This window comes from Streptomyces sp. BHT-5-2, from assembly GCF_019774615.1.
Taxonomy (GTDB): domain Bacteria; phylum Actinomycetota; class Actinomycetes; order Streptomycetales; family Streptomycetaceae; genus Streptomyces.
Genome location: NZ_CP081496.1, coordinates 1664132 through 1776622, shown reverse-complemented (window position 1 = coordinate 1776622; position 112491 = coordinate 1664132). Strand labels below are relative to the sequence as shown.

101 protein-coding genes, 2 tRNA genes, 1 other RNA gene and 7 pseudogenes (2 of these 111 only partly in view) are annotated in these 112491 nt (G+C 72.4%); 57 read left to right on the top strand and 54 right to left on the bottom strand.

All coding sequences use genetic code 11. The annotated features are described in order from the left end of the window. A protein-coding gene (locus K2224_RS07805) for a WD40 repeat domain-containing protein (protein ID WP_221905876.1) crosses the window boundary here: on the top strand, window positions 1–3579 show its 3' portion. It extends 426 nt beyond the left edge of the window; the window shows 3579 of its 4005 coding nt (coding positions 427–4005); its start codon lies off the left edge, out of view; the stop codon is at window positions 3577–3579. Between the two features lie 228 nt (window positions 3580–3807). Then, the gene (locus K2224_RS07800) at window positions 3808–5886 is read left to right on the top strand and encodes a M3 family metallopeptidase (RefSeq protein ID WP_221905875.1); all 2079 of its coding nucleotides are present in this window, start codon (window positions 3808–3810) and stop codon (window positions 5884–5886) included. Window positions 5887–5940: 54 nt separating this feature from the next. Here the strand turns inward: K2224_RS07800 and K2224_RS07795 are convergent, their stop codons facing one another. Both K2224_RS07795 and K2224_RS07790 read right to left on the bottom strand, forming a co-directional pair. Further along, entirely contained in the window at window positions 5941–7017 is a 1077-nt protein-coding gene (locus tag K2224_RS07795) for a hypothetical protein (protein WP_260692379.1), read from the bottom strand. A 107-nt stretch (window positions 7018–7124) separates the two neighbouring features. Next, complete coding sequence (locus K2224_RS07790) at window positions 7125–7958, bottom strand: bifunctional 2-polyprenyl-6-hydroxyphenol methylase/3-demethylubiquinol 3-O-methyltransferase UbiG (RefSeq protein WP_221905874.1); 834 nt, start codon at window positions 7956–7958, stop codon at window positions 7125–7127. 147 nt (window positions 7959–8105) lie between these two features. Between K2224_RS07790 and K2224_RS07785 the strand changes: the two genes are divergently transcribed. Further along, window positions 8106–9929 (top strand): prolyl oligopeptidase family serine peptidase, encoded by a 1824-nt coding sequence (locus tag K2224_RS07785; RefSeq protein WP_221909490.1) that lies wholly within the window; start codon window positions 8106–8108, stop codon window positions 9927–9929. Between the two features lie 79 nt (window positions 9930–10008). Here K2224_RS07785 and K2224_RS07780 read toward each other — a convergent pair whose 3' ends face one another. From K2224_RS07780 to ffs, 10 genes are all read right to left on the bottom strand, one after another. Next, the gene (locus K2224_RS07780) at window positions 10009–10920 is read right to left on the bottom strand and encodes an SURF1 family protein (protein WP_221905873.1); all 912 of its coding nucleotides are present in this window, start codon (window positions 10918–10920) and stop codon (window positions 10009–10011) included. Window positions 10921–11045: 125 nt separating this feature from the next. Beyond that, complete coding sequence (locus K2224_RS07775; protein WP_221905872.1) at window positions 11046–12194, bottom strand: hypothetical protein; 1149 nt, start codon at window positions 12192–12194, stop codon at window positions 11046–11048. Beyond that, entirely contained in the window at window positions 12191–12766 is a 576-nt protein-coding gene (locus K2224_RS07770; RefSeq protein WP_018536550.1) for a SigE family RNA polymerase sigma factor, read from the bottom strand. The genes K2224_RS07775 and K2224_RS07770 overlap by 4 nt, the downstream gene beginning before the upstream one ends. Before the next feature lie 523 nt (window positions 12767–13289). After that, window positions 13290–14414, bottom strand: a complete 1125-nt coding sequence (locus K2224_RS07765) for an aspartate-semialdehyde dehydrogenase (protein ID WP_221905871.1) — start codon at window positions 14412–14414, stop codon at window positions 13290–13292. Beyond that, window positions 14411–15682, bottom strand: coding sequence for an aspartate kinase (locus K2224_RS07760; protein ID WP_221905870.1), 1272 nt, complete (start codon window positions 15680–15682; stop codon window positions 14411–14413). The genes K2224_RS07765 and K2224_RS07760 overlap by 4 nt, the downstream gene beginning before the upstream one ends. A 351-nt stretch (window positions 15683–16033) precedes the next feature. After that, window positions 16034–16696, bottom strand: a complete 663-nt coding sequence (locus K2224_RS07755) for a DUF5063 domain-containing protein (RefSeq protein WP_221905869.1) — start codon at window positions 16694–16696, stop codon at window positions 16034–16036. Further along, window positions 16689–17288 carry a recombination mediator RecR gene (gene recR / locus K2224_RS07750; protein WP_067348681.1) on the bottom strand — a complete coding sequence of 200 codons (600 nt, stop codon included), beginning with the start codon at window positions 17286–17288 and terminating at the stop codon, window positions 16689–16691. The genes K2224_RS07755 and recR overlap by 8 nt, the downstream gene beginning before the upstream one ends. Before the next feature lie 75 nt (window positions 17289–17363). Next, window positions 17364–17717, bottom strand: coding sequence for a YbaB/EbfC family nucleoid-associated protein (locus K2224_RS07745; RefSeq protein ID WP_221905868.1), 354 nt, complete (start codon window positions 17715–17717; stop codon window positions 17364–17366). A 239-nt stretch (window positions 17718–17956) separates the two neighbouring features. Beyond that, a complete protein-coding gene (locus K2224_RS07740) occupies window positions 17957–20431 on the bottom strand; it encodes a DNA polymerase III subunit gamma and tau (RefSeq protein WP_221905867.1) in 2475 nt (824 codons plus the stop codon). A gap of 55 nt (window positions 20432–20486) precedes the next feature. After that, window positions 20487–20585: signal recognition particle sRNA small type (gene ffs / locus K2224_RS07735), an RNA gene on the bottom strand. Between the two features lie 120 nt (window positions 20586–20705). Here ffs and K2224_RS07730 point away from each other — a divergent pair. The 3 genes from K2224_RS07730 to K2224_RS07720 all read left to right on the top strand — a co-directional run bounded on the left by K2224_RS07730 (window position 20706) and on the right by K2224_RS07720 (window position 22550). Continuing rightward, a tRNA-Ser gene (locus tag K2224_RS07730) sits at window positions 20706–20790 on the top strand. 269 nt (window positions 20791–21059) lie between these two features. Further along, entirely contained in the window at window positions 21060–21524 is a 465-nt protein-coding gene (locus K2224_RS07725; protein WP_221905866.1) for a hypothetical protein, read from the top strand. 96 nt (window positions 21525–21620) lie between these two features. Then, window positions 21621–22550 carry a hypothetical protein gene (locus tag K2224_RS07720; RefSeq protein WP_221905865.1) on the top strand — a complete coding sequence of 310 codons (930 nt, stop codon included), beginning with the start codon at window positions 21621–21623 and terminating at the stop codon, window positions 22548–22550. A gap of 44 nt (window positions 22551–22594) precedes the next feature. Here K2224_RS07720 and K2224_RS07715 read toward each other — a convergent pair whose 3' ends face one another. Further along, window positions 22595–23461 carry a class I SAM-dependent methyltransferase gene (locus K2224_RS07715; RefSeq protein ID WP_221905864.1) on the bottom strand — a complete coding sequence of 289 codons (867 nt, stop codon included), beginning with the start codon at window positions 23459–23461 and terminating at the stop codon, window positions 22595–22597. Between the two features lie 141 nt (window positions 23462–23602). Between K2224_RS07715 and K2224_RS07710 the strand changes: the two are divergent. Continuing rightward, a pseudogene (locus K2224_RS07710) lies at window positions 23603–24187 on the top strand (TetR/AcrR family transcriptional regulator); the annotation flags it as partial. Here the strand turns inward: K2224_RS07710 and K2224_RS07705 are convergent. The 6 genes and pseudogenes from K2224_RS07705 to K2224_RS07680 all read right to left on the bottom strand — a co-directional run. After that, window positions 24188–24360, bottom strand: a pseudogene (locus K2224_RS07705) (IS5/IS1182 family transposase); the annotation flags it as partial. 36 nt (window positions 24361–24396) lie between these two features. Then, window positions 24397–25080, bottom strand: a complete 684-nt coding sequence (locus tag K2224_RS07700; protein ID WP_313904761.1) for a DUF305 domain-containing protein — start codon at window positions 25078–25080, stop codon at window positions 24397–24399. Window positions 25081–25200: 120 nt separating this feature from the next. Beyond that, window positions 25201–25419: pseudogene (locus tag K2224_RS40320) on the bottom strand (isoprenylcysteine carboxylmethyltransferase family protein); the annotation flags it as partial. Window positions 25420–25686: 267 nt separating this feature from the next. Then, window positions 25687–25893 (bottom strand): hypothetical protein, encoded by a 207-nt coding sequence (locus K2224_RS07690; protein WP_221909970.1) that lies wholly within the window; start codon window positions 25891–25893, stop codon window positions 25687–25689. After that, window positions 25890–26153, bottom strand: a complete 264-nt coding sequence (locus tag K2224_RS07685) for a DUF2892 domain-containing protein (protein WP_221905863.1) — start codon at window positions 26151–26153, stop codon at window positions 25890–25892. Before K2224_RS07685 ends, K2224_RS07690 begins: the two co-directional genes overlap by 4 nt. A gap of 34 nt (window positions 26154–26187) precedes the next feature. Continuing rightward, entirely contained in the window at window positions 26188–26445 is a 258-nt protein-coding gene (locus K2224_RS07680; protein ID WP_260692377.1) for an SHOCT domain-containing protein, read from the bottom strand. A 235-nt stretch (window positions 26446–26680) separates the two neighbouring features. Here K2224_RS07680 and K2224_RS07675 point away from each other — a divergent pair, with 235 nt between their 5' ends. From K2224_RS07675 to K2224_RS07655, 5 genes are all read left to right on the top strand, one after another. Next, entirely contained in the window at window positions 26681–29155 is a 2475-nt protein-coding gene (locus K2224_RS07675; protein ID WP_221905861.1) for a heavy metal translocating P-type ATPase, read from the top strand. A gap of 544 nt (window positions 29156–29699) precedes the next feature. Beyond that, entirely contained in the window at window positions 29700–29852 is a 153-nt protein-coding gene (locus K2224_RS07670) for a hypothetical protein (RefSeq protein ID WP_221909969.1), read from the top strand. 265 nt (window positions 29853–30117) lie between these two features. After that, entirely contained in the window at window positions 30118–30846 is a 729-nt protein-coding gene (locus K2224_RS07665) for a YqcI/YcgG family protein (protein ID WP_221905860.1), read from the top strand. A 5-nt stretch (window positions 30847–30851) separates the two neighbouring features. Then, window positions 30852–31232, top strand: coding sequence for a cupin domain-containing protein (locus K2224_RS07660; RefSeq protein ID WP_221905859.1), 381 nt, complete (start codon window positions 30852–30854; stop codon window positions 31230–31232). After that, window positions 31229–32530, top strand: a complete 1302-nt coding sequence (locus K2224_RS07655) for an APC family permease (protein WP_221905858.1) — start codon at window positions 31229–31231, stop codon at window positions 32528–32530. Before K2224_RS07660 ends, K2224_RS07655 begins: the two co-directional genes overlap by 4 nt. Before the next feature lie 12 nt (window positions 32531–32542). Here the strand turns inward: K2224_RS07655 and K2224_RS40315 are convergent. After that, window positions 32543–32745: pseudogene (locus tag K2224_RS40315) on the bottom strand (alpha/beta hydrolase); the annotation flags it as partial. Between the two features lie 327 nt (window positions 32746–33072). Between K2224_RS40315 and K2224_RS07650 the strand changes: the two are divergent. The 3 genes from K2224_RS07650 (at window position 33073) to K2224_RS07640 (ending at window position 36161) form a co-directional block, all read left to right on the top strand. Beyond that, the gene (locus K2224_RS07650) at window positions 33073–34392 is read left to right on the top strand and encodes a PP2C family protein-serine/threonine phosphatase (RefSeq protein WP_221905857.1); all 1320 of its coding nucleotides are present in this window, start codon (window positions 33073–33075) and stop codon (window positions 34390–34392) included. Between the two features lie 212 nt (window positions 34393–34604). Then, a complete protein-coding gene (locus K2224_RS07645) occupies window positions 34605–35393 on the top strand; it encodes a GntR family transcriptional regulator (protein ID WP_221905856.1) in 789 nt (262 codons plus the stop codon). 3 nt (window positions 35394–35396) lie between these two features. Then, window positions 35397–36161: a glycosyltransferase gene (locus K2224_RS07640; protein WP_221905855.1), complete on the top strand. Its 765-nt coding sequence runs from the start codon at window positions 35397–35399 to the stop codon at window positions 36159–36161. Here K2224_RS07640 and K2224_RS07635 read toward each other — a convergent pair. Continuing rightward, window positions 36140–37414 carry an amidohydrolase family protein gene (locus K2224_RS07635; protein ID WP_221905854.1) on the bottom strand — a complete coding sequence of 425 codons (1275 nt, stop codon included), beginning with the start codon at window positions 37412–37414 and terminating at the stop codon, window positions 36140–36142. The two genes, K2224_RS07640 and K2224_RS07635, sit on opposite strands and share 22 nt — an antisense overlap. Before the next feature lie 171 nt (window positions 37415–37585). On the opposite strand from K2224_RS07635, the gene K2224_RS07630 reads away from it, so the two are divergent. Next, window positions 37586–38035, top strand: coding sequence for a DoxX family membrane protein (locus tag K2224_RS07630; protein ID WP_221905853.1), 450 nt, complete (start codon window positions 37586–37588; stop codon window positions 38033–38035). A 42-nt stretch (window positions 38036–38077) separates the two neighbouring features. Here the strand turns inward: K2224_RS07630 and K2224_RS07625 are convergent, their stop codons facing one another. After that, the gene (locus K2224_RS07625) at window positions 38078–38557 is read right to left on the bottom strand and encodes a nitroreductase family deazaflavin-dependent oxidoreductase (RefSeq protein WP_221905852.1); all 480 of its coding nucleotides are present in this window, start codon (window positions 38555–38557) and stop codon (window positions 38078–38080) included. A 170-nt stretch (window positions 38558–38727) separates the two neighbouring features. On the opposite strand from K2224_RS07625, the gene K2224_RS07620 reads away from it, so the two are divergent. Beyond that, window positions 38728–39438 carry a TetR/AcrR family transcriptional regulator gene (locus K2224_RS07620; protein WP_221905851.1) on the top strand — a complete coding sequence of 237 codons (711 nt, stop codon included), beginning with the start codon at window positions 38728–38730 and terminating at the stop codon, window positions 39436–39438. Between the two features lie 56 nt (window positions 39439–39494). On the opposite strand, the gene K2224_RS07615 is transcribed toward K2224_RS07620, so the two are convergent. Both K2224_RS07615 and K2224_RS07610 read right to left on the bottom strand, forming a co-directional pair. Continuing rightward, a complete protein-coding gene (locus K2224_RS07615; protein ID WP_399017953.1) occupies window positions 39495–41426 on the bottom strand; it encodes an ABC transporter transmembrane domain-containing protein in 1932 nt (643 codons plus the stop codon). A gap of 207 nt (window positions 41427–41633) precedes the next feature. Next, complete coding sequence (locus K2224_RS07610) at window positions 41634–41822, bottom strand: hypothetical protein (RefSeq protein WP_221905850.1); 189 nt, start codon at window positions 41820–41822, stop codon at window positions 41634–41636. A gap of 304 nt (window positions 41823–42126) precedes the next feature. Between K2224_RS07610 and K2224_RS07605 the strand changes: the two are divergent. After that, window positions 42127–42396, top strand: a pseudogene (locus K2224_RS07605) (sensor histidine kinase); the annotation flags it as partial. 171 nt (window positions 42397–42567) lie between these two features. Here the strand turns inward: K2224_RS07605 and K2224_RS07600 are convergent. From K2224_RS07600 to K2224_RS07585, 4 genes are all read right to left on the bottom strand, one after another. Then, window positions 42568–45150: a SpoIIE family protein phosphatase gene (locus tag K2224_RS07600; RefSeq protein ID WP_221905849.1), complete on the bottom strand. Its 2583-nt coding sequence runs from the start codon at window positions 45148–45150 to the stop codon at window positions 42568–42570. Between the two features lie 119 nt (window positions 45151–45269). Further along, window positions 45270–47561, bottom strand: a complete 2292-nt coding sequence (locus K2224_RS07595; protein WP_399019979.1) for a terpene synthase family protein — start codon at window positions 47559–47561, stop codon at window positions 45270–45272. A gap of 318 nt (window positions 47562–47879) precedes the next feature. Continuing rightward, window positions 47880–48713 carry a RimK family alpha-L-glutamate ligase gene (locus K2224_RS07590; RefSeq protein WP_221905847.1) on the bottom strand — a complete coding sequence of 278 codons (834 nt, stop codon included), beginning with the start codon at window positions 48711–48713 and terminating at the stop codon, window positions 47880–47882. Next, window positions 48710–49681 (bottom strand): RimK family alpha-L-glutamate ligase, encoded by a 972-nt coding sequence (locus tag K2224_RS07585; protein ID WP_221905846.1) that lies wholly within the window; start codon window positions 49679–49681, stop codon window positions 48710–48712. Before K2224_RS07585 ends, K2224_RS07590 begins: the two co-directional genes overlap by 4 nt. 767 nt (window positions 49682–50448) lie before the next feature. Here K2224_RS07585 and K2224_RS07580 point away from each other — a divergent pair. Beyond that, the gene (locus tag K2224_RS07580; protein ID WP_221909487.1) at window positions 50449–51738 is read left to right on the top strand and encodes an amidohydrolase family protein; all 1290 of its coding nucleotides are present in this window, start codon (window positions 50449–50451) and stop codon (window positions 51736–51738) included. A 316-nt stretch (window positions 51739–52054) separates the two neighbouring features. Here K2224_RS07580 and K2224_RS07575 read toward each other — a convergent pair whose 3' ends face one another. Continuing rightward, complete coding sequence (locus K2224_RS07575) at window positions 52055–53452, bottom strand: MFS transporter (RefSeq protein ID WP_260692376.1); 1398 nt, start codon at window positions 53450–53452, stop codon at window positions 52055–52057. A gap of 62 nt (window positions 53453–53514) precedes the next feature. Further along, window positions 53515–54291, bottom strand: coding sequence for a GntR family transcriptional regulator (locus K2224_RS07570; protein WP_221905845.1), 777 nt, complete (start codon window positions 54289–54291; stop codon window positions 53515–53517). 256 nt (window positions 54292–54547) lie between these two features. Here K2224_RS07570 and K2224_RS07565 point away from each other — a divergent pair, with 256 nt between their 5' ends. The 3 genes from K2224_RS07565 to rocD all read left to right on the top strand — a co-directional run bounded on the left by K2224_RS07565 (window position 54548) and on the right by rocD (window position 57395). Continuing rightward, window positions 54548–55117, top strand: coding sequence for an Lrp/AsnC family transcriptional regulator (locus tag K2224_RS07565; protein WP_260692375.1), 570 nt, complete (start codon window positions 54548–54550; stop codon window positions 55115–55117). A 167-nt stretch (window positions 55118–55284) separates the two neighbouring features. Next, entirely contained in the window at window positions 55285–56175 is an 891-nt protein-coding gene (gene ddaH / locus K2224_RS07560; RefSeq protein WP_260693425.1) for a dimethylargininase, read from the top strand. After that, window positions 56172–57395: an ornithine--oxo-acid transaminase gene (rocD, locus tag K2224_RS07555; RefSeq protein ID WP_260692374.1), complete on the top strand. Its 1224-nt coding sequence runs from the start codon at window positions 56172–56174 to the stop codon at window positions 57393–57395. The genes ddaH and rocD overlap by 4 nt, the downstream gene beginning before the upstream one ends. On the opposite strand, the pseudogene K2224_RS07550 reads toward rocD, so the two are convergent. Both K2224_RS07550 and K2224_RS07545 read right to left on the bottom strand, forming a co-directional pair. Then, window positions 57392–57615: pseudogene (locus K2224_RS07550) on the bottom strand (DUF397 domain-containing protein). The gene rocD and the pseudogene K2224_RS07550 sit on opposite strands and share 4 nt — an antisense overlap. Beyond that, window positions 57608–58317, bottom strand: a pseudogene (locus tag K2224_RS07545) (DUF5753 domain-containing protein). The pseudogenes K2224_RS07550 and K2224_RS07545 overlap by 8 nt, the downstream one beginning before the upstream one ends. 148 nt (window positions 58318–58465) lie before the next feature. Between K2224_RS07545 and K2224_RS40310 the strand changes: the two are divergent. Then, window positions 58466–58594: a hypothetical protein gene (locus K2224_RS40310; RefSeq protein WP_260692373.1), complete on the top strand. Its 129-nt coding sequence runs from the start codon at window positions 58466–58468 to the stop codon at window positions 58592–58594. Between the two features lie 188 nt (window positions 58595–58782). On the opposite strand, the gene K2224_RS07540 is transcribed toward K2224_RS40310, so the two are convergent. From K2224_RS07540 to K2224_RS07515, 6 genes are all read right to left on the bottom strand, one after another. Continuing rightward, window positions 58783–59160: a hypothetical protein gene (locus tag K2224_RS07540; RefSeq protein ID WP_260692372.1), complete on the bottom strand. Its 378-nt coding sequence runs from the start codon at window positions 59158–59160 to the stop codon at window positions 58783–58785. Window positions 59161–59315: 155 nt separating this feature from the next. Further along, complete coding sequence (locus K2224_RS07535; RefSeq protein ID WP_221905843.1) at window positions 59316–59636, bottom strand: hypothetical protein; 321 nt, start codon at window positions 59634–59636, stop codon at window positions 59316–59318. A gap of 4 nt (window positions 59637–59640) precedes the next feature. Further along, window positions 59641–62991 carry an RHS repeat-associated core domain-containing protein gene (locus K2224_RS41320; RefSeq protein WP_313904760.1) on the bottom strand — a complete coding sequence of 1117 codons (3351 nt, stop codon included), beginning with the start codon at window positions 62989–62991 and terminating at the stop codon, window positions 59641–59643. A gap of 129 nt (window positions 62992–63120) precedes the next feature. Continuing rightward, the gene (locus K2224_RS07525) at window positions 63121–63735 is read right to left on the bottom strand and encodes a hypothetical protein (RefSeq protein ID WP_221905842.1); all 615 of its coding nucleotides are present in this window, start codon (window positions 63733–63735) and stop codon (window positions 63121–63123) included. A 33-nt stretch (window positions 63736–63768) separates the two neighbouring features. Continuing rightward, entirely contained in the window at window positions 63769–64179 is a 411-nt protein-coding gene (locus tag K2224_RS07520; RefSeq protein WP_221905841.1) for an SseB family protein, read from the bottom strand. A gap of 134 nt (window positions 64180–64313) precedes the next feature. Beyond that, window positions 64314–64922, bottom strand: a complete 609-nt coding sequence (locus tag K2224_RS07515) for a TetR/AcrR family transcriptional regulator (RefSeq protein WP_260692371.1) — start codon at window positions 64920–64922, stop codon at window positions 64314–64316. A 169-nt stretch (window positions 64923–65091) separates the two neighbouring features. Here K2224_RS07515 and K2224_RS07510 point away from each other — a divergent pair, with 169 nt between their 5' ends. Further along, a complete protein-coding gene (locus tag K2224_RS07510) occupies window positions 65092–65556 on the top strand; it encodes a nuclear transport factor 2 family protein (RefSeq protein ID WP_221905840.1) in 465 nt (154 codons plus the stop codon). A gap of 28 nt (window positions 65557–65584) precedes the next feature. On the opposite strand, the gene K2224_RS07505 is transcribed toward K2224_RS07510, so the two are convergent. Next, the gene (locus tag K2224_RS07505) at window positions 65585–67189 is read right to left on the bottom strand and encodes a PLP-dependent aminotransferase family protein (protein ID WP_221905839.1); all 1605 of its coding nucleotides are present in this window, start codon (window positions 67187–67189) and stop codon (window positions 65585–65587) included. 28 nt (window positions 67190–67217) lie between these two features. Between K2224_RS07505 and K2224_RS07500 the strand changes: the two genes are divergently transcribed. Continuing rightward, window positions 67218–68162 (top strand): methyltransferase domain-containing protein, encoded by a 945-nt coding sequence (locus K2224_RS07500; protein ID WP_313904759.1) that lies wholly within the window; start codon window positions 67218–67220, stop codon window positions 68160–68162. 38 nt (window positions 68163–68200) lie between these two features. Here the strand turns inward: K2224_RS07500 and K2224_RS07495 are convergent, their stop codons facing one another. Further along, complete coding sequence (locus K2224_RS07495; RefSeq protein ID WP_221905838.1) at window positions 68201–69022, bottom strand: helix-turn-helix transcriptional regulator; 822 nt, start codon at window positions 69020–69022, stop codon at window positions 68201–68203. Between the two features lie 242 nt (window positions 69023–69264). On the opposite strand from K2224_RS07495, the gene K2224_RS07490 reads away from it, so the two are divergent. From K2224_RS07490 to K2224_RS07480, 3 genes are all read left to right on the top strand, one after another. Then, window positions 69265–70671, top strand: a complete 1407-nt coding sequence (locus tag K2224_RS07490; protein WP_221905837.1) for an MFS transporter — start codon at window positions 69265–69267, stop codon at window positions 70669–70671. A 97-nt stretch (window positions 70672–70768) separates the two neighbouring features. Next, the gene (locus K2224_RS07485) at window positions 70769–71020 is read left to right on the top strand and encodes a hypothetical protein (RefSeq protein WP_221905836.1); all 252 of its coding nucleotides are present in this window, start codon (window positions 70769–70771) and stop codon (window positions 71018–71020) included. An 11-nt stretch (window positions 71021–71031) separates the two neighbouring features. Continuing rightward, window positions 71032–72192, top strand: coding sequence for a flotillin family protein (locus K2224_RS07480; protein ID WP_221905835.1), 1161 nt, complete (start codon window positions 71032–71034; stop codon window positions 72190–72192). 138 nt (window positions 72193–72330) lie between these two features. Here K2224_RS07480 and K2224_RS07475 read toward each other — a convergent pair whose 3' ends face one another. After that, window positions 72331–72834, bottom strand: a complete 504-nt coding sequence (locus tag K2224_RS07475) for a MarR family winged helix-turn-helix transcriptional regulator (protein WP_221905834.1) — start codon at window positions 72832–72834, stop codon at window positions 72331–72333. A 273-nt stretch (window positions 72835–73107) separates the two neighbouring features. On the opposite strand from K2224_RS07475, the gene K2224_RS07470 reads away from it, so the two are divergent. The 3 genes from K2224_RS07470 (at window position 73108) to K2224_RS07460 (ending at window position 75211) form a co-directional block, all read left to right on the top strand. Then, a complete protein-coding gene (locus K2224_RS07470; RefSeq protein ID WP_221905833.1) occupies window positions 73108–74319 on the top strand; it encodes a cytochrome P450 in 1212 nt (403 codons plus the stop codon). A gap of 67 nt (window positions 74320–74386) precedes the next feature. Beyond that, complete coding sequence (locus tag K2224_RS07465) at window positions 74387–74581, top strand: ferredoxin (RefSeq protein WP_221905832.1); 195 nt, start codon at window positions 74387–74389, stop codon at window positions 74579–74581. A gap of 267 nt (window positions 74582–74848) precedes the next feature. Then, entirely contained in the window at window positions 74849–75211 is a 363-nt protein-coding gene (locus K2224_RS07460; protein ID WP_221905831.1) for a hypothetical protein, read from the top strand. A gap of 77 nt (window positions 75212–75288) precedes the next feature. Here K2224_RS07460 and K2224_RS07455 read toward each other — a convergent pair whose 3' ends face one another. Further along, the gene (locus K2224_RS07455; protein ID WP_221909482.1) at window positions 75289–76272 is read right to left on the bottom strand and encodes a helix-turn-helix domain-containing protein; all 984 of its coding nucleotides are present in this window, start codon (window positions 76270–76272) and stop codon (window positions 75289–75291) included. Between the two features lie 85 nt (window positions 76273–76357). Here K2224_RS07455 and K2224_RS07450 point away from each other — a divergent pair, with 85 nt between their 5' ends. The 9 genes from K2224_RS07450 (at window position 76358) to K2224_RS07410 (ending at window position 82984) form a co-directional block, all read left to right on the top strand. After that, the gene (locus K2224_RS07450) at window positions 76358–77413 is read left to right on the top strand and encodes an NAD(P)-dependent alcohol dehydrogenase (RefSeq protein WP_221905830.1); all 1056 of its coding nucleotides are present in this window, start codon (window positions 76358–76360) and stop codon (window positions 77411–77413) included. Window positions 77414–77655: 242 nt separating this feature from the next. Continuing rightward, window positions 77656–77826, top strand: coding sequence for a 50S ribosomal protein L32 (gene rpmF / locus K2224_RS07445; protein ID WP_221905829.1), 171 nt, complete (start codon window positions 77656–77658; stop codon window positions 77824–77826). Between the two features lie 7 nt (window positions 77827–77833). Then, on the top strand, window positions 77834–79072 hold the full coding sequence (locus K2224_RS07440; protein WP_221905828.1) for a GTP-binding protein: 1239 nt from the start codon (window positions 77834–77836) through the stop codon (window positions 79070–79072). A 176-nt stretch (window positions 79073–79248) separates the two neighbouring features. Continuing rightward, window positions 79249–79758, top strand: a complete 510-nt coding sequence (locus tag K2224_RS41315) for an LAETG motif-containing sortase-dependent surface protein (RefSeq protein ID WP_313904758.1) — start codon at window positions 79249–79251, stop codon at window positions 79756–79758. A 27-nt stretch (window positions 79759–79785) separates the two neighbouring features. After that, complete coding sequence (locus tag K2224_RS07430) at window positions 79786–80466, top strand: RNA polymerase sigma factor (RefSeq protein ID WP_221905827.1); 681 nt, start codon at window positions 79786–79788, stop codon at window positions 80464–80466. Continuing rightward, the gene (locus K2224_RS07425; protein ID WP_221905826.1) at window positions 80463–81029 is read left to right on the top strand and encodes a hypothetical protein; all 567 of its coding nucleotides are present in this window, start codon (window positions 80463–80465) and stop codon (window positions 81027–81029) included. Before K2224_RS07430 ends, K2224_RS07425 begins: the two co-directional genes overlap by 4 nt. Before the next feature lie 46 nt (window positions 81030–81075). Then, window positions 81076–81717 (top strand): DUF4232 domain-containing protein, encoded by a 642-nt coding sequence (locus K2224_RS41310; protein WP_221905825.1) that lies wholly within the window; start codon window positions 81076–81078, stop codon window positions 81715–81717. A 178-nt stretch (window positions 81718–81895) separates the two neighbouring features. Continuing rightward, entirely contained in the window at window positions 81896–82195 is a 300-nt protein-coding gene (locus tag K2224_RS07415; RefSeq protein ID WP_016572550.1) for a type II toxin-antitoxin system VapB family antitoxin, read from the top strand. A 138-nt stretch (window positions 82196–82333) separates the two neighbouring features. Beyond that, the gene (locus K2224_RS07410; protein ID WP_260692370.1) at window positions 82334–82984 is read left to right on the top strand and encodes a LytR C-terminal domain-containing protein; all 651 of its coding nucleotides are present in this window, start codon (window positions 82334–82336) and stop codon (window positions 82982–82984) included. A gap of 55 nt (window positions 82985–83039) precedes the next feature. Here K2224_RS07410 and upp read toward each other — a convergent pair whose 3' ends face one another. Then, entirely contained in the window at window positions 83040–83675 is a 636-nt protein-coding gene (gene upp, locus K2224_RS07405) for a uracil phosphoribosyltransferase (RefSeq protein ID WP_221905824.1), read from the bottom strand. 218 nt (window positions 83676–83893) lie between these two features. Between upp and K2224_RS07400 the strand changes: the two genes are divergently transcribed. The 4 genes from K2224_RS07400 (at window position 83894) to K2224_RS07385 (ending at window position 86386) form a co-directional block, all read left to right on the top strand. Continuing rightward, window positions 83894–84415, top strand: coding sequence for a hypothetical protein (locus K2224_RS07400; protein WP_221905823.1), 522 nt, complete (start codon window positions 83894–83896; stop codon window positions 84413–84415). A gap of 67 nt (window positions 84416–84482) precedes the next feature. Beyond that, window positions 84483–84983, top strand: a complete 501-nt coding sequence (gene tadA, locus K2224_RS07395) for a tRNA adenosine(34) deaminase TadA (RefSeq protein WP_221905822.1) — start codon at window positions 84483–84485, stop codon at window positions 84981–84983. Window positions 84984–85050: 67 nt separating this feature from the next. Continuing rightward, window positions 85051–85138 (top strand) — tRNA-Ser (locus K2224_RS07390). A gap of 282 nt (window positions 85139–85420) precedes the next feature. Continuing rightward, window positions 85421–86386 carry a LysR family transcriptional regulator gene (locus K2224_RS07385; RefSeq protein ID WP_221905821.1) on the top strand — a complete coding sequence of 322 codons (966 nt, stop codon included), beginning with the start codon at window positions 85421–85423 and terminating at the stop codon, window positions 86384–86386. A 138-nt stretch (window positions 86387–86524) separates the two neighbouring features. On the opposite strand, the gene K2224_RS07380 is transcribed toward K2224_RS07385, so the two are convergent. The 3 genes from K2224_RS07380 to K2224_RS07370 form a co-directional block, all read right to left on the bottom strand. Beyond that, on the bottom strand, window positions 86525–87301 hold the full coding sequence (locus K2224_RS07380; RefSeq protein WP_221905820.1) for an oxidoreductase: 777 nt from the start codon (window positions 87299–87301) through the stop codon (window positions 86525–86527). Between the two features lie 391 nt (window positions 87302–87692). Beyond that, window positions 87693–88169 (bottom strand): hypothetical protein, encoded by a 477-nt coding sequence (locus K2224_RS07375; protein ID WP_221905819.1) that lies wholly within the window; start codon window positions 88167–88169, stop codon window positions 87693–87695. A gap of 28 nt (window positions 88170–88197) precedes the next feature. After that, window positions 88198–88977 carry a DUF2127 domain-containing protein gene (locus tag K2224_RS07370; protein WP_221905818.1) on the bottom strand — a complete coding sequence of 260 codons (780 nt, stop codon included), beginning with the start codon at window positions 88975–88977 and terminating at the stop codon, window positions 88198–88200. Window positions 88978–89618: 641 nt separating this feature from the next. Between K2224_RS07370 and K2224_RS07365 the strand changes: the two genes are divergently transcribed. The 6 genes from K2224_RS07365 to K2224_RS07340 all read left to right on the top strand — a co-directional run bounded on the left by K2224_RS07365 (window position 89619) and on the right by K2224_RS07340 (window position 93998). Beyond that, complete coding sequence (locus K2224_RS07365) at window positions 89619–89783, top strand: hypothetical protein (protein ID WP_018536608.1); 165 nt, start codon at window positions 89619–89621, stop codon at window positions 89781–89783. Between the two features lie 55 nt (window positions 89784–89838). Continuing rightward, on the top strand, window positions 89839–90132 hold the full coding sequence (locus tag K2224_RS07360) for a Dabb family protein (protein WP_221905817.1): 294 nt from the start codon (window positions 89839–89841) through the stop codon (window positions 90130–90132). Window positions 90133–90381: 249 nt separating this feature from the next. After that, on the top strand, window positions 90382–91191 hold the full coding sequence (locus K2224_RS07355) for an RNA polymerase sigma factor SigF (RefSeq protein WP_067348793.1): 810 nt from the start codon (window positions 90382–90384) through the stop codon (window positions 91189–91191). 190 nt (window positions 91192–91381) lie between these two features. Continuing rightward, window positions 91382–92221 (top strand): RNA polymerase sigma factor SigF, encoded by an 840-nt coding sequence (locus K2224_RS07350; RefSeq protein ID WP_026246999.1) that lies wholly within the window; start codon window positions 91382–91384, stop codon window positions 92219–92221. Between the two features lie 212 nt (window positions 92222–92433). Next, on the top strand, window positions 92434–93228 hold the full coding sequence (locus K2224_RS07345) for a hypothetical protein (protein ID WP_221905816.1): 795 nt from the start codon (window positions 92434–92436) through the stop codon (window positions 93226–93228). Between the two features lie 293 nt (window positions 93229–93521). Beyond that, entirely contained in the window at window positions 93522–93998 is a 477-nt protein-coding gene (locus K2224_RS07340; RefSeq protein WP_221905815.1) for a VOC family protein, read from the top strand. Between the two features lie 227 nt (window positions 93999–94225). Here K2224_RS07340 and K2224_RS07335 read toward each other — a convergent pair whose 3' ends face one another. Continuing rightward, a complete protein-coding gene (locus tag K2224_RS07335) occupies window positions 94226–94444 on the bottom strand; it encodes a hypothetical protein (protein WP_221905814.1) in 219 nt (72 codons plus the stop codon). A 444-nt stretch (window positions 94445–94888) separates the two neighbouring features. Here K2224_RS07335 and K2224_RS07330 point away from each other — a divergent pair, with 444 nt between their 5' ends. The 3 genes from K2224_RS07330 (at window position 94889) to K2224_RS07320 (ending at window position 99123) form a co-directional block, all read left to right on the top strand. Further along, window positions 94889–95371, top strand: coding sequence for a MarR family winged helix-turn-helix transcriptional regulator (locus tag K2224_RS07330; protein ID WP_221905813.1), 483 nt, complete (start codon window positions 94889–94891; stop codon window positions 95369–95371). 29 nt (window positions 95372–95400) lie between these two features. Further along, window positions 95401–97983 carry an MFS transporter gene (locus K2224_RS07325; protein WP_221905812.1) on the top strand — a complete coding sequence of 861 codons (2583 nt, stop codon included), beginning with the start codon at window positions 95401–95403 and terminating at the stop codon, window positions 97981–97983. 297 nt (window positions 97984–98280) lie between these two features. Further along, a complete protein-coding gene (locus tag K2224_RS07320; RefSeq protein WP_221905811.1) occupies window positions 98281–99123 on the top strand; it encodes a YceI family protein in 843 nt (280 codons plus the stop codon). Window positions 99124–99265: 142 nt separating this feature from the next. On the opposite strand, the gene K2224_RS07315 is transcribed toward K2224_RS07320, so the two are convergent. Continuing rightward, on the bottom strand, window positions 99266–100093 hold the full coding sequence (locus tag K2224_RS07315; RefSeq protein WP_221905810.1) for a TrmB family transcriptional regulator: 828 nt from the start codon (window positions 100091–100093) through the stop codon (window positions 99266–99268). Window positions 100094–100613: 520 nt separating this feature from the next. On the opposite strand from K2224_RS07315, the gene K2224_RS07310 reads away from it, so the two are divergent. Together K2224_RS07310 and K2224_RS07305 are read left to right on the top strand one after the other, a co-directional pair. Beyond that, entirely contained in the window at window positions 100614–101855 is a 1242-nt protein-coding gene (locus tag K2224_RS07310; RefSeq protein ID WP_221909479.1) for a S53 family peptidase, read from the top strand. A gap of 165 nt (window positions 101856–102020) precedes the next feature. Beyond that, window positions 102021–102257 (top strand): hypothetical protein, encoded by a 237-nt coding sequence (locus K2224_RS07305; protein ID WP_221905809.1) that lies wholly within the window; start codon window positions 102021–102023, stop codon window positions 102255–102257. Between the two features lie 31 nt (window positions 102258–102288). Here the strand turns inward: K2224_RS07305 and K2224_RS07300 are convergent, their stop codons facing one another. Further along, on the bottom strand, window positions 102289–103695 hold the full coding sequence (locus tag K2224_RS07300; RefSeq protein WP_221905808.1) for a M14 family zinc carboxypeptidase: 1407 nt from the start codon (window positions 103693–103695) through the stop codon (window positions 102289–102291). A 580-nt stretch (window positions 103696–104275) separates the two neighbouring features. Between K2224_RS07300 and K2224_RS07295 the strand changes: the two genes are divergently transcribed. Then, complete coding sequence (locus K2224_RS07295; protein ID WP_260692369.1) at window positions 104276–105229, top strand: YncE family protein; 954 nt, start codon at window positions 104276–104278, stop codon at window positions 105227–105229. 289 nt (window positions 105230–105518) lie between these two features. Next, window positions 105519–105884, top strand: coding sequence for a peptidase inhibitor family I36 protein (locus tag K2224_RS07290; RefSeq protein ID WP_221905806.1), 366 nt, complete (start codon window positions 105519–105521; stop codon window positions 105882–105884). Between the two features lie 58 nt (window positions 105885–105942). Here K2224_RS07290 and K2224_RS07285 read toward each other — a convergent pair whose 3' ends face one another. The 5 genes from K2224_RS07285 to K2224_RS07265 form a co-directional block, all read right to left on the bottom strand. Next, a complete protein-coding gene (locus K2224_RS07285; protein ID WP_221905805.1) occupies window positions 105943–106734 on the bottom strand; it encodes a TetR/AcrR family transcriptional regulator in 792 nt (263 codons plus the stop codon). Between the two features lie 106 nt (window positions 106735–106840). Then, window positions 106841–108451, bottom strand: a complete 1611-nt coding sequence (locus K2224_RS07280; protein ID WP_221905804.1) for an MFS transporter — start codon at window positions 108449–108451, stop codon at window positions 106841–106843. Between the two features lie 99 nt (window positions 108452–108550). Further along, window positions 108551–110773 (bottom strand): glycosyltransferase family 39 protein, encoded by a 2223-nt coding sequence (locus K2224_RS07275; RefSeq protein WP_221905803.1) that lies wholly within the window; start codon window positions 110771–110773, stop codon window positions 108551–108553. 57 nt (window positions 110774–110830) lie between these two features. Then, complete coding sequence (locus K2224_RS07270) at window positions 110831–112192, bottom strand: bifunctional glycosyltransferase family 2/GtrA family protein (RefSeq protein ID WP_260692368.1); 1362 nt, start codon at window positions 112190–112192, stop codon at window positions 110831–110833. Between the two features lie 148 nt (window positions 112193–112340). Continuing rightward, window positions 112341–112491, bottom strand: partial view of a cell wall metabolism sensor histidine kinase WalK gene (locus tag K2224_RS07265; RefSeq protein WP_260693420.1) — the 3' portion only. The gene runs 1352 nt beyond the window's last position; the window shows 151 of its 1503 coding nt (coding positions 1353–1503); its start codon lies beyond the right edge, outside the window; it ends in the stop codon at window positions 112341–112343.

The following is a 112491-nucleotide window of genomic DNA, read 5'->3' as shown; positions in this document are numbered from 1 at the left end:
TCGTACCGCCGGCAGGACGCCCGGTGGTTCTTCGGCCGGGAGCGGAGCACCGACGCGCTCGTCGACCAGCTCCGGGCGGCGGAGGAGACGGGCGGCCTGGTGATGCTCGTGGGCGCCTCGGGGGCGGGGAAGTCGTCGCTGCTGAACGCCGGGCTGGTGCCCGCGGTGCGGGACGGCGCGCTGGGCGACGGGGGCGGCGGGCAACGGCGCGCGCTCCAGCTCGTGCCGGGCGGCGATCCGCTCGCTGAACTGGCCGGCAGGATCCCGGAGCTCGCCCCCGTCCTTGCCGGCGGGGCGGAGCCGGCGACGGAACGGCCCGGCTCGGCGCACTTCGCGGACGCCGTGCGGGAGGCCCTCGGTGCCTGGGCGCGGCGCGAGGGTGCCCCCGGAGCCCGGCCGGTCGTGATCGTGGACCAGTTCGAGGAGGCGTTCACCCTCTGCTCCGACGAGGCGGTCCGGCGCACCTTCGTCCGGCTCCTCCACGCGGCGGCCACGCCCGCCGGCCCGGACGCCCCGGCCCCCGCCCTCGTCATCCTCGGCATCCGCGCCGACTTCTACGAACAGTGCCTGGCCCACCCCGAGCTGGCCGACGCGCTGCAGCACCGGCACATGGTGCTCGGGCCGCTGACCACCGCGGAGCTGCGCGAGGCGGTGACCGGCCCGGCCAAGGCCGTCGGCCTGGAGCTCGAACCGGGCCTGGCCGAGCTGATCGTCCGCGAGGTGAGCACCGACGGCCCCCGTGGGGCCCACGACGCGGGTGTGCTGCCGCTGCTCTCGCACGCGCTGCTGGCCACCTGGCAGCGGCGGAAGGCGGGACGGCTGACGCTGGCCGGCTACCGCGCGGCGGGCGGGATCCAGGGCGCCGTGGCGGCCACCGCGGAACGGGCCTGGTCCGGCCTGGACCCGACGGCGCGCACCGCCGCGCGACTGCTGCTGCTCCGGCTGGTGCGGCTGGGCGAGGACACCCAGGCCACCCGTAGGCGGGGGACGCGACGACAGCTGGCGGAGGAGTCGGCGGACCCGAACAAAACGGAGGAATCGCTCGAAGCGCTGGTGCACGCCCGCCTGGTGACGCTCGACGCGGACGCCGTGGAGATCACCCACGAGGCGCTGCTGCACGCCTGGCCGCGGCTGCGCGACTGGATCGACGAGGACCGGAACGGCAACCTGCTGCGCCAGCGCCTGGAGGAGGACGGCCGCGCCTGGGAGGGCTCCGGCCACGACCCCTCGCTGCTCTACCGGGGCTCCCGTCTGGAACAGGCCCGTACCTGGGCGCGGTCCGCCGGGGACACCTCGCTGACCCGCAGCGCGGTGGAGTTCCTGGCCGCCTCGGTCCGGCTGCGCAAGCGCTCGGTCCGGCTCCGCCGCGGCGCGGTGGCCGCGCTGGTCGTGATGGCGATGCTGGCCGTCGGTTCCGCGGTGGTGGCGTGGCAGCAGCGCGACGACACCGTCTTCCAGCAGGTGCTCGCCGAGGCCGACCGCGCCCAGGACAACGATCCGTCGCTGTCGGCCCAGCTCGACCTGGTGGCGCACCGCCTGCGGCCCGGCGACCAGGGCACCGGCAACCGCCTGATATCGATCGTGAACGCGCCCCTGGCCACCCCCCTCCTGGGCCACACCGGCGCCGTCTACCTCACCTCGTTCAGCCCGGACGGGCGGCTGCTGGCCACCGCCTCCTACGACCGGACCGTCCGGCTGTGGGACGTGGCGGACCGCACCCACCCCCGCCCCCTGGGCGAGCCCCTCACCGGCCACACGAGCTGGGTGAGCACCGCCGTCTTCAGCCCGGACGGGCACACCCTCGCCAGCGCCTCGGACGACGGAACGATTCGCCTGTGGGACGTGCGCGACCCGCGCCACCCGCGTCCACTCGGTACCCCGCTGAACCCGCACGCCGGCACCGTCTACCTGCTGGCGTTCAGCCCGGACGGACGGACGATGGCCTCCGCGGGCGAGGACCACACCGTGCGCCTGTGGGACCTGACCGACCCGGGCCGGCCGGCGCCGCTCTCGACCCTGACCGGCCACACGGCCCCGGTGCGGTCCGTGGCGTTCAGCCCCGACGGGCGGACGCTGGCGGCGGGCGGCGACGACACCACGATCCGGCTGTGGGACGTGGCCGACCGCCGCCGCCCCGCGCCGATCGACACCGTGCTGACCGGCCACGCCGCCACCGTCCACTCGGTGGCCTTCAGCCCCGACGGCCGCACCCTCGCCAGCGGCGGCGCCGACAACACCCTCCGCCTCTGGAACACCGCCGACCCGCGGCACCCGGCCCCGATCGGCCAGCCGCTCACCGGCCACACCGGCCCCCTGTGGTCGGTGGCCTTCAGCCCCGACGGCAGCATGCTCGCGGCGGGCAGCGCGGACAGCACGGCGACGCTGTGGAACGTCAGCGATCCCGAGTACCCGTCGCAGGTCGGCGAGCCCCTGGCCGGCGGCAGCGGCGAGATGTACGCCGTCGGCTTCAGCCCGGACGGGCACACCCTGGCCACCGGGAGCGGCGACGGCAAGGTGCGGCTGTGGTCGATCCCGGCCGATGACATGGTCGGCCGGTTCGCCGCGTTCCGCCCCGACGGGCGGGTGCTCGCCACGACCGCCCGCGACGGCCGGATCCGGCTGTGGAACGTGGCGGACCCCGACCGGCCGGTGCCGCTGAGCGCCCCCTTCATGCCGCGGGACGGCCTCGACCGCTCGCTGCGGTTCTCCCCCGACGGCCGCACCCTCGCGGTCCACACGGCCCACCGCAAGGTGTTCCTGTGGAACGTCGCCGACCCGGCCCACCCGGTCGACCACGGCGCGCCCCTCACCCTGCTGACGCGCTTCGCGGGCGCCCAGGCCATGGACTTCAGCCCCGACGGCCGCACCCTGGCGACCGCCATGGACGACCGCACCATCCAGCTGTGGAACATCACCGACCCCGCCCGTGTCGTCCCGCTCGGCCGGCCGCTCACCGGCCACCAGGGCTACGTCAACACGCTCGTCTTCAGCCCGGACGGCCGCACCCTCGTCAGCGGCAGCGCGGACGCCACCCTCCGGCTGTGGAACGTCGCCGACCCGCGGCACGGCGCCCCGCTCGGCACGCCCCTGACCGGGCACCTGGGGCCGATCAACGTGCTCGCCTTCAGTCCGGACGGCCGCACGCTGGCCAGCGGCAGCGACGACGACACGGTCCGGCTGTGGAACCTCGCCGACCCCCGCCGGCCCGCCCGGCTGGGCTCCGCCCTGACCGGGCACACCGAGGCGGTGGTGTCGCTGACGTTCAGCGGGACCGGCCGGACGCTGGCCAGCGGCGGCAGCGACAACACGGTGCGCTTCTGGAACGTCGAGGACCCCGGCCGGGCCACCGCCATCGGGCAGTCGACCAGCCCGCGGGCCAGGGCCGGCAACTTCCTGGCGTTCGCCCCGCACAGCCGGATGCTCGGCGTCTCCAGCGGCGCCGGCACCGTCCGGCTGTGGAACCTCGACAACGACAAGGCGGTGCGCCGCATCTGTGCGACCACCCGGGGCGTGCTGACGCCGGAGAGGTGGCACGAGTACCTGCCGCAGCTCCCCTACGAGCCTCCGTGCGGCGACTGACAGCACCGTGGGACCCCTGATGTCATGACGCCGGGTGAAACCGGTCACAACTCCGCCCTCGGATTCGGCAGTTGACTCCCGCCGCGGGGGCAGTCTTGCTAGGCTGGGTCACAGCCCGATCGCTGGTGCATCCCCCGTCGCCAGCGATCGGGCGTTTTCGTGCCCACGGGCGCCCGGCTCGTCCCGGGGACGGGCCGCGGACGGGCGACGCGCGTAGGGTCGGTCCATGTGACTTCTGCGAAGAGTTCCGAGACGAGTCCGAGCGAGGCGACGGCCGCTGGGTCGAACCCCTTCTTCTCGGCGAGTGAACTGCCCTACGGGCTCCCGCCGTTCGCCCGTATCCGGCACGAGCACTTCCTGCCCGCCTTCGAGCGGGGCATCGCCGAGCAGCTGGCCGAGGTGGCCGCCATCGGCGACCGCCCCGAGCCGCCCACCTTCGAGAACACCGTGGTGGCGCTGGAGCGCAGCGGCGCGGTGCTGCGGCGGGTCTCCGCGGTGTTCTTCAACAAGACGAACGCGGACACCGACGAGGCCACGCAGGAACTGGAGGCCGAGATCGTGCCGCGGCTGGCGGCCCACGAGGACGCCCTGCTGCTGGACCCGGCCCTGTTCGCCCGCCTGGAGGCGCTCCACGAGGGGCGTGCGGGGCTCGGGCTGGACGGGGAGCAGCAGCGGCTGCTGGAGCGCCGGCACGCCGAACGGGTGCGGGCCGGGGCGCGACTGGGCCCGGAGCAGCAGCGGCGGCTGCGCGAGCTGAACGCCGAGATCGCCGTCCTGTGCACCGACTTCCGGCGCAACCTGCGGGCCGACACGGCGGCGGCCGCACTGGTCGTGGAGCGCGCCGAGGAGCTGGCCGGGCTGCCCGACGACGAGATCGCCACCGCCGCCGAGAACGCCCGGTCCCTGGGGCACCACGGCGCGTTCGCGCTGAGCCTGCTGAACTTCACCAACCAGCCGCAGCTCGCCGCCCTGGAGGACCCGGCACTGCGTGAGCGGCTGCTGGCCGCGTCCATGGCGCGGGGCTCGGCCGCCAACGGGGCCGTCGCCGTCTCGGTGGCCCGGCTGCGGGCCGAGCGCGCCGCCCTCCTCGGCCACCCCAGCCACGCGTCCTGGCAGGTCGCCGACCAGACCGCGAAGACGACCGGCGCCGTGGAGGAGATGTTCGGGAAGCTGATCGGGCCGGCGCTGGCGAACGCGGAGCGGGAGGGCGCGGCGCTGGCGGCGGCCGCCGGCGTCCCGGAGGTCGGCGCGGCCGACTGGCAGTTCCACGCCGAGCGGGTGCGGCGGCAGCGGTACGACCTGGACGCGGCTGCTCTCCGCCCTTATCTGGAGCTGGAGGCGGTCCTGCGGGACGGTGTCTTCCACGCCGCGACCCTGGTGTACGGGATCACCTTCACCGAGCGCCCCGACCTGGTCGCGTACCACCCGGACGCCCGGGTCTTCGAGGTGCACGACGCCGACGGCGGCCCGCTCGGCCTGTACGTCGGCGACTTCCACGCCCGGGAGTCCAAGCGCGGCGGCGCCTGGATGAACGAACTGGTCACCCAGTCGCACCTGTTGGGGGAGCGGCCCGTGGTGGTCAACAACCTCAACATCGCCAAACCGGCGGCGGGCGAACCGGTGCTCCTGAGCTGGAGCGAGGTCACCACGCTCTTCCACGAGTTCGGGCACGCGCTGCACGGACTGTTCTCCGACGTCCGCTACCCCATGCTGGCCGGCACCGAAGTGCCGCGCGACTTCGTGGAGTTCCCCTCGCAGGTGAACGAGATGTGGGCGGAGTGGCCGGAGGTACTGGCCCGTTATGCCCGGCACCACCGCACCGGGGAGCCGATGCCGCCCGAACTCCCGGCCAGACTGCGGGAGGCGGAACGATTCGGCGAGGGCTTCGGCAGCGTCGAGCATCTCGCCGCTGCCGTGCTGGACTGGTCCTGGCACACCCTGTCCGCGGACGAACTCCCCACGGCGGACGGCGTGGCGGCGTTCGAGGCGGCCGCCCTGGGGCGCCACGGTCTGGCCCACCCGGCGATCCCGCCCCGCTACCGGACGGGCTACTTCGCCCATGTCTTCGGCGGCGGCTACGCGGCCGGCTACTACGGGTACCGCTGGGCGGAAGTACTGGACGCGGACACCGTGCGCTGGTTCCACGAGAACGGCCGGACGGTCCGCGAGAGCGGCGAGATCTTCCGGCGGGAACTCCTCAGCCGGGGCAACAGCGTCGACCCGATGGCGGCGTTCCGCGCGGTGCTGGGGCGCGACCCGGACTTCGGGCCGCTGCTGGAGCGGCGCGGGGCGGTGGCCGCGGAGTAGCCGGCGGGGCGCCGGCGGCCCTCGTCCCGGACGGCCGGCGCCCCGCCGCCGCTCCTACTTCCCGTCGTCCGCCGTCGCCCGCCAGCTCACCGGGCGCGCGCCGTCACCACTGCCCTCGAAGGTCAGCGACGCCGGCGGATCGCCCTTGGGCAGCATGTGGATGGTGCACTCGGTCACCGTGGCGCCCGGCTTGAGCATCTTGTGCGGGACCGACTCGGGGCACTGCGGGACGCCGGGGCCGCCGATGTCCAGCAGGGTCATCTTCTGCGCCTGCCGGCCGCTGACACCGGTCAGCGTCAGGCTGTCGTTGAGGCTCGGGAGGAGGTCGTACCGGCCGGTGTTCCGGTACACCACCGTCACGTAGTACGGGACGAGTTGCTTCTCCTCCGCGCGCAGGTCGAAGCGGCTCAGGTCGTCCAGGGAGCCGGTGCGGATGTTCTTCGGGGTAGCCAGGGCGGTCGCCGTGCGGCGGTCGCTGTCGGTGGTGACCACGTCGGCGGGCTGGTGCGGGGGCAGCACCCCGGCCGCCCCCTGCTGCGCGCCGCCGATCTGCCACAGCAGGGTGCCGCCGCCGTCGTCCTTGTAGGAGACGTTGCCCGGCTTCAGCCCCTTGGGCAGCATGAAGATCTGGCAGACCGCCGAGGTCTCACCGGCGGCCAGCGTCGCCTTGCCGGACTCCTGGCACTCGGGCGGCAGGCCGTTGCCGGTGGCCAGCGGGTTGGTCCGGAACAGCGAGAGCTGCTCACCGGCCTGCCCGTCCACCCCGTTGACGGAGAAGTTCCGCTCCGGGTACAGCTCGCTCACCGTCCCCTTCCCGGTGTTGGTGTAGGAGACCGTGAGGTAGTACGGGACCAGCCCCTTGAGGTTGTCGTCCAGCCGGATGTGCGCGAGGTCCGAGGGGTGGCCGGCGGCCAGCCGGGTGGGCTTGAGCCGCAGCGGGTGCGCCTTGTGGTCGGAGCCGGTCCAGGTGCCGGTGCGGGCCGCGGACTCCATGGGCAGCGGCTTGGCGGGCACCACGGCGGGCGACGCTCCCGGCTTCGCCTTGGCGCCGGAGGCCCCGCCGCATCCCACGGCCAGCAGCATGAGCGCGCCCGCGCCCATGGCGCTGGCGATCCGTCCGCGTCCCCGCACGGAATCCCCCGTCGTCGAAAGGGCCGATGTTTCCGGCCCGGCAGTCCGCCACAGTAACCGGCCGGGCGCGGCGCGCCTCCGGCGGGCCCGCGCGGGCCGGCGCTCCCTCAGGCCGGCTTCGTCGCCTTCAGGGAGTACATCAGCGGAATGCGCGGCCGGTCGGCCGGGAAGCGGTAGTAGCCGTCCGTGCCCCGCCGCAGCACGCCGAAGCGCTGGAACAGCGTCATCTCGTGCTCGTGCAGGAACTCCAGGCGCAGCCCGGCCCCTGCCACCGCGCTGACCACGTCCCCGAGGGAGTGCTGCCACTCGACGCTCCTGTTGTGGACCGTCGGCGCCTCGAAGTTCGTGTAGCTGCCGGGGGTTTCCTCGTCCCACGCGGCGCTGCGGAAATAGTCGTGGGCGACGCGCGAACCGGTCTCCTCGTCCAGCACGTCGCCCAGCGGGTGGAATTCGGCGAGGTAGAGGAAACCGCCGGGCGCGATCAACGACGCGGCGGTCTCGGCCCAACCGACCAGGTCCGGGAGCCAGTTCACCGCCCCGATGCCGGTGTAGACGATGTCGTACGCGGGGTCGGGCACCGCCTCGGCGGCGTCGTACACGTCGGCGGTGACGAAGGCCGCGCGGTCCGGGCCGTAGCCGAGTGCGGCGGCCAGGTCGCGGGCGGCCTCCACGGCCGGTTCGGAGAAGTCGAGGCCGACGACCCGGGCGGCGCCGCGGTGCGCCCACGACAGCGTGTCCTGGCCGAAGTGGCACTGGAGATGGAGCAGGCTCCGGCCGGTGACGTCGCCGACCTCCGCCGCCTCGAAGTCGCGGATCACGTCCCGGGTCCGGCGGAAGGTGTCCTGGTCGTAGTAGTCGCTGGCGGTGTGGAGGGCGACGCGCTCGTCCCAGCGCGCGCGATTCGCCTCGCGCCAGCCGTCGGGGCCGGTCCGTTCTCGCATGGGCCGAAGTTATCCACAGCCCGTCGGCCACGCCAACGGAAAATTCCCCGCCGGGCGCAGAATGGCCCCATGACTGACGAGACCACAGGCCCCGGCCGCACCCCCGCCGACCCCTCCCCCGCCCTCCCCCGTTCCGCCGACGCCGCCATGCCGGACTGGGAGAAGCGCTTCCGCGCCCCGCGGATCGGCCTGCCGGAGTGGGCCGAGTACGCCCCGGACCGCTCCCTGTTCGTCTCGAACGCCACCGGCACCTTCGAGCTCTATGCCTGGGACCGCGCGACCGGCACCCAGCGCCAGGCCACCGACCGCCCGCACGGCACCACCGACGGCACGCTCACGCCGGACGGCGAGTGGATCTGGTGGTTCTCGGACACCGACGGGGACGAGTTCGGCATCTGGATGCGCCAGCCGTTCGCGGGCGGCCCGGACGAGCCCGCCGCCCCGGGCCTCGACGCCTCGTATCCGGGCGGCCTGGCCATCAGCCGGGACGGCACGGCGGTGATCGGCCGCTCCACCGACGAGGACGGCTCGACGGTCCACGTCGTACGGCCCGGGGAGAAGCCGGTGGAGATCTACCGCCACCGCGAGTCGGCGGGCGTCGGCGACCTCTCCCACGACGGCTCGCTGATCGCCATCGAGCACACCGAGCACGGCGACGCCATGCACTCCGCCGTCCGCGTCGTCCGCCCCGACGGCACGACGGTCGCCGAGCTGGACGACACCAACGGCGGCACAAAGGAGCTGGGTCTGTCGGTGATGGGCTTCGCGCCGGTGGACGGCGACAGCCGGCTGCTGGTGGGGCATCAGCGGCGGGGCCGCTGGGAGCCGATGCTCTGGGACCCGCTGACGGGCGTCGAGACGGCCCTGGAGATCGACCTGCCCGGCGACGTCGGCGCCGACTGGTATCCGGACGGCTCCGCGCTGCTGGTGGAGCACGCCTACCAGGCCCGCAGCGAGCTCTGGCGGTACGACCTCGGCACCCCGCGGCCCGGCACGGACACCGCGGCCGACGCCCCGGCCGGCCCCCTGAGCCGGGTCGCGACCCCCGTGGGCACGGTCTCGGGCGCCACCGCCCGCCCCGACGGGACGGTGGAGTTCCTCTGGTCCTCCGCCGCCCAGCCGCCGGAGGTGCGGTCGACGGACGGCACCGTCGTCCTGGACCCGCCCGGGATGAAGGCCCCCGGCTCGGTCCCGGTGACGGACGCCTGGGTGGACGGCCCCGGCGGCCGCATCCACGCCCTGGTCCAGCAGCCCCCCGGCGCGGGGCCCTTCCCCACCGTCTTCGACATCCACGGCGGCCCGACCTGGCACGACAGCGACTCCTTCGCCTCGTCGCCGGCCGCCTGGGTCGACCACGGCTTCGCGGTCGTCCGCGTCAACTACCGCGGTTCGACGGGCTACGGCCGCGCCTGGACGGACGCGCTCAAGCACCGCGTCGGGCTGATCGAGCTGGAGGACATCGCCGCGGTGCGGGAGTGGGCCGTCGCCTCCGGACTCGCGGACCCGGAGCGGCTGGTGCTCGCCGGCGGCTCCTGGGGCGGCTATCTGACGCTGCTGGGCCTGGGCGCCCAGCCGGACGCCTGGGCGCTCGGGCTGGCCGCGGTCCCGGTGGCGGACTACGTCACGGCGTACCACGACGAGATGGAGGCGCTGAAGGCCATGGACCGCACCCTCCTGGGCGGCACGCCGGAGGAGGTCCCCGAGCGCTTCGAGGCGTCCTCCCCGCTGACGTACGTCGACGCGGTGCGCGCCCCCGTCTACATCTCCGCCGGCGTCAACGACCCCCGCTGCCCGATCCGGCAGATCGAGAACTACGTCCAGCGCCTGGAACAGCGCGCCCACCCGCACGAGGTCTACCGCTACGACGCCGGCCACGGCTCCCTCGTGGTCGAGGAGCGCATCAAGCAGGTCCGTCTGGAACTCGACTTCGCCCAGCGCTTCCTTAAGACGGAGGCCGAGCGGACCAACTGACGTCTCCCGGGCCGAAGCCGGGCCGCCCGGCCGCCCGACGTCCGGTCGCCGCCGTCGGACGGCGGCCGGGCGCGGGGGCCTACTTCCCCGCCGGGACCTCGCCCCCGGCCACACCGTCGGGAACCACACCCTCAGGAGCCACGCCCTCAGGAGCCACATCCTTCGGGGCCGCGCTCCCGCCGGCCACCGCGCCCGGTGTCTCCTCCGGGAGGATGCCCAGGGCGGCGTCCTTGGCGGCCTCGGCCTCGCGGCGCACCAGGCGGAACCACATGAAGAGCACGAAGCCCGCGAAGACGAACCACTCGCCCGTGTAACCGAGGTTCTGGAACGCCTTCATGTCCAGGCCGCTGCCCTCCGCGGCGGCCGGCGGAACGGCCCGCAGCGGCGCGGGCGGGTCGCTGAGCGTGATCCACGCGTCATAGACGCCGTACGGCACCATGTTCACCAGCGATGCCGCGCTGATCATGCCGAGTTGGCCGGCCGGCAGACCGCCGCCCGCCCGGACCCCGGCCGTGCCCTCGTTCTCCGACGCCTGCAGCGCCCCGGTCACGGTGACCTCGCCCGCCGGCGGCGCGGGCACCTTCGCCGTGTCGGCCTCGGCGCTCGCGTCGCCGGGCAGCCAGCCGCGGACGACCGGGAGGGCCTTGCCACCGTCCGTGCGCAGCAGGGTCAGGACGTAGAAGCCCTGCTGGTCGCCGTGGTCGCCCCGGAGGGTGCGGCCCGGGACCAGAAGCTGGTGCCCGGCGTCGTAACGGCCGCGGGCGGTGGCCTGGTGACCGGAGGTGACCTGGTCGACCGGCAACAGGCTGTCCAGAGGCCGCGGAGCGGCGGTCCTGGCGTCGGCGGACCGGTTCTCCTGCTGCTGGTGCGAGGCGACCCGGGCGTCGAATCGGCTCAGCTGCCAGCTGCCCATGAAGATGCAGAAGGGGATCGCCAGCACGGCGAAGACGTTGATTCCCCACCACCGCGGGGTCAGCAGGAACCGGTACACCCCACCAACGGTACGGGGCCCGCCCCGCACGGCCGCACCGCCCCCTCCCCGCCGCCGCTCCGGCCCGGGCCCCCGGGCGGTCGTCCCACCCACGGAACGACCCGGCCGACCCATCGGACAGGTCCTTAAGGAGCCGCGAGCGGGTCCGTGCGGTACACCGTGCCCGCGCAGGCGTCCGTGAGCTTGGCGTCGGCCGCGACCGGCTCGCCCGCCTCCGGCGTGTGGGTCAGGACCACGCCGCCGGCCGCCGCGCCGCCGTCCTTGGCGCCTTCGGTGCCACCGGCCTGGCCCCCGGTGCCGCCGCCGCTGCCGCTCGCCGACGTCGCGGCGGCCGGCGACTCCCCCGGCGCCTTGGACGGGTCGGGCGTCGGCGACGGCTTCGGGCTGACGCACCCGGACGGGCCACCGCCCGCCGCCGGGATCCAGGCGAACTTGACCTCGTACGCCTGCCCCGGCTTCAGCACCAGCTGGTCGGGGGTGATCGCCGGGTCCGGCAGCCCGGTGGCGTCGTCACCGGAGGTGTGGTCGACGACATGGATCTTGTCGGCCTTGGTGGTGCCCTGCGCGGTGACGTCCACGGTCCCGCCGCCCTGGACGGAACACGCGGCGTCGGAGGTGTTCACCACCCGGAACGCGCCGTAGACCCGGCCCGCGGAGTCGGCCGGGCCGACCGTCGAGGTCCCCTTGCCGAGCTGGTCGCGTCCGCAGACCGGCGAGGTGACGTCCATGGTCGTGTCCGGAGCGGGCGTACCGACGCCGGGGACGGGATCCGCACCGGGGGTCGCGGCGCCCTTGTCCTCCTTGCCCGGCGGCCGTTCCGGGCCGGGCATCCGGCCGTCCCCGCCGGTGGGCCGGGTGCCGGACCGTTCGGTGCCCTCGCCGTGCGCACCGCTGCTGTCCTGCTGGTCGGCGCTCCGGCTGCTGGCGGCGTTGGCCGGACGGTCGCCGGGGGCGTCGCCGAAGCTCGCGACATGCACCATCGCCGGGACCGCCGTACCGCCGAACAGCAGCACGGCGGCCGCGCCCACCAGGGCATGGCGCCGCCGCTGGCGCCGCGCCGGGACCGCCCGCCGCAGCTGCTCCAGCGCGTCCGGCGCGGGCTCCAGGTCGGCGACGCTGGTCTGTAGCAGCCGCCGCAGCTCGTCCTCACCGCCGAAACCGGCGTCGTCGGAGCCGCCCTCGCCGAAGCCGGCGGCCCCCAGGTCGGCCTCCCGGCCGTCCCGGTCGCCCCCGTCGTGCCCGGTGTTTCCCCGGTCGGGTCTTGCCGCACTCACGCCGGAGCCTCCATGGCGACGCGCAGCGCCGCGATCCCCCGCGAGCCGTATGCCTTGACCGAGCCGAGCGATATTCCCAGCGTCTCGGCGACCTGAGCCTCCGTCATATCGGCGAAGTAGCGGAGCACCAGCACCTCGCGCTGGCGCCGCTGCAGACCGCGCATCGCCTTGATGAGCTGGTCCCGCTCCAGCAGGTCGTACGCGCCCTCCTCGGCGCTCGCCATGTCGGGCATGGGCTTGGAGAGCAGCTTCAGCCCGAGGATGCGGCGACGCAGCGCGGAGCGCGAGAGGTTGACGACCGTCTGTCGCAGGTAGGCCAGGGTCTTCTCGGGGTCGCGCACCCGGCCGCGGGCGGAGTGCACGCGGATGAAGGCTTCCTGTACGACGTCCTCGCAGGAGGCCGTGTCGTCGAGGAGCAGTGCCGCCAGGCCGAGGAGCGAGCGGTAGTGCGCCCGGTAGGTCTCGGTGAGGTGGTCGACTGTGGTGCCGGCTGCCATCGCGTCGTCAGTGTCCCCACGCTGCGTCGAGAGCTGCGCGGGGCGCGCGGCGGACCAGGGGGCGATCACCGGCATGCCCCCGGAGCCCCGTGGGCGCGGGCGCACTGCTGCGCCTGCCGCTCCCGCCGGGGCGATGGTGAATCCGAGTACCTCTGCCACGCCTGTTGGACACGCTTCCCCCCAAAAGGGTTGTACGCGCAAGGCACCGCTTGTGGCGATGCGTCAAATGCCCTCATGCGTACCAGCTCTTCCCCAAATGCCCCAATTGCCCTGATACGACTGCCCTGACGCAATCGTTCCGCCACCCCAGGGCCCCGGAAGCGGTCCGCGCGTGCCGCGGGCCGCCCCAGGGGGTGACCCGGAAAGACGCCGGATGCCGCCCGCCGGTTGCAGCACCGCGGGAAGCGAATGATCGAACAGAACATCAGCCCAGATCAAGCGGTTCGGACCAGCACTCCATACACGAAATCTTCACACGTCTCACAAATCATCGCGCAGGGGGGCACCCCTCCGCAGCCACTCCCCCCAACTTCCGCACCCCCTCGGGGAAACCAGCCGACCGCACCGCACTCCGCCGGCCCGCCGCTCCCCCTTCCCGCTACTCCTCCGCGCCCCGCAGCTCCCCCGCCACCAACTCCCCGATCTGGGCCAGATTCAGCGCGGCCCCCTTGCGCAGGTTGTCGCCGCACACGAAGAGCTCCAGCGCCCGGGGGTCGTCCAGCGACCGCCGGACCCGCCCCACCCACGTCGGATCCGTGCCGGCCACGTCCGACGGGGTCGGATAGGCGTCCTCCGCCGGGTCGTCGAACAGCACGACCCCGGGCGCGGCCGCCAGGAGCTCGTGCACCCCGGCGACCGTCACCTCGTTCTCGAAGCGCGCGTGCACGGCCATCGAGTGCGCGGTGAGCACCGGCACCCGCACGCAGGTCGCGGTGACCGGCAGCTCCGGCAGCCCCAGGACCTTCCGGGACTCCTCCCGGATCGTCAGCTCCGCCGAGGACCAGCCGTCCGCCGCCGGCGCGCCGGCCCACGGCACGACGTTGAGGGCGAGCGGCGCCGGGAACGGCCCGAGGGTGTCGCCGACCGCCCGCCGGACGTCGCCCGGCGCGGTGCCCAGCTCCGTACCGGACACCGCCGAGAGCTGCGCCCGCAGCGTGTCGGTGCCGGCCTGCCCGGCCTCCGACGCCGCCTGGTACGAGGAGACGACCAGTTCGCTCAGCCCGTACTCGGCGTGCAGCGCGCCCAGGGCGACGATCATCGAGAGTGTGGTGCAGGCCGGGTTGGCGACGATGCCGCGCGGCCGGATCCGCGCCGCGCACGCGTTGACCTCGGGCACCACCAGCGGCACGTCCGGGTCCGCCCGGAACGCGCCCGAATTGTCCACCGCCACCGCGCCCTTGGAGACCGCGACCGGCACCCATCGCGCGGCGACCTCGTCCGGCACCGCGAACATCGCGACGTCGATGCCGTCGAAGACCTCCTCGCTCGCCGCGAGGACCTCGACCTCCGCACCGCGCACCGTCAGCTTGCGGCCGGCGGAGCGGGGCGCGGCGATCAGCCGGATCTCGCCCCAGACGTCCGCCCGTTCGGAGAGGATCCCGAGCAGGACGCGGCCGACGGCACCGGTGGCGCCGACGACCGCGAGGTGGGGCTTGGCGGCCGGGCGGGCCCCCGTCCCGGCCGTGTCGGCGAGGGACGGGCGGCCCGCCTCGGCCGGGATCATCGCCCTGTGCCGCCGTAGACGATCGCCTCGTCACCCTCGCTGTCGAGGCCGAAGGCGCTGTGCACCGCCCGGACGGCCTCGTTGACGTCGTCGGCACGGGTGACGACCGAGATGCGGATCTCGGAGGTCGAGATCAGCTCGATGTTCACGCCCGCGTTCGACAGCGCCTCGAAGAACGCCGCGGTCACGCCGGGGTTGGTCTTCATGCCGGCGCCGACCAGCGAGATCTTGGCGATCTGGTCGTCGTAGCGCAGCGAGTCGAAGCCGACCGCGGCGCGGGTCTTCTCCAGCGCCGCGACGGCCTTGCGGCCCTCGGCCTTCGGCAGCGTGAAGGAGATGTCCGTCAGCCCGGTGGAGGCCGCCGACACGTTCTGCACGACCATGTCGATGTTGACCTCGGAGTCGGCGATCGCACGGAAGATCCGCGCGGCCTCGCCCGGCTTGTCCGGGACCCCGACGACCGTGACCTTCGCCTCGGAGGTGTCGTGCGCGACGCCCGAGATGATTGCCTGCTCCATCGGCCTGTCCCCTTGCGGTTCGTTGCTGACCCACGTGCCCTGCAGCCCCGAGAAGGACGACCGGACGTGGATCGGGATGTTGTAACGGCGTGCGTACTCGACGCACCGGTGCAGCAGCACCTTGGAGCCGGAACTGGCCAGCTCCAGCATGTCCTCGAAGGAGATCCAGTCGATCTTCCGGGCCTTCTTCACGACCCGCGGGTCGGCGGTGAAGACGCCGTCCACGTCGGTGTAGATCTCGCAGACATCGGCGTTCAGGGCGGCGGCGAGCGCCACCGCGGTGGTGTCCGAACCACCGCGCCCCAGCGTCGTGATGTCCTTCTTGTCCTGGGACACACCCTGGAAGCCGGCAACGATGGCGATGTTGCCCTCGTCGATGGACGCCTGGATACGACCCGGCGTGACATCGATGATCCGCGCCTTGTTGTGCACGGAGTCGGTGATCACGCCGGCCTGGCTGCCGGTGAAGGACTGCGCCTCATGGCCGAGGTTTTTGATCGCCATCGCCAGCAGGGCCATGGAGATCCGCTCTCCGGCGGTCAGCAGCATGTCGAACTCGCGCCCCGACGGGATCGGGGACACTTCCTGCGCGAGATCGATCAGCTCGTCCGTCGTGTCACCCATCGCCGAGACCACCACGACAACCTGGTTGCCGTTCTTCTTGGCCTCGACGATTCGCTTGGCGACGCGCTTGATGCCCTCGGCATCCGCAACGGATGAGCCGCCGTACTTCTGCACGACAAGGCCCACGTGCGCTCCTCGCAACTGTCTCTGCGGGAGGGGGTCCCTCCCGGACCCCCTGACACGGGGGTACTGCGGTCGGCTCAGTCTAACGAGCGGGCGGAATCCGCCCCGCTACCACCACATCGTGAGACACCGGACGCGCGTCCCGATCAACGCGCCCACCGTGGATCGACCTTGCGGAAGGCACCCGATGAGCGCGCCGAACGCGGCCCGTGAACTCCGTGTCCCTCGCCGGTCCAGCGCGGTGCTCCGTCGCACCGGCTCGGCGTGCACCTTCCCGCTCCGACCCCGGACACACGGAAACGTAACCCAGGTCACACCGGCATTCCGTTTCGGGTACGCGGTGCCGACGAGGGGTCACACCCCGTGCAGCCCCAGCGGCCCGGCGATCTCCGCCGCCATGACCTTGCCGGCCTCCTCGGCGAGCCGCTCCTCGTCGCCGTTGGCGTCGCTGTCGGTGTCCAGGCCGTCCAGCGCGTCCAGCGGCTGGTCGAGGCGTACGTGGGCGACCAGCGACTGGAGCGCCCGCAGGGTCGCCGAGGCGGTCGGGCCCCAGTTGGAGAGGTAGGAGAACTGCCACCACCACAGGGCCTCGGTGACCCGGCCCGCCCGGTAGTGCGCCAGTCCGTGCCGCAGGTCGGTGATGATGTCCGCGAGGTCGTCGGAGATCCGGGACGCCACCGGCTCGCTGCGCGGCACGTACGGATCGAAGACCTCGGAGTAGACGTCCACCGGGTCGAGCAGCCGCGCGAACCGCTCGCGCAGCTCGTCCACGTCCGGCTCCGGACCGGTGTCCGTCTCGTACCGCTCGTCGGGAACGATGTCCTCGTGCGCGCCCAGCCGGCCCCCCGTGAGCAGCAGCTGGGAGATCTCCAGCAGCAGGAAGGGCACCGCACTGTCCGGCTCGTCGCCCTTGGCGACCTCGGTCACCGCGACGATGAAGCTCTCGATCGAGTCCGAGATCGAAACGGCGAAGTCGTCGGGGTTCTGTGTCGTGTCGTGGAGCGTCGCGTCAGACATCGAGAAGTCTCCTCCCTTCGAAGGCCCGCCCGAGCGTGACCTCGTCGGCATACTCCAGATCGCCTCCGACCGGCAGTCCACTGGCCAGTCGCGTCACTTTGAGGCCCATCGGCTTGATCATCCGGGCAAGGTACGTGGCCGTGGCCTCGCCCTCCAGATTCGGGTCGGTGGCCAGGATCAGCTCGGTGACCGTGCCGTCCGCGAGCCGGGCCAGGAGTTCCCGTATCCGCAGGTCGTCGGGGCCGACGCCCTCGATCGGACTGATCGCTCCGCCGAGGACGTGGTAGCGGCCGCGGAACTCCCTCGTCCGCTCGATCGCCACGACGTCCTTGGGTTCCTCCACGACGCAGATGACCGCCGGATCGCGCCGCGGGTCGAGGCAGACCCGGCACTGCTCCTCCTGCGCGACATTGCCGCACACGCTGCAGAACCGGACCTTCGCCTTGACCTCCATCAGCGCGTTCGCGAGCCGGCGGACATCGGTCGGCTCGGCCTGAAGAATGTGGAAGGCGATCCGCTGCGCGCTCTTGGGACCGACGCCGGGCAGCCTGCCCAACTCGTCGATCAGGTCCTGGACCACGCCTTCATACACGGAACGTCTTCTCTCTCTTCTGCCGTGCTGCGTACGCTAGTTGGCTACTCCTCAGAAAGGGAGGCCAAAGGTTCCTCAGAAGGGGAGACCGGGGATGCCGCCACCGCCGCCCAGCGCCTGGGCGAGCGGGCCGAGCTTCTGCTGCTGGAGCTTCTGCGCGGTGGCGTTGGCATCGCGGACCGCCGCGAGGACGAGGTCGGCGAGGGTCTCGGCGGTCTCCTCGGCGGAGTCGGTGTCGACCGCCTTCGGGTCGATCACCAGCCCCTGGAGCTCGCCGGAGCCCGTCACGGTCGCCTTGACCAGGCCACCCCCCGCGGAACCCTCCACGGGCGTCTCCGCCAGCTCCTGCTGGGCGGCCGCGAGATCCTGCTGCATCTTCTGGGCCTGCTGGAGCAGCTGCTGCATATTGGGCTGACCACCGGGGATCACGACATGACTCCTGCCGTACGACAACGATTTGTGCGGTAGCCCGAGCCTACGTGTTTCCCGCGCCCGGCGCCCCACACCGCGGGGAGGAGCACTGATGTGCCCCGTACGCCCCCCGGAGGGGCCGGCGCCGCCGTCCGACCCGCCCACCGTGCACAGCGCATCCGCCCGGTGACGCCCCGCCACCGGGCGGTCCGGGACGGGCCTTGCCGCTCGCGGGGCGCGTCCGCCGTCACCGCCGGCTACTCGTTGTCGATCTCTTCCAGGACCGTCGCCCCCAGCTCGCGCACGATCAGCTCGTGCCCGCTGAGCGCGGAGTCGACGAGATCCGGGTCGTCCTCGGCCGGCATGTCGTACTCGATCGACATCGAGGACTCCGGCGCGGGGTACGAGGGCTCGGCCGCGGGTCCGCCCTGACCGCCGCCGGTGGACGGCGACGACGCCACCGCCTCGCGCGCCATCCGGGCGCCCTGGCCGCCGCCCCCGCCCGGCCCCTGCTCCGGGGCCGCCGGGGCGCCCTGCCGGGCCGGGGCCTGCGACGCCGGCTGCTGCGGGGCACCGGAGCCACCGCCGTATCCGCCGCTCGCCCCGCCGCCGAAGCCACCCCCGCCGCCGCGGGCACCACCGGCCGGTGGACCGGAGCCACCGGACGGATCGACGATCGCCTCGACCCGCCACTGGAGCTGGAAGTTCTCGGCGAGGACCTCCTTGAGGACGTCCTCGCTGCCGCCGTTGGCGAAGCTGTCGCGGGCCCCGGCGTTCGGGAAGCCGATCTGGAGGGTGGTGCCGTCGAAGCCGGAGACCTGGGCGTTCTGGCTCAGCAGGATCCAGGTGAAGCGCCGCCGGCCCTTGACCGCGTCCAGGATCTGCGGCCAGAGCTGCCGCACCTGGGCCGCGCCCTGCGCCGCCCCGCCGGCCGCAGGCTGCGCGGGCGCCGCCGGCCCCCCGGCCCCGGAAGCGGGCGCTCCGCCCGCCGCCCCGGCCTCGGACCGCCCGCCCGGACCGGCCTGGCCACCGGGTACGCCCTGCCCGCCCGCTCCACTCTGATCACTCTGACCGGTCTGACCTGCCTGTCCGCCCTGGCCCGGCGCCACGGCCGACGGCCAGCTCCCGGGCTGCCGCGCGGCGGCCCCCTGACCGGCACCGGCCGCACCGGGACCACGGGTGCCACCGGGCCACGCGCCCGGCCGCCCCGCCCCGCCCTGCGCCGCGTCCGCGGGCCCGGCCGGCGGCACGGCCGCCTCACCAGGACCCGAGGGCGCGGCGGGCGCAACGGGAGCAGGAGCGGCCTGGGCCGCAGCGGACCCCGCGGGGCCACCGGCGCCCGTCCCGTCCCCCGCACCCGGGCCGGGAGCCGGGGCTGCGCCCGACGCCCCGCGCACCGCGGCCCGCGCCGCGGCCGGCCCGGACGGCCCGGCGGCCGGCATCGGCGGATGCGCCTCGGCCCCCGGCGCATACGCCACCGAGGGACCGCCGGACTCCAGCACGGCCCCCGCAGGACCGACGCCACCGACGGGCCCCGGCCCGCCGCCCAGCGCCATCGCCGCCGCGCCCGCCCCGGCTCCGCGCTCCAGGCGGTCCAGCCGCGCCTGCACCGACCGCTCGTCGTCGTACGCCGCCGGCAACAGCACCCGGGCGCAGATCAGCTCCAGCTGGAGCCGCGGGGAGGTCGCCCCGCGCATCTCCGTCAGTCCGGCGTTGACCAGGTCGGCGGCGCGGCTCAGCTCGGCCGCGCCGAACACCGACGCCTGCGCCGTCATCCGCTCCACGACGTCGGCCGGGGCGTCGATCAGCCCCTTCTCCCCGGCGTCCGGCACCGCCGCCAGGATCACCAGGTCGCGCAGCCGCTCCAGCAGGTCGGCCACGAACCGCCGCGGGTCGTTCCCGCCCTCGATGACGCGGTCGACGACCTCGAAGGCCGCCGCCCCGTCACCCGCCGCGAACGCCTCGACGACGGCGTCCAGCAGCGAACCGTCGGTGTACCCCAGCAGCGACGTCGCCATGGCATATGTCACACCGTCCGCCCCGGCCCCGGCGAGCAGCTGGTCCATCACCGACATCGAGTCACGCACCGAGCCGGCCCCTGCCCGCACCACCAGCGGCAGCACGCCGTCCTCGACCGGGATGTCCTCCCGGCCGCAGACCTCCGCCAGGTACTCCCGCAGCGTCCCCGGCGGCACCAGCCGGAACGGGTAGTGATGCGTCCGCGACCGGATCGTCCCGATGACCTTTTCCGGCTCGGTCGTCGCGAAGATGAACTTCAGATGCTCCGGCGGCTCCTCGACGACCTTCAGCAGGGCGTTGAAGCCCGCCGAGGTCACCATGTGCGCCTCGTCGATGATGTAGATCTTGTACCGGCTGCTGGCCGGCCCGAAGAACGCCTTCTCCCGCAGCTCACGCGCGTCGTCGACACCACCGTGCGACGCCGCGTCGATCTCGATCACATCGATCGAGCCCCGGCCGCCCCGCGCGAGGTCGACGCAGGACTGGCACGTCCCGCACGGGGTGGGAGTGGGACCTTCCTCACAGTTCAGACAGCGCGCCAGGATCCGCGCGCTCGTCGTCTTGCCACAGCCGCGCGGACCGCTGAACAGATACGCATGGTTGACCCGGTTGTTCCGCAACGCCTGCTGCAGCGGGTCGGTCACGTGCTCTTGCCCGATGACCTCGGCGAAGGTCTCGGGGCGATAGCGGCGGTACAGCGCAAGGGACGACACGCATACGACGATATCGGGCCGCACTGACAACCGGCCCGTCCCGGCTCCGCCCGCAAACGCAAGCGCCCCCCACGCACCCGCCAGAGCCGACCTACCCTTGCTGCCTTCCGGCCCTGGGGGAGTTCAGTCAGATAGCGCCACGTGAGGGGCTGCGCCCCACATTAGCGGATCCCACCCCCTGAAAACGACCCGCACCCCCTCCACCCCCTCGACCCGACCCCCTCCCCCGGATCATGTTCGCGAGCACTCCCCAACGTCTTGTATTGTTTGCGGCGGAGGATTCGCCTAGTGGCCTAGGGCGCACGCTTGGAAAGCGTGTTGGGGGCAACCCCTCACGAGTTCGAATCTCGTATCCTCCGCACCCGCCCAGCAGGGCAGACGAAGGTCCCGACCGGATTCCGGTCGGGACCTTCGTCGTTGCCTGGTCTCAGTTTTGGTCTCAGTTGGCCCGGAACCCCCTCCCGCCGGGCCCCACCCGACCGGAATTCGCGCTCTTCCTCTCACATTGAGCACGTGACCGTCGTCGCGGGCGCCGGCCCAAAGCAGTCGTGGCCCCGCGGGTATGGTCGGACCGGTGATCTGACCCGTCGGCTTCGATCGGGGTCGGCCGGCAGGAGAGGGGGCGGCGATGGACGGCGTGCGGTCGCGCGGGCGGGCTCTGGCCCGGCTGATGGCGGTCTGCACGGTGCTGTTCGGGCTGTTCCTCATGCACGGCGCCCCGGCGACCGCCGCCAACGGTTGCCATGGCGCGGTGCCGATGTCCATGCCCGTGTCCATGTCCGTGAGTGGTGGGCACGCCGCTGCGCACGGCGGGGGTGCTTCCGCCGCCGCGACGGCTCCGATGGCCGGGACGGGCTCGGCGCATACCGGTTCTCAGGTCGTCTTCGGCGAGCACGGCGCCCAGTGTGTGGCGACTCCGGTCCGCGACCGGCTCACGTTGCCGAGCCCCTCGCTCCTGGCCTTCGCGGCCGTCGTGAGCCTGTGCGGATGGGCGCTGACCGGGCGGCGCGTGATCGCCGGGGAAGCGGGGCGGCGCGGCCCGCCAGGCGGCGGGCGCGCTGTGCTGTTGAAGCTGGGCGTCGCGCGGACGTGACAGGGCCGCGCCCGAGCCCAGGTGTACGGGCATCGGGCCACGCGTCCTGATCACGCGCGCGCCGATGGCGGCGCGCTCACCCGAAGGTTTTCTCCGATGTCGATCACTTCTCGTTTTCCCCTGCGCCGCCGTGGTCTCGCGGCGGCCGGTACGGCGGCCGTTCTCGCGCTGGCACTGGCCGCGTGCGGCTCGTCGAAGGGCTCGTCCGGCTCGTCCGTGCCGGGCATGGACCACAGCTCGGCACCCTCGGCATCCGCCTCGTCCCCCTCGATGGGCTCGATGCCGGGGATGGATCACGGCTCCATGGCCACCGGTGACGGCCTGGCCGCCGGCAAGGACGGCTACCAGCTGACCTCGACCGTCGGCGAACTGCCCGCGGGCAAGGCCGGCGACTACACGTTCACGATCAAGGGTCCGGACGGCAAGCCGGTGACCGGTTTCGCCGAGGACCAGACGAAGCGGATGCACTTCTACGCGATCCGCTCGGACCTCACCGGCTTCCAGCACCTGCACCCCACCATGGCCGGCGACGGCACCTGGACCGCCGGCCTCTCGGCGCTGGAGCCCGGTTCCTGGCGGGTGTTCGCCTCCTTCACCCCCGACGGCGGCACGGGCAAGGGCAAGGCCCTCGTCCTCAGCCGCACCCTCACCGTCCCCGGTGACGCCAAGAACACCCCACTCCCCGCGGCGACTTCGAGCACCGAGGTGGACGGCTACACGGTCACGGTCAAGGGCGAGCTGATGGCCGGAATGGCACATCCCATGACGGTCAGCGTCAGCAAGGACGGCAAGCCCGTCACCGACCTCCAGCCCTACCTGGACACCTATGCCCACCTGACCGCCTTCCACGAGGGCGACCAGGCGTTCGCCCACCTGCACCCGGAGACCAAGGTCAACGGTGACCACGGCGGGCCGGACCTGTCGTTCCACGCCATGCTGCCCAAGGCGGGCAACTGGCGGATGTTCCTCCAGTTCCAGACCGGTGGAAAGCTGCACACCGCGGCACTGACCCTGCGCGTCAGCTGACGCACCGTCCGGGGGCGGCACTTCGGGGCCGCCCCCGGACAGGGTTAGAGCCTGTCCGACGGGGCGGTCGGGTGGTCCGCCGTGACCAGCCACGACGTGCTGCGCAGCCGGACCGTGCCGTCCGCCGCCTCGTGGTCGCGCAGGTGGTCCGTGAGGGTGCGGCGGGCGCGGGCCCGCGCAGTCGCGTCGGCCCGTTCCATCAGGTGGCGACCGGGGCCCGTTCCCAGCAGGAACTCCGCCGCGTCCTCGGCTCCACACCCCCATGCCCCGTACGCCTCTGCCTGGTTGAGGGTGATGCCGGTGAATCCGGCCGCGGTGAGGACGTCGCGGATGCGGTCGGGGGCGGCCAGGGAGAACATGCCAGGCAGCCCCGGCCGCCCGAAGTCGCCGACCGGCAGGAAGTCACGCAGTGCTGCCACCGCCCTCACCCAGTCGTTGAGCGCGGCATCGGCCGGACAGACGAAGGCCAGGCGCCCGCCAGGTCGCAGCGCCCGGCGGACGTTGCCGAATGCCGCTACCGGGTCGGCGAAGAACATCACCCCGTAGCGGCTGATCGCCGCGTCGAACGCGCCCGCCTCGAAAGGGTGCGCCTGCGCGTCGCCTTGCGTGAAGGAGACGTTGGCGATGCCCTCCCGCTCCGCACAGGCCCGGGCCTCGGCCAGCATCGGGCCGGACAAGTCGAGGCCCAGCGCGTGTCCTTGGGGTGCCCGCAGCGCGGCCAGGCGCGTGGTCTGCCCGGAGCCGCAGCCGAGGTCGAGAGACTGGTGCTCCCCGGCGATGCCGGCGGCATCGAGGAGCGGCTCGTTGAAGCCCTCGTTCACGGCGTTCCAGCGGTCCTGGTTGCGGGCCCAGTGGACTCCTTCGGGACCGTTCCATGCCTGTGCCTGCTCGGTGTTGACGATGTCCGGCACGGGTGCCTCCTGTGGTGAACGACGGAGAATGGGCAGGTGCCCAAACAGTATGGGCAGGTGCCCAAACTGGCAATCCCAGCTACCATCCAAGAAGTCGTGCCCCCATGAGGGCGACGGAGGCAGGACGGAAGAGAGGGGCCCATGTCACCGCGCGGAGTGGCGACGCCGGACGTACGCGAGCGGCTGTTCGCGGCCGCTGAGCGCGTCGTGGAAAGGGATGGGCCTGGCGCGCTCACCAGCCGGTCCGTCACGACCGAAGCGGGCTGCGCCAAGGGACTGTTGCACACGCACTTCGCCGGGTTCGACGAGTTCGTGGCCGAGCTCTGCCTCGACCGGTTCGCGCGGACGGCGGCGCAGGCGCAGGCGCTTTCGGGGCTTGCCGGACAGGGCACGGTGGCGAGGAACCTTGAGGCCGTCGCCCTTGCGCTGCTCGACTCCGGCGGACCCGCCATCTCGGGCCTGGCCATGACCCGCCCCGCCGCCGCGCTGCGTATTCGCGAGGCCCTGGAAGGCGGGGCGCCCGGCTTCACCGCGATCCAGGAAGCCATCACCGACTATCTACAGGACGAGCGGGAGCTTGGCCGGGTGGCGGAGACCGCAGACCCGTGCACGGTGGCCCTCGCCATCGTCGGCACCGCCCACCACCTCCTGATGACCAGCTGGCCGGGCACACCTGACCCACGGCCCCCTATGACGCGCCTGGTGGCCGCGTTGGTGGGCGGCCAGTCAGGAGCAGCGCCACAGACGTGCGGCGGCAACGGTCACGATGCCTGAAGGACGTACGCCCTGTCGTCGAAGCGCGTGGCCACGGCGCGGTAGAGCTTCAACTGGTTGATCAACCGCTCGGCTTCGTTCCTGCGGGCACAGCATGCCGGGTCAAAGCCGGCGGGCCGGCCACCCATCGGCCGTGTGAACAACCCTGCCAGTCAGAACGCCTAGTGGCCGGTAGGGGACGGCACGCCAGTTCCGAGCATCTTGCGCATCTGGGCGATCTCGGCGGTCTGCGAGGTCACGATGTTGCGGGCCATTTTCTTGGCCGGGCCGTAAGCGCCTTGCCGCTTCTCGGTGTTGGCCATCTCGATCGCACCCTGATGGTGCTCGATCATCATCGTGAGGAACATCCTGTCGCAGGCCGCGCCGGAGGTGCCCTTCAGCTGATTCATCTGTCGGTCACTCATCATGCCGGGCATGGCCGAAGGGCCGCCGTGCCCCATGTCGGGCATCTCGTTCATGCCTTGGGGGACGCGCTGACCCCAGGACTTGAGCCACGTCGTCATGGTCTGGATCTCTGGGCTCTGCTCCTGCTCGACCTTCTCAGCGAGGGCCTTCACCTCGTTCGAAGAGCCGTGGGCTACGACCATGTCGGCCATCGCGACGGCCTGGCGATGGTGCGGGATCATGCCCTGGGCGAAGGCGACGTCGGCCTTGTTGTGCCGGCCTGCGGGGGCGGAAGCCGGCGCGGATGCGGTGGTGCCGGAAGGCGCGGCGGGGGTCGCGGGAAGTGCTTCGCTGGCTTTGGTGCCGTTGCCACAGGCGGTCAAGGCGAGAGCCGCGACGGCTGCGGCAGCCGTCATCGCTGCCGCGCGGCGGGGCAAGGAACGGGAAGTCTTCATGATCATGAGGGCTCCTGACGGCGCGAAGGTATCTGGGCATACCTGTACGCGGACGAGGAACCGTGCCCGAGTGTGCCGCGCCGCAGAGCCGCTTTTTCACACCGGCCCGCCGGCGTGGGTGTTCTTCAGCAGCGGGAACCGGCTGCCCAGCCAGCCGCCGAGAAGGTAGATGGTCAGCGGGACGCCGTACATCTCGGTGAACAGCGCGAGCAGGAACGCGCTGTAGGCACCCATGGCCCGCCAGTCCCGCTTGGTCTTGGGGTGGAAGAAGCCGACGGCGAAGACGACGAACAACGCGGTGTTGAAGACGACCAGTGGCCACAGGCCGTAGGCAGCGTCGGCCATGCGTCCTCACCTCCCTGGGGTGGGCCTGCTGCGGGTGAGCGCGTCCATCGCAGCGCGGTAGGCGGCCTCGTCGATCTGCCGGGTGTCGCGTCTATGGGCAAGGCGGCGCTCTGCGGCGGCGCGGACGGCGTCACGCCCGCACGGCCGGGCCAGGGGCGGGCAGCGCCGGCAGAAAACAGCCACGTGTCGGACAGCCCACCAGAGCCACCCGGCCAGGAGCAGGGCGCCGATCAGCGCGGTGATGGTCATCGCCGAGGCCCGTACGGGTCAGGAGCGGCCACCGCTGCCCTGGTCCATGCCGCGCATCATCAGCGCCATCATGGCCGTGCACATGATCGCGACGAGGAGGAAGCCGGGGCTGAGGATGCCGGTAGCGACCAGGACGAGCGCCGCGATGATCACCGGGACGCAGCAGGCGAGCATCATCCAGCCGTGCTTGCTCCGCTTGTCGGGTGTAGAGCGGTGAGTGGTCATGGCCGGCTCCGCAGGGACCGGGGGGTATGGCCGAGCTTGGCGTAGAGCGGGCAGTGGCCACTGGCGCCGGTCACGAGGAGGTCCAGGCCGGCCAGGAACAGCAGCACCTCCAGCGCCACGGCGAGTGCGCTGGAGGCGGTGGTGAGGAGGACGATCGCGGTGACGGCGGCGGCCAGGCCCACGATGGCGCGGCCAGCGCGTTCTGGAGGGCTGATGTTCACCGTGCGCCACGCGGGGACACCGGTCGTGGGTGCGGTCATGGCGAACTCCCGAGGGTGCTGGGAGGTTTCCGTTTCAGGATTGCGTCGGGCCTGGTGGTTTGCCTCGGAGGGTGGCCAGGCGCCGCTGGTATTCGTCTTCGTCGATCTCGCCGCGGGCGTACCGCTCGCCAAGGATCTGCTCGGCACCAGGACCGGGGGAGCCAGGCGGGGGTGGGGTGCCCCAGCCAGGCTGTCCGCTGTTGTGTGGCCCAGGGCGCTGGGTGAAAGCGCGGAATATCAGGATGGCGACGACGATGATCACTATCCAGAACAGGAGGTTGCCGACGAGCATCCACGGCCACATCCACCCGCCGCCGTGTCCGTACCAGTACATCATCGCGGTTCACTTCCCCGGATCAGCGGCTGCTTGAGGCGGGCGCCCGCAGCTGGCCTTCCTCTCATGCTCCCTCCCGGGGGCGGAGGTCGAAGGGGTCCGGACGGCCCCTGCCGGGGACCGGTGGGCCCGTCTTCCCGGACCGGGGCACGCTGGAAGGTGAAGGGGAGTCCGGCACGGACGGAGGCCCGCCATGGGTGTCGCCGAGATCGTTGTGGCGCTGGTGGCCGCCGGGCTGGTCGCGGCCCTGGGGTGGTTCTTCTTCGGGCCCCGCAAGGCCCGCACCGCACGTGTCGAGGGCGGGGTGCAGCGGGCGGAGATCACCGTACGGGGCGGCTACAGCCCCGACGTGATCGTGCTGCGCCAGGGGATACCCGCGGAGCTGGTCTTCGACCGGCAGGAGACCGGCGAGTGCACCTCCCGCGTGGTCTTCCCCGACCTGCACACCAGCGCCGCCCTGCCCGCCTACGCCCGCACCACGGTGCGGGTCAGCCCTGACCGGGCTGGATCCTTCGGCTTCGCCTGCGGGATGAACATGATCCGCGGAACCCTCGTGGTCGAACCAGCCGAGGGGACGGCCCCTGCGGCCGCACCCGCCGAACGGGCCCAGGGGCAGCCCGAGGAGCCGGCAGCCGAAACGGAGGCTGCCGAGACCGCCGAACGACAGGCGGAGATCGCGGACTTGACGCGCCGGGTCGCCCTCGGCGCCGTCCTCACCCTACCGGTGCTGTTCGCGGTCATGGCCCACGAGCTGTTCAAAGCCGACTGGGTACCGGCGGTACTGCTCAACCACTGGCTGCAACTCGCCCTGATCACCCCGGTGATGCTCTACACCGGCTGGCCCATCCACTCCACGGGCTGGCTCACCCTGCGCCACCGCGGCGCCGACATGAACTCCCTCATCACCCTGGGCACTTCGGCCGCCTACGGCTACAGCCTGCTGGTCACCCTCGCCCCTTCCCTCTTCCCGGTGGACGTGCGCGGCGTGTACTTCGAGGCGGTCGGCGTCATCCTCACCCTGATCCTTCTCGGGCGCCTGCTGGAAGCCCGGGCCAGGGCCGGCACCGGCGAGGCCATCCGCGCCCTGCTCGGGCTTCAGGCCCGTACCGCCCGGGTGATCCGCGACGGTGAGCAACAGGAGATCCCCGTGGCGGACGTGGTCGTCGGGGACGAACTGGTCATCCGCCCCGGCGAGAAGGTCCCGGTCGACGGCGAGGTGCTCGCCGGCTCCTCGCCGGTGGACGAGTCCATGGTCACCGGTGAACCGATGCCCGTCACCAAACGGGCCGGGGACACCGTCATCGGCGCCACCGTCAACGGCACCGGCTCCCTGCGCGTACGGGCGAACAAGGTCGGCGCCGACACGATGCTGGCCCAGATCATCCGCCTGGTGCGGCAGGCCCAGGCGTCGAAGGCCCCGATCCAGCGGCTCGCCGATGCCGTCTCCGCCTACTTCGTCCCCGTCGTGATCGCCATCGCCATCGCCACGTTCGCCATCTGGTTCACCCTCGGGCCCACTCCGGCCCTGACCCTCGCCCTGGTCTCCGCCGTCTCCGTGCTGATCATCGCATGCCCGTGCGCACTCGGGCTGGCCACGCCGCTGTCGGTCATGGTCGGCACCGGCAAGGGCGCCCAGGCCGGCATCCTCATCCGCTCCGCCGAAGCCCTGGAGACCGCCCACAAACTCGACACCGTCGTGCTCGACAAGACCGGCACCGTCACCGCCGGAAAACCCGTCCTCACCGACCTCCACGTCACCGACGACTGCACCGAGGACGAGTTCCTGACGCTGGTGGCCGCCGCCGAGCAGACCAGCGAACACCCCCTCGCCGCGGCGATCGTCACCGGTGCCCACGAGCGCGGCCTCGCGCTGCCGAACGCGACGGACTTCACTTCGGTCACCGGCAAGGGAGTCCGAGCCACCATCGACAGCCGCAGAGTCCTGGTCGGTACCGCCCGACTGCTCACCGACGCAGGCATCGACGCCGAGACACTCGGACCGGTTGCGGGCCGCCTCTCCGCCGAAGGCAAGACCCCGGTCCTCGCCGCGATCGACAGCCATCCCGCGGGCGTACTCGCGGTGGCCGACACCGTCAAGGACGACTCCGCCTCCGCCATCGCCCAACTCCAGCAGCTCGGCCTGGACGTCGTCATCATCACGGGCGACAACGCCCGCACCGCCCACGCCGTCGCTGCCCAGGTCGGCGTCGAACGCGTACTGGCCGAGGTCCTGCCCGAGCACAAGGCCGACGAGATCCGCCGCCTGCAACGCGAGGGCCGCACCGTCGGCATGGTCGGCGACGGCATCAACGACGCACCGGCGCTTGCCGCCGCCGATGTCGGACTGGCCATCGGCACCGGCACCGATGTCGCCATCGAGGCCGCCGACATCACCCTCATCTCCGGCTCCCTCACCGGCGTCGTCACCGCCATCCGGCTCTCCCGCGCCACCATGCGCAACATCCGGCAGAACCTGTTCTTCGCCCTCGTCTACAACGCGGTCGGCGTCCCCGTAGCCGCCGGCGCCCTCTACCCCCTGTGGGGCATCCGCCTCAGCCCCATCCTCGCCGCAGCAGCCATGGCACTCTCCTCCCTCTCCGTCGTCACCAACTCCTCCCGCCTGCGCCACTGGCACAGCACCAACCCGCCACGTTCACCGCGCACATGAAAGCGAGGGCTGGACGGTTCGCCGGCCCAGCCCCCACTGGAAGTCGTCAATCGCCGCAGTCGCCGTACGTTCCCGGGTTCTTCGCCCGGTCCACAGCCTGTGCACACGCTTCGACGAACGCAGCGGCAACGGCGTCCTCGCCCGTGCCGCGGGCCCGAGCCTCGAACTCCCCAGAAGATACGGGCCATTGCTCTGGTACACCCACGTTCAGCCGATCACCGCCGGGGACGAAGAGAGCGCGGGCGTGGAAAGACGACCTTGCGGTCGGGCAGCCGGTCGCGGATCGCCCGACCGCCGCCAGGCCCGTTGTGCTGCCGGCGGCGACTGACGCCGCTGTCGGCGGAGGACACCGGAGCCCGGTGGCCGGGGCGGGCACCCCGGCGGCGGAGCCGGTTGAACACCGCCGCCGCACGGGGCGTTAGGCAGACGTTAGCGGCGCTCGGCAATCTTGTGGACCGATCACAGGACAGACCGGGCCGGGCCCACCGCACCGGGCCGGACCGCGGAGCGCGCCACAGCCTCCGCCGAACGGGGGAGACCGGACATGCCACGCACCGACGCCATCGCCGCCGCCCGCCCTGTCCGCACGGTCCGCCGCCGTGCGCTGCGGCTCGCCGCGGCCGGGCCGACCGCGGTGGACGCGCTCACCCTCACCGCCCGCGGCCAGGACAACCCGCTCAGGGCCGGCGACGCCTAGCCGTTCATTCCGGCCCCGCAGGACGACTCCGGGGACCCGGCGGCCGGTGGTGCCCACGGCGGCCTGCTCACCGGTTACGCCCGATGCTCCACCGTCGCCCGGGATCTGACGGCCCAGAAGCAGACCCTGCTGGGCCTCGGCATGCCCGAGGGCCGCAGCTGCCTCGACCACGCCCGCCTCTGCCACCGCCGTTGGCACGCGCACGCCGGCACCACACCCATGACCAGTACAGGAAGGGCTCGTGATGACCTCAGAGTTAACGACCTTGACCAGTCTGCTCAGCAAGCCGACGGAGTCCCGTTCCATACCCTGGGAGCAGGATGCCGTCGACCGGTTCACCAGGCGCATGCTGGATCAAGACAACTTGTTCCCTTGCGTGTTCGGGGTGGACGCGGTGCGGCGCGAGACGCTGCGGTACACCTTCGTCCCCCGGGACTCCGCCGTCTCCTCCCTGGCGGCGGCGATGACCGAATTCGTCACCCAGGCGCCGAGCCTCGGCAAACGCACCTCGCTCGTCGCCTTCTTCCAGCCGGAAGAGGAAGCCGGGACGTACGAGGGCTACCGACGACGGTTCTGGCAGATCCTGCAAGACCTGCACAATGTCGACACCGAGCCGTGGCCCGAGGGGATTTCCACCGACACCGAGGATCCCGAATGGGAGTTCTGCTTCGCGGGCATGCCGATGTTCGTGGTCGCCAACACTCCCGCGCATGAGCGCCGGGCGAGCCGGTACTTCGAGTCGCTCGCCATCACCTTCCAGCCGCGGTTCGTCTTCGACGACCTTGCGGAGGACTCCGCGCAGGGCAAGAACGCCCGGAAGATCATCCGGGCGCGGCTGAGCGACTACGACACGCTGCCGCCGACGCCCCTGTTGGGCAGCTTCGGCGCCCCCGGCAACCGTGAGTGGACGCAGTACTTCCTCGACGACGACAACGCGTCGCACGCCGCGGAAGGCCGCTGCCCGTTCACCCAGTCCACGAAAGGCATGGAATGAGCCCCGTGTTCACCATCGAGCCCACCCCCGAGCTGAGCCCACAACTGCTGCGGCTCCTCCCCGAGCAGGGGAGCTTCGAGTTACAGCACGACCAGGCGGGCAAGACGCACAACTGGCACCACCACAGCCTGGACGAGGAACTCTTCGTCATATCCGGCGAGGTCCTGCTGTTCTGGGTGGACGGCCAGGGCGAGTACCACGAGCGGCGTTGTGAGCCCGGTACGTGGATAACCCTGCCCGCCGGTACGCGGCACGGCTCGGTCGCCGGGGCCACGGACGTGGTGTACATGATCCGCCCCGAGAACGGGCGGACCGCCCGTACGACCTTCCTCGAACCCGCGGAATTCCCGCACCCCACCCCCTCGTTCGCACAGGGACGGGCATGACGACAACCGGCGACTCCGCCGCGGCGGCCCCCTCGGAGACCACCGAGGGGGCCCGCCTCCGCGGCCATCTGGGACTACCCGGCGCGATCGCGCTGGCGATCACGATCGTGGTCGGCAGCGGTGCGCTGGTGCTGCCCGGCATCGCCTATCGGCAGGCCGGCAGCGCGGCGCTGTACGCATGGGGTCTGGCGGCCGCCGTCACCGTGCCGCTGCTCATCGTCTTCGCCCGGCTCGGCGCGGCGTACCCGGGCGCGGGCGGCGTCGCCGGCTTCGTCCAGGCGGCGTTCGGGCGCCGATTGGCCGCCGGGGTGGAACTGCTCACGGTCGGCACCTTCGGTCTCGGCATCCCGGCGATCGCCCTGACCGGGGCCGGTTACCTCACCGTCCTGCCGGGGCTCACCGGCCTGCCCCGGCCGGCGGCCGCCGCCCTGCTGCTGTGCGTCGCCGCCGCCGTGGTGTTCAGCGGGGTCCGGCTGTCGACCGGCGTGCAGATCGTGCTGGCGACCGCGCTCACCCTCGGACTGCTGGGCGTCGGCATCCTGGCACTCACCCACGCCTCCCCGGCCGGCCATCTGCCACCGGCCACGTTCTCGTCGCTCACCACGGGCGCCCAGGCCATGGGGGTGGTCTTCTTCGCCTTCACGGGCTGGGAGATGCTCTCCTTCACCACCGAGGAGTACGCCAACCCCCGGCGGGACTTCCCGCGTGCCGTCATCCTGAGCTTCCTGATCGTGACGGTCATGTACGTGCTGCTCGCCCTCGGCGTACAGAGCCTGCTGCCGCGTGACGCCGCCACCACGGCGAGCGCACCCATCCAGGCGGTCGTCGCGCAGGCCGCCTCGCCCGCCGTCGGCTGGCTGGTCGCGGTGCTCGGCGTGGTCATCATCCTGGCCAACCTGGTCGGCGCGGTGTGGGGGGCCTCCCGGCTGGTGATGTCCAGCGCCCGCGAGGGGCTGCTGCCCAGCCCGCTGGCCCGGCTCCACCAGGGGGAGAACCCGCGCACCGCGGTAGTCGCCTGCACCACGGCGTTCCTCGTGGTGATCGCGACGGAGGCGTTCGGCTGGTCGTCGCTGGGCGGGCTGCTCTCCGTGGCGGGGAAGAACTTCTTCCTGCTCTACTTCCTGTGCGCCCTCGTCTACGCCCGGCTGTTCCGGGCGAGCCACCGCGTCCTGGGCATCGTCGTCTCCGTCGGCCTCGCCCTCATCGCCGGCGCGATGTTCGGCCTGGCCCAACTGGCGTACGCGGCCGTGCTGCTCGCGCTGGGCAGCGCGCTCTCCTCGATGCGCAAGGCGCGCTGACCCGCCCTGCCGCTTGCCGACCCCCGCCGCCTCCGGCATCCGCTGACCCAGCGGCGGCGGGGCCGCCAAGGCGTGTCCGTCACCGGGCGGGACAACGGGTGCCCGCACAGCGTGCCCGGGATGAAGTCGGCCGCGGGAGCGAAGACTTCGGGGCGGTGCCGGTGGAAAGGGAGACCGTGGCCGTCGGAGTGGACCTCGAAGCGGCAGATGTCCGGACCGGCTTGCCGCGGCCGGGGTCCGCCCGGGGCTCCGACCGCACGGAACGAGCCGCGCCGACGAGCCTACGCAGGCACGGACGGCGCAGGCACGGACGGCGCACGGCGGTCGCGGCCGTCGGGGTGGACGGGGCGACGGGCGCGGGTGGCCGGTCGGTACCGGCATACGTCTGATGGCCGGCGAGCCGAGCGTCCAGGCGCAGCGGCAGCGGCGGCGGCGGGCGACCGCCTTCCTTATCGTGGACAGCAAGGCGCCCACGCCGCCGGCACCGAGGCATGCGCCGTCCGAACCATGGCCTGACAGGGCATGGCAGGAAAGAGCCGCACATGGAGCAGGGAGAGGACCCGCTGCCGCCCGCGCTGCGGCTGCGCCTGGACGCCGAGTGGGACCGCGTCACCGAACGGCTCCGCGCCCTGGCCGACGCCCAGGAGCAGTTCCAGGGGCTGCTGGACGCCGCGCTCACCATCAGCCGGGAGCTGGAGCTGCCCGTGGTGCTGCGCCGCATCGTCACCACCGCGATGGACCTGGTCGGCACCCGCTACGGCGCCCTGGGCGTACTGGACGAGCAGCACACGGGCTTGTCGGAGTTCATCCCGGTCGGCCTCACCGACCGCGAGGTGGCCGACCTGGCCGGTGTCGGGCAGCCACAGGGCCGGGGGCTGCTGGGCCACCTGATCCACCACCCCGAACCGCTGCGGACCGACAACGTCCCGGCCCACGCCCACGCTGCCGGCTTCCCGCCCGGACATCCACCGATGCGCACCCTGCTCGGTGTGCCGATCAGCGTGCGTGGCGAGATCTACGGGGACCTGTACCTGGCCGAGCGGCTGGACGGGCAGCCCTTCGACGCGCACGACGAGAGTGTGGTGCTCGCCCTGGCCGGCGCCGCGGGCGTGGCCATCGACAACGCCCGCCTCTTCGAGCAGGTCCGCGCCGGAGCCGAACAGTTCCAGCGCCTGCTCCTGCCCCACCTGCCCGACCTGCGGCCCTTCACCGCGTCCGCGATCTACCGGCCGGCCACCGCCCCCGGGCTCCTGGGCGGGGACTGGTACGACGCCGTCCTGCTGCCCGACCACGCCTGCGCGGCCGTCATCGGCGACGTCGTCGGCCACGACATGCACGCCGCTGCCGCCATGGCGCAGACCCGCAACATGCTGCGCGCCCTGCTCTACGAGCGGCGCACCCCGCCCAGCGCCGTCCTCGCCCAGCTCGACCGCACCCTGTCCGCGATCACCGACAACCCCGTCACCACCGCCTGTCTGGCCCGCATCGAGCCCGCGGGAGACGCCTGGACGCTGCGCTGGAGCACCGCGGGCCACCTCCCACCGCTGTTGATCACCCCCGACGCCCGGACCGAGTATCTGCACGCCGACCCCGGCGTCCCCCTCGGCGTCGACATCGCCCAGCCCCGCCCCGACCACACCCACCCCCTGCCCGCCGGCGTCACCGTGATCCTCTTCACCGACGGGCTGGTCGAACATCCCCGGCACTCCCTCGACGCCGGTCTGAACGTCCTCGCCCGCATCGCCGCCGCTCACGCCGAGCTGCCCCTGGACGCGCTCTGCCGGACCCTGGCCGACCAGCACCCCGGCGACGGCCACGACGACATGGCCATCCTGGCCCTGCGCACCCCACCCCGTGCGTAACCGCACCCATCCGATCGGCGTCCACCGGGCGGCCACCGGCGGCCACCGGACTGCTCCGCCGCGTACTGGACTCCTCACGTCCTCCGCTCCTCATGTCCTCATGTCCTCATGAGGTCGTAGCCTGGGTGATGGGGAGCCGGTGGTGATGGCGCGGGCCGCCCCGCCGTAGGGCCGGGGCGTTCGGTGGCGGAACGCGGAAACGGTGAGCGGTGATGGCAGCGGCGTACGAGCGGATCGCGGACGAGCTTCGCGCGGCCATCCGCGCGGGGCGGCCGGCGCCCGGTGAACGGCTGCCGGCCGAGACGGCGCTCGCCGAGCGGTTCGGCCGGAGCGTGCCGACCGTCCGGGAGGCGCTCCGCGCGCTGCGGGACGAGGGCCTGGTCGAGAAGCGGCACGGCATCGGCACGTTCGTCCGCCGCCCGCGCACCATGGCCCGGCGCAGCAACCTCCGCCACCAGTGGGAGAAGGACCGGGCCCGCGCCCCCCGGGAGCAGCGGGCGCGGGCCGGGGCGACCGAGCGTGACACCGGCCTGGCGTCCGAGGAGCTGGTCTTCCGGGCCCGTTACCGCGAGTGCCCGGCCGACGCGGACCTCGCCGGGGTGTTCGGCGTCCCCGAGGGCACGGTGCTCCTCGAACGCGACTACCGGACCCGGTGCGCCGCCGAGCGCGCGCCCTTCAGCCTGGTGACCTCGTACCTCGTCCGCGAGCTGATCGCGGGGAACCCCGACCTGCTGGACGCGGCCGAGGAGCCGTGGCCCGGGGGCTCGCAGAGCCAGCTCCATTCCGTCGGCATCGAGCTGGACCGGGTCGAGGAGCGGGTCACCGCCCGTCCGCCGACGCACGAGGAGGCCGAGGAGCTGGAGCTGCCGCCCGGCACGTCCGTGCTGGTGCTCCGCAAGGTCTCCTACGACACCGACGGCCGCGCCGTGGACGTCGCCGATCTCGTCCTGCCCGGGGACCGCACGGAGCTCCGGTTCACGACTCCCCTGGAAAGGTGGTGAGCCGTGCGCCGGCGCATCCTCGTCGTCACGGCCGTCCATGCCCCCTCCGCGCGTTTCCTGCCGGAGGCGTACGCGTCGCTCCGCCGGCAGGAGCTGCCCGACGGGTGGGAGTGGCACTGGGTCGTCCAGGAGGACGGCAGGAGCACGGAGGTCGCTCCGCATCTTCCGGGCGACGACCCTCGGGTGACGTTCGGCCAGGGGCGGCCCGGCGGCCCGGCCGTCGCGCGCAACCTCGCCCTCGCGCGGACGGCGGGCGAGTACGTCAAGGTCCTGGACGCCGACGACCAGTTGGCGCCCGGTGCGCTCGCCCGCGACCTGGCCGCCCTCGAAGGCGATCCCGGCATCGGCTGGGCGACCTCGCGCGTCCTGGACCTGCTGCCGGACGGCTCCACCGTGGGTTTCGACGGGGAACCGGAGGACGGGCCGATCGAGTGCGGCGCCGTCCTGGACTACTGGGCGGCGCACGACTTCTATGCGCAGGTCCACCCCGCGTCCCTCTTCGCCCGGCGCGCCCTGCTGCTGGCACTGGGGGGCTGGATGGCCCTGCCGGCCTCCGAGGACACCGGGCTGCTGCTGGCGCTGAACGCCACCAGCCGTGGCTGGTTCTCGTCGGAGGTCGGGCTGCTCTACCGGAAGTGGCCCGGGCAGTTGACCGGCCAGGCGTCGCACCTCGAAGCCGCCGAGCGCACCGCCCGCATGGCCGTCATCGAGGCCCGGGCCCGGGAGTTGGCCCGCTTCCGGTGGAGCTACCCGGCCGCGGACGACTGACGGTCGCGGTCGAAGGGGAGGTCCAGCATGCGGATGGCGTTGCCGCGGAGGAGCTTGTAGGCGATGTCGGCGGGGAGGTGGCCGACGTGGTCGGCGGCCACGGCCTTGGTGTGCGGCCAGGTCGAGTCGACGTGCGGGTAGTCGGTCTCGAAGGTCGCGTTGTCGACGCCGACCGTCCTGATCGCCTCGACCCCGTGCTTGTCGCGGAAGAAGCAGCAGAAGATCTGCCGGTAGTAGTACGTCGACGGCGGCTCGGGGATGAGGCCCTTCACCCCGCCCCACGCCCGGTGCTCCTCCCAGACGTCGTCGGCCCGCTCCAGGGCGTACGGGATCCAGCCCATCTGGCCCTCGCTGTAGGCGAGTTTCAGCCGGGGGAACTTCACCAGTACCCCGCTGAAGAGGAAGTCCATCATCGAGGCCATCGCGTTGTTGAAGCTCAGTGACGCCTGGACGGCCGGCGGCGCGTCCGGGGAGGCCGCCGGCATCTGCGACGACGAACCGATGTGCATGTTCACCACCGTCCCGGTGTCTTCGCAGGCCGCGAAGAACGGGTCCCAGTATCCGGAGTGGATGGACGGCAGGCCCAGGTAGGTGGGGATCTCGCTGAAGGTGACCGCCCGGACGCCGCGCGCGGCGTTGCGCCTGATCTCGGCCACGGCGAGATCGATGTCCCACAGGGGGATCAGGCACAGCGGGATCAGCCGGCCGCCGCTGTCGCCGCACCACTCCTCCACCATCCAGTCGTTGTAGGCGCGGACGCAGGCCAGCCCGACCTCCTTGTCGTCGGCCTCGGCGAAGGTCTGGCCGCAGAACCGCGGGAAGGTCGGGAAGCACAGCGACGCCTCGACGTGGTTGACGTCCATGTCCGCCAGGCGGGCCTTGGGGTCCCAGCAGCCGCGCCGCATCTGGTCCCGGGTGATGCCGTCGAGCGTCATCTCGTCGCGGGAGAAGCCGACGGCCGCGATGATGCGCTTGTACGGGAAGAGCTGGCCCTCGTACTCCCACCAGTCGGTGATCTGACCCTCGGGGTCCGTGGTGAAGCGGTACTTGCCGCCGGCGTAGGCCAGTTCACCGATGCCGGCGGTGAGCGGTTTCGGGCCCCGGTCGCGGTACTTCCGCGGGAGCCACGTCTCGAAGAGGTGCGCCGGCTCGATCACGTGGTCGTCCACGCTGATGATCCTCGGGAGCTCCGCCGTTCCGCCGTGGGCGGCACCGACGCCGTTGCCGCCATGGACACCGTTGCCGCTGGTCATGCTCTACCCCCAACTACCGTGCGATCTGACGCTCCGTCAGTTCGGAGGTTAGGAGTTCGCCCCCGCAATCACAAGGGACATCGGGAAACTCGGCCTCTTGCACTCTCCGGCGCCTTCCGCTGAACTGACGCTCCATCAGATCGGTGGGGCGGAACGAGAAGGGCGGTTCGCATGCGGACGATCTGGCTCGACGGTGCCGAATGGCTCGCGGTGCTCCGCATCGGCCTCGGCCTGTGGTGGCTGGAGAGCTGGCGCCACAAGGACAAGAAGAGCTGGTTCGCCGGCGGCGGCATCACCTGGGCGGCGGGCATCGCGGCCGAACACCGCTGGCCCGCGGTCCGGAAGGGCTTCGACCGCATCGTCCGGCCGCGCCCGCGGCTGATGGCCCATGTCGTCGCCTACGCGGAACTGGCGCTGGGTCTGGGCCTGATCGCCGGACTGCTGACACCCGTCGCCCTGACCGCGGGCCTGCTCCTCAACCTCGTCTACCTGGTGCTGATGATCCACGACTGGGGTGAGCAGGGGCAGAACCTGATGATGGCGCTGATCTCCGGGACCGGGCTCTTCGCCATGTGCTGGCAGGACTGGTCGTTGGACAGGATTCTGGGGCTGTTCGTGTAGCGGTGGCGGGGGCCAGGGGACACAAGGGACCCGGGGGAGGCGTCAGTCGGTGAGGGTGATGCGGAAGACCGGGTGCTTGTGCGCGATGCGCAGCAGGGCCTCGTCGGAGGAGTCCGGGCCGACGCCGTCGAAGAAGGCGCCGACCTCCGCCTTCCAGCGCTTGAGGTAGGCGCGCAGCAGCTCGGGCTTCTCGCCGTCCGGGACCTCGACGGCGGTGAACGCCTGCGCCGTGCGCCCCAGGCGGAGTTCGCCGCCGCCCGCGGCGCGCATGTTGTGGGTCCACTGGACGTGGCCGCGCGCCGCGACGAGGTACTGCCGGCCGTCCACGGTGAGCGGGTTCACCGGGGTGCGGCGCCACTCGCCGCTCTTGCGGCCGCGGACCGCCAGCTCCTGGGAGCCGAAGACGCTGACGCCGCGCCGGGTGAACCAGCCGACGAACCGGTTCATCACGTGGACGGTCAGCCAGCCCGGCTTGACGACGTGGGGCCGGGTGGCTGCGTGCCGGCTGGTTTCCGCGTTCATGGGGAGCCTCCGGTGACGAGAGGGCGGGCGGGGGTGCGAGCGATCTGCCCGGTCAACAAACCGTGAGCAGTGCTCTCTGTGCGGATCAGTGTGCACGCGATCGACCGGCAAAGCAAGAGCAGTGCTCTCGGTATTGGTCGGTGCTTCCGTAACTGGCAGACTGGGGCGTCATGAGCGCCATCCAGGGAGCGCGGGAACGCGCACGCAGAGAAATCACCGCGGCCATCAAGGACGAGGCCCGCCGTCAGCTCGCCACCGAGGGGGCGGCCAAACTGTCGCTACGGGCCGTGGCCCGCGAACTCGGGATGGTCTCCTCCGCGCTCTACCGGTACTTCCCCAGCCGCGACGAGCTGCTCACGGCGCTGATCATCGACGCCTACGACGCCGTGGGCGAGGCGGCCGAGCGCGCCCTCGCCGAGGCCGGCACCGCACCCGTCGCCCGGTGGACGGCGGTCTGCCGCGCGGTCCGCGGATGGGCACTCGCGCATCCGCACGAGTACGCGCTGATCTACGGCTCGCCCGTGCCCGGCTATGCCGCACCCCAGGACACCACCGCCTCCGCGGCCCGCGTCGGGCTCGCACTGCTCGGGGTGGTCGAGGACGCGCAGCCGGCCGGCGGGACCCGGACAGCGGCACCGGCCGGTCCGCCGCTCCCGCAGGAGGTCCTGGACGACGCCGAGCAGCTCCGCAAGACGCTCGATGTGCGGCTGCCCGCGCCCGTCCTGGCGGTGGCCGTCGCGGCCTGGGCCGAGCTCTTCGGGCTGGTGAGCTTCGAGGTCTTCGGCCAGTTCAACCGGGTGGTCGAGGCCCGCGAGGCGTTCTTCGAGCAGGCCGTCGCCCGGCTTGCCCGGACTGTCGGGCTCGGGGACGGCGAGGGGTAGCCGCCACAGCACACTCCGCACACCGGCCGCGGCCGTCGGCCCGAGGGCCGCGCCCGTCAGCTTCGCCGGCCCTCGAACAGCTCCGCGTACAGGCCGCCCCGGGCGAGGAGTTCGGGGTGGGTACCCGATTCGGCGAGGTGGCCCTCGTCGAGGACGAGGATGTGGTCGGCGGTGGTGGCGAGGTCGAGGTCGTGGGTGATGACGAGGGTGGTGCGGCCGGCGGCGAGGCGGTGCAGGGGGCCCAGGATGCGCTGGGCGGCGAGGGTGTCGAGGCCGGTGGTGGGCTCGTCGAGGATGAGGACCGGGGCGTCGCGGAGCATCGCACGGGCGATGGCGACCCGTTGCAGCTGGCCGCCGGAGAGGGCGGCGGTGGAGGGGGCGATGACCGTGTCGTAGCCGTCCGGGAGGGCGGTGATGAAGGAGTGGGCGTCGGCGGCCTGGGCGGCCAGCACGACCTCGCGGTCGGTCGGGACGGGGTTGTCGCGGCCGCAGGCGATGTTCTGCGCGATGGTGTCGTGGAGGACCAGGGTCTGCTGCGGGAGCAGGGTGATGTTGCGGCGCAGGTCGGCGAGGGAGAGGCGGTCGACCGGGATGCCGTCGAGGCGGATGCTGCCGGCGTCCGGGTCGTAGAAGCGCAGCAGGAGGGCGGCGAGGGTGGACTTGCCGGCGCCGCTGGGGCCGGTGACGACGAGGAACGCGCCGGGGTGCGCGGTGAAGGAGAGCGCGGCCAGGGCGTGCTGGTCGGGGGCGGCGTTGGGGTAGCGGAAGGTGACGGCGCGCACGGCGAGTTCGCCGCGGGCGCGGTGCGGGAACGGCGTGGTGCGGGAGGGCGGCGGGTCGGTGACGGCGGGGCGGGCGTCGAGGATCTCCAGCAGGCGGTCGGCGGCGGCGGTGGCCGCGGTGGCGGTCAGTCCGAGCTGGCCCAGGGAGCGGATGGGCGGGTAGAGGTAGCCGATGAAGGCGGCGAAGGCGAGGAGCTGGCCGAGGGTCATCCGGCCGGCCGAGATCTCCCAGGCGCCGAGGCCGATGATGGCCAGCACGCAGAGGGTCTCCAGCACCTCGACGAGCTGCTCGTAGAGGGCGTTGAGGCGGGCGCTGACGACGGAGGCGCGCAGCCAGCGGAGGGCGACCTGGCCCAGGCGGGCCTCCTCGTCGCGCTGGCGGTTGTACGCCTGGGTGAGGACGACGTTGACCAGCGTCTCCTCGACGACGGAGGTGAGGGCGCCGTCGGCCGCCCGCAGACGGCGGGAGACCACGCGCAGCCGGCCGGTGAAGCGGCGGGTCGCGGCGAAGAAGACCGGGGCGGCGACGAAGGTGGCCAGCGCCAGTTCCCAGCGCAGCCAGAGCGCGGCGGCGCCGTAGAAGAGCACGCTGAACAGGGCCGTGCAGGCGCTCACCAGGCCGCTGACCACGAGGCGTTCGATGGCGTCGACGTCGCCGGTCAACCGTTCCACGAGGTCGCCGCGACGGTTGCGCTGGAAGAAGTGCGGCGGGAGCGTCTGGAGGTGGGTGAAGACGCGGGCCCGCAGGCGCAGCAGGAAGCGTTCCGCGGTCCAGGCCGCGAGGGAACTGCCGAGGTAACCCACCACCGCGCCGGTGACCGCGACGGCGAGCCAGGTGCCGGCCGGGTCCCAGAAGGCGCTGACCGAGCCCTTGGCGAGGGCCTGGTCGGTGAGTTGGGCGAAGAGGAGGATCGTGATCGTTTCGGCGAGGGCCGCGATGACGGCGAACACCCCCACCAGCAGCATCCAGCGGCGGTCGCCCCGGGTCAGCGGCCAGAAGCGGTGGAACGCCTCCACGGGCCCGACGTGGCGGGTCAGGATGGGGGCGTCGGTGGGGAGTTGGGCGTGCGGGGGCTGCGGCGGTTCGGGTGCCGTTGCCGGTGGCTGCTGCGTCGGCGACCGGCCCCCGGCGGGGTCCGGTACCGGTTCCGGTACCGACCCGGCGGACTCCGGGGCGGGATACGGGCGTTCTCTGCGCAGATCCATGATCGCCACGTGCGGTACGGGCCGCTGAAGAGCGGGTCGGCAGCCCACGAGGCCGGCTCGCGTCACACTCGCGAGCCCGCCTCGGGCTGCTCATCAGGCCCGTGAGCCCGAATCACATGTCATTTGATCGTCAGTGGTTTGCCCATGGTCGTCAGCTACCGTCCACGGCCCATGACAGGACCCGACGGCGCGACAACACCGTGGCAACTACCTGAAGAAGCCACCGTAGCCACGGCCGCCACGTCCACCGAATCCGAAGAATCCGCCGTAGCCGCGTCCGTAACCGCGTCCGTAACCACGTCCGTAGCCGTAGCCGTAGCCCCAGCCATCACCGTGACCGTGGCCACCGCCACCGCCGCACGAGCGGTTGCGGGGGAAGAATGCCTTGAAGGTCATCTTCTCCTCCTGAGAATCGGGCTTCGCCGCGACCTTCCCGGACCGTGCTCTGTATGGCGATTCGGCACGTTCCCGTCGGGGCGTCCCCTTCGGTCCGTTCCGGCTGAACGTTCCGGCCGCGACACCACTGACCCTACGACTCACCACCCGTCCCAACAAGGGCATTGTGTGAAAATTCAGGCAAAACGGGCAGGTCACGATGGGTGGAGGGGTAGTCGCTCATGGTCGCTCGGGGCGGCCTTCGGTGGCGATCCCGCCGATGGCGGGGCCCTTTCAGGCCGCGGGCGGCGCCCTCTCGGGGATGCGGGGCGGCCTGCTGAGGCGCCGGGCCGTGGCGCTGCCACTGATCGGACGGCTCGCCGATCTCGACGCGGCGTGGTCGCGGGCGCTGCTGACACCATCGGCCGAGGCCCTGCACACGAGCCGGCTCGCCGGACGCATCGCGGAACTGACCGTCACTCGGGCCGGGGCGGTCGCCGCCCACGGCGCCGAACTGCGGCGCATCGAACGGGATCTGCACGACGGCGCACAGAACCAGCTGGTGGCACTGCCCATGCCGTTGGGGCTGGCGCGGTGCTGACCGCACCGACCTACCTCGACCGCAGGCCCGGACCATCGCCGACGGCGTAGCACCGACGTGTTTCACGTGAAACACCCACCTTTTCAGGCGAGTTGACTCGGTGGCGACGGTTTCACGTGAAACAGTCCGCGGTTTCACGTGAAACACTGCGCGATTCCGCCTAGTTCAGCCCGCCGCGGCTGCGCCCGCCCCCACCGGCCCGTCCGTCTCCCCCGGCCCCTCCTCACGCCCCTTCCCCTCCCGCTCCCCTTCCTCCTGCCCCTGCCCCTGCCCCTGCCCCTGCTCCGCCCAGATGATCTTCCCGTTGGCCGTGTAGCGGGTGCCCCAGCGGCGGGTGAGCTGAGCGACGATCAGCAGCCCCCGGCCGCCCTCGTCCGTGGTGCGGGCGTGCCGCAGATGCGGCGCGGTACTTCCGGTGTCGGAGACCTCGCAGATCAGGGCGGCGTCCTGGCGGATCAGACGCAGGGTGATCGGGCCGCTGCCGTGCCGGATGGCATTGGTGACCAGTTCGCTGACGACCAGCTCGGTGGTGAACCGCAGCGCCTCCAGCCCCCAGACCGACAGCTGCCGCCCGACGAGATTCCGAGCGCCGGCGACCGCGGCGGGATCGGTGGCCAGGTCCCAGGAGGCGACCTGACTGGCGTCCAGGGCGTGCGTCCGGGCCAGCAGCAGCGCGGCGTCGTCGGACGGCGGGCCGGTCAGCAGCGCCGAGACGACGTTCCCGCCGATCTCCTGGAGCGTCCTGCCGGGCTCGGCCAGGGCGCGGCTCAGCCGGGCCATGCCCACTCCGATGTCCCGGTCGGCGGTCTCGACCAGGCCGTTGGTGAAGAGCGCCAGCAGACTGCCCTCGGCCAGCTCCAGTTCGACCGCTTCGAAGGGCAGTGCGCCCAGGCCGAGCGGCGGCCCGGCCGGCAGGTCCGGGAACTCCGCGGTGCCGTCCGGGGCGAGCACGGCGGGCGGCAGATGGCTGGCGCGGGCCATCGTGCAGACCCGGCTGACCGGGTCGTACACCGCGTACAGGCAGGTGGCGCCCATGAATCCGGCGGAGGGGGCGACCGCGCCCTCCTCGCCACCCGCGCCGCCGTCCCGGCGGGTCTCCATCAGCCCGATCACCAAGTCGTCGAGTCGGGCGAGGAGTTCGTCCGGCGGGAGGTCCAGGTTGGCCAGGGTGCGGACCGCGGTGCGCAGCCGGCCCATGGTGGCCGCGGCGTCGATGCCGTGCCCGACGACGTCCCCGACGACCAGTGCCACCCGCGCCCCGGACAGCGGGATGACATCGAACCAGTCGCCGCCCACCCCACCCGGGGCGTCCGCCGGGTAGTACCACGACGCCACGTCCAGCGCCGCTCCACCGGCCAGCGCGTGCGGCAGCAGGTTGCGCTGCATCATCCGGGCCGCGGTGCGCTCGCGGGTGAAGCGCCGCGCGTTGTCGAGACACACCGCGGCGCGGGCGACCAGCTCCTCGGCGAGCCGCACGTCGTCCGCCTCGAAGGGCCCCAGCCGCCGGGACCGGACGAAGGTCGCCGCGCCGAGCGTGACGCCGCGGGCCCGCACCGGGGCCACCATCACCGACCGGTACCCGAATCTCCGCACCACCTCGGCCCGCCGCGGGTCCTCGGCCACCCAGGTGCTGTCGGCGCTCAGCAGCCGCTCCACCACCGACTCCCCGGAGAGAAGGCAGCGTGCGATCGCCGACCACGGCGCCCGCCGGACCGCCTCGCCCACCGCCAGCGCGGCCTCCGGGCACCCCTCGTGGACCGACCGCTGCCCCGCCCGCCGCATCGTCGGCGTGCTGTCGACCGGCCCGGGGACGGGCTCCTCACCGCGCAGTACGGAGTCCAGCAGGTCGACCGCCACGAAGTCGGCCAGCGGCGGCACCGCCACGTCGGCCAGCTCCTGCGCGGTCCGGGTCACGTCGAGGGTGCTGCCGATCCGTGCGCTGGCGTCGTTCAGCAGCGCCAGCCCCTCCTGGGCCCGCCAGCGCTCGGTGACGTCGATGACCATGTACCAGATGCCCACACCGCCGCCGTGCGGGCCGGTCAGCCGGAAGAACGACGCCGCATAGGCCCGCTCCTGGGCGGGATCGGCGTAGGTGGGGCTGCGGAACTCGTAGTCCATCACCGGCGTGCCGGTCTCCAGCACCCGCGCCATCCGCTCCTGGAACGCCTCGGCCTCCAACCGCGGCAGCACCTCGTCCACGGTGCGGCCCAGCCGCCGCTCCAGCGGGATCAGGCGCTCCAGTACGGCGTTCACCCAGACGTAGCGCAGGTCGGTGTCCAGCACGGCCAAGCCGACCGGGGAATGCACCAGAAACGGCTCCAGCATCAGCTGGTTCACCCCGCCGCCGGGGACCCGCCACTCCTCCAGCGCGACCACCGACCACCGGCCGGCGTCGGCCGTGCCGCCGCCCGCCGCGGTGATCACCGGCGACACCTGAAGGGCGAGCTGGATCGCGTGCCCGTCCCGGTGCCGGGCCGCCACCGACCCGCTCCACCCGTCCCCCGCCCAGCGCGCCACCGCCGCGACCCGTGCCGCGTCCCCCGGTACGGCCAGCAGCTCCACGGCGGCGCGGCCCAGGACCTCCGCCGCCGAGTACCCCAGCATCCGCTCGGCGGCCGGCGTCCAGGCGATCACCACGCCGCGCCCGTCCAGCTCGGCGGCGGCCGCGGAGGCGATGTCACAGGCCCGGCCCAGCCCCTCGCCCGACCCGCCGCCCGGCCGCTCCGGCCGGTCATTCTCCGAGGTCATCGCATCGCCAGTCCGTTGCAGCCGGTTCCGCATCATGCCCATTTTAGAATCAATCCGGCATTCGGGATCAGTCGCCGCCGGCCCCGAACATCCGGCCCCACCCCGCCGGACTCGGCCCACTACCCTCCCGATCCCGCCCCCGCCGCCCCGGCCGCCCCCGCCAGCCCCGCCAGCCGTGCCGCCGACGTGCCCAGCCCGCTCGGGGCCGGGATCCAGCCGGGCGTGCCGGGCCGGTGGCGCAGGTACTCGGTGCGGTAGCGACGGCACTCGCGGTGCCAGGTGAGGGTGCCGGCGAGCCAGTTGCGCAGGTCCCCGACGTAGCCGTCGACGGCGGCACGGGCCTCGGCGGTCAGCTCGAAGTCGTCGTACAGAACCGGGAGTTGGTGAGCCGCGACGTGCTGGAACTCGCGCATGCGGGAGGTCGCCAGGTCGTGCACGACGGCCAGCGCGGACGGGTGGTCGCAGTCGAAGAAGTTCTGCACGACGAGGATCGCGTTGTGGACCTCGCCCTCGTACTCGATCTCCTTCTGGTACGAGAAGACGTCGTTGACCAGGCAGGCGTAGTCGGCGGCGGCGTTCTCCAGGGAGCGCATCGGGCCGCTGCGGTGGATCTCCGGCGGCACCCGGCGATCGTGGCCGAGCCGGCACAGGCTCATGGTGACGTCGGAGCCGAAGGTGGCGCGGCGCATCTCGATGTAGTCGACCGGGTCCGGGACGCGGTGCAGCACCGTGTTGTCCAGCTCCCAGAGCCAGCCGGCCGTCAGCGTCTCGATGGCGCCCTTGAAGGCACGCCGGGCGTCGACGGTCATCGGCCCGGCGGTACGGCGCCAGAGGTCGGCGAGGCCGCGTTCGAGGGCGTCGGCCGGCGCGGGGGCCGCGTCGGGCTCCTCGACGGGCATCAGGGCGGAGAGCCGCTTGGTGGCGGCCCGGGCGCCGGCGACGTTGCGGGGCCGGCCGAAGACCACGGGGTGGTAGTCGTCGGCGTAGGCGCCCCAGGCCAGCCACTGGGTGTCGAGGTCCAGCTCGTCCGGGGTGGCGTCGGGGTGCCGGCCGGCCGCGTACAGGGCGAGGTCGAAACGGTTCAGCGCGTCCTCGTCCCAGATGCCGGAGAGCGGCACGCCGGGCTGTGGCCGGAGCAGTCCCATCCGGTGCGCCCAGGTGACGACGTTGCGCCGGGACGCCTCCAGGTGGGGGCTGAGCGTGGTGGTGAACGGCATGTGGAAGTCGGGGAGTTGGACGGTCCCGACCTTTCGGTGGGGGGTGTGGGTGCGGCGGTGGAGCCGCTGGGCGGCGGCGGTGCGGAGGGCGATCGGCAGGTCGGCGGCCCAGGCGCCCGGACCGAGCACCCCGGCGGCCGCCCGGCCCAGCCCCTCGGTGCCCAGCCCGCCGAAGACCAGCGGCGACCAGGGAGCCGCGGCGCCGCCCGGCTCGCCCGCCCCGCCGCCGTTCATGTAGCGGCTGGAGCGCAGATGCCACTCATGGCCGCCGGACTGCCAGTCCTGCAGGCCCTTGGCGTACGCGAGGACGGCGGCGCAGCCGGCCGGGTCCAGGCCGCGGTCGGCGAAGAGCACCGGCAGTTCGGTGAAGACGGTGTCCTCGAACTGCTGCAACCGGGAGGTGATCACGTCGTTGACCGCGTCCGCGGCCTCCTGGGTGGTGCAGTCCAGGAACGTCTCCAGGACCAGCACGCCATTGCTCAACTCCCCCTCGTCCTCGGTCTCCCGCTGGTACGAGAAGAGGTCGTTCCGCAGGTGGACGCTGTCCGAGAAGGTGTCCTTGAGGACGCGCAGGGGGCGGGAGCCGGCGACCGCCGCCGGGACCTCGGCACCGGTCGCGTACTCCACCAGCCCCGCGGACCAGGGGGCGCCGCCCACCTTCCGGCGCATCTCGACGTACTCGACGGGGTTCGGGATCCGGTTGATGTCCATGTTGGAGAGTTCCCAGAGGGACTCGTTCAGCAGGTGTTCGGTGCTCTCGGCGAACCGGCGGCGCCAGTCCGGCGACATCGACGGCACGGTGCGCGCCCACAGGTCCGCCAGCCCCGCCTCGACCTGGTTGGTCGGCTCCGGGACGGGAGTGTGCAGATCCATCGGCATGAACGCCGGCAGCCGGTCGAGGTACGCCTTGCCGCCCTCCCGGTCCAGGGTGCGTTTGAACTTCTCCAGGAAGTGGTCGTCGAAGAAGAAGACCCACACGTACCAGTCGGTGACGAGGTTGAGCGCCTCCTCCGAGCACTCCGGGTGGGTGTAGGCACACAGCAGGGCGTAGTCGTGGGCGTCGAGATCCCGCTGGTCCCAGATGCCGGAACCTTCCAGCATGTTCATCTCCCGCGCCCAGCGCCCGGAGTGCGCCCGCGCGGCCTGAAGGTGCGGGTTCAGCCGGGCCGGATGCGGCAGGTAGAAGTGCGGCAGGGTGAACGGCTGTCCCTTGGGCGCCGTGGGCTGCGCCGAGGGCTGCGCTGCGGTCTGCGCTGCGGTCTGCGCCGACGTGGTCCGCGACGACGTGGTCCGCGACTGTGACTGCGTCACCGTTGGTGGCCTCTCCCGATACCGATGCCCCTCCGTACGGACGGTGCGCACGGAAGGAGGGCGCGCCGGAGCGCCCCATTGACGGGCGCAGCACTACCCCGGCGGCGGCCGCACTAGGCCCGTCCGGTCACGCCCACGCCGAACTGGCACTCTTTCGGGTTCAGTTCACGGGGAAAGGCCGCGATGCGTGGGGCTCCAGGGCTACGCGCGGCCGCTCGCGGCCCGGTGCAGGGCCAGTTCCGCCAGCGCCTCCGGGGCGCCCGCCTGGCCGCGAACGCCCGGGAAGGCGTTGATGTCGACGATCAGCGGAACTCCGGCGCCGGCGTGCAGCACGTCCACGCCGTACACCTCCAGGCCGAAGACCTCTCCGACGTGCAGTGCGCTCTCGATCCAGGCGGCGGGGAGGGCGGCGGGCGGCAGCGGCAGGTTCGGGCCGCGGCCGCCGGGCGCCAGTTCGGAGCGGCGGCGGGCGGCGAACGGCTGGCCGCCGACGATCCACAGCTTGTGGTCCCAGCCGCTGTTGGCGGTGAACTCCTGGACGATCACGGGCTCTTCGCGCCAGGCGGTCGCCAGTTCCACCAGCTCGGCGGCGGTGTCGACGCGCGCCACCAGGTCGTCCCGGCGGCTGTGGCGGCTCTTGAGGACGAGCGGGAAGCGGAGGTCCGGCGCGGCGGACGCCAGCGCGCCGACCGTCGCCGTCCGCAGGGTCTCCGCGAACGGCAGCCCGGCCGCACGGGCCACCTCGGCCATCCCGACCCGGTCCTGACAACGGGCCGTGGCTTCCGCCGAGTTGACGACCGGCGCACCCCGCTCCTCCAGCCGGGAGGCGAGGGCCAGCGCGTCCGGCGTCCGCGCCTTCAGCAGATAGACGTCGGCGAGCGGGCCGGATTCCAGCCGGTCGGGGCCGTCCGGGCCGGGGAACGGTACCCCGTCCGGGCCGGCGAACGTCACCCGGTGGCCGGCCCCGCGCAGCACCCCCGCCGCCGCCGACAGCAGCGGATGGCCGGGATCCGCGCTGATCATCCCGACCCTCATCGCGCGCCCCCGACCGCCCCGGCCGCCTCTGCCTCCGCCCACGGCCCGCCCTGGCGCCCGATGAGGGACAGGGCCGGCGCCGGTGCGTGGTCGCTGCCGTGGCGGGCCAGCCGCAGCACCGCCGCGGAGACCCGGGCGACCGCGTCCGGCACCTTCCGGAAGCTCGGGAAGTCGTTGATGTCGACCACCACCGGCCCGTCCGGCCCCAGCAGCACATCGACCCCGTACAGGTCGAGCCCGAAGGCCGTGCCGACCTCGGCGGCGATCCGGGCGACCTCGGCCGGCAGCGGAACCTGCCGTTCCGTCATGGGCTGCCCGGGGTGCAGCGGGGAGCGGCGCTCGGTCGCGTAGAGGTCGCCGGCGACGCAGTAGACCTTCAGATCGACCCCGGAGTTGGGGACGTAGGGCTGCGCGATCAGCATGCCGCCGGCGGCCTCCGCGCCACCGTCCGGCTCCGTGCCACCGCCCACCGCCACGCCGCCGGGCGGCGCCTCGACCGCCCCGCATCCCAGCTGATCGGGCCGCTCCACCAGCCGCACCGCGCGCCCCGAACTGCCGTCGGCCGGCTTCACCACCAGCGGGAACTCCGCCTGGGGCAGCTCCGCGAACTCCCCGGCCCGCACCGCCGCGTACGTCATCGGCACCGGCAGCCCGCCGGCCCGCGCGATCACCGCGGCAAGCGCCTTGTCCCGCACGCCCCGTATGGCCCGTACGTCGTTCACCGTGGTCAGCCCGGTGGTCGCGGCCGCCTCCAGCAGGGTCAGCCCCGGCCCGCCGGAAACGGTCTTGAGCACCCACGCGTCATGCCGGCCGTCGGCCACCGCCTCGGACAACTCGGACATCCGGATCAGCGAACGGCCCGGCCAGAGGACGTCCACCCGGTGTCCCCAGGCACGGAGTTGGGCGATGACGTCCCGTGGCATGCCGTCGTGGCGGTACTGCTCCTCCACCAGGAAGCAGAGTCTCATCGATGCACCCTTGTATCGCCGCACGTCCACTCGTATCGCCAACCGCCCGCCGCGGTCGGCGGACGTCTCCCCGTGTCGCCGTACGCACACCGTCCGCCCGGCGGAAACATGACGCACCAGGATCGCATGCGGCGATCCAACGGCCGGCCGTGGCACCGGCGGCCGTCCTGGATGCCGTGTTTCGGCGACGTTACGCCACCAGTCGGGACCTGGGAACACATCGTGAGCTGGGACGCACCGGGCCGCTCGGGGGGTTGCGCCACCCGCACCCCGACCTCGTCAAATCCCGTATGTCGAAAACCTTGTTCCGCTTTATGGGTGGTCCTAGGGTCGGGCCACCTTCGCGGCCGGCCCGTTTCCGGGGCCCGGCCGCGCCTACGTACGCGGTGACGGAAGCAGACGCAAGCAGACGGAAGCAGGCGAGCGGGTTGGCGAACGAGCAGCAGGGACAGGAGACCGGGGCAACCCCCGGCGGGTGTACGGAGGCGGGGCGGTCGGAGGGGACGGGAGGCGCGACGGACGCGGGGACGTCCGCAGATGCCGGCGCCCGTGTCGGCCGCCGTGGCTTCCTCGCCGGAGTGGCCGGGGTCGCCGGGGCGGCCGGTGCCGGCGGGCTGCTCGGCGGGGCGGGCGCCGGCACCGCGTACACGCAGTCCGCGTCGGCCCGGCCCGCGTCCCCCGCCGGGTCCGGCTCCGGCGCCCGGCCCGAGTCGGGTGCGGACGGCCGACGTCCGCTCGGCCCCGAGCAGTTCACCGGCGACCGCCAGTTGCTCGTCCCGGACGTCGTACTGCTGCCGGACGGCCCGGTGCGCGACCATGCCGTCCTCGTCGAGAACGGCATCTTCCGCGAGGTCGGCCCGGCGGCCCGGCTCCTCGCCGCGCACCGCGCCGGCCCCGCGCCGATCCGCCTCCCCGGCCACCTCCTCATGCCCGGCTTCATAGACGCCCACCACCACCTCACCCAGAGCTTCGGCAAGGCGCAGTCGTTCGGCCAGCCGTCGGAGATCTTCAAGGCCGTCTGGGAGCCGCTGGAGCACGCGCTGGACGAGGAGACCGCCTATCTCTCGACGAAACTGGCCGCGTTGGAGGCGCTGCGCGGCGGCTTCACCACCGTCGCCGACGCCGGCACCCGGGCGCCGGTGGACGTGGCGGCGGTGGCCAAGGGCACCGAGGAGGCCGGTATCCGCTGCGTCCTCGGCAAGATCGTCTCCGACGGGACCGGCGGCCCGGCCCACCTGGCGCGCTGGCACGGCCATCCGCTGGTCCACCCGTCCCTGGCCATCGCCGTCCCCGAGGACGCCACCGGGCCGGTCATCAAGCGGACCGCCGATCTCTGCAAGGAGGCCGGCGCGGTGTTCCAGATCCACGTCAACGAGCATCTCGCCTCCGTGGAACGCTCGTTGAAGAGCGTCGGCCGCCGCCCGGTGGACCATCTGCACCATCTCGGCGCCCTCGGCCCGCACACCCTGGGCGCGCACGCGACCCTCCTCACTCCGACGGAGATGCGGCAACTGGCCGACACCGGCGCGGCGATCAGCTACAACCCGGTGGCCAGCGCCTGGAAGGGCAACGCGGTCGCGCACGCCACCATGCTGGCCGCGCTCGGCGTCCGCTTCGGCACCGGCACCGACGGCACCCGTGGCGACGGCTTCCGGCTGGTCGACGCCGCGGAGACGGCCCAGCGGCTGGCCTACGGACTGGCCGCGGGCGACTCGGTGTGCGGCGCCGGGCACCTGTGGCTGGAGCACGCCACCGCGGGCGGCGCGGACGCGCTCGGCCTGGGCCGCGTCACCGGCGCCGTCGCCGCCGGCCGGGCCGCCGACTACCTCCTCGTGGACCTCGCCGTCCCTGAACTCACCCCCTCGTACGACCTGAGCTGGGAGCTGGTCCGGCTCGCCGACCGCGACCAGATCCGCGCCGTGGTGGTCGCCGGTCGCCTCCGCGTGTGGGAGGGCTGGCCGCCCGACTGGGACGCCCGGGCGTTGGTCGCCCGGGCGGCGACGGTGGGGCCGGAGGTCGTCCGGCGCGCGAGGATCCAGCGGGTCGCCCCACGGTAGGCCCCTTCGGGGCCGGTGCTCCCTACGTGGCCGGCTGTCCCGCCGTGCTTGGCTTCCCGCCTGCGGCGGAGGGGTGTGCGTGGGGCGGGGATCGCCGCCGTCGGACGGGAGGGTGTGGGGCCTCCGGGGTGGGTGTTCGGACTGCTGCGCTTTACGTCCGAACACCCACCCCTGCGGCCCCACACCCTCCCGTCCGACGGCGGCGATCCCCGCCCCGGTGGGTGAAGAGGAGGTCAGGGGTGCTCGCGCCTGAGCTGCGCTTCTGGTCTCGGGGCCACCACGACGGCCCCGTTCTTCCCCCACCAAACGCGACCCCCTACGTCCGCATCCACCGAAAGACCAACACCGCCACCACCGCCACCCCACCCGCCAACGTCAACGTCGCCACATGCATCCCATCCGTGAAGGCCGCAATCACCGCGGGGCGCAGCCCCGCTCCCTTCAGCCCCGCCTCCGCCGCCGCGACCGTCGTCGGTCCGCCGGGCCCGGCGAGCGGCGCGGGCAGCCGGGCGGTGAAGACCGCGGCGGTCAGCGTTCCGGTCAGCGCGATCCCCAGCGCGCTCCCCAACTCCCGTGTCAGGCTCTGGAGTCCGGAGCCGACCCCGGCGGCCTCCGGCGGCAGTGCGTGCATCATCGCGTGCGACAGCAGCGGGGTCGCGACACCGCAGCCCAGCGCGGTCAGCCCGGCCCCGACGGCGTAGAGCGCGTACGGGGTGGTGGCGTCGGCCGCCGACACCGTGGCCAGCCCGCTCGCCAGGACGAGCATCCCGGCGGCGACCGCGCCCCGCCGCCCGCCCCGCCGCTCCAGCACCAGCCCGCACCGCGGCCCCGCCAGCAACGCCGCCGCCATCGGCAACAGCCGCACCCCGGAGCCGAACGGCCCGTACCCCTTCGCGTACTGGAGGTACTGCCCGTTGAGGTAGAACAGCCCGAACATGCCCAGGAACAGCACGGCCATCCCGACCGCCCCGGCCCGGACGGCGGGACGGGCGAGCACCCTGGGGTCCAACAGCGGCCGGGAGGAACGCAGTTCACGCCGCGCCCAGCCGGTCAGCAGCAGCCCGGCCAGCGCGAGCGAGCCGAATACCCACGGGCTCAGCCAGCCCTGCTGCGGCCCGCTCACGATCCCGTTGAGCAGCGCCAGGAAGCCACCGGTGAACAGGACCGCGGCCAGTGGCGCGACCGGTCCCGGATGCCGCCCCGCCACCGGCACGACCGCCGCCACCAGCGCCAGTGCGACCACCGCGATCGGCACCACGCACACGAACAGCGCCCGCCAGCTCCCGTACTGGATCGCCGCGCCCCCGCCCACGTTCCCCAGCACCGCGGCGAGCCCGGTCATCGCCGCCCACACCGCGATCGCCCGCCGCCGCGCCCCGTCCGACAGCCCGTCCACCAGCAGCGCGAGGGTGTTGGGCAGCACGGCCGCGGCCCCCGCCCCGCTGAGCATCCGACCCGCGATCAGCACCCCGACGTGCGGCGCCACCGCGCACACCGCCGAACCGGCCACGAAGACACCCATCCCGCACAGCAGCGTCCCCTTGCGCCCCCGCCGGTCGGCCAGCGCCCCGGCCGGCACCAACAGGCAGGCGAAGACCACCACATACCCGTCCACCACCCACACCACGGCCTGCGCGGACGGGTGCAGCGGCCCGGCCGACAGATCCGGGATGGCCAGGTTGACCGCGGAGACCATGCCGACGACCAGCGTCACGCACAGGCACACCGCGCACGTCGCCAGCCCCCGCGCGGGCGCGCGCCCCGGCCGCAACCGGCTCACCCCTCCCGGACCCGGTCCAGCCGCGCCCGCAGCGTCAGCCGGTCCCCGCGCAGATGGATGAACTCCAGGTCGGCCGGCCGCCCGTCCGCCAGCCGCGTCAGCCGGTCCACAGCCAGCACCGCGCCCCCGGCCGCCATCCCCAGCACCTCGCACGTCGCCGGGTCCGCGACCACCGCCCGCAGGGCCACCTCCGCCGACCCCAGCGGCCGCCCCGCCACCCGCTCGATCAGCTCGAAGACGTCCCGGCTCTCCAGCCGCTCCCGCCCCAGCGCCAACAGCGGTTCGCCGACCTCGGGGATCAGATACGTGCAGTCCAGGGACAGCGGCATCCCGTCCACCCGCCGCAGCCGCTCCAGATAGACCGCCCCGCTCCCGTCCGGCAGTTCCAGCCGCCGCGTCACCGACGCCGGCGCCCGCACGGTCCGCGCCGCGCGCACCTCGTTGACGACCGTCCCGTGCCGCTGCAACACCTCGGCCAGCCCGGACAGCTCCCCCAGCGGATGCTCGTAGGCCCGCCCGACAATCACCGTCCCCACCCCGCGCCGCCGCTCCACCAGCCCCTCGTCGCGCAGCAGCCCCAACGCCTCCCGCACGGAGTTGCGCGAGGTCCCGAACTCCGCGACCAGCGCCCGCTCGTCGGGCAGCACGCCCCCGGGGAACGCGCCCCGCAGCACCTGCCCGCGCAGCACATGCGCCACCCGCCGCGCCCGATCGGCCCGCGTCGCCCCGTCCCCGGGACCGGCCGCCGGGTCCGCTCCGCCGTGCACGTCCATGTCCGCCCTCCTCACACCGCGCCGCGCCGCCTCCGACGGCCCCGACGAGCGAACGCCGGGCCCCGACGCTAAGCAAGCCCCGTTACGGCGGAGTTACGCCACCGGCATTGACCTGCACGAACGGCTGACCTGGGGGTTTGTCGGGCGCACCGGCCGCTGCGCCACCGCCGGCCGGCCCCCGTTACCGTGACTGCACTCCCGCGCCCCGGGGAGGGAGAAGACACGCCCCAGGGGGAGAGGAAGAAAGGGCCGCACCATGAGCACCAAGTCCGCACCGTTCGACGAGCTGGACCGCAAGATCGTCACCGCGCTGATCGAGAACGGCCGGGCCAGCTTCGCCGAGATCGGCTCGGCCGTCGGCCTCTCCCCCACCGCCGTCAAACGCCGGGTGGACCGCCTCCGCGACAACGACGTCATCACCGGTTTCTCCGCCACCGTCCGCCCCGCCGCCCTCGGCTGGTTCACCGAGGCGTACGTGGAGGTCTACTGCGACGGCGCCGCCCCGCCCCGGCGACTGGCCGAGGTCGTCCGCAACCACCCGGAGATCGCCGCCGCGATGACCGTCACCGGCGGCGCCGACGCCCTGCTGCACGTCCGCGCCACGGACGTCGGGCACTTCGAGGAGGTCCTCGAACGCATCCGGACCGAACCGTTCATCCGGAAGACGATCAGCTACATGGTGCTCTCGCACCTCCTGCCCGACAGCCCCGAGGCCGGCGCCCGTGCCCCCTCCGACCTCACCGGCCCCACCGACCGGGCCGCCGTCCCCGCCGCCCGCGCTCGGGTCCGTCCCCAGCCTCCTGGCCGCGCAGCAAACCAGCGGTAGGGGCGCCGCACAAGCAGCATTCCTGCGTACCCTCGCAGCATTCCTTTCTTGTGACCGGAATCCGCCGCTCCCTACCGTGGATGCCCCAGGTGACGATCGCTGACAGACCGTCACAGCAGGAAGCGGAGGCCCTTTCTGTGCTCATCACCCAGCCCGGCGGCGCGCCCCTGACCGACGCCCGCCGCACCCCCCGACCGCGGCGCTATCTCGCCTGCCGGCCCACGCACTTCGCGGTCGAGTACGCCATCAACCCCTGGATGCGCGAGGACGCCGAAGTCGACACCGCCCTCGCCCTCACGCAGTGGGAGGACCTGGTCCGCGCCTACCGCGACCACGGCCACACCGTCGAGACCATCCAGCCGGTCCCCGGCCTCCCCGACATGGTCTTCGCCGCCAACTCCGCCGTCGTCGTGGGCGGCCGGGCCTTCGGCTCGCTCTTCCACGCCCCGCAACGCCGCCCGGAATCCCGGGAGTACGAGATCTGGTTCAAGGCCGCCGGCTACGACCTCTACCGGCCCGAGTCGCCCTGCGAGGGCGAGGGCGACCTCGTCCCCGTCGGCCGCTACCTCCTCGCCGGCACCGGCTTCCGCACCACCCGCGACGCACACGCCGAGGTCCAGGAGTTCTTCGGCCGCCCGGTGATCAGCCTCCAGCTGATCGACCCGTACTTCTACCACCTGGACACCGCCCTCTTCGTCCTCGAAGACGGCCTCACCGCCGAAACCGACGGCGGTAACGGGGGCGGCAACAGGGGCGGCAACGGTGCCGGCGACGCCGGCGGGGCGGCCCTCGCCTACTACCCCGAAGCCTTCTCCCCCGGCAGCCGCGAGGTGCTCCGCCGCCTCTTCCCCGACGCCGTCCTCGCCACCCGCGACGACGCCCTGGCCTTCGGCCTCAACTCGGTCTCCGACGGCCGCCACGTCTTCATCGCGCCCCAGGCCACCCACCTCGTCGACCAGCTCACCGCCCGTGGCTACGTCCCCGTCCCCGTCGACCTCTCCGAGTTCCACAAGGCCGGCGGCGGCATCAAGTGCTGCACCCAGGAGCTTCGCCCATGACGACCGCGCCCACCGAAACCCGCCGCTCCTCGGCCTCCCTCATCAAGGCCGAGGCCCCGGTCCTGGCCCACAACTACCACCCCCTCCCCGTCGTCATCTCGCGCGCCGAGGGCGTCTGGGTCGAGGACGTCGAGGGCCGCCGCTACCTCGACATGCTGGCGGGCTACTCCGCGCTCAATTTCGGCCACCGGCACCCGGCCCTCATCGCGGCCGCCCACCGCCAGCTGGACGCCCTCACCCTCACCTCCCGCGCCTTCCACCACGACCGCCTCGGGGACTTCGCCGCCGCGCTCGCCGACCTCACCGGCCTGGACATGGTCCTCCCGATGAACACCGGCGCCGAGGCCGTCGAAAGCGGCATCAAGCTCGCCCGCAAATGGGCCTACGAGGTGAAGGGCGTCCCCGCCGACCAGGCCACCATCGTCGTCGCCGGCGGCAACTTCCACGGCCGCACCACCACCATCATCAGCTTCTCCGACGACGAGGAGGCCCGCGCCGGCTTCGGCCCCTACACCCCCGGCTTCCGCACCGTCCCCTACAACGACCTGGCCGCCCTCGAAGCCGCCCTCGACGAGACGACCGCCGCCGTCCTCATCGAGCCCATCCAGGGTGAGGCGGGCGTCCTCATCCCCGACGACGGCTACCTCGCCGGCGTCCGCGCCGCGACCAGCCGAGCCAACTGCCTCCTCATCGCCGACGAGATCCAGTCCGGCCTCGGCCGCACCGGCACGACACTCGCCGTCGAACACGACCAGGTCGTCCCCGACGTCATCCTCCTCGGCAAGGCCCTCGGCGGCGGCATCATCCCCGTCTCGGCCGTCGTCGCCCGCCGCGAGGTCATGTCCGTACTCGGCCCGGGCCAGCACGGCTCCACCTTCGGCGGCAACCCCCTGGCCGCGGCCGTCGGTTCAGCGGTGATCGACCTCCTCGCCACCGGCGAGTACCAGTCCCGCGCCGCCGACCTGGGCAAGGTCCTGCACTCCGGCCTCGCCGACCTCCTCGGCAAGGGCGTCACCGCGTTCCGCTCCCGCGGCCTCTGGGCCGGCATCGACATCGACCCCGCCCTCGGCACCGGCCGCACCATCAGCGAACGCCTCATGGCAGAGGGCGTGTTGGTCAAGGACACCCACGGCTCGACGATCCGCCTGGCCCCGCCCCTGACCATCACGGAGACCGAACTGTCCTCGGCCCTGGCGGCATTGGCGCGCGTGTTGGACTAACGGAGCCCGAACACCCCGTCCTTCACAGCCCCCACGAACGCACTCCAAGCCCCCGCCGGGACAACGATCGCCGGCCCGTGCGGGGCCTTGGAGTCGCGAACGGGTATGCCGTGGCGGTAGCCGTCGAACACCTCGATGCAGCTGCCCCCTCTGCCCCGCTGTACGACGACTTGCGCCAGCCGCTCAAGGTCGCCGCGTCCGGGGTGTTGTCCTCAGCCATGGTGTCCACAGTCCTTTGCTCTCACCCGCATCAAGGCAAGTGACTCCTTCAGAGGAAGGCATCGCTCAATGCGAGATCGTAGGCGCCTTGGAGTCGCTGAACCACGGCCGGGGAGTCATGCACCTTGCCGATGGACATTCCCTCGGAGTAGGCAACAGGAGGCTGGTCCCCGAACCACATGAGCGACAGCATCCCCTGCATGAGGCGATACGTCCCCACCCCCATCGGGATCACATGCACCCGCACACGCTCGTCCTCGACCAGCCGGATGAGATGTGCGATCTGCTCAGTCATAACCTCGGGACCGCCGACAGGACGCTGAGCACAGTCTCGTCGAGAAGCGCCCACATGACGGGCGTCACCGGATCGGCAAGCACCTTGGCCCGGTCAAGCCGTGTGACCAGGAGCCTGTCACATTCCTCATCACCCGAGGGGGATAGACAGGTCGTAGCGTCGCACGTGCGTACCCCTCCGTCTGGACAACTCCCGGCACATGGGCCAACGCGTACTCACGGATCTCCGTGGCAGCGCCGCCTCGAAGTAGTCCGCAACCATCACATCGTCCTGCGGCAGAAAGCTACTCAGCACGTTGCCCGTGTTGAGGGCGCAGTCCAGCCTCCACGCGTCCTCCCTGGAGGGGACCCTCCGTCCCGCCTCAATATGGGCAATGTGCAATCGGGTCGTGATCGCCGCATCCGCCAACTGCTGCTGCGTCCTCCGGCAACGGCTACCTCACCCGCAAAGCGGACCGCATGGAGAACCAACAAATGCACAACGCCGCCGTCGCCTACACCGACGCCGAGACAACCCTGCGCAACTCATCCGCCGGCCCCCCCTCCTCCTCCGCCTCATGCTCAAGCGCACCACCACCGCCCTCGGCAACACCCTCCGCATCGCCGACAGCCGCCTCGACCGCCTGCCGGCACCAGCCGACAGGGCACCCGACGACGAGGGCCCGGCCCTTCCTACGTCTCAATAGGCGAGGCGTACAGCGAACTTCAGGCTCGCCGCAAATCGCTCCAGCCCCTCGCCCCGCAGGGGCCACACACCGCGGGCGTCAGCAACACAAGCCACCCGAGCGCAACCCCACATGCAGCGTCAAGGCCGTCGCAAGAGCCGGAGCCACCAACGCCCGCGGTGCCGGCTCATCCTTCTCCCACTCCCACCTCAAGGCCACTCCACCATCGCCATACAGGCAACAAACAACACCACAACCGCCACCGGAGCCATCAACGCAAGCATCGCCCTGCGCCCCGCATGCCGCGACTCCCAAGCCACAACCAACGTCCTGGCCGGCACCAGGAACCCAACCTTCAGCACCATCAAGGCAGTCGAGATGCTGGCATCAAACCCACGCGCCTTCTCACTAGTGCACGCATCACAGGCCATCGCCGAAAACCCCAGCACGCCAAGCACAAAGAACCCGGCGACTGCCGTGACCACGGTGGAGGCCAGAGGAGCAACCCAAGCACGAGAGCTCTGCTCCCCACCCACAGGCAACGACACATCTTCCATGCCTACCAGTTGACCGTAGTCAGTCCCCATGCGCCTGAGTCGACATACTCAGGCGGCACGGACCCTGTCCAGGACGCCCGTACCTCACTCATCTCATCGGGGCCGCACTCTGCTCGCGCATGGTGATGAGTAATCACGTCAGTTCTGTGACGTGATTACAGCCAGCACCCTGTGACGGGGCCTCATCAATCAAATCCCTTATACCCCGTCACGCAATCACTCGGAAGATCAGCCTCGCCAAGAAAGACATTCAGAACGTCTCGCAGATCCCTATTCCCGATTGCCGACATAATAAATCCAGGCGCCGGCGGAAAATCCCGCTCCCTAAATAGGGCCACAGGCGTACCATCGGCCAATTCGAACGCGAAGGTAATCCACGAAGCGAAATCATCACTAGTGATGTCGCAAGGACCCCATCGCCGCTCAGCTTCCTCTTCTTCGATTTCCAGGTGAGCGACGAAGGCTTGAGGTTTCCCAGTAAACTGCACCACATTGATTCTCCTCATCTAACTATCTTACCTCCGTGACAAAAACTGGTATCCAAGCAAATTCCTCGCCCTCATGGACAAGGTGACCCACACCCGATTCTTTCCCATATTCCCAGGAAGCATACCCCGGCGGCGTATTACGCTGAGGCTTCGGCTCTACCGATGTATAGAATTCGAAGCTCCCCGGAGGGGCATTAGCCGGAAGCGGACCTCTATGCGCCTGTGCTGTGGCGCCACCACCCCACCTAGGTTCGCGCCCCCAAAGCTGACCGGATTCGATCACCAGATCGGTGTGAGCCCGGGTTTGTGTGGGCGAAGCCAACCTATGGAATGGTCCATGGAGATTGGCCACGTCTCCAATGCCGGGCGCGGAAGGCTCAAGCATACGGGGCGAATGAGTTTGCCCGGATACACCACCATCCACCCCTCCCTTACCAAAGAACGACTTGACTCGGCTGAAAAGCGATGGCTTGCATACAGTCAAGCCATTCGGATCCACCCAAGCGTACGGGTTCGGGGCATAGGTAAACGGGTTTTCTGAAGGTTTTATCCCCAACGGGTCCGGAGTCAGAAATCGACCACTGTCCAGATCGTAGTAGCGGTGATAGTTATAGTGGAGTTGAGTTTCCGGGTCGACATATTGACCAGGGAACCCGATCGGGGTATAGGCTTGAGCATCAGAACCCCAAGAAGTTATACCCCAAAGCGTAGATCTCCCATACCACGAAATCTCGCCGCTGTCAGATACAAGCCCCGCGGGCGTTCCTACCAAGTCCGCAACGACGGAAAAGAAACGTTGGTCGACAATCGACCGAGATTCATTCGCCGCCGGATGGGAAATCTTTCTTTCAGTTTGACTCAGGAGCGCAATGCCTTGATGTTCCCAAGTCAGAACCACTGATTCCGATGAGTCAAGTCCATGACTTTCTTCCTCGACGAGAGTAGGGCCATCCCAGCAGAATTCCTCTGATTCTGTTGCACCCTCGATGGTGACGCGTTGTTTCGATATGCGTCGCGCAAACGGGTCGTAGAGATATCGCCAAGCAGCGCCGTCAGGAGTAACAACTTTCGCGAGGCAGCCCTCACTGTTCCACGTATACTGCCAGGTATCGGGCTTCCGAGAAGAACGGACCTTCTGGCGCAAAGTAACCCGGCCCAGCCCATCGTGTTCATACCGAACTCGTCCCGCACGAGTGAGGTTCATGCCCTCGTAGGAACGCTCGCCCCGCGCTGACGCATTGGGGTGATGGTCAGGCCAAGCCGCATAAGTCTGGTTGCCCGCCGCGTCGTACGCGTACGTCTCCGTCCAGTCCGTGGCATGGACCGCCGTCACGCGGCCCGCGGGGTCGAGGTCGAAGGTGCGGCGGCCGGTGTGGGAGTCGTCGATGGCGGTGAGGTGGCCGTCGGGGCGGTAGGTGTAGGCGCGTTGGAGGACCTGGTGGAGCTCGGACTGGGCGGTGCCGGTGGGGTCCGCGGCGGCTGCTGACAGCGACTGGCCGGTCAGGCGGCCGGTGGGGTCCCAGGTGTGGGTGAGGTGGAGGGTGCCGCCGATGGTGCGGGTGAGTTCCTGGCCGGCGGCGTCGTACTCGAAGGAGAGCGGGTGGCCGGCGATGTCCATGCCGGTGCGGTTGCCGGCGGCGTCGTAGGTGTAGGTGGTGTGGTGGCCGGTGGGGGTGGTGCGGGAGGTGCGGCGGCCCAGGATGTCGTAAGTGAACGTCATGGTGCGGCCGTTGACCGTCTCGGTCAGTACGCGGCCCAGGACGTCTCGGGTGTAGGTGACGGTGGCATCGGGGTTGGTCGCCTGGTGGAGGTTGCCGGCGGGGTCGTGGGCGTAGGTGGTGATCAGCCCCGCGGCGTCTTTGGAGGTGATGCGGCCGAGCGTGTCGCGGGTGTAGGTCGTAACTTCGCCCAAACCGTTTGTCCGGGAGGCGAGTTGGCCCGCTACGTCGTGGGCGTAGGAGAGGACGCGGTCGTCGAAGTCGGATTCGGATATCAGGCGGCCGGCGCCGTCGTAGGTGTAGTTCCAGGTGAGGCCCTGGGGGTTGGTGACCTGGGTGAGGCGGAGTTCGGTGTCGTGGGCGAACTCGTAGCGGACGCCGTCGGGGTCGGTACGGGCGGAGAGGAGATCGAAGTGGGTGTAGGAGAAGTGGGTCGTCTGGCCTACGGCGTCGGTGTGGGTGAGGCGGTTGCCCTCGCCGTCGTAGGTCCACGTCTCGGTGGCGCCCGTGGGATCGGTGCGGGCGGCGAGTTTGCCTTCGACTGTCCACAGCATGTGGGTGGTGGCGCCGAGGGGGTCCGTCACGGCGGTTGTGCGGCCGAAGGCGTCGCGGGTGTAGTGGGTGGTGTGGCCCAGGGGGTCGGTGACCGAGGCGGGCAAGCCGGCGGCGTTGCAGGTGATGTGGGTGGTGTGGCCGAGGGCGTCGGTGACGGAGGCGAGGTTGCCGCGGGCGTCGTGGGTGTAGGTGGTGGTGGCACCGACGGGGTCGGTGGTGGCGACGCGGAGGCTGCGGGAGTCGTAGGTGTGGGTCCAGGTGGTGCCGTCCGGGCCGGTGACGGTACGGGGGTTGCCGTGGGCGTCGTAAGTCGTGGTGGAGGTGGTGCCGTCGGGGAGGGTGACCGCCACCGGGCGGCCCGCGTCGTCGTAGGTGAAGTGGGTGGTGCGGCCGAGGGCGTCGGTGGTGGAGAGGATGCGGTGCTTGGTGTCGCGGGTGGTGCGGGTGGTGGCGCCGGTCGGGTCGGTGGTCGTGACGATCTGGTGGTGGTCGTTGACCTGGTAAGTGGTCAGCTGGTCCTGGGAGTTGAAGAAGCGGTTGGTGCGCAGGCCCGTGTCCGGGTCCGGGTCGCCCCAGATGTAGCGGGCGCGGAGGTGGCCCGCTATGCCGCCCTGTGAGGTGCAGCGGTCCGCCTCGTCGTAGGCGTAGGTGTAGCTGCTGCCGTTGGTGTCGGTCCAGGAGGTGATGCGGCCGGCGTCGTCGTAGGTGAAGCGGAGGGGGCGGTCGGAGGAGGGGCGGGTGACGGTGGCGAGGTGGCCGAAGGCGTCGTAGCCGTAGGTGACGAGGAGTTGGTCGCCGCCGTCGGGGGCGGCGCCGGCGAGGTGGAGGGCGGTGATGCGGGCGCCCTCGGCGGTCCCGTCGACGGTCCTCTCGGTCGTCAGCAGGAGGCGGTAGCCGGCGCTGCTGGCGATGGCGGTGGGCGTGCCGTCCTCGGTGTAGTCGAAGGTCTGGTGGTTGCCGTGGCGGTCGGAGATCTCGTCGAGGAGGGCGAGGTTCTCGGTGTGGGTGGTGAAGTAGCGGCGGATGCCGGTGACCGGGTCGACGAGGAAGTAGTCGCCGTCCGGGGTGCGGGAGAGGGGCGCGCCGTCGCCCGTCCGCACCGATCGCCTCCAGGCCGTCGCCCAGTTTGTCGGCACCGTACTCGGCGACCTCCCCGGCGCCGCGCTCCACGGCGTCCGTGAACTCGCCCACCCCGTCGGCGACCTTGTTGAGACCGCTCTCGAACCAGTTCACTTGTCGCTGCCCCCGTGTGTCTGTTCCGCCTCCACGATCTCTGCCGTGGTGTCGGCCGGGTCATCGCCCCCGTTCAGCAGGCGGCCCGGGACCGCCGACACCTCGTGCCCAAACCGGCCCAGGGCCTCGTCCGTCCGCTGGAACGACTCCTGGGACGCCTTCGAGTTCGGGTCCCAGTCGAAGTCCGTGTTTGCGTCGATGACGTCGTCCTTGAGCTTGCTCCAGGACGTCTTGTGCAGTTGCTCCGCCGACTTGGTCGGGTCGCCGAACGCGGCGTTCACGCCCTGCTTGAGGAGGTCGGAGGCGTACTGCTCCTGCTCGTAGTAGTTCCCGGCGGTGAGGCCCAGCTTCTCGGAGAACGCGTTGGCGTCCTGCATCAGGGTGCGGACGCCCCAGCCCCAGCGGTCGCAGAACGAGGAGAAGACCGACGCCAGTCCGTCGTCACCGCATTCCACGGCGTCCAGCGACAACCGGTCGAAACCGCGGCCGAGTTGGGCCTCGATATCGAAACCCAGCTCCTTGAGTTCGCCCATTGCGGCATTTATGCCTTTGGTGAGCTGCTCGAAAGCCTCCGGGTCGGTACGGTAGCCGTCGCCCCCGATGAGCCCCATGGACGTTCCCCCCTAGACGTGCGTGATGCTGCTCTATGCCTCGGAAGACGAGGTCGTGGATATTCCGTTCTCGGCGTCGACCGCGACGCGGTCCGGGACGATTCCGGATACCGGCGGGAAAAGCATCCCTTGCGCGCTTCCGGCGTCCAGGGCGACGCCCGCCGGGCCCTCGATGCCGGGTATCAGCACGTCGAGGATCCGGGCGCCGGACACGGTGGCGTACTGCCATTCCGCCGCCGGGTCGCTTCCGCGGCCCGCGGCGAAACGGGACACGGAATCCTCGTCGCTGAATGCGTAAAGCCAGCGGATGCCGTCCAAGTCGGCGGCCAGAAAGGCGTCGTCGGCGATCGGGAGTATGACGACTGCACGTCGGAATTCGCCGATGAGGGCGGCCGGATTCGGTCGTCCTGCATGGAACGCGGCTACTTCGTCCGCCAGCGGCATGGTGAGCCCCCTCCCCCGTCGCTGTTCGGCTCAGCTCATCTGCTGGATCCACTTTCGCACACGGCACTGACAACGCCGCCGAGTGCGCCCTGGCACCCGATAAACCGGCCCGCAGTTCTTTTTGTGTTCAATCATTAGGCGTCATCGGCAGGTGTACCGAGCAGGGCCGCAGCCGTCGCGCGAGCAGTACGGGCCGGGGCCGGGTCGCCGGATATGGCGGCGCCGGTGATGGCACCGTCGACCAGGAGCGCCAGTTGGGCGGCCAGGGCCGTGGGGTCGGGGTGACCCAAGGGGCGGGCCAGGTCGGCGAGGTAGGCGTGCAGGGCGCGTTTGTGGTCGCGGGTGACGCGAGCGACCCGATCCGAGGTGGTGCCCAGTTCGCCGTAGGCGTTGATGAAGGCGCAGCCGCGGAAGTCCGGGGCGTCGAACCAGGCGGCGAGCCAGTCGAAGACGGCGAGGATGCGGGCCGGAGGGGTGGCATCGGGCCCGGTCCGGCCGCCCACGTAGGCGGCGAGGTCGCTGCGCCAGCGGGCGTCGCGGCGGCGGAGATACGCCTCGACGAGGTCGTGTTTGGCGGGGAAGGTGGCGTAGAGGCGCTTGAGGGACACGTCGGCGGCGGCGCGGAGCCCGTCCATGCCGACGGCCTGGATGCCGCGCTCGTAGAAGAGCTTTTCCGCCGCGTCGAGGATCTGCGTCCGGATGTCGTCGCGGGCATTGCCCTGGACATCGTCATGGGCCGTCACAAGGGCCTGCCTTCCCGGGAGAACGTTCGTTCTCTAGACTAGCCGCGCCGGTGGAGAACGATCGTTCTCTGGCCGTCACGGACGCAGCCGTGTCCGCGTCCGCATCCACCTCCGCATCCACCTCCGCGTCCATATCCGAGTCCACGTCCGCCCAGATAGGAGCCATGCCATGACCACCGAACCGCGGCCCCCGTTCCCCCCGTTCGACGAGGGGAGTGCGCGGCAGAAGGTCCAGGCCGCCGAGGACGCCTGGAACACACGCGATCCGGAACGGGTGGCCCTCGCGTACACCGAGGACTCGGTCTGGCGGAACCGGGACACGTTCCTCGCCGGGCGTTCCGAGATCGTCGCGTTCCTGCGGCAGAAGTGGGCCCGGGAGCTGGACTACGCGCTGCGCAAGGAGCTCTGGTCGTACGCGGGGGACCGGATCGCGGTGCGGTTCCAGTACGAGAGCCGGGACACCAGTGGTCAGTGGTGGCGGAGTTACGGCAATGAGCTGTGGGAGTTCGACGGATCGGGGCTGATGCGGCGGCGGGAGGCGGGGATCCACGACGTACGGATCGGGGAAGGGGAGCGGAGGATTTTCGGGGCGCGGCCGGAAGGGGAACGGGGGCTGCCGATTCCGTTCCGGTGAGGGTTCCTGATCCGTTCCCGGTGAGGGTTCACCTTTCGGCTTCGCTGCCCCGTTTGGCCGTGGCCCTCACCACCTCCCCCAGTATGGCGATGCCTTCCGTCAACTCTCCTGGTGTGCGCGCCGCGTAGCCCAGTACGAGGCCCGGCTGCCCGTAGGGGGCTTGGCCGTGCCAGGACAGCGGGTGGACCTTGACGCCGCGGGCGAGGGCAGCCGCGGCCAGTTCGGTGTCGGGCGGGGCGGTGGGCCGGAAGGTGAGCGTCAGGTGCAGGCCGGCCGCGGCGCCGTGCACCACCGCCTCCGGGAGGTGGGCGCGGGCCGCCGCGATGAGGGCGTCCCGGCGCTCCCGATGGCGGCGGCGCAACTGCCGTATCAGGCGCTCCAGTTCACCGGAGTCCATCAAACGGGCCAGTACCAGTTGCGGCAGTGTGCCATTGCCGAGGTCGGCGAACCGTTTGGCGTCCACCAGCGCCTCCCGGTAACGGGGCGGGGCGAGTAGCCACCCGACCCGTAGGGCGGGGGCCAGGAGTTTGGAGACGCTGCCCGCGTAACAGACGTGATCGGCGAGGAGGGAGTGCAGGGCGGGGACCGGCGGGCGGTCGTAACGGTGCTCGGCGTCGTAGTCGTCCTCGATGATCAGGCCACCGGTGTCGCGGGCCCAGCGGAGCAGGTCGCGGCGGCGGGCCCCGTCGAGCACCACGCCGGTCGGGAACTGGTGCGCCGGGGTGAGCAGGGCGGCCCGCGCGCCGGTCGCCCGCAACGCATCGACGCGTACGCCGTCCTCGTCCACCGGGACCGGCGGGGTCGCCGCGCCCCAGTGGTGGAGGTGCTGTCGGGCACCGAGGGAGCCGGGGTCCTCCACGGCGATGGCGTCGATGCCGTCGGCACGGAGGACCTGGGCGATCAGCCCGAGTGCCTGTGCGGTGCCGGAGACGATCAGGACGTCGGCGGGGTCGGCCCGTATGCCGCGGTTGCGGGCCAGCCAGTGGACGACGGCCCGGCGGAGTTCCGGGGCGCCCCGGGGGTCGCCGTACCCGAAGGCCGAGGACGGGAGTGAGGCGAACACCGCGCGCTCGGCGCGCAGCCAGGCGGCGCGGGGGAACGAGGCCAGGTCGGGCACACCGGGTGTGAGGTCGATCCGCGCGGGGGTCGCGCGGAGGGCGTCGAAGATGTCGCTGCGGGGTGGGGTGGTGTACGGGGTGGCGGCGGGGCCCGTTGCCCTCGGGGACAGCACCGGGGCCGGTCCGGCCGGTACGGGTGTGCCCGCGGGGCCGCCCCCGACCGCCATGGGGGCGGCGACCACCACCGTGCCGCCGCGGCCCCGGCCGGCCACCTGGCCGTTCTCCCGCAGCCGTTGGTACGCCTCGGTGACCAGGCCCCGGGAGACCCGCAGATCGGCGGCGAGCACCCGGGTCGCGGGCAACCTGCTCCCGACCGGCAGCCGACCGTCGGCGATCGCCCGCCGCAGCTCACCGGCGAGCCAGTCCGCCCGGCCTCCTACGGGCGCCTCGGCGATCCTCAGCTGAAGGAAATCGGAGCCGGTGGCGGCCGCGGGCCCGGGAACCGGCGCATCCATGGACCGCTCGATCGCGCCCGCTATGGACCGCTCGATCGCACCCTCTTTGGACCTGTCCATCGGGCCATTCTCCAGCGACCGTTGCTCCATGAACGCGCAAGCCCATGCCGAGGCCCACGCCCCAGTCGCATCCACCACCACACCCCCGGCCGTCACCCCGAACACCTCCCCCACCACACCCCCCGCCTCCCTCTCCCCCCTCTCTTCCGCCCCCGGCTACGTCCACGGCTACTCCGACCAGGAGGCGCGCCGCCTCGGGGACCAGGCCGACACCCTGGCCCAACTACTGCACGCCGGGACGTCCTACCCGGCCGGGAGCCACGTCCTGGAAGTGGGCTGCGGCGTCGGCGCGCAGACCGTGCACCTGGTCGACAACAGCCCGGGCGCCCGTATAGCCGCCGTCGACCGCTCCGCTTCCTCCCTCGACCAGGCCCGCGCCCACCTGGCCGCCTACGCCCCGCACGCCTCGGCCCAGGTGCGCTGGCACCGCGCCGACCTGCACCAACTTCCCTTTCCTGATGCCTCCTTCGACCACGTCTTCCTCTGCTTCGTCCTGGAACACCTCCCCGACCCCCTGCGCGCGCTGACCGAGCTGCGCCGCGTACTGCGCCCGGGCGGCACCCTCACCGCCATCGAGGGCGACCACGGCTCGGCCGTCTTCCATCCCGACAGCCCGGCCGCCCGCCGGGTGATCGGCCACCAGGTCCGCCTCCAGGCGGCAGCCCGCGGAAACGCCCTGCTGGGGCGGCAGTTGTACCCGCTTCTCCGCGCGGCCGGCTTCGAGGACGTCGCCGTCCGGCCGCGTACCGTCTACGCCGACGCAAGCCGGCCCGGCCTCGTCTACGGCTTCACCCTCCGGACCTTCGTCGCCATGATCGAATCCGTACGGGACGAGGCCCTCGCCGCGGGGCTGACGACGCCCGCCGAATGGGACCGCGGCATCGCCGACCTACGGCGCGCCGCGGAGCCCGGGGGCAGCTTCCACTACACGTTCTTCAAGGCCCTGGCCGTCCAGCCGACCGACCGGCGCTGACCGGCAGGAACGGCAACCGACGCCCGCCCCAGCGCCGTTCAGCACTCCAGCAGTCGGGGCAGCTTCTCCCGCGTCGCCTCGTCGTGCGGCATGCACACGAACAGCTTGACCCCGGGCGCTTCCAACGCCGCCAGCTTCACGTAGTCGAAGACCAGCGCCCCGACCCGCGGATGCCGGAAGGTCCGCCGCGTGCTTCCCAGGTCCGCGAGGTGGTGCGCCTGCCACCACCTGGTGAACTCCGGGCTCTGCGCGGAGAGTTCCCGGGTCAGCCGATCGAGTCGGGGATCACCGAACCGCTCGCCGGCGTCCGCCCGGAACTGGGCGACGAGGTCCCGCGCCTGCCCCTCCCAGTCGTCCAGGAGCGTCCGCATCGCCGGGTCGGTGAAGACCACCCGGAGCAGGTTGCGCTCCTGGGGGGCCAGTCTGCCCGGGTCGCCGATCAGGCCGGCCTCGGCGCGGTTCCAGGCGACCAGGTCCCAGTTGGCGTCGAGCAGATAGGCCGGGTACGGGTCCAGGGCGTCCACCAGGCGCTGTAGGGCGGGGCCGGGGCCGGTGTGGTCCGGCTGCTCCGGAGGGAGTTCGCCGGCCAGCGCGTACAGGTGGCGCCGCTCGACCGGGCCGAGCATCAGGGCGCGCGACAGACTGGCCAGGACCTGCCGGCTGACGCCGATGTCCCGGGCCTGTTCCAACCAGGTGTACCAGGTGACACTGACACCGGACAGCTGGGCGACCTCTTCGCGCCGCAGCCCCGGCGTCCGCCGCCGGGGCCCGGCCAGGATGCCCGCATCCCGCGGGGTGATCCGCTCCCGGCGCGAGCGCAGGAACTCCGCGAGGGCGCGCCGCCGGTCGTCGTCGGCCATGGACTCTCCCGGGGGGCGACACCCGGCCGCCGACGGACCGCCGGCCGTACGCACACGGTCGGTGGTAGCGAAAACACCAGCATAATCGGTCTCTGTACGGGAGTTCGGGGCTGCGCGAGCGTTGCGCCATGGCTCAGACATCACGCCCGGCCGCACGCCCGGCGTCACGCCCGGCATCACCTCCGGCATGGCCTCCGGCTGCGGCTGCGCACACCGCCCCGGCCCCTCTTCCCACACCCCCGGTGACGGCTTCCCCGGGCGCCCTCGCGCTCATCCTCACCGGCGCCTTCGTGGCCGTCCTCGACACCTTCATCGTGATGGTCGCGGCGCCCGCCATACAGGAGGACCTGCACGCCTCCGACGCCGACGTCCAGCTGATCCTCGCCGGTTACCAACTCACCTACGCCATCGCCCTGATCACCGGAGCCCGGCTCGGCGACCGCTTCGGCCGCAAACGGCTGTTCCAGTGGGGGATGGCGCTGTTCACGCTGTCCTCGGTGGGTTGTGCGCTGGCGCCCGGCGCGGGTGTGCTGATCGCCGCCCGGCTCGCCCAGGGCTTCTCCGCGGCCGCGATGTTCCCGCAGGTCTTCGCGATGCTACAGGTGCTGGTGCCGGCCGAGCGGCGGGCCCGGGCGTTCGGGGCGCTGGGGGCGGTGATCGGCATCGCCGGCGCCGTGGGCCAGCTGCTGGGCGGGGTGCTGGTCTCCGCCGACCTCCTCGGCTCCTCCTGGCGCCCGATCTTCTGGGTCAATGTGCCGGTCGGCCTGGTGGCGCTGGTGCTCACCGCGCGCCACGTGCCCGAGACCCGCGCCCCGGAGGCGCGCCGCCTCGACCTGCCCGGGGCCGGCGTACTGACCCTGGCGCTGGGCCTGTTGGTCGTCCCGCTGGTGGAGGGCCGGGCCGCCGGCTGGCCCCGGTGGACGTGGTTCAGCCTGGCCGCCAGTGTGCTGGCGTTCGTGGCGTTCGCCCTGGTGGAGCGCCGGGTGGACGCGTCCGGAGGGGCGCCGCTGGTGCGGCTGCGACTGTTCCGGGAACGGCCCTTCGCGGTCGGCATGACCCTGGTTCTCCTCACCTACGCGGGCATCAACTCCTTCTTCCTGATCTTCTCGCTGACCCTCCAGGACGGACTGGGGCAGAACGCGCTCGGCGCCGGGCTGTTCTATCTCCCGTTCGCGGTGGTCTTCTTCGTCGCCAGCCTGCTCGCCGGGCGGCTGGCCCGCTTCGGTCGGCGGGTCCTCCAGGCCGGCGCGCTGATCGTCTTCCTCGGTTTCGCCGGCACCGTCGCGGTGGCCACCCTGGCCGGCCCCGAACTGTCCGCGTGGTACCTGGTCCCGACCCTGGCCCTGGTCGGCGCCGGCAACGGCCTGCTGGTCACCCCGCTGCTGAGCGCGGTCCTCGCCGGCGTCCGCCCCGGGGAGACCGGGATGGCCTCCGGCCTCCTGTCCACCGGGCAGCAGGTCGGCGGCGCGGTGGGCGTCGCCGTCATCGGCGTCCTCTTCTACGGAGCGCTCGGCCCCGCCGCCCACCAGGACGTCGTCGCCTACGGCCAGGCGCTGCGATGGGCCCTCACCGCCAACGCCGCCCTCGCCGCGCTGGTCTCACTGCTGCTCCCGCTCCTCCCCGACCCGGCGGCCCACCGCTCCACCTAAACGGCGCACCAACTCGCCGCCCTCCCGCCATAGGCCGCCGCACACCGGAGCGCTATGGTCAGATCGAAGAGAACGGAACGGGGGAGGGCAGCGATCGATGGCCCGGGATGAAGCCGTGATCGGCTGTACCGGAGTGCTGCTGATCGGCACGCGCGGAGCTGCCGGCCCCGGTGAGGTTCTGGTGCGGGTCCGGGGCGGCTCCGAAACGTTTCTCGCCTGGTCCGCCGAACCCCTTCCCGTAGGGGCGACCGTGCTCGTGATCGAGTCCCGTGGCCATCGCCAGGTCAACGTCATGGAGTGGGTCGATCCGTTGGACGCGTCGCCCGGTGACCCCGGCGACGCTGGTTGAGGAGACGAGTGATGTTCGGTTACCGCGTTCCTGCCCCTGATCAAGCCATGCTGATCTCCGGTGGCAGGCGGGGGCAGGGCGGTGCGCCATTCCGGGTGGTGACCGGCCACGGCAAGTTCGTGCTGCCGGTCTTCCGCAAGGTCCGCTTCCTGACGCTGGCGCTGTGCGAGTCCGAGGTCGCCGAGAAGTGCGTGACCAGGCAGGGCATCGCGCTCACGGTGCGTGCCGTGATCGCGTTCAAGGTCGGCAACGACACCGAGAGCATCGTCAACGCCGGCCAGCGCTTCCTGTCCGACCAGGAGCAGATGTCGATCCTGACCGGCCGGATCTTCGCCGGTCATCTGCGCTCCATCATCGGCTCGATGACGGTCGAGGAGATCGTCACCGAACGGCAGAAGCTGGCCACCGAGGTCCTGGAGACCTCCAAGACCGAAATGGCCAAGATCGGCCTGATCGTCGACTCGTTGCAGATCCAGTCGATCGACGACGGCGACACCGGCTACATCGCGGCGATGTCCGCCCCGCACAAGGCGGCCATCCAGCAGAAGGCCCAGGTCGCCCAGGCCCGGGCCACCCAGGCGTCGGTCGAGGCACAGCAGGAGGCAGCGCGCAATCAGGCCGAGTACAACCGCCAGACCGCAGTCGTCCAGGCCGAGTACTCCGCCGAGGTGGACCGCGCACAGGCCCAGGCCGCGCAGGCCGGCCCGCTCGCCCAGGCACACGCCCAGCAGGAGGTCCTGGCGGCCCAGACCGAGCTGGCCGAGCGCCGGGCCCGGCTGCGCCAGCAGGAACTGGTCGCCGAGGTCGTCAAGCCCGCCGAGGCGGAGGCCGAGCGCATCAAGCTGCTGGCCATGGCCGAGGCCGAGCGGATGAAGATCCAGGCCGAGGCCGCCGCCTCGCACGACCGGGTGGCCCTGGACCGGATGCTGATCGACCAGCTCCCGCAGATCGTCAAGGAGGCGTCCGCGGGTCTGGCCAACGCCAACGTCAACGTCCTCAACGGCACCGACGGCCTCGGCGAGATCGCCGCCGGCCTGGTCGGCCAGGGCCTGACCATCCTGGACTCGGTCCGCCGCAACCTCGCCACCCCGCCCTCGCCCGACAACGCCGGGAACTCCGGCGCCCAGAACGGCAACGGCACCACCCACAGCGGCCGCGTCGAGATCGAGTAGCGGCGCCGCCCACCGGCCGGGGCCCGTCGCCCGCCGGCCGGTGGGCCCCGGCCGCCCAAGGTCCTGTCGTCAAACTCCCGCCGTTCGCCGGAGGGCGGGCCGGGCGCCGCCCGGCAGGCGCGAGTTTGACGACAGGACCTACGCCCCCCGCTCCCCCTGCACTCCCGGTCCCTCCTCCGCATGCTTGTCGCGGACGTAGTCGACGAGGCGGTCCAGGACCGCCTTCGTGGTGACCAGTTCGGCGGCGTCGAAATCGCTGAGCGCCTGGCGCAATCCGGCCAGTCGGGCCTGCCGGAAGCTCTCCAGGACGGCCCGGCCGCGCGGTGTGATCGCGATCCGGCGGGCCCGCCGGTCCAGCTCGTCCGGGGTGCGCTCGACGAGGTCCTGCGCCTCCAACTGCCGGATCTGCCGGGTGACATGCGGCGGCTCGACCATCATCTGCACCGCGAGATCGCCGACCCGGCTGACCCCTCCGCTGTCCTCCAGCGCCATCAGCAGATAGAGATCGGAGCGGCCGGCCGTGACCCCCGCCTGGCTCGCCTGCCGCTCGTGCGCCTGTGAGCGGGTGAGCAGATAGGACAGCGTGGCCAGCACTTTTTGCAGTGCGGCGGTGGGGTCCTGGTGGGTCGCGGGGTCCGGCATGAGGGAACTGTAGCGGGCGGCGGTCCCCGGATCCGTAGCGCTCCGTACCAGGATCCGGCCGTCGCCGGACGCCCCCGGAACACGCCGGAACGCCCTTGCACGCCGGTTGCCGAGGCCGCCCGTCGCCCCCGTATCGGCCTACGTGACAGTCACTTTGAGCCAACATCGGTCCTGCCGCGATCCGTCCTTCCCTCCCCCGTCCGGCCTGGGTTAGCGTGGCGACAACTTAGTTACCTAAGTTAGGTAACTAACCCACGCGGAAGGACCGGCCGCATGACGACCGCAGAACGCACCGCTCCCCCCGAGTCCCTCACCGTCCCGGCCAGCCGCGCCCCGGGCTGCCCCTTCGACCCCGCCCCCGGCATCGCCGACGCGACCCGCACCGAGCCGCTCACCCGCGCCACGCTCTGGGACGACTCCCCCTGCTGGTTGGTGACGGGCCATCAGGAAGTCCGGGAGGTGCTCGGCGACCCGCGCTTCAGCGCCGACGCCCACCGCCCCGGTTTCCCGTTCCTCACCGCCGGAGCCCGCGAAATCGTCGGCAACAGCCGGACGTTCATCCGCCTGGACGACCCGGAGCACGCCCGGCTGCGCCGGATGCTCACCGCCGACTTCATGGTCAAGAAGGTCGAGGCGATGCGCCCCGACGTGCAGCGCCTCGCCGACGAGCTGCTCGACCGGATGACCGACGGGCGCACCACCGCCGACCTCGTCACCGACTTCGCGCTGCCGCTGCCGTCCCTGGTGATCTGCCTGCTGCTGGGCGTCCCCTACGAGGACCACGAGTACTTCCAGGAGCGGAGCCGGATCCTGCTCTCGCTGCGCTCGACGCCCGAGGAGGTCCGGGCGGCCCAGGACGAGCTGGTGGAGTACCTGGCCCGGCTCGCCCGGGCCAAGCGGGAGCGGCCGGACGACGCCATCGTCAGCCGCCTGGTCGCCCGCGGCGAACTCTCCGACACGGAGATCGCCACCATGGGCCGGCTACTGCTGGTCGCCGGCCATGAGACGACCGCCAACATGACCGCGCTGTCCACCCTCGCCCTGCTGCGCAACCCCGAACAGCTCGCCCGGCTGCGCGCCGAGCCCGCGCTCGTCAAGGGGGCCGTCGAGGAACTGCTGCGCTATCTGACGATCGTTCACAACGGCGTCCCCCGGATCGCCACCGAGGACGTCGCCGTCGGCGGCCGCACCATCCGCGCCGGCGAGGGCGTCCTGTGCATGATCAACTCGGCCAACCGGGACGCCGGGGTCTTCCCCGGCGGCGACGCCCTCGACGTGTCCCGGGACGCCCGCCGCCATGTCGCCTTCGGCTTCGGCGTCCACCAGTGCCTGGGCCAGCCGTTGGCCAGGGTGGAGCTCCAGATCGCGCTGGAAACCCTGATCCGCCGACTGCCGGGCCTGCACCTGGCGATCCCCTACGAGGAGATCCCGTTCCGCAGCGACATGGCGATCTACGGGGTGCACTCCCTGCCCATCGCCTGGTAGGCGCGGCACCCCCGCCCACCGCCGTCCAGCATCAACTGTCCGTCATCCCCCACCACTTGGGAGCACCATGCGCATCCACGCCGACCAGGAGAAGTGCTGCGGCGCCGGCAGCTGCGTCCTCGCCGCGCCCGACGTCTTCGACCAGCGGGAGGAGGACGGCATCGTGGTCGTCCTCGACGCCGAGCCGCCCGCCGCGCTCCACGAAGCGGTCCGCGAGGCGGCGGCCATCTGCCCGGCCGCCGCGATCACGGTGACCGACTGACCCGCCGGCCACCCCGTGGCCCCGCCGCCCAGCGCCCCGGCTCCCGCCTTCCCGCGGGGCCGGGGCGCTGCCGCGTCCACCCCGTCGAAACCCGCCCCCGCCGGCGGATCGATTCGGCGACCCCCCTTCGAGTGACGGCGCACATCACCGGACGCCCAGGTGGGCAGCGAACAGCCCGCACGACGCGACATCACGACACGACTCACGACGCCACTTCACGGCGCGACATCGCGACGCCAACTCCCGTGGCGGGAAAGGACGTTCCCCATGCGCCACCTCCGCCGCGCGCCGGCCGCCGTCACCGGCTCCCTGGTCCCGGCCCTGGTCCTGGCCCTGGCGCTGCCCGCCGCCTCGGCGCACGCCGGCACCGGCGTCTTCAGCTACGCCTACAAGGACCCCTACGGCGGGACGCGCACCGCGCTCCTCGTCGACCCGCCGAGCAGGAAGTGCCACCCCCTCCCGGAGGCCGTCCAGGAATACCTGCCGCCCGCGCACTCGCCGCACAACGACACCTCGTCCGCCGCAACGGTCTTCACCGGACCCGACTGCACGGGCGACCACTTCACCCTGCGGCCCGAGGGCGGCCACGGCTCGGAGCGCCTCAAGCTCCGCTCCGTGCGATTCGCCTGAGGCCGGCCCACACCCCCGATTCCCCATCCCCCGGCCCGTTCGAGGGGCGTACAGCCGCCACGCCCCTCGAACGGGCCCTAGTCTCCCCGGTCCTGGTCGGCGCCCCTGTCGGTCCGCTCGACCGCGTCTGCCACGTCCGCCGCCTCCGCCGCCAGCCTCCGCAGCGCCGCCTCCGAGCGGGTGCCGGCCTCGGCGTGATGGGTCACCAGGACCTGTTCCGGGTCGGCGGCCACCAGCAGGGACTCGTAGGAGAGCGTCAGCGGGCCCGCCACCGGGTGGTTCAGCTGCTTCACGCCGAAGCCCTTGTCCCTGATGTCGTGCCGGGCCCAGAACCGCCGGAACTCCTCGCTCCGCGCGGTCAGTTCGGTGATCAGCCCGATCAGCGCGGGATCGTCCGGATACCGCCCGAGCTCGCGTCGGAGCAGCGAGACCGTCATCTCGGCCTTGCCCTCCCAGTTCACGTACAGCGCGCGGGTGGCGGGGTCCAGGAAGACCTGCCGGGCCAGGTTGCGGTGCTCGGCGGGCATGGCGGCGAAGTCCCCGAAGACGGCGCGGCCGAGCGCGTTCCAGCCGATGACGTCCAGCCGCCGGCCCAGTACGAAGGCGGGCACCAGCTCCATCGCGTCCAGCAGCTGCCGGCACCCGGGCCCCACCCGCTGCGGACCGGCCGGGGCCGCCTCCGGTCCGGACGAGCGCGCCGGGAGCGGACGGGCGGCCCGGATCCGCGGGGCGCGCGGGCGGACCAGGTGCCGGAGGTGGTCGCGCTCGGTGGGGGTCAGCCGCAGCGCGGTGCCCAGCGCCTCCAGCACCGCGTCCGAGACATTGCTGACATGGCCCTGCTCCAGCCGGATGTAGTACGCCACACTGACCCCGGTCAGCTGCGCCAGCTCCTCGCGGCGCAGCCCCGGCACCCGGCGCAGCCCGTTGCCCTCCGGCAGCCCGACGTCCTCGGGCCGCAGCCGGGCCCGCCGGGAGCGCAGGAACTCGCTCAGCTCGGTGCGCCGGTCGACGACCGCGGGCGCCGGCGGCTTCCCGGACCTCCCGGGCTTCCCGCCCGGCAAGGTGGTTCCGTCAGTGGTAGGCACGCCATTCATATGTTCAAGGGTGCACTGGTTGGGGCCTCCGGGACGACGCATTCTCGATGGCATGACCCACACCTCTGTCGCCGCGTACGCCGCACCCGCACCGAAGGCACCGCTGGAGCGGACCACGATCCCGCGCCGCGAGCTGGGTGCCCACGACATCCTGATCGACATCAAGTTCGCCGGTATCTGCCACTCCGACATCCACACCGTGCGTGCCGAATGGGGCGACGACGGGAACTTCCCGATCGTCCCCGGCCACGAGATAGCCGGCGTGGTGGCCGAGACCGGCCCCGAGGTCACCCGCTACCAGGTGGGCGACCGGGTGGGCGTCGGCTGCTTCGTCGACTCCTGCCGCACCTGTGAGAACTGCCTGGCCGGCCTGGAGCAGTACTGCACCGGCGAGCTCGGCACCGTCAACACCTACAACGACACCGACCGCAACGGCGAGGTCACCTACGGCGGCTACGCCACCCACCTCGTCGTCGACGAGAACTACGCGCTGCGCATCCCCGACGCGCTCCCGCTGGACGCCGCGGCCCCGCTGCTGTGCGCCGGCATCACCCTCTACTCCCCGCTCGCCCACTGGAAGGCCGGTCCCGGCAAGAAGGTCGCGGTGGTCGGCCTGGGCGGTCTGGGACACATGGGCGTCAAGATCGCGCACGCCATGGGCGCGGAGGTCACCGTCCTGAGCCAGTCGCTCCGCAAGAAGGACGACGGGCTGCGACTGGGCGCCGACCACTACTACGCGACCAGCGACCCGGCCACCTTCGAGGCGCTGGCCGGCACCTTCGACCTGATCGTCAACACCGTCTCGGCCAACCTGGACCTCAACGCCTACCTCGGCCTGCTGCGCACCGACGGCACCCTGGTCCAGCTCGGCGTCCCCGAGAACCCGTTGCCGATCGCGCCGTTCGCGCTGATCGGCGGGCGCCGGTCGTTCGCCGGCTCGCTGATCGGCGGCATCGCGGAGACCCAGGAAATGCTCGACTTCTGCGCCGAGCACGGCCTGACCTCGGAGATCGAGGTGATCGGCGCGGACCGGATCAACGAGGCGTACGAGCGGGTGCTGGCGAGCGACGTCCGCTACCGCTTCGTGATCGACACCTCGACGATCTGAGCCGAGCGAACCGGATCGCCCCGCCCGTGTCGTCTGATCCGGGTCCTGACGCGGGTCGTCCGATCCCGACGCGTTGAGCGCCCGGGGCCGCCCCCACTGGCCGCCCCGGGCGTTTCGCGTGCCGTGACCCCTGGCATCGCATGAACAGCGTAATTGAAAACGATGCCCATTTCCATATAGCCTCCGTCGCAACCGCTACCGACCGAGACCGGTACCCGCCCGACTCACGGAGGCACGCCACCATGGCCGTCCCCAAGCGCAAGCTCTCCCGCAGCAACACCCGGCACCGTCGCGCCCAATGGAAGGCCGGCGCCCCGAAGTTGGTGCCCGTCACCGTCGACGGCGTCGTCCACCGCGTCCCGCAGCACCTGGTCAAGGCGTACCAGCGCGGCCTGCTCGACCCGAAGGGCTGACCCGGCCATGGCGCACCCCCGGCTGCCCGACCGACTCCCCGTCACCGTGCTCTCCGGCTTCCTCGGCGCGGGCAAGACCACCCTGCTCAACCACGTCCTCGGCAACCGGGAGGGCCTGCGGGTCGCCGTCATCGTCAACGACCTGAGCGAGGTCAACATCGACGCCGCACTGGTCCGCGGCGGCGAAGCGGCGCTCTCCCGCACCGAGGAGCGGCTGGTCGAGATGACCAACGGGTGCATCTGCTGCACCCTCCGCGACGACCTGCTGGAGGAGGTCGACCGGCTCGCCCGGGCCGGCCGCTTCGACTACCTGCTGATCGAGTCCAGCGGGGTCTCCGAGCCGATGCCGGTCGCCGCGACCTTCGCCTTCCCGCGCGACGACGGCGCCACCCTGGGCGACCTGGCGCGCCTGGACACCATGGTCACGGTCGTCGACGCGGCCAACTTCCTGCCCGAACTGGCCGGCGGCGACGCCCTGGCCGAGCGCGGCCTGGACCAGTACGAGGACGACGAGCGCACGGTCAGCGACCTCCTCATGGACCAGATCGAGTTCGCCGATGTCCTCGTCCTCAACAAGACCGACCTGGTGGACCGCGCCACCGCCGCACGCCTCCGGGCCGCCCTCACCCGCCTCAACCCGGCCGCCCGGGTCGTCCCCGCCCGGCGCGGCCGAGTGCCGCTCGCCGAGGTCCTGGGCACCGGCCGCTTCGACCTCGAACGCGCCCAGCAGGCGCCCGGCTGGGTGCGCGAGCTCAACGGCGACCATGTCCCCGAGACCGAGGAGTACGGCATCTCCAGCACGGTCTTCCGGGCCGGCCGCCCCTTCCACCCGGGCCGCCTCTGGCAGTTCGTCACCTCCGGGATGGACAGCGGCGACTACGGCGACATCCTGCGCTCCAAAGGCTTCTTCCACCTCGCCACCCGGCCCGGCGTCACCGGCCTGTGGTCCCAGGCAGGCGCGGTGGCCCGCTTTGAACCGTCGGGCGTGGACACCGCCGCCACCGACACCGACGGCGACGTCGATCCCGCCGCCGGCCAGGAACTCGTCTTCATCGGCACCGGCCTGCGCCCCGGGCCGCTGCACGCCGCCCTCACCGCCTGCCTCCTCGCCCCCGACGAGCCGGTACCCACGGCGGCCGACGACCCGTTCCCGGCCTGGGCGGTACACGGCCTGGACGACGCCTGCGAGCACGAGCACGCGCACGAGGACGCGGCCCTGCCGGAGCACACGGCACCGGCCGTATGACCCGCGGAACGGCACGACCCCGGCGCCCACGCCCCGCCCGCCGGTTACGGTCGCACCACCCCTGACGCCCCGCCGAAAGTTTTTCGCGCCGAGCGGCAACCCCGACCGGCGCCGCACGTCGTCTCGGGTGAGGGCGCCCCCGGGCGCCACCCGTTGACGATCTGGAGCAGCCGACCGTGAACCCGTCCCGTACCGCGCGCACCTCCCGTACCGTCCGTCATCGCCTGAGCCGTTCGGTCGGTGCCGGGCTGCTGGCCGCGATAGCGCTCACCACCGTCGCGACGGCCGGCACCGCCCACGCCGCGCCCGCCTCGGGCCCGGCCGCCGCCGGCGCCACCCCGTCGCACGCCCCCACCAACCCCCCGAGCCACGGCGCCTCGCCGAGCCCGGTGCCCACCCAGCCGCCCGGCCACGGCGCCTCGCCCTCGCCGGCGCCCACCAACCCCCCGGGCCACCGCGCCACCCCGTCGCCGGTCCCGAGCCTGCCGGGTCAGAGCGCCACCCCCGCGCCCGTCCCCAGCCACCCCGGAAGCCGTCCGGCGCCCGGCCAGGACGGCGGCGACCACAAGCAGCTCGCCAAGACCGGCGCCTCCTCCGGGACCACCCTCGCGCTGGGCGGCGGCGCGGCCGCCCTGATCGCCGCGGGCGGCGGCGCGCTCTACGCGGTCCGCCGGAAGCGCGCCTGACCCCGCCCGGGCGAGCCCGAGGGAACGATGGCCCACTACGCACCACACCCGGCCCCGGCACGGTTCGCCCTGCCGGGGCCCCGGCCTGCCACCTGGCGCCGCCTGCTGCGCGCCGTCCGCCGCGGGTCCCCGCCCCGCCCACTCGCGCCCGGCCACCAACTACCGGGCCCCACAGGCCAGTTGGCGCACGAACGGGCCGACGCACCACCGCCGGAGCCGCACCGCCCGACCATCACCGAGCTGTACCACGCCCACCGGCTGAACATGGTCCGGCTGGCCGTCCTCCTCGTCGACGACCGCGCCACCGCCGAGGACGTCGTCCAGGACGCCTTCGCCGCCCTCTACAAGCGGCACGGCGAACGGCTCGGCGAGGTCGACAACGCCCTCGCCTACCTGCGGACCGCGGTGGTCAACGCCGCCCGGTCGGTGCTGCGCCGCCGCCGCACCGCCCGCGACTACACCCCGCCGCACGAGACCGCCGCGCCCTCCGCGGAGGAACGGGTGGTCCTCGACGAGGAGCACCGCGAGGTCCTCGCCGCGCTCGGCGGGCTGACCGCGCGCCGCCGCGAGGTGTTGGTGCTGCGCTACTGGGGCGAGCTGACCGAGGCGGAGATCGCGGCGACCCTGGGCATCAGCCGCGGCGCGGTGAAGTCCCTGGCCAGCCGCGCCCTGGACGCCCTGGAGAAGATCCTGGAGGAACGGTCTTGAGCACCCGCGACACCGCCCCCGGGGAGGCTGCCGCGGAACGGCCGGTCGAGGTCCGGCTGCGCCGCGCCCTCACGGCCCGCGCCGACGCCGTCGGCGTCCACGACCTCCGCCCGGCAGCGCCGCCGGGCCCGCATCCGCGCCGCGCCCGCCTGCCCCGCCCCGCCTTCCTCGACCGGCTCCGGCCGCGCCGCCTCGTCCTGCCGCTGGCCGCCGCCGCGGGCGCCGCCGCCCTCGCCCTCGCCGCACACCTCGCCACCGCCCCCGAGCGTCCCGCGGCCCCACCGCTACCGGCCTCCCCGCCGACGCCGGCCCCGGCCACGGGCACCGCCACCCCGTCGCCGTCCCCGTCCCCGGTCCCGTCCACCGAGCCCAGCGGCACCGTCCGCACCTCCCCGGCCCGCCCCGGCGCCCGACCGACGCCCGACCCCGCGCCGACCGTCCCGCCCGTCCCGAGCCGCCGGCCCACCGACCGCCCCACCGGCGGTCCGGCCCACAGCGCCACCCCCACACCCGCCGCCTCCACGCCCCCGCCCACCGGGAGCGCGACGCCCGGCAGCGGCTGACCTGCCCCTTGCCCGCCGCGTTCCCCCTTGCCCGAGAATCGTGCCCATGCCATTCCGGCCCGCACCCGTGTCCCCGTCCCCGCCCCGGTGCGCCCCCGCCGTCCGCCGCGCCCGCACCGTCGCCGCTGCGCTGACCGCCGCGGCCGCCCTCGCCCTCACGGCCTGCCACGACGGCACCGGCTACCGCGCCGAGGCCGACGGCCGGGCCGTCCCCGTCCCGGCCCTCCCGCCCGCCCCCGCCACCGGCGACGCCTGTACGCCCGAGATGCTGCGGTTCCACGCCGGCGCGGAGCCGCACCACCCCCGCCGCATGCTGCTCGCCGTCACCAACATCTCCGACCACCTCTGCACCTTCGCCGCCCAGCCCTACCCCCTGCTGCACTTCGGCGACCGCCGCCCGGGCCCCCTGCCGCCGCTCCCGTACAGCCGGCCGCCCGCCCCGGTCGCCCTGCCGCCCGCCGGCACCGCCTACGCCGCGGTGATCACCGCCGCCGCGCCCGGCGGCCCCGGCGGCCGGAGCGCCCCGCACAGCACGGCCGAAAAGATGTCCCAGTTCGGGGTCGCGCTGATCGCCCGCGCCACCCCCGCACAGATCGGCGTGGACGGCCGCGCCCCGGTCCGGGTGAACCCGGAGACCGCCGCGGTCACCTACTGGCAACGGAGTCCGGCGGCGGCCGCGAGGTGGTGACCCGGCCCTCCGCCGCGGACCCGTCCGATCACCACGACCGGACGAGCGAGCGATAGCCCGTTCGTGCCGTATCGGCCAGCTCATCACCCACCAATGATCCGAGTTTGCCGCTATTGATCTCCTTTGCACCGCCGCTTCGCGGCTGCGCCCGGTGCCCCCGGCCCGGTAGGCTTTCCGTGTGATCTTCAAGCGCATCGGAAATGGGCGGCCGTACCCCGACCACGGCCGGGAGAGCACCCGCCAGTGGGCGGACGTCGCCCCGCGCCCGGTACGCCTCGACCAGTTGGTGACCACCAAGCAGCAGCTCGACCTCGAGACGCTGCTCGCCGAGGACTCCACGTTCTACGGCGACCTCTTCGCGCACGTCGTGAAGTGGGAGGGCGACCTCTATCTGGAGGACGGCCTGCACCGCGCGGTCCGCGCCGCGCTCCAGCAGCGCCAGGTGCTGCACGCCCGCGTCCTCGAACTCGACAACTGACGGCCGTCCGCCGCAGACCCGACATCCCCGCATCATCTCGGCCAATGACGCCAGTCGAATTGGCCCACTCGGGTTTCCCTCACACAACGCACTGATCATCTAGTAGGCACGGCAGACGCCCCGCACTACGCTGCGGCCATGAGCATGCTGACGCCTCCAGGCATGGGCGGTAAGTACCGCATCACAGGCGACAGGTACCCGCGGATGCGCCGCCCCCGTCATCGCCGCCGCATCGTCCTCGGCATCGTGGCCGGCGCCTGCGTCCTCGGGCTGATCGGCTGGGGAACCCTGCAGCTCATCGACGTCTTCGGCGGCAAGGGCAGTACGGCCCAGGCCGCGCAGGACAAGAGACATTGCCCGCCCGGCGGCGCGGCCGGCCGTGCCCAGGCCGCCCCGCCGGCCGCGAAGGCGCCCGCCCCGGCGTCCCTGACCGTGAACGTCTACAACGCCACCGACCGCGCCGGCCTCGCCAGGCACACCGCCGACGAGCTCCAGAAGCGCGGCTTCAAGATCGGGAAAGTGGGCAACGCCCCGGCCGCCTACGACAAGAAGGTCAAGGGCACCGGCATACTCCTGGGCCCCGGCTCTGCCGCCGCCGGCCCGCTGAAGGTCCTGGCCACCCAGCTCGCCGGCGCCCAGCAGAAGACCGACGACCGGCAGACCCCCGACCTCGACCTGGTCATCGGCGAAGGCTTCCAGGCACTCACCACCCCGCAGGCGGCCGCCAAGGCACTCGCCCTGCTGAACCACCCCGCCCCCGGCCGGACCCCCGCCGCCACCACGTGCTGAACACGCCAAGGGCCCCGCACCGTCACCCGGTGCGGGGCCCTGTGCCAGGCATTCCTCAGCCGGCCGTGCCGTACATCCGGTCGCCCGCGTCGCCCAGGCCGGGGACGATGTAGCGGTCCTCGTTCAGCCGCTCGTCGACGGCGGCGGTGACCACCGTCACCGGCGTGCCGGCCAGCTCGCGCTCCATGACCTCGACGCCCTCGGGCGCGGCAAGCAGGCAGATCGCGGTGACATCGTCCGCGCCGCGCTTGATCAGCTCCCTGATCGCCGCGACCAGCGTGCCCCCGGTGGCCAGCATCGGGTCGACGACGTAGACCTGGCGCCCCGACAGGTCGTCGGGCATCCGGGTGGCGTAGGTGTGCGCCTCGTAGGTCTCCTCGTCGCGGACCATGCCCATGAAGCCGACCTCGGCGGTGGGCAGCAGCCGGACCATGCCGTCCAGCATGCCCAGTCCGGCCCGCAGGATCGGGACGACCAGGGGACGGGGGTGCGACAGCCGCACGCCGGTGGTCGCCGTCACCGGCGTCTCGATGTCGACCTGCTCGGTGCGCACATCACGGGTGGCCTCGTAGGCGAGCAGGGTGACCAGCTCGTCGGCGAGGCGCCGGAAGGTGGGGGAGTCGGTGCGCTTGTCGCGCAGAGTGGTGAGTTTGTGCGCCACCAGCGGGTGGTCGACGACGTGGATCCGCATGACATCGACACTAACCGAGCCGCGCGGCCCAGGCGCCCGCCGTGCGCCGCCCACGCTCCGGCACGTGAGCGACATCTCTCACAACGTCCGCACGACGCAGCGTCGAAGACGGCGCGCGGACGCGATGTTTCTGCCACGATTCCGAAGGGGCGGGAAGCAGCGGCGTGCAGCGCCGCCCCGCCCGGCCCGGCACGCCTCTGACCAGTGGGAGAGTCACGGTGTACTTCGCCGCACTGCTCGCGCGCACCGAAGACGGGTGGGAAGCGAGCGATACAGAGCTCGACGATGTGGAATCGCTGACCGATCTGGCCGACCTGGCCCGAGAGGCAGCGGTCGAAGACGACACGGTGGTGGTCCTCATCGAGCAGGAGGGCGCCTGGTTCGGCATCATCCGGGTCGACGGCGAGGAGGACCCCCGGGTCTTCGTCTCCAACGCCGCGGTGGCCGCCAGGAGCTCGTACGGCGCGATGCTGACCGACGAGCTGCTCGGCCGCGACGACAGCGCTGCCGACGACCTCGACAGCCTCGACCTGGACGGCACCGAGGACGGCGAACCCGAAGCGGACCACGACGCGGACGACGAGTCCGCGGTCGCCACGGTGAGCGGTCCGCTCGGCGACCTCGGGCTGCTGAGCGACCTCGGCGTCACCGAGAAGCAACTCCTCACCCTCGACGGCGACGCCCTCGGCGTGATCGCCGAGGCCCTGGGCTGCACGGACCTCCTGGAAGCCGTGCGCTGAGCCCTCCCCGCCGGGCCCGCGTTCCACCCCCGGGCCCGGTCCCGGCCGTGTCCCCGACACTGGGGACATGACCGTCCCCCCTTCCGCCCCTCCGCCCTCCACCGCGCCCGACCCGCTGCGCGACCCCTGGATCGCGCCGATGCGCCAGGCGCTGGCGGAGGCCGCCCGCGCCCCCGGGACCGGTGACGTCCCGGTGGGCGCCGTCGTGCTGTCCGCCGACGGCACCGTCCTGGGCACCGGCCGCAACGAACGCGAGGCCACCGGCGACCCCACCGCGCACGCCGAGGTCCTCGCCCTGCGCGCCGCGGCCCGCTCCGTCGGGGCATGGCGGCTCACCGGCTGCACCCTCCTCGTCACCCTCGAACCCTGCACGATGTGCGCCGGCGCGATCGTGCTCTCCCGCGTCGACCGGGTCGTCTACGGCGCCCGCGACACCAAGGCCGGCGCCGTCGGCTCCCTGTGGGACGTGGTCCGCGACCGCCGGCTGAACCACCGCCCCGAGGTCGTCACCGGCGTCCTGGAGGCCGACTGCGCCGCGCTGCTCACCGCGTTCTTCCGCGACCGCTGATCTCGCGCGGCCCCCGCCCGGCAATCCGATTTCGGCGCACGGGGCCCTTTGGGCTAAGCTCTCTCTCGGTAGCGTGTCCGAGCGGCCGAAGGAGCTCGCCTCGAAAGCGAGTGTGGCGCAAGTCACCGAGGGTTCAAATCCCTCCGCTACCGCCAGAAACACCCCCCTGATCTGCGGAAACGCAGGCCAGGGGGGTGTTGTGCATGGTGCTGTAGCCACATGGCGGCCATGCCGCCTCCGCCACCTCCCTTGACGGCCGACGAAGTTGGCGCCGCGTACGGAGGGCTCGGCATGCGGAGAGATCGGCATGCGGATCGGCTCCGGCCGCGTCCGCGGGAATCTCCGGCAGAGGAAGCGAGTTACTTGCTGTTACAGCGAGTGCGGCGCCTCCCGGGCAGGGAGGACCACGGTCCATCGCGGGGAGGGGGCGGGAGCCGATGAGCCTTCGTCAGTTCGAATACGCCTTGGCCGTTGCCGAGGAGGGCTCGGTGACGGCGGCGGCCGAGCTGCTGCACGTCGCCCAGCCGTCGGTGTCCCAGCAGATCCGCGGCCTGGAGCGGGAACTCGGCGTGGAGCTGTTCGCCCGCACGCCGACCGGACTGGTGCCCACCCTGGTGGGCCGCGCGTTCCTGCGGCAGGCGGAGGTCGCGGTGCGGGCGGCGCGGCGGGCGCGGGCGACGGCGCGGGCCGGTGCCGAGGAGCTGGTGGGCGAGCTGGTGGTCGCGGTGCAGATGGGCTTCGGCACCCGGCAGCTGCCGGGCGCGCTGGACGCGCTGCGCCGCCGCTTCCCGCGGCTGGAGGTCACCGTCTTCGAGGAGCCGAGCTCCGCCGAGCTGGAGCGGCTGTGCCGCCGGGGCGAGCTGGACCTCGCCCTGATGGCGGCATGCGAGCGGAGCCCCGCCGACGCCCACCGCCTCGGCGACGAGGAGTTCGTCGTGGTGCTGGGACCCGGGCACCGGCAGCTCGCCGCGGACCGGGTCGTGCTGCGCGCGCTGGAGGGGGAGCCGTGGGTGCGGTTCGGCCGCGACAGCGCACTCGACGCCGTACTGCTGAACGTGCTGCGGGACAGCGATCCGGCCCCGACCACGGCCGCCCGGGTGTCCCAGACGGCGACGGCCGTGCGCTGGGCCGCCCACGGCCTGGGGGTGACGCTCGTCCCGGCCTCCGCGGTGCCCCACGGTCACGCGCACCTGGTGCGCCCGGTGTGCCCGGCCGTGTCCCAGCCCGTCATCGCCGTGCTCCGGCAGGGCGCGGGCCCGGCGGAGACGGCCCTGCTCGAACTCCTCCGCCAGGAGACCTCGTCCGAGCCCCCTTTTCTTCTCGCCGGCGTCCTGACGGCCGAGCAGAACGCGGAGCAGAACGCGGACGCCGCCGACTCCCCCTTTCCGAAACCGACGTTTTGATGAATCCCGAGTCATGAATCCCGAGTCATGGATTCAGGATCACGGGTCCAGGATCACGAGTTCAGGATCACGGGTTCAGGGTTCCGAGCTCCGAATTCAGAACTCCGAGTTTCGGATTCCCTCTTCCGTCGGTCGACATCAGCCCCTGGGGAATTCGCCGCCGTCCACGACGAGATTGCTCCCGGTCAGCCAGCCCGCCCGCTCGGTCACCAGGAACAGCACCGTGTCGGCGATGTCCTCGGGTCGGCCGTCGCGCCCGAGCGGGGCGGTGTCGCCGGCGTTGACCACGCCCGGCGCCAGGTCCAGGTGCGCCCACCGCTCCCGCGTCTCCTCGCCGCCGGGGGTCGCGGTCCTGCCGGGGGACACGGTGTTGACCCGGATTCCGGACGGAGCCAGCTCCAGGGCCAGTCCCCGGCTGTAGTTCTCCAGTGCCGCCTTCGCCGCCGTGTAGTGCAGGAACGGCCCCGCGGGGGTACGGACCGCAGCCGACGAGACGTGCACGATCGTGCCCGAACGCCGTTCCCGCATCCCCGGTGTCAGCAGCGCGTCCAGCCGCACCGCCGCCAGGAAGTTCAGGTCCAGCGCGTCCTGCCACTCCTCGTCGGGAACGGCCGAGGCGCCCTTGTACGGTCGCCCCCCGCCCGCGTTGTGGACCAGGATGTCCACCCCGCCGAGCGTCTCCCGCGCGGCCGCGGCGAGCGCCTGCGCGCCGGCCCGGGTCCGCACGTCGGCCGCCACGAAGGTGGCCCCCTGCGGCGCCGTGCTCGTCGCCGGCCTGGCGGTCGTGAGCACCTCGGCGCCCGCGTCCAGGAGTTGGCGCACGACGGCCGCACCGATTCCGCGCGCACCCCCCGTCACCAGGGCCCGCTTTCCGGTGAGTTCCCGCGTTCCCGACCCGTTCTCGAACGTGCTCATGCCACCGGCCCTCTCGATCGCGTAATTGTCCGCTCGACGGAAGAAGGATCGCCGTGCGCAGCGCGCGAATCGGTTCTTCGGGGAAATCGCGGCGCGTACCTCGTCGAGCTGTTCCAAACGGTAGGCCCGGCAAAGAACGATAGGCAAAGACGAAATACCAGCAGGAGCTATAGGGGATTCCTATGCCGCCGGTGCCGAGTCCCGTCGGCGCTCGCGGAGTTGGGTCACCGGCTGCGGACGGTACCGCCGGTTGCGGAGGTCTACGAGGTCGGTCCTGGCGGCGAAATTCCGGCAGTTGGCGGAAAGCGAAAACGGGGGCGGCCGGAGCCCGTTGTGGGTCCCGGTCGCCCCCGCGAGGCGCGGACGGCGCGGACGAGGTCGACGCGATCCGTCAGCCCCGGCGGCGGAAAGCCTTCCGGATGAAGTGCACGATCAGCCAGATCACCAGGATCACGATGGCGATGATCACCACGATGATCACGATCAGGAAGATGCCGAGCTTCTTGAAGAAGCCCATCTTCTTCTTCGGCTTGGCCTGGGAGGTGAAGGAGGTCTGGTGCGTGACGTGGTGGCTGCCGATGTGCCGCAGCTTCATGGTGGCGGCGGGGGCCGCCTCGGTCCGCACGGCGGCGGTGTCGGCGGCGGCCGCCCGCGCGCCCGGCGCGGCCTGCGCGGCGGCCACGACGGCGGGACGGGCCGCGCCGGCGTCGGCCAGACCGGCGGCGGCCGCCGGACCGGCCGCGGCGGCCAACAGGCCGAACAGCAGCGCCAGCAGGACCGCCGGACGGCGGCGCGCGACGGCCCGACGGGCCGGTGCCGGCCGCGAACCGGACTGCCGGCGCGCGGAGTTCATGAATGTGGATCGCATGGGTCGCTTTTCCCCTTGTACGGTGCGTTCAGCCATTATGGGCGGGCGTGGGAACTCCGGCGGACGTCTCGACCTCCAGCAGGGAGGCGCTCTGCCGCTCCTCGTCGAAGGCCGCGCGGCCGCCCCGCAGTCCGAACAGCCGCTTGGCGAGGGCGATGTAGAGGACCGCGAGGATGTTCACGACCAGGGTGGCGATCTTGAGCCAGCTGACCTTCTCGGTGAGCTCGTAGATCTCCAGCGGCAGGAACGCGGCGGTCGCGACCACCGTCAGATACTCCGCCCAGCGCTTGGCCCGCCACAGGCCGACGCCCTCGACGATCTCGATCAGCGCGTACACCAGCAGCGCCCCGGCCACCAGCATCAGGGTGGAGTGCCGGTACCCGAAGGTCTTGCGGATGGTGTCGACGACTGGCGAGTGGTCCAGGTCGTAGTGGAAGTGGACGGCCACCGGGCGGACCACGTCCAGGTTCTTGTCGAAGAACTGGCGGACCGCGTCCTGGCTGTTGCTGAACTGCCACACCGCGATCGCCGCCAGCACGATGAAGACACCGCGCACCGCCCGCTCCACGGCCAGGAACCGCAGCAGGAACAGGTCCCGAAGGACCTTGCCGCGCGGGACCAGCGGGGCGTCGGCCGCCGGGCCGGAGCCGTGCGGCTCGCCGAGCACGAAGTCGCCGCAGCGCAGACAGCGCCAGGCCGTGCCGTGGGCCGTGCCGGCGTGCAGTTTCGCCCGGAGGTGCTCCTCGTGCGGAAGGTAGGTGACGTGCCCGCGCCGCGCGCAGGTGCGCCGGTTCCAGTCGATTTTCATCGTTGGAGCCCTGTTTTCCTCTCGTCGTCCCGCGCGGGCCGCTCCGCCACGGCGGTCGGCCGCCGCGGCGCGGACCCACGCTCCGTGCCGGCCGATTGTCGCGTACATGCGGGAGCGGTCGGCGGACGGGGATGCCTTACGAGGAGAGGGACGAGAACAAGGACCGCGAGGTTGCCGGAGGACGGCGGCGACCGGTGGCGCGCGCCCGGCGTACGGGGCGCGGCGGCGCAAAACGGCGGAATTGGACGAGAGAGGCGGGCCAGGGGGTTGACCCGCCTCCCCCGATGAGAACCGGGCCTCGATGCCCACGGCGCGCGGTCAGGGGGAGCACGCGGCGCGGACCCCGCAGTGAGGCCCTGTTCCGGGGCCCTGCGGATTCCTGCCAGATCCGCCCGGGCCTCGTGCCTCCATCCTGCCGCCCGTGGGCCGCCCAACAGCCGGGCGAAGGGCCCTCCTTGACGGGCCTTTGGTCCATAAGTCCGGTGTGAAGGACAGGGCCGTACGGGCCGCGACACCTCCCCGCTCGAACACCTGTGGTTACACTCGCCCGACCGCACCGGGAGCCGGGGCGGCCGCCGGGGCCCCGGGCCCGGGGATGCCGCACGGACACAGGGAACCTGCCGCAGGGGGAGACGGAACTGATGGCGACAGCGAAGAAAGTCGCGTTGTACGCGATCGTCGTCTTCGTGCTCTGGACGATCATCGCCACCCCCAAGCGGGCCGCCGGGCTCGTCCAGATAGGGTTCGAGGGCATCTCGACCGCCGCGCAGAGCGTCGGCGAGTTCATGACCCAGCTGATCAGCTAGGTTCCAGTCGGCCCACCGGACCGGCTGGGCATCGTCCCGCCGCACGGAGGCCGCCGTGATCCGCCACCTGGTCCTGTTCAAGCTCAACGACGGCGTCTCGCGCGACGAGGAGCGGGTGCAGGCCGGCGTCCGCGCCTTCGCCTCGCTGGAGAAGGAGATCCCGGAGCTGACGTTCTGGGAGTGCGCCTGGAACATCACCGACCGCCCGATCGCCTACGACTTCGCGGTCAACTCCGCCGTCGCCGACACCGACGCCCTCCAGCGGTACCTGGAGCACCCGGCCCACCAGGCGGCTGCCGCCCAGTGGCGCGAATTCGCCACCTGGGTGATCGCCGACTACGAGGTCTGAGGCCGGCGCCGCCCGCGCCCCCGCATCCGTTCGAAGCCCCCCACCACGCAGGCGGGGGGCTCCGCCATGCGCCCGCGCCCCCCGTCACGCCCCCTCCCGCACAGGCCCCGTACGCCGCCAACTCTCTCTTCAACACGGCGTTATGAGGTGCTTGCACACAGTGCACATGTCTTGTGATGCTATGACCGCTTTTGCCGGATACATGCGATACGCGAAACATGCTGCGACAAATGCACTGTGAAGGGTGGCGTGACCGTGACGGCCCGTACTGCGCCCAAGGCTCCTGCCCGCGAGAGCCGTAGCGCGGACACCCGGGCGCTGACGCAGGTGCTCTTCGCCGAGCTGGCGGGCCTGGAACCCGGAACCCCCGAGCACTCCCGCGTCCGTGCCGCACTGATCGAGGCCAACCTCCCGCTGGTCCGCTACGCGGCCGCCCGCTTCCGCAGCCGCAACGAGCCGATGGAGGACGTGATCCAGGTCGGCACCATCGGCCTGATCAACGCCATCGACCGGTTCGACCCGGAGCGCGGCGTCCAGTTCCCCACCTTCGCCATGCCCACCGTCGTCGGCGAGATCAAGCGCTACTTCCGGGACAACGTCCGCACCGTCCACGTCCCGCGCCGCCTCCACGAGCTGTGGGTGCAGGTCAACGGCGCCACCGAGGACCTCACGGTGCTGCACGGCCGCTCCCCCACCACCGCGGAGATCGCCGAGCGGCTGAAGATCGGCGAGGACGAGGTGCTGGCCTGCCTGGAGGCCGGCCGCTCATATCACGCCACTTCTCTGGAGGCCGCGCAGGAAGGCGACGGCCTCCCCGGCCTGCTGGACCGCCTCGGCTACGAGGACCCCGAGCTGGCCGGCGTCGAGCACCGGGACCTCGTCCGGCACCTGCTCGTCCAGCTCCCGGAGCGCGAGCAACGCATCCTTCTGCTCCGTTACTACAGCAATCTGACGCAGTCCCAGATCAGTGCGGAGCTCGGGGTTTCGCAGATGCACGTGTCGCGGCTACTGTCGCGGAGCTTCGCCCGGCTGCGATCCGCAAACAGGATCGACGCCTAACCAGCACGGGCGACCCGTTCCTGCACGGATATGTCGACAAGGCGCTACAGCGCGTTGCCGACATGTGACATTCTGCAGGAACCGCGTTTGCCGTGGTGCTGCCTCCGGTATTCAGGTGGAGGTATACCTCCTCGGTCCGCCCTGGGCCGGGGACGCCGCAGCGACCCGTCCGCGACCTCAAGGGGGTGGCATGTCCGTAGAACTGGGCAGCTCGAAGGTGCTTCCCGCGATTCCCGCGCCGGCACCACACGTGCATGACGACGTCGACGCCATCAACACCCGCTCGCTCTCCCGGTCCCTGTTCCTGCGGCTCGCCACGCTCGACAAGGACTCCACGGAGCGCGCGTACGTGCGCGACACGCTCATCGAACTCAACCTCCCGCTCGTGCGGTACGCCGCCGCGCGCTTCCGCAGCCGCAACGAGCCGATGGAGGACATCGTCCAGGTCGGCACCATCGGCCTGATCAAGGCCATCGACCGTTTCGACTGCGAACGCGGGGTGGAATTCCCGACGTTCGCGATGCCGACGGTGGTCGGCGAGATCAAGCGGTTCTTCCGCGACACGTCCTGGTCCGTGCGCGTCCCGCGCCGCCTCCAGGAGCTCCGGCTGGCCCTCACCAAGGCCAGCGACGAGCTCTCCCAGAAGCTCGACCGCTCCCCGACGGTGCCCGAACTCGCCCTGTGCCTCGGGGTGTCGGAGGAGGACGTCGTCGACGGCCTGGCGGTGGGCAACGCCTACACCGCCTCCTCGCTGGACTCCCCCTCCCCGGAGGACGACGGCGGTGAGGGCTCCCTGGCGGACCGCCTCGGCTACGAGGACAGTGCGCTGGAGGGCGTGGAGTACCGGGAGTCCCTCAAGCCGCTACTGGCCAAACTCCCGCCCAGGGAGCGCCAGATCATCATGCTCCGGTTCTTCGCCAACATGACGCAGTCCCAGATCGGCGAGGAGGTCGGCATCTCCCAGATGCACGTCTCCCGGCTGCTCACCCGCACGCTGGCACAACTCCGGGAAGGGCTGATCTCGGACTGAGGAACGGTCCGCCGAGGGGCAGCCGTTCCGGGTCGCTCGGCGGACACCAAGGAGAAGGCACCGCACTGCCGCGGTTCGGCCGACTCCGCCCCACCCGCACCACCGTGAACCCTCGTCCGGCCACCGGCCGGCCCGCGCTCCGCGCACCACCCTTCACACTTGACGCTCCGTCAGCAACACTGGCCCCCGGCTACCGCTGGAGGTGCTCCACGATGCGACGGACGACGACTGCGCTCTCCGCTTCGGCGGCCGTACTCTGCCTGGGCGTTCTCCTCACCGGCTGCGGCGACGCATCCCGATCGGGCTATGCCGCGGTGGGCGCGGCAGGCCCCTCCGACGGCACCGCACCGACCAGGTCCGCGACCCCACCGGGCGGCGTCGAACTGAGCCCCCTGGACGGCGAGAGCAACGGCCGTCCCGGCTCCTCCGACCGCTCCGGCCACTCCGGCCCGCCCGCCACGGGCCCTTCCACGGGCACGACGGCCAGCGCCCCCTCCGACTCCGGCGCCCCGCCGCACTCGTCCGCCCGGCCCGGCTCGTCCGGCTCGTCCGGCACGTCCACAGGGCCCTTCACGGGACACGACGGCGGCACACCGGGCACCAACGGCCCCTCCGCGCCCGGCGGTTCCCCCGGGCCGCGCCCGGGCGGCGGGCCCACGCCCGAGCCGCCGTACCCCACCCTCCCCGCCGGTCCGCACGCCCCCGCCGGCCTGGTGGTGGGCAAGCCCGTCCTCGCCGACACCGACGTCCGCTGGTGCCAGCGGATCACCATCGATTTCCTGAGCACCGGGGACCACCCGGTCACCGCCGGCACCGTCACCTTCGGCACCCATGTCATCGGCGCCCTCGGAATCGACTGGGCGACGCTGGACTCCACTCACCCGCTCCCGCTGCCCCTGACCCCCGGCAAGCCCACCACCGGCCGCTGGCGCGTGTGCGTGGACGCCTGGCGGGTGCCGCTGGGCATGCACCTGGAAACCCGCGACGTGACCTTCAAGTGGGAATGACAGCACGGTAGTTAGCGGCGATTTCAGGCCAGATGCGGTGACCGGCGGTGCCGATTACCGCTCGCCGCTCGCCGGCCGCACGGCCTTCCCACCCGAATGGCGATGATTCCGCGACCGCGCGACGGTCGATACAGAAAGTCGACACGGAGATCCGACACGGAGAGCCGGTGACGAGAACGGCCGGGCCGCCCGCTGGGACCGGCCGCCGCCACGGCCGACCACGACCGACCGGGTATCCGACCGACCGGGTATCCGACCGACCGGGTATCCGACCCTGCCACCAGGAGCGCGCCATGCCGAAGATCACCCCCAACCTCTGGTTCGACACCCGGAGCGTGGAGGCCGCCGAGTTCTACTGCTCGGTCTTCCCCAACTCGAAGATCCGGAACATCACGCACTACACCGAGGCCGGTCCGCGCCCGGCCGGCACCGTGCTGACCGTCGAGTTCGAGCTGGACGGCCAGGAGTTCGTCGCGATCAACGGCGGTCCGCAGTTCACCTTCGACGAGGCGATCTCGCTCGCCGTCACCTGCGCCGACCAGGCGGAGATCGACCACTACTGGGCCAGGCTCTCCGAGGGCGGCGAGGAGGGCCCGTGCGGCTGGCTCAAGGACAGGTTCGGCCTGTCCTGGCAGGTCGTCCCGGAGGGGATGGCCGACCTCCTCCAGGACGCCGACCGGGCCCGCGCGACTCGTGCGATGCAGGCCGTGCTGGGGATGAAGAAGCTGGACCTGGCGGCTCTGCGGGCCGCTGCCGACGGGACGCCGTAGAGCCGGACGTCCGGCGCGCGTCGCCCCGCCGCCGGAAGCGGGGCGGGGGCGACGACGCGCGTGGCCGTGCGCGGCCGCACGCAGTCGAGTGCGGCCGTGTGCCGTCGGCTGCGCGCAGGGGCGGCTGACGCACAGTCAGCCGAAGGCCGCCGGACGGCAGGCGTCCGGCGGGCGGGGGATCGTCGGGCGCCCGGGAGGCGCGGCCGGCTCCGCCCCCAGGCGGCTCGTCAGCCCAGGGCCAGCCAGGCGGCGCCGGCGACGACCACGAGAGCGACTATCACGCCGACGATCAGGCCGACGCGCGGGCCGCTCGACGCCGGCTGGGGCGCGGGGGCGCGGCCGGCGCCCTGCGGGGTGCCGCGCTCGTCGACGAAGGCTTGGAACATCTGCGTGCTGCCCGCCGGGTCGTAGTTGCCCTCGGCCTGGTTCTGCGGGTTGGTCGCCATGGGGAAGGACCCTAGCGAACCCCGGGCCGGGTGGCATCCCTGGGGCGCGTATCCTCCGCGGGCGTGCGCGGGCGCGCGGCGAATCGGCCCGTCCGCGGTGCCTACGGAGTGCCGATGCGCTGGTCACGGAGCGCAGGCGCGGCATCAACGGGCTGCGGCGTGACACGTACATGGCGTGAAGGCCGGGGCGGGCACGAGGGGTAGGGCGGCACAAAGGCCGCACGCCCGCGGCATCCCCTTCGTCGCGCCGCCCAATTACCGCATTGACCAGCATCTTTACGCGACAAGGCGGCATTGATGAATTAACCATGACCCAGGCTTTGCTGTTTCCATACCATGGGTACTTCCAAATCGTTTGCCTTCAGCAACCAACTTTGCCTATGGTTGCCCCAAGCAACAAAACAACCGCACAGGTTGCGCAGGTGAAGAGGCGTGGAGGAGTCGGTGGCCGCTCACAGTCAGTACGAAGAGCTGGCCCGGCAACTCAGCGCCATCGGGGCCGTCAAGCGGGAGATGGGGCGGATCCTGCCCCAGGACTGCCCGCCGGCGTCGGCCGGGGTGCTCACGCTCCTCGACCGGCACGGCGAGATGCGGATGAGCCAGCTGGCCGAGCTGCTCGCGATCGACATGTCGGTGACCAGCCGGCACGTCGCACACGTCGCCGAGCGCGGCTGGATCGAGCGCCTGCCCGATCCGGTGGACAAGCGGTCGCGGCTGCTGCGGCTGACCCCGAGCGGCCGGGAGCTCCTGGCGGAACTCGCCGACTGCTACACCCGGACGCTCGCCCGGTACTTGGACGACTGGACCGACACCGACGTCGGGCGCCTCATCGAGCTGCTCGCCAGGCTCCGCACGAGCTTCGGCGACTGCCGCATCCGGGCACCTCACGACTCCCCCGCCACCACCCGCACCCCCGCAGCCGGTTGAGAAGCGAAGCAAAGGAAGTAAGGAACCACATGGCTACGACCTCACCAGCAGGTGTGCGGGGCGGGCATGCCAAGCATGGGGGCGGCCACGGCGCATCCCATGACGGCCCTATGACACACCGTCAGATCATGGAGGCGCTGTCCGGGCTGCTGCTCGGCATGTTCGTCGCCATCCTGTCGTCGACGATCGTCTCCAACGCGCTGCCGCACATCATCCACGACCTGCACGGCGGCCAGAGCGCGTACACCTGGGTCGTCACCGCGGCGCTGCTGGCGATGACCGCGACCACGCCGCTGTGGGGCAAGCTCTCCGACCTCTTCAGCAAGAAGGCGCTCGTCCAGATCGCGCTGGTCATCTACGTCGGCGGCTCGGTCGTCGCCGGTCTGTCGCAGAACACCGGCATGCTGATCGCCTGCCGTGTGGTGCAGGGCATCGGCGTCGGCGGTCTGTCCGCGCTGGCCCAGATCGTCATGGCCGCGATGATCTCCCCGCGGGAGCGCGGGCGTTACAGCGGATACCTGGGCGCGACCTTCGCGGTCGCGACCGTCGGCGGACCGCTGCTCGGCGGCGTCATCACCGACACCAGCTGGCTCGGCTGGCGCTGGTGCTTCTACGTCGGTGTGCCGTTCGCGGTCATCGCGCTGATCGTGCTCCAGAAGACGCTGAAGCTGCCGGTGGTCAAGCGCCAGGGCGTCAAGGTCGACTGGGCCGGTTCGTTCTTCATCGCCGCCGCGGTCACCCTGCTGCTGGTGTGGGTCACGCTGGCCGGCAAGAACTACGACTGGATCTCCTGGCAGACCTTCGCCATGGTCGGCGGCGCGGTGCTGCTCGCGATCGTCTTCGTGATCGTGGAGACCAAGGCCGCGGAGCCGCTGATCCCGTTGCGGCTGTTCCGCAACAAGACGATCACCCTGGCCACCATCGCCTCGTTGTTCGTCGGCGTCGGGATGTACAGCGGCACGGTCTTCTTCTCGCAGTACTTCCAGCTGGCCGAGGGCAAGACCCCGACGATGTCCGGCGTCATGACCATCCCGATGGTCACGGGCCTGTTCCTCTCCTCGATGGTCTCCGGCCAGATCATCACCCGCACCGGGCGCTGGAAGGTCTTCCTCGTCAGCGGTGGTGTGCTGCTCACCGCGGGCCTCGGTCTGCTGGGCACGCTGCGCACGGACACCCCGTACTGGCACGCCGCCATCTACATGGCGCTGATGGGCCTGGGCCTCGGCATGATGATGCAGAACCTGGTCCTGGCGACCCAGAACCAGGTGGCGCCGCAGGACATCGGATCCGCCAGCTCGCTGGTCACCTTCTTCCGTACCCTCGGTGGTGCGGTGGGCGTCTCGGCGCTCGGCGCGGCGCTCGCCAACCGCGTCACGCACTACGTGACCGACGGTCTGACGGCCCTCGGTCCGAAGGCCGCCGCGGCGGCGAGCCACGGCGGCAGCAGCGACGGCATTCCCGACCTGTCGGCGCTGCCGGCCCCGATCCGGTCGATCATGGAGGACGCGTACGGGCACGGCGTCGGTGATGTCTTCCTCTACGCGGCTCCGTTCGCCCTTCTCGCCCTGATCATCACCCTGTTCATCAAGGAGGTCGCCTTGCGCAGCAAGTCCGGTTCGGAGCGCGCCCTCGCCGGAGACGGCGACGGCGCAGCGTCCCAGGCCCCCGCGGCCGTCCCGGCCCCGGCGTCCGCCGCTCCGGTCGAGGAGCGCGAACCCGCCCTGGTCGGTGCCGCCCCCTCCATATCCGACGACGACCTCCACACCCCCTCCTGGGCCAAGGCGGCCCCGGCGGCCCAGCCCCTGGCGGCGTACGCGTCGGCCGGCGGCGGGGACGCCACCCCGACCGGTTCCGCGGTCCAGGGCTTCGTCCGCAACGCCGACGGCCGCCCGGTGGCCCGCTCCGCCGTCACGCTGATCTCGCTCAGCGGCCGGCAGTTGGGCCGCTCGGTCGCCCAGGCCAACGGCTCGTACGCGCTGCAGGCCCCCGGTGCCGGCTCCTACGTCCTGATCGCGGCGGCCGACGGCCACCAGCCGCAGGCGTCCACGGTCGTCGTCGGCGACCAGCCGCTCGGCTACGACATCCTGCTCAGCGGGACCAGCGGCCTGACCGGCCAGGTCCGCAGCGCGGTGACCGGTGCGCCGGTGGGCGGCGCGATGGTCGTCGTCACCGACGTCCGCGGCGAGGTGCTGGCCACCGGCCTCACCGACCCGGAGGGCGCCTTCTCCTTCGCCGAACTGGCCCCCGGCGCCTACACCGTCGCGGTCAACGCGGCCGACTACCGGCCCACCGCCCAGCCCGTCGAGATCGGCGGCCAGGGCACCACCCGGACCGAGATCGAGCTGCGCTCCGGCGCCCGGGTGCAGGGGGTCGTCCGGGCCGGGGCCGACCGCGCCCCGCTGGCCGACGCCCGGGTCACCCTGGTCGACGCGGCGGGCAACGTGGTGGCCACCTCCACCACCGGTACGGACGGCGCCTACGCCTTCACCGACCTGGACGCCGGCGACTACACGGTCATCGCGAGCGGCTACCCGCCGGTCGCGGCCGGCCTGGCCATCGACGCCACCGGCGTGGACGGCTACGACGTCCAGCTCGCCCACCCCGGGGACTGAGCCGGACGGAAGACCCCGGGTCGGGGCGCGCGTCGAGCGGAGACGCGCCCCGACCCGGCCCCGGACTCCGGCGGCGGCGCTGCGCACAGGCAGGGGACGGCCTGCAGACCGCCGCCGGAGTCCGACACCTCCGCCGGCCGGCCGGGGAACGGCAGTCGCCGGGGCCGGACCGGGCGCAACCGGGCCCGCGCGGCCCGACGGACCACACGCTCACACGGACACACGCACGGACAGGCACGGCACCCACCCCCACCACCACACGGGCGGGCGCCGGCACTGAACGGGAGAGGCACGTAAATGACTTCGACGGGCGCGGGAGCTGCGGGAGTACGGGCGCAGGTCCGCACGCGGGACGGCTGGGCGGTTCAGCACGCCGTGCTGACCGTCACCGACATGACGGGCGCGCAGGTGCTGCGCGCGTCCGCCGACGAGGACGGCGCGGTGCGCAGCGCGGAGCCGCTGCCCGCCGGCCCCTACACGGTCATCGTGACCGCCGTCGGCTACGCACCGGTCGCCGCCAGCGCGATCGTCACGGCCAGCGGCCGGATGGACGTCGGCAGCATCGTGCTGGCCCGCCAGGGCGGTGTGGAGCTCCCGCCGCCCGGCCCGTGGACCATCGACCCCATGCACTCCACGGTGGCGGCGGTCGCCCAGCACCTGGGCATCTCCAGCGTGCACGGCCGTTTCACCGAGTTCAGCGGCCGGATCGAGATCTCCGAGGACATCGAGAAGTCCCGTGTCGAGGCGGTCATCAAGGCCGCGTCGATCGACACCGGCAACGGCATGCGCGACGGCCACCTGCGCAACGAGGACTTCCTCAACGTCGACGTCTACCCGCAGATCACCTACCGCAGCACCGGTCTCGCCCCGGCCGGCCCGGACCGCTGGACGGTGCACGGCGACCTCTCGCTGCACGGCGTGGTCCGCCCGGTCGACCTCGACCTCAGCTACCTCGGCACCGGCCCGGACCCGTGGGGCGGGGTGCGCGCCGCGTTCCGCGCCACCGCCGAACTGCGCCGCGAGGACTTCAAGATGAACTACAACCAGGTCGTGGCCGCCGGCATCGCGGCCATCGGCACCACCCTCAAGGTCGAACTCGACGTCCAGGCCGTCCAGGGCGACAGCCTGCCCATGGCCTGAGCGGCCGTCCGACGGCCCGACCGGCCCTCCGGCATACGGCCCTGTGCGTGTCCGTGCGCATGACCGCGCGAAGGGGCGGGCCCGGCGACCTCGTGCGCCGGTGCCCGCCCCTTTCCGCTGCCCGGGGCCGCCCCGGCACCGTCTACGGCTGCAGGACCTCGCGCCCTTCCGGGGCGGTGGCCGCGCTCTCCCAGACCGTCAGGAAGGCCAGCCGCAGACACGCCGCGAGAGCCGGGTGCTCGATGACCAGCGCGGTGGTGGAGTCGGCGCCGGCCACCGGGTCCGGCATGTCGCACAGCACCAACGACGCGTCGGCGATGACGAGTTTGAGCGGCAGGTCCGCGGTGAAGCGGGCCTCCTCGCCGGCCGCCGCGAAGCTGCGGACGTTGGCGAGCATGCCGGCGTCCTCCAGGGCGCCGGAGCTGTAGATGGCGCGGACGGTGCCGCCGGCCCGGTGCAGCCGGCGGGCGGCCTCGACGCCCTCGGCGTTCTCGGCCGGGGCGACGAACGGCGGTTTGCAGAAGCTCAGCAGCTCCCGGCGGGCCTGCCGCTGGATGTCGGCGAACCGCTCGGCGATGGCCGTCGGGTCGCGCAGGATCTCCACGTAGTCGAGCGGATCGTTGTGCCGGCGCCCGTCCGCCCACAGCGGCTGGAGGGCCGTGGCCAGGGTGCCGGAGGCGCGCTCCAGCCGTTCCAGGGACTCGCGTTGCAGCGACACCAGCCGGGCGACGGCGAGTTCGGGCGCGACGGCCGAGTACGTCGCCACCCGGCCGGGATGCGCGTGGGCGAGCCGGCGCCGTACGAGCGCGTCCAGTACGTCGTAGACGCGCTGGCGCGGCACGTCCGCCTCGCGCGCGACCTCGGCGGCGGTGTACGACTCCCGCCTGATCAGGGCGAGATAGACCCGCGCCTCGTACCGCGCGAGTCCCAGCGCGACGAGATTGCCGACCGCGTCCTCTTCCAACTCCATGAGGCAAGAAGGTAGCGGGCCGCGGGGGTGGACGGAGCGGTGCCCGGAGGGCCACTGTGCGGGGAGCAGAACAAGGCTTTGCCGTAACCCGGTGTCCATTTGACGGAGCGTTCACTACTTTCAAAGAGTCACCACTGACCGGGGTGGCACTCGTCGAGTGCACGTGCGCGACGCATCACCGCCAGTCCCGCGGAGTCCACGGGGGGCCGGACGTCTTGCCCGTGACATTGCATGTCCGCCCTGCGGGGCAGAGTCGCCCCGCACTCGGCGGGCTGTCATGTCCTTGACATGACGCCCGGGCCGCGCAACTCCGCGCTCCGCTCCCGGAACACCCGGCACCACCCGGCACCACTGCATCACCCGGCACCACGGCACCCCCACATCCACCCCCCACCCCACACCCGACGCTCGCGGCACGCCGGCGCCGGCAATCCCCCTCTCCCCCCCCACGGAGGTCACTCCCTTGTCTTCCCTGCGCAAGAGCACCGTGGACGACCAAAGAGCAGACCGCACCCGAGGGTTGGCACGCCGCGGCGTCCCGGCCCTGCTCTCGGCGGCCACGCTGGTCATCGGCGGCCTGATCGCCGCCGTCCCGGCGGGCGCCGCCCCGGCTCCGGCTCCGGCGGCCGCCCCCCACACGTCCGGCTCCGCCGCCGTCCCCACCCACCGCCTGTGCGCCGAGCCGGCCGAGCCCGGCTACATGGCCTGCAACGCCGTGGCCCGTACGGACGTCAAGCAGAGCCTGGCCCTCGGCCCCCACATCAAGCCGTCCGGCCTCGGCCCCGCGGACCTTCAGGGCGCCTACAAGCTGCCCAAGACCGGCGGCTCCGGCCAGACCGTGGCGATCGTCGACGCCAACGACGACCCCAACGCCGAGAAGGACCTGGCCACCTACCGCTCCCAGTACGGCCTTCCCGAGTGCACCACCGCCAACGGCTGCTTCAAGAAGGTCGACCAGAACGGCGGCACCAAGTACCCGGCGCCGGACTCCGGTTGGGCCGGTGAGATATCGCTCGACGTCGACATGGTCAGCGCCGCCTGCCCGCAGTGCCACATCCTGCTGGTCGAGGCGAACAGCGCCAACATGGACGACCTGGGCGCGGCGGTGAACCGCGCGGTCACCATGGGCGCCAAGTACGTCTCCAACAGCTACGGCGGCTCCGAGGAGTCGGCCGACACCACCTCGGACGCGAAGTACTTCAAGCACCCGGGCGTGGCGATCACCGTCAGCTCCGGTGACAGCGGCTACGGCGTCGAGTACCCGGCGGCGTCCCAGTACGTCACCGCGGTCGGCGGCACCTCGCTCAAGAAGGACAGCAGCACGCGCGGCTGGAGCGAGTCGGTCTGGGGCACCAAGGCGGGCGGCGAGGGCGCCGGCTCCGGCTGCTCCCAGTACGACGCCAAGCCGTCCTGGCAGAAGGACAGCGGCTGCGCCAAGCGCGCCGTGGCGGACGTCGCCGCGGTCGCCGACCCGGCCACCGGCCTCGCGGTCTACGACAGCTACCAGGCCAGCGGCTGGAACGTCTACGGCGGCACCAGCGCCTCGTCCCCGTTCATCGCCGGCGTGTACGCCCTCGCGGGCGCCCCGGGTTCGTCCGACACCCCGGCCTCGTACCCGTACGCCCACGCCTCCGCGCTGAACGACGTCACCAGCGGCGCCAACGGCTCCTGCTCGCCCTCGTACCTCTGCACCGCGGGCAAGGGCTACGACGGCCCGACCGGCCTCGGCACCCCGAACGGCACCGCGGCCTTCAAGAAGTAACCACCCGACGGGCACCCGCCCACCCGGACCGTCGCAGCCCGGCAACCACCCCACGGAGCCGCCCTGCGACACCCACCGACAGGCCCGGACCGTCTCCCGACGGTCCGGGCCTGTTGGCGTTCCCTCCCAACGGGCCGTCGGCGAACGGCCCGTAGAGTCTGGAGGATGAGGGATGCGGAGAGCGGTGGGGCGGGCGGGCGTCGGGCCGGTGTCGGGGTCGGTGTGGCGTCGGTGTCGTGTCTGGTGGCGGTCGGGGGGTTGCTGGCCCTGGCCTGGCGGCTCGGGTGGTGGACGCCCGCGGACGGGAGCGGGCGGCTGACGGCCAGGGCACTGGTGGCGGGGGCCGTGTTCCTGCCGGTCGGGCTCGTGACGCTCTTCGCGTGGCTCAGGCAGCGTCGGTGAGGCGTCGGCTCCCGCCACCGGTGCGGGACGGTCAGTGCTTGTGGTCGGCCGAGGTCTTGTACGGGGCCGCGGCCTGTTTGGCGGCGGCGAGCAGGGCGGGCTTCAACTTGGGCCAGAAGTAGCTGTCCTGGCAGGAGAAGGCGGGCGTGAAGCCGTCGCAGTTGCGGCCGTCGACGTCGCCTATCTCGATGGTGAGGCTGGCCAGGCCCAGCTTGTCGTAGGTCCAGTCGTCGGTGCCGCCGGACGCGTCGTAGAGGATCTCGCCGGCCTGTCCGGACTGGTAGCCGGTGAGCTTGCCGAGCCGTCCGGCCAGGGCGCGCAGTGCGGCGTCGTTGCCGGTGTGGAGGGTGTGGTCGGCCTCCCAGGGGAGCAGGACCATGCTGGCGTCGCTGTGGAGGCTGATCATCAGGCCCTTGGCGGTGTCCGGCGCGGGGTCGCTGTCCCCGGTGCCCTTGCGCACGGCCGGGTACAGCTTGCGGAACAGGCCCTCCAGCGCGGTGTTCTCCGGTTCGGAGTCGGCGGCGGGGCCGAGGTAGATCTCGCTGCACGGCTGTTTGGAGGTGCCCAGGCCGCCCCAGTGGGTGCCCGCGTTGCGGTTGAGGTCGACGCCGGTCTGGCCGTCCCCGCCGCAGCCGCCGCCCTGGGAGTCGTCGGCGTTCTTGCGCTGGAGGATGGGGTTGTCGCCGCCCTGGGCGACGATGTCCACGCCGTCCGGGTTGGTGATCGGGACGACCCACATCTCGGTGGAGTCCATCAGGGCGGTGATCTGGGGGTCCTTGCCGTAGTCCTTGGTGAGGGTGTCGATCCAGCGCCAGGAGACCTCGCCCGTGGTGAGCTCCCGCGCGTGGATCTGGCTCATCAGGAAGAAGCGCGGCTTGGGCGCCTTCGGGTCGAGTTGGCAGTCGCCCTGCTTCATCTTGGTGAGGCAGATGGCCTTGAGGTCGTGGCCGCCGCGCCCCTTCTGCTTGAGCCAGGACTGCCCGTAGGTGACGACCTTGGCCATGTCCGGGTGCTGGGCGGCGATTTGGTCGAGGTGTGCGTAGTGCGCGTCCACGGTGTGGTAGCCGCCGTCGTAGGTGTCGTCGACGCCGCCGGTCGCGCGGGCCGGACGCGGCGTGTGGGGCAGCGGCTTGAGCATCGTCTCGTCGACCGTGGGGGCGAAGCCGAGCCGGCGCAGTCCGGCCGCGGTCGACGGGTCGCCCATGACGAAGAGGTCGTTCCCCTGGCGGCGCTCGATCAGGTCGTAGCCGGCGGAGATCAACTTCTGTGCGTCGCCGCGGTCGTGGGTGGGAACGCGGTAGACGACGACGGTGTGCCCGTCGGACCCGGTGACGCTGCGCTGCGTATGGGCGAGGGCCGGTGGGGAGAGCGGGGAGAGGGCCGTGAGCGCCGCGACGGTCGCCGCCGCAGCCGTGGCCAGAAGGGTTTTCCGGGGCATGGCATGGCCTTCCGTGGGGGGTGGCGGCACCGGCCTGCGCACGGAGGCGGGCGGCACGCGCCTCGTCCGCGGCGGCTGCCGGGAACGGGGGCCATGCGGCACGCCGGGCGCGTCGGCCGCTGCCATGGAGCCAATCGGAGGCATAGTGCCATGCCCATGCCATGCCGGGAAGGGGAGTTTCCGGGCATGTTGAGGGTGAAGCCGGCCGGGCGGCAAGGGAGTTCGGGGCGGCGCGGCCGCGTTCCCGCCTCGACACGGGGCCGTTCACCGCCGCCTCCCAGGCGGCACCGCCTTGCGCCACCCGCCCCGCGAGCGGGTCGCACGTGTGAGCGACATATGCCGGTGGGCTTCGCCATCCGTTCACTCCCCAGGGGCACGGACGAGGCTGGCTGGACCACCTGAACTGCGGGATCCGGCGATGCCTGCTCTCGTGGAACGCAGTGATCACGACTGCCCCAGGAGAGCCATGCAACGCCCCACGCCGTCCACCGCGCCCCCCGACAAGAGACCCACCCGGTTCCGGACCGCATCACCGTCCTCCCGGCGCCGTCGCCTCTGTCTGGGCTTGACCTGTGCCTTCATGCTGAGCGGCGCGCTGGTCGCGGCCGGGGCGCCGTCGCACGCCCCCACCCGGCGCGCGGCCGGTTTCCCCGTCCGCGTCAGCGCCTACGTGGCCAACAGCGGTGGGGAGATCGCCTCGGTCTACGACACCCGGTTGGAGCACAAGTTCGGCGCGGTCCAGGTGGGCTACGGCCCGATCGGGGTGGGGGCGTCCCCGGACGGCGAGCGGGTCTACGTCGCCAACGGGCGCTCCGACACCGTCTCCTGCGTCAACACCGGCCCCCGGCTGGTCACGGCCACCGTGCGGGTGGGGCGCCGGCCCTTCGCGGCGGTGCCGAGCCGCAACGGCCGCCGGGTGCTGGTGGCCAACTTCGGCTCGGACACCGTCACCGTCCTGAGCGCGCCCGACTGCCGTGTGATGGCCACCGTGCCGGTGGGCCCGCTGCCGCACAGCATCACCACCATCCCGGACGGGCGGGCCTATGTGACCGACAACGGCGCCGGCTGTGTGACCGTACTCGACCCGAGCTCCCGCGCGATCCGGCGGATCCGGGTCGGGGACTTCCCCAGCGGCATCAGCTCGCCGCCCTCCGGCCGCCTGGTCTACGTCTCCAACACCGGCTCCGGCACGATCTCCGTCATCGACACCCGAAACGACACCGTGGTGGGCCGTCTGCCGGGCGGCCGGGCGCCGCTGGGCAGCGCCGTCAGCCCCGACGGCCGGCTCCTCTACGTCGCCGACTCGGCCCGGGACTGCCTGCTGATCATCGACATCGGCGGGCACCGGATCATCGGCCACGTCCACGTCGGCGTCCAGCCGCAGGGCGTCGCGGTGACCCCCGACGGCCGACGGGTGTGGGTGACCAACGAGCAGTCCGACACCGTGTCGGTCATCGACCCCTACGCCCGGCGGGTGCGCGCCACCCTGCCGACCGGACACGAACCCGAGGGCATCGCCATCACCCCGCGCTGAGCCGGCGGCCTCCCCTCACCACAGTGCCGTTCCCACCGGGCAGGGTGGGAACGTTCTCCGCGAATCCCCGCACATGCGTACAACGCTGCGCGCAAGCGTGACAGTGACCCGAACGGCCGGTGCCGGCCCACTCGTTGCCACACACTGGTGCCCACGGCCCCGGTCCGGCCAGGGAGCCCTGGGTCGGTGCAGATCGACAGGCCACGCCGACCGCATGTCCCGGCGGACGCCCCGGCAGACGACCCGGTCCACGTCACGTTTCGACCGCCACGGGAGATCCGGAGATCTCATGCGCATCCAGTCCCTCGCCACGGCACTCGGTCCCCTGGCCGCCGCGGGCGCCCTCGTCCTGGCCGCCGTCGTCCCCGCGGCCGCCGAAACGGGCGCCGCCTCCGCCCCTCCGGCCCGCGCCGTCGCGGACTGCCCCCTGGGCTCCGTCTGCTTCTGGTCGCAGCCCGACTTCACCGGCGACATGCGAACCGCGCAGTACCGGCAACACGACTGCGAGACGGTGCCGTTCGGTACCGCCCGGTCAATCGTCAACAACAGCGACGAGACCCTGACGTTCTTCGCGGAGGCCCGCTGCAAGGTCCCCGTCGGGGGCCTGGAACCGGGCGGCAGGGTCCACTCGGTCTCGGTCTCCAGCTGGCAGTGAGAAAGGAATGGGGAGGCGGGACGTCCGCGTCCCCGGCCCCGTCGTCCCTACGGGCGGGTCAGTCGGCCCCGTGGTGCTCCCGGTCCTGGCGTGCCCGCATCGCGTCGATGCCCGCGATCTGCAGGTCGAGGGCGAAGCAGAAGTCGCGGTCGAGCATGTCGAGCGCGCTGGCGTCGGGCTTGGCGTAGCTGGCGCGCGCGGAGAGCTCCATCGTCTCGGCGAAGTCGGGGCGGTCCGAGATCGCGGCGACGACCTGGGCGAAGTAGTCGTCGATGCTGAGGCCGGCGGCGCGGCAGCGGGCCTCGTGCAGGCTGCGGATGGTCGAGAAGCCGTAGACGAAGTGGAAGAGGGAGGCCAGGGCGCCGGAGGTGCGGTCCGGGTCCAGGCCGCTGCGGGCCATCACCCGCAACGTGGCGTTGGAGAACGCCGTGGAGTGCGGGCCGATGTTGAGGAACTCGCCGAGCAGGCGGGGCGCCCAGGAGTGGCGCAGCAGGGCGTCGCGGTAGGTGGTGGCCAGGCCGCGGAGCTGGTCGCGCCAGTCGGCGGCGGGGTCGGACTCGTCGGGCAGCGCCAGCTCGCCGGCTACCGCGTCCACGGCGAGTTCGAGCAGGTCGTCCTTGGTGTCGACGTACCAGTAGAGGGACATGGCGGTGACGCCGAGTTCGGCGGCGAGGCGGCGCATGGAGAACTTGGCCAGACCCTCGGCGTCGAGCAGCCGGACGGTACTGGCGACGATCCTGTCCAGGCCGAGCCCGGCGGGCTGTTCCGCCTTTCTCCGGAGCGGGGGCCGGTCGGCCAGCCAGACGCTGTGCGGCTGCGGCTTGGCGTTCCCGTTCGTCGCTGCTGCCATGGCGCCCTTCCTCGGGTCGTGCGGGGTGCGGGGCCCGCGGCCGTGTCCCTCGGGACGGCCGCCGGTCCGGACGGGACGGGCGGAACCGTCCCGTCCGGCAACGATGCTATTCGGCCGGGGCGGGGGCCGGGTTGGGGCCCGCGGGCTCGGTGGGCGCGACGGCTCCCTCCGCCTGGTCCGGCCCCTGGGGCGTGCCACCCGCACCGTCGGCCTCGGTCCCGGCGCGTTCCGCCCGGCGCAGCAGGACCGCGGCGAGCAGTCCGCCGAGGAAGACGGCCGCCGCACCGACCAGCTGGCTGGTGCCGATGCCGGCCGCGAAGGCGTCGTGGACGGCGGTGCGCTGCTCGGCCGTGTGCGTACGGCCCAGGGCCGCGGAGAGCGAGCCGGCGCCCGCGGCGACCATCGGGAGCAGCGCGGCGAAGCGGGAGTTGAGGACCGCGCCGAGCACCGCGACGCCCAGGCCCTGGCCGAACTCCATCAGGGTGCCGTTGACGCCGGCGCCGACCCCGGCCTTGGCGGGCGGGATCGCGGACATGATGGCGTTGGCCATCGTCGGCATCGCGATCGACACCCCGACGCCCATGACGATCAGGCCGAACAGCATCCCGCCGTAGCTGTGGCCGCCGAGCAGCGAGATCGCCGCCAGGCCGCCGGCCAGCAGGGTCATCCCGGAGACGATCATGCCGGGGGTGCCGAACCGCGGCATCAGACGGGCGCCCAGCCCGGTGAAGTTGAGCACCACGACGGTGAGCGCGAGCGGCGCCATCCGCAGACCGGCGTCCAACGGGCCGTAGCCGAGCACCAGTTGGATGTGCTGGGTGAGCAGGAACATCGAGCCGCCCAGTCCGAAGGCGACCAGGATGCCGCCGGAGACCGCGCCGATGAACCGGCGGTTGCGGAAGAAGTGCATGTCCAGCATGGGGTACGGGATCCGCAGCTCCCACAGGGCGAAGAGCGCCAGGCCGACGACGCCGACCGCGGCCGAGAGCAGCACCCGCTGCGACAGCCAGCCGTCCACCGGGCCGGAGATGATCGCGAAGACCACCCCGACCATGCCGACCATCGACAGCAGGGCGCCCAGCACGTCCGGCCGGTCGCCGCCGCGGCTCTTGGACTCGGGAACGAGGGCGAGCACGGCCACCAGGGCGATCCCCGCGACCGGGAGGTTGACCAGGAACAGCGAGCCCCACCAGAAGTGGTCGAGCAGCGTGCCGCCGATCAGCGGCCCGGCGGCGAAGCCCAGGGAGTTCACCGAGCTCCAGATGCCGATCGCCTTGGGGCGCTCCTCGTCGTCGAAGATCTGCATCACGACGGCGAGGGTGGTGGTCACCAGCAGCGCGCCGCCGATGCCCATGCCGGCGCGGGCGCCGATCAGTTGGCCGGGCGACTGGGCGAGGGTGGCGCCGAGCGACGCGACTCCGAACAGCGCCAGGCCGACGGCGAGCATCTTCTTGCGGCCGTAGCGGTCGGCGGAGTTGCCGGCTATCAGCAGCAGCCCGGACTGGACCAGGGAATAGGCGTTGAGCATCCACTGGACGTCGGCGGTGGTCGCGCCCAGTTCCTCGGTGAGGGAGGGGACGGCGACGTTGAGCACGGTGTTGTCGAGGACGACGGTGAGTTGCGCGATGCAGATGACGGCCAGGATCAGCCAGCGGGTGGCCGGCCGGCCCGGTGGCCGGAGGCTGGTGGCTTGGGCGTCGGGGGCCACGGTGGGCATACGAGCTCCCTGTACGGTGCGAGCGGAGACGTACACCGTACAGGGGGCGTTATACGCTGTAAATTTGATTTGTTTGCGAGGCGGGCGCGCCCCCCTTCGCTATCCGTCTTGCTGCCCCTTTCGTCGGGTCAGGTCGTAGAAGGTGGCGCCGCCGACGGTGACCTTCTTGAAGTTCTTCTCGATCCAGGCGCTGATCTGGGAGGCGGGGCCCTGCTTTCCGAAGCCGCCGCCGAAGCCGCCGCCGGGGGCCGTCCGACCGGCCGCGCCGCCCTGGGTGGCGCGGGCGCCGCGGAAGCCGCCGCCGTCCCGCCCGCCGGCGATGAAATAGTGGATTCTCCCCGCCGCCACATAGCGCTGGAACTGGGCGAGGGTCGGCGACGGGTCGCTGCCGTTGAAGCCGCCGATCGCCATCACCGGCTTCTGGGTGGCCAGTTGGTAGCTCGCGGCGTTCTGGGAGCCGACGGCCGCGGCGGCCCAGGTGTACCTGTCGGCGTTCCGCTCCACCAGGCGCTCGGCCGCGGGGCTCACCGAGGCGCCGTCGAGCAGGCCGCCCATGCCGCCGGCGCCACGCATCCGGGCGGCGCGCTCGGCGGCGCCGGGGAAGCCCTGTCCGCCGGGGAGGCCCTGGGCTCCCGCACGCCGGCCGCCGGCGCCGCCCGGCATGCCGCCCTTGTTTCCGCCCCGCCCGAACATCCACTTCTGGCCGCCACCGCCGGGGAAGCCGCGGCCGCCCTGGACCGCGGGGCCTGCGACGATGATCGAGCCGCCCTTGGCGGTGTTGATGGTGTCCAGGGTGTACGCGAGCGGTCCGGCCAGCGCGGTGGCCACACCGAGCCCCGCCGCCACACCGGCCACGACACCGGCCCGCCGCCGCGCCGGCCCCGCGACCCGCTCCGGCTCCCGGCCGTCCCGCGCGCCCGCCCCTGCCGACAGCAGAAGTCCCAGCGCCGCCAGCAGGCCGAGCACCAGCACCGTCCACCGCAGCCACGGCAGCCACTGCGGCGACCGGTCCAGCAGCACGTACGACCAGACGGCCGTCACCGCGACGACCACGGCCGGCACGATCCGCGCGAGCCGTCCGCCGCGCCGCCACACCAGCACCGACCCCATACCGACCAGCGCCGCGATGTACGGGGACAGCGCGATGTTGTAGTACTGGTGGAAGATCCCGGACATGAAGCTGAAGATCGTGAACGTCATCAGCAGCGCGCCGCCCCACACCAGGAACTCCGCACGCTGGGCCGCCTGTTCGGCCGCCACCGCGCGCCGCGCCCGCCACAGCACGCACACCGCCACCACCAGCAGGATCAGTGCGGCGGGCAGCAGCCAGGAGATCTGACCGCCCATGTCCGAGGAGAACAGCCGGGTCAGGCCGGTCTGGCCCCAGCCACCGCCGCGGCCACCGGCGCCGCCGCCGTGACCGCCGCCGACGCTGCCGCGCTCGTTGCCGTCGATCCGCCCGAAGCCGTTGTAGCCGAAGGTCAGCTCAAGGAAGCTGTTGGTCTGCGAGCCGCCCACGTAGGGGCGCGCCGACGCCGGCAGCAGCTCGACGATCGCCACCCACCAGCCGCCGGTGCCGACGAGTGCCAGCCCGGCCAGCAGCAGCTGCCCCAGCCGCCGGCGCAACCGCACCGGCGCACAGCACGCGTAGACCACAACCGGCGCCGGCAGGATCAGCCACGCCTGCAGGGTCTTGGTGAGAAAGCCCAGCCCGAAGCAGACCCCGGCCAGCACCAGCCACTTCGTCCGGCCCGCCTCCAGGGCGCGCAGCACGCAGGCGACCGCGCAGACCATCAGCAGACACAGCATCGCGTCCGGGTTGTTGAAGCGGAACATCAGCGCGGCGACCGGCGTGATCGCCAGCACCCCCGCCGACAGCAGCCCCGCCGCCGCCCCGAACCGGCGCCGCACCGCCGCGTAGAGCACCCCGACCGTGGTGACACCCATCAGCGCCTCGGGCACCAGGATCGCCCACGAGCTGAGCCCGAAGAGCCGCACCGAGAGCGCCATCGGCCAGAGCGAGGCCGGCGGTTTGTCCACGGTGATGGAGTTGGCCGCGTCCGAGGAGCCGAAGAAGAACGCCTTCCAGCTGACGCTGCCGGCCTGCACGGCGGCCGAGTAGAACTGGTTGGCGTACTTCGACGCGGACAGGTCCCAGAGGTAGAGCACCAAGGTGACCGCCAGCAGCGCGCACAGCGCCGGCCGTGCCCACCGCGGGTCCTCCGGGTGCCCCGACACGATCCGCTGCACGAGGCCGCGCCGCGCCGGCGACTCTTCGGGGCCGGACCGCCCCGTACTCTCCGCTGCCCTGTCGGGGGCCATTCCTTGCTCCTGGGGGGGTTGTCGGATCGGGGGGTCGGGGGGTTTGCGGTCGGCGGCTCACCGAGCGCTCCTGCTGAGGTCGTCACAGTCGTGCGGGCCGCGGGGGCCGTTCGCGTCGTACGCGTCCCGCCCCGCCCCCGGCTGCTGCTCGTCGTGCGCGCGCCGCTCGCGCTCCGGGAACACCCAGGCGCGGAAGAGCAGGAAGCGCAGCACCGTGGCCGCGAGGTTGGCGGCCACCAGGACGGTCAGCTCGCTGGTGTGCGAGGGACTGACGGTGGCGGCGTCCAGGGCCGCGAGCGACCCGCTGGTCAGCGCCAGCCCGATGGCGAAGACCACCAGGCCCTGCGCCTGGTGGCGGACCGCCCGCTCCCGCCCGCGCACCCCGAACGTCAGCCGCCGGTTGGCGGACGTGTTGGCGAGCGCCGACACCAACAGGGCACCCGCGTTGGCCACTTGGGGGCCGACCCCCAGCCGGAAGAGGGAGTAGAGGCCGAGGTAGAGCAGCGTGCTCAGCGCCCCGACGACGGCGAACCCGACGACCTGACGGGCCAGCCCGCCCGGCACCCCGGAGAGTTCCCGGTCCCGGGGGTCGTCGCCGAACGGCCGGGCCAGCCGGTCCAGCGGCAGCGCACCGGTCGCCAGCGCCCGGCCCACCCGCCAGACGCCCTTGAGGTCGTCGGTCGCGGTCCGCACGAGGTGCACGGTGCTGTCCGGGTCGTCCACCCAGTCCACCGGCACCTCGTGGATGCGCAGCCCGGCCCGTTCGGCCAGCACCAGCATCTCGGTGTCGAAGAACCACCCGACGTCCTCGATCATCGGCAGCAGCCGGCCCGCGACATCACCGCGGATCGCCTTGAATCCGCACTGCGCGTCGGAGAAGCGCGCGGCCAACGAGCCCCGCAGGATGAGGTTGTAGGTGCGCGAGACGAACTCCCGCTTGGGCCCGCGGACCACCCGCGCGCTCCGGCTGAGCCGGGTCCCGATCGCCAGGTCGGAGTGCCCAGAGATCAGCGGCGCCACCAGCGGCAGCAGCGCGTTGAGGTCGGTGGACAGATCGACGTCCATATAGGCCAGCACCGGCGCATCGGACAGCGACCACACCGTGCGCAGCGCCCGCCCGCGCCCCTTCTGCTCCAGCCGTACGGCGGTGACGTGGTCCATCTGGTCGTCCAGCCGGGCGGCGATCCGGGGTGTGTCGTCGGTGCTCGCGTTGTCCGCGATGGTGATCCGGAACCCGTAGGGGAAGGTGCGGCTCAGGTGGTCGTGCAGCCGGCGCACACAGGGTTCCAGATCCTTCTCCTCGTTGTAGACGGGGATCACCACATCGAGGACGGTCTCGGTCTGGCCGGGACGCAGATGCTCGCGCGGTGGCAGGGAACCCAACGGCGTCCGGGTCGGGGTCGGCGAAGGCGTGGTCATGCCACGACGCTCGCCAATCGCCCTGTCACGGCCGTGTGGTGCGCCTGTGCGCAAGCTGTGAGTCGGGGGTGGGAGGTGCGGCAGGAGGTGATGCGGGTCCCGGCCCGGAGGACGAGGCGCGGGGCGGGTCGGGGTCGGGGTCGGGGGACTAACGGGCCCGCGTGCTGCCGGGCAGCGTCACCGTGAACACCGTCCGCCCCGGCCCGCTCGCCACCGCGACCGTCCCGCCGTGCGCGGCCACCACCGCCTGCACGATGGCCAGCCCCAGCCCCGTACTGCCCCCGCTCCGGCCGCTCCCC

What these genes read in the sequence shown, in the direction of transcription:
- K2224_RS07365 (WP_018536608.1), top strand. Translation starts at nt 89,619, where the DNA reads ATGGCGACAGCGAAGAAAGTCGCGTTGTACGCGATCGTCGTCTTCGTG.
- K2224_RS40310 (WP_260692373.1), top strand. Translation starts at nt 58,466, where the DNA reads ATGCTCAAGCGCACCACCACCGCCCTCGGCAACACCCTCCGCATCGCC.
- K2224_RS07690 (WP_221909970.1), bottom strand. Translation starts at nt 25,893, where the DNA reads ATGACCACTCACCGCTCTACACCCGACAAGCGGAGCAAGCACGGCTGG.
- K2224_RS07615 (WP_399017953.1), bottom strand. Translation starts at nt 41,426, where the DNA reads ATGGATCTGCGCAGAGAACGCCCGTATCCCGCCCCGGAGTCCGCCGGG.
- K2224_RS07385 (WP_221905821.1), top strand. Translation starts at nt 85,421, where the DNA reads ATGAGCCTTCGTCAGTTCGAATACGCCTTGGCCGTTGCCGAGGAGGGC.
- tadA (WP_221905822.1), top strand. Translation starts at nt 84,483, where the DNA reads ATGACCGTCCCCCCTTCCGCCCCTCCGCCCTCCACCGCGCCCGACCCG.
- K2224_RS07505 (WP_221905839.1), bottom strand. Translation starts at nt 67,189, where the DNA reads ATGGACAGGTCCAAAGAGGGTGCGATCGAGCGGTCCATAGCGGGCGCG.
- K2224_RS07290 (WP_221905806.1), top strand. Translation starts at nt 105,519, where the DNA reads ATGCGCATCCAGTCCCTCGCCACGGCACTCGGTCCCCTGGCCGCCGCG.
- K2224_RS07305 (WP_221905809.1), top strand. Translation starts at nt 102,021, where the DNA reads ATGAGGGATGCGGAGAGCGGTGGGGCGGGCGGGCGTCGGGCCGGTGTC.
- rocD (WP_260692374.1), top strand. Translation starts at nt 56,172, where the DNA reads ATGACGACCGCGCCCACCGAAACCCGCCGCTCCTCGGCCTCCCTCATC.
- K2224_RS07440 (WP_221905828.1), top strand. Translation starts at nt 77,834, where the DNA reads ATGGCGCACCCCCGGCTGCCCGACCGACTCCCCGTCACCGTGCTCTCC.
- K2224_RS07510 (WP_221905840.1), top strand. Translation starts at nt 65,092, where the DNA reads ATGACCACCGAACCGCGGCCCCCGTTCCCCCCGTTCGACGAGGGGAGT.
- K2224_RS07680 (WP_260692377.1), bottom strand. Translation starts at nt 26,445, where the DNA reads ATGCTCGTCGGCAACCTCCTGTTCTGGATAGTGATCATCGTCGTCGCC.
- K2224_RS07635 (WP_221905854.1), bottom strand. Translation starts at nt 37,414, where the DNA reads ATGACCAGCGGCAACGGTGTCCATGGCGGCAACGGCGTCGGTGCCGCC.
- K2224_RS07785 (WP_221909490.1), top strand. Translation starts at nt 8,106, where the DNA reads ATGCCGGACTGGGAGAAGCGCTTCCGCGCCCCGCGGATCGGCCTGCCG.
- K2224_RS07770 (WP_018536550.1), bottom strand. Translation starts at nt 12,766, where the DNA reads ATGCCGGTGATCGCCCCCTGGTCCGCCGCGCGCCCCGCGCAGCTCTCG.
- rpmF (WP_221905829.1), top strand. Translation starts at nt 77,656, where the DNA reads ATGGCCGTCCCCAAGCGCAAGCTCTCCCGCAGCAACACCCGGCACCGT.
- K2224_RS07320 (WP_221905811.1), top strand. Translation starts at nt 98,281, where the DNA reads ATGACTTCGACGGGCGCGGGAGCTGCGGGAGTACGGGCGCAGGTCCGC.
- K2224_RS07350 (WP_026246999.1), top strand. Translation starts at nt 91,382, where the DNA reads ATGTCCGTAGAACTGGGCAGCTCGAAGGTGCTTCCCGCGATTCCCGCG.
- K2224_RS07790 (WP_221905874.1), bottom strand. Translation starts at nt 7,958, where the DNA reads ATGCGAGAACGGACCGGCCCCGACGGCTGGCGCGAGGCGAATCGCGCG.
- K2224_RS07315 (WP_221905810.1), bottom strand. Translation starts at nt 100,093, where the DNA reads ATGGAGTTGGAAGAGGACGCGGTCGGCAATCTCGTCGCGCTGGGACTC.
- K2224_RS07650 (WP_221905857.1), top strand. Translation starts at nt 33,073, where the DNA reads ATGGAGCAGGGAGAGGACCCGCTGCCGCCCGCGCTGCGGCTGCGCCTG.
- K2224_RS07480 (WP_221905835.1), top strand. Translation starts at nt 71,032, where the DNA reads ATGTTCGGTTACCGCGTTCCTGCCCCTGATCAAGCCATGCTGATCTCC.
- K2224_RS07525 (WP_221905842.1), bottom strand. Translation starts at nt 63,735, where the DNA reads ATGGGGCTCATCGGGGGCGACGGCTACCGTACCGACCCGGAGGCTTTC.
- K2224_RS07275 (WP_221905803.1), bottom strand. Translation starts at nt 110,773, where the DNA reads ATGGCCCCCGACAGGGCAGCGGAGAGTACGGGGCGGTCCGGCCCCGAA.
- upp (WP_221905824.1), bottom strand. Translation starts at nt 83,675, where the DNA reads ATGCGGATCCACGTCGTCGACCACCCGCTGGTGGCGCACAAACTCACC.
- K2224_RS07295 (WP_260692369.1), top strand. Translation starts at nt 104,276, where the DNA reads ATGCTGAGCGGCGCGCTGGTCGCGGCCGGGGCGCCGTCGCACGCCCCC.
- K2224_RS07610 (WP_221905850.1), bottom strand. Translation starts at nt 41,822, where the DNA reads ATGACCTTCAAGGCATTCTTCCCCCGCAACCGCTCGTGCGGCGGTGGC.
- K2224_RS07700 (WP_313904761.1), bottom strand. Translation starts at nt 25,080, where the DNA reads ATGATCATGAAGACTTCCCGTTCCTTGCCCCGCCGCGCGGCAGCGATG.
- K2224_RS07450 (WP_221905830.1), top strand. Translation starts at nt 76,358, where the DNA reads ATGACCCACACCTCTGTCGCCGCGTACGCCGCACCCGCACCGAAGGCA.
- K2224_RS07600 (WP_221905849.1), bottom strand. Translation starts at nt 45,150, where the DNA reads ATGACCTCGGAGAATGACCGGCCGGAGCGGCCGGGCGGCGGGTCGGGC.
- K2224_RS07280 (WP_221905804.1), bottom strand. Translation starts at nt 108,451, where the DNA reads ATGCCCACCGTGGCCCCCGACGCCCAAGCCACCAGCCTCCGGCCACCG.
- K2224_RS07625 (WP_221905852.1), bottom strand. Translation starts at nt 38,557, where the DNA reads ATGAACGCGGAAACCAGCCGGCACGCAGCCACCCGGCCCCACGTCGTC.
- K2224_RS07675 (WP_221905861.1), top strand. Translation starts at nt 26,681, where the DNA reads ATGGGTGTCGCCGAGATCGTTGTGGCGCTGGTGGCCGCCGGGCTGGTC.
- K2224_RS07485 (WP_221905836.1), top strand. Translation starts at nt 70,769, where the DNA reads ATGGCCCGGGATGAAGCCGTGATCGGCTGTACCGGAGTGCTGCTGATC.
- K2224_RS07570 (WP_221905845.1), bottom strand. Translation starts at nt 54,291, where the DNA reads ATGGACGTGCACGGCGGAGCGGACCCGGCGGCCGGTCCCGGGGACGGG.
- K2224_RS07500 (WP_313904759.1), top strand. Translation starts at nt 67,218, where the DNA reads ATGAACGCGCAAGCCCATGCCGAGGCCCACGCCCCAGTCGCATCCACC.
- K2224_RS07335 (WP_221905814.1), bottom strand. Translation starts at nt 94,444, where the DNA reads ATGGCGACCAACCCGCAGAACCAGGCCGAGGGCAACTACGACCCGGCG.
- K2224_RS07460 (WP_221905831.1), top strand. Translation starts at nt 74,849, where the DNA reads ATGCGCCACCTCCGCCGCGCGCCGGCCGCCGTCACCGGCTCCCTGGTC.
- K2224_RS07495 (WP_221905838.1), bottom strand. Translation starts at nt 69,022, where the DNA reads ATGGCCGACGACGACCGGCGGCGCGCCCTCGCGGAGTTCCTGCGCTCG.
- K2224_RS07285 (WP_221905805.1), bottom strand. Translation starts at nt 106,734, where the DNA reads ATGGCAGCAGCGACGAACGGGAACGCCAAGCCGCAGCCGCACAGCGTC.
- K2224_RS07465 (WP_221905832.1), top strand. Translation starts at nt 74,387, where the DNA reads ATGCGCATCCACGCCGACCAGGAGAAGTGCTGCGGCGCCGGCAGCTGC.
- K2224_RS07630 (WP_221905853.1), top strand. Translation starts at nt 37,586, where the DNA reads ATGCGGACGATCTGGCTCGACGGTGCCGAATGGCTCGCGGTGCTCCGC.
- K2224_RS07685 (WP_221905863.1), bottom strand. Translation starts at nt 26,153, where the DNA reads ATGACCGCACCCACGACCGGTGTCCCCGCGTGGCGCACGGTGAACATC.
- K2224_RS07270 (WP_260692368.1), bottom strand. Translation starts at nt 112,192, where the DNA reads ATGACCACGCCTTCGCCGACCCCGACCCGGACGCCGTTGGGTTCCCTG.
- K2224_RS07410 (WP_260692370.1), top strand. Translation starts at nt 82,334, where the DNA reads ATGAGCATGCTGACGCCTCCAGGCATGGGCGGTAAGTACCGCATCACA.
- K2224_RS07620 (WP_221905851.1), top strand. Translation starts at nt 38,728, where the DNA reads ATGAGCGCCATCCAGGGAGCGCGGGAACGCGCACGCAGAGAAATCACC.
- K2224_RS07300 (WP_221905808.1), bottom strand. Translation starts at nt 103,695, where the DNA reads ATGCCCCGGAAAACCCTTCTGGCCACGGCTGCGGCGGCGACCGTCGCG.
- K2224_RS07590 (WP_221905847.1), bottom strand. Translation starts at nt 48,713, where the DNA reads ATGAGGGTCGGGATGATCAGCGCGGATCCCGGCCATCCGCTGCTGTCG.
- K2224_RS07470 (WP_221905833.1), top strand. Translation starts at nt 73,108, where the DNA reads ATGACGACCGCAGAACGCACCGCTCCCCCCGAGTCCCTCACCGTCCCG.
- K2224_RS07720 (WP_221905865.1), top strand. Translation starts at nt 21,621, where the DNA reads ATGTCGATCACTTCTCGTTTTCCCCTGCGCCGCCGTGGTCTCGCGGCG.
- K2224_RS07380 (WP_221905820.1), bottom strand. Translation starts at nt 87,301, where the DNA reads ATGAGCACGTTCGAGAACGGGTCGGGAACGCGGGAACTCACCGGAAAG.
- K2224_RS07430 (WP_221905827.1), top strand. Translation starts at nt 79,786, where the DNA reads ATGGCCCACTACGCACCACACCCGGCCCCGGCACGGTTCGCCCTGCCG.
- K2224_RS07585 (WP_221905846.1), bottom strand. Translation starts at nt 49,681, where the DNA reads ATGAGACTCTGCTTCCTGGTGGAGGAGCAGTACCGCCACGACGGCATG.
- K2224_RS07565 (WP_260692375.1), top strand. Translation starts at nt 54,548, where the DNA reads ATGAGCACCAAGTCCGCACCGTTCGACGAGCTGGACCGCAAGATCGTC.
- K2224_RS07535 (WP_221905843.1), bottom strand. Translation starts at nt 59,636, where the DNA reads ATGAGGAGAATCAATGTGGTGCAGTTTACTGGGAAACCTCAAGCCTTC.
- K2224_RS07725 (WP_221905866.1), top strand. Translation starts at nt 21,060, where the DNA reads ATGGACGGCGTGCGGTCGCGCGGGCGGGCTCTGGCCCGGCTGATGGCG.
- K2224_RS07670 (WP_221909969.1), top strand. Translation starts at nt 29,700, where the DNA reads ATGCCACGCACCGACGCCATCGCCGCCGCCCGCCCTGTCCGCACGGTC.
- K2224_RS07520 (WP_221905841.1), bottom strand. Translation starts at nt 64,179, where the DNA reads ATGCCGCTGGCGGACGAAGTAGCCGCGTTCCATGCAGGACGACCGAAT.
- K2224_RS07375 (WP_221905819.1), bottom strand. Translation starts at nt 88,169, where the DNA reads ATGCGATCCACATTCATGAACTCCGCGCGCCGGCAGTCCGGTTCGCGG.
- K2224_RS07755 (WP_221905869.1), bottom strand. Translation starts at nt 16,696, where the DNA reads ATGTCTGACGCGACGCTCCACGACACGACACAGAACCCCGACGACTTC.
- K2224_RS41310 (WP_221905825.1), top strand. Translation starts at nt 81,076, where the DNA reads ATGCCATTCCGGCCCGCACCCGTGTCCCCGTCCCCGCCCCGGTGCGCC.
- K2224_RS07340 (WP_221905815.1), top strand. Translation starts at nt 93,522, where the DNA reads ATGCCGAAGATCACCCCCAACCTCTGGTTCGACACCCGGAGCGTGGAG.
- K2224_RS07345 (WP_221905816.1), top strand. Translation starts at nt 92,434, where the DNA reads ATGCGACGGACGACGACTGCGCTCTCCGCTTCGGCGGCCGTACTCTGC.
- K2224_RS07475 (WP_221905834.1), bottom strand. Translation starts at nt 72,834, where the DNA reads ATGCCGGACCCCGCGACCCACCAGGACCCCACCGCCGCACTGCAAAAA.
- K2224_RS07655 (WP_221905858.1), top strand. Translation starts at nt 31,229, where the DNA reads ATGACGACAACCGGCGACTCCGCCGCGGCGGCCCCCTCGGAGACCACC.
- K2224_RS07645 (WP_221905856.1), top strand. Translation starts at nt 34,605, where the DNA reads ATGGCAGCGGCGTACGAGCGGATCGCGGACGAGCTTCGCGCGGCCATC.
- K2224_RS07540 (WP_260692372.1), bottom strand. Translation starts at nt 59,160, where the DNA reads ATGGGGACTGACTACGGTCAACTGGTAGGCATGGAAGATGTGTCGTTG.
- K2224_RS07325 (WP_221905812.1), top strand. Translation starts at nt 95,401, where the DNA reads ATGGCTACGACCTCACCAGCAGGTGTGCGGGGCGGGCATGCCAAGCAT.
- K2224_RS07370 (WP_221905818.1), bottom strand. Translation starts at nt 88,977, where the DNA reads ATGAAAATCGACTGGAACCGGCGCACCTGCGCGCGGCGCGGGCACGTC.
- K2224_RS07765 (WP_221905871.1), bottom strand. Translation starts at nt 14,414, where the DNA reads ATGATCCCGGCCGAGGCGGGCCGCCCGTCCCTCGCCGACACGGCCGGG.